The 115,343-nt window shown below is 40.8% G+C and carries 103 protein-coding genes, 4 pseudogenes and 3 riboswitches (2 of these 110 only partly in view); of the genes and pseudogenes, 73 read left to right on the forward strand and 34 right to left on the reverse strand.

Features of this window, described 5'->3' with window-relative positions:
• The 5 genes from ABC374_RS00655 to ABC374_RS00675 all read left to right on the forward strand — a co-directional run.
• A protein-coding gene (locus ABC374_RS00655; protein WP_413015214.1) for a GTPase domain-containing protein crosses the window boundary here: on the forward strand, nt 1-1,924 show its 3' portion. It extends 818 nt beyond the left edge of the window; 1,924 of the gene's 2,742 nt are visible here — the last part of the coding sequence; its start codon lies beyond the left edge, outside the window; its stop codon occupies nt 1,922-1,924.
• A gap of 94 nt (nt 1,925-2,018) precedes the next feature.
• Nucleotides 2,019-2,124: riboswitch (SAM riboswitch) on the forward strand.
• 115 nt (nt 2,125-2,239) lie between these two features.
• Entirely contained in the window at nt 2,240-3,352 is a 1,113-nt protein-coding gene (locus tag ABC374_RS00660) for a sugar ABC transporter substrate-binding protein (protein WP_350301093.1), read from the forward strand.
• 56 nt (nt 3,353-3,408) lie between these two features.
• Nucleotides 3,409-4,911, forward strand: a complete 1,503-nt coding sequence (locus ABC374_RS00665; RefSeq protein ID WP_413015216.1) for a sugar ABC transporter ATP-binding protein — start codon at nt 3,409-3,411, stop codon at nt 4,909-4,911.
• A 1-nt stretch (nt 4,912) separates the two neighbouring features.
• Nucleotides 4,913-5,917 carry an ABC transporter permease gene (locus ABC374_RS00670; protein WP_350301095.1) on the forward strand — a complete coding sequence of 335 codons (1,005 nt, stop codon included), beginning with the start codon at nt 4,913-4,915 and terminating at the stop codon, nt 5,915-5,917.
• A gap of 302 nt (nt 5,918-6,219) precedes the next feature.
• A complete protein-coding gene (locus ABC374_RS00675) occupies nt 6,220-6,579 on the forward strand; it encodes a winged helix-turn-helix transcriptional regulator (protein ID WP_413015218.1) in 360 nt (119 codons plus the stop codon).
• A gap of 72 nt (nt 6,580-6,651) precedes the next feature.
• Here ABC374_RS00675 and ABC374_RS00680 read toward each other — a convergent pair whose 3' ends face one another.
• On the reverse strand, nt 6,652-7,182 hold the full coding sequence (locus ABC374_RS00680; RefSeq protein ID WP_413015220.1) for an NAD(P)H-dependent oxidoreductase: 531 nt from the start codon (nt 7,180-7,182) through the stop codon (nt 6,652-6,654).
• A gap of 115 nt (nt 7,183-7,297) precedes the next feature.
• Here ABC374_RS00680 and ABC374_RS00685 point away from each other — a divergent pair.
• Nucleotides 7,298-7,429: pseudogene (locus tag ABC374_RS00685) on the forward strand (PadR family transcriptional regulator); the annotation flags it as partial.
• A pseudogene (locus ABC374_RS00690) lies at nt 7,430-7,783 on the forward strand (ABC transporter permease); the annotation flags it as partial. It lies immediately after the preceding pseudogene.
• Nucleotides 7,784-7,950: 167 nt separating this feature from the next.
• Here the strand turns inward: ABC374_RS00690 and ABC374_RS00695 are convergent.
• On the reverse strand, nt 7,951-8,574 hold the full coding sequence (locus ABC374_RS00695) for a nitroreductase family protein (protein ID WP_350301098.1): 624 nt from the start codon (nt 8,572-8,574) through the stop codon (nt 7,951-7,953).
• A gap of 125 nt (nt 8,575-8,699) precedes the next feature.
• Here ABC374_RS00695 and ABC374_RS00700 point away from each other — a divergent pair, with 125 nt between their 5' ends.
• The 3 genes from ABC374_RS00700 to ABC374_RS00710 all read left to right on the forward strand — a co-directional run bounded on the left by ABC374_RS00700 (nt 8,700) and on the right by ABC374_RS00710 (nt 11,302).
• Entirely contained in the window at nt 8,700-9,050 is a 351-nt protein-coding gene (locus tag ABC374_RS00700; protein ID WP_034305903.1) for a winged helix-turn-helix transcriptional regulator, read from the forward strand.
• 313 nt (nt 9,051-9,363) lie between these two features.
• Nucleotides 9,364-10,347, forward strand: coding sequence for a ketoacyl-ACP synthase III (locus ABC374_RS00705; RefSeq protein WP_413015223.1), 984 nt, complete (start codon nt 9,364-9,366; stop codon nt 10,345-10,347).
• 502 nt (nt 10,348-10,849) lie between these two features.
• Complete coding sequence (locus ABC374_RS00710; protein WP_350301100.1) at nt 10,850-11,302, forward strand: helix-turn-helix domain-containing protein; 453 nt, start codon at nt 10,850-10,852, stop codon at nt 11,300-11,302.
• Nucleotides 11,303-11,441: 139 nt separating this feature from the next.
• Here ABC374_RS00710 and ABC374_RS00715 read toward each other — a convergent pair whose 3' ends face one another.
• Nucleotides 11,442-11,798, reverse strand: a complete 357-nt coding sequence (locus tag ABC374_RS00715) for a hydrolase (RefSeq protein ID WP_350301101.1) — start codon at nt 11,796-11,798, stop codon at nt 11,442-11,444.
• Between the two features lie 188 nt (nt 11,799-11,986).
• Between ABC374_RS00715 and ABC374_RS00720 the strand changes: the two genes are divergently transcribed.
• From ABC374_RS00720 to ABC374_RS00755, 8 genes are all read left to right on the forward strand, one after another.
• Nucleotides 11,987-12,676, forward strand: a complete 690-nt coding sequence (locus ABC374_RS00720) for a hypothetical protein (RefSeq protein ID WP_350301102.1) — start codon at nt 11,987-11,989, stop codon at nt 12,674-12,676.
• Between the two features lie 199 nt (nt 12,677-12,875).
• On the forward strand, nt 12,876-14,111 hold the full coding sequence (locus tag ABC374_RS00725; RefSeq protein WP_413015225.1) for a S1C family serine protease: 1,236 nt from the start codon (nt 12,876-12,878) through the stop codon (nt 14,109-14,111).
• Between the two features lie 256 nt (nt 14,112-14,367).
• Nucleotides 14,368-14,682 carry a hypothetical protein gene (locus ABC374_RS00730; RefSeq protein ID WP_241590067.1) on the forward strand — a complete coding sequence of 105 codons (315 nt, stop codon included), beginning with the start codon at nt 14,368-14,370 and terminating at the stop codon, nt 14,680-14,682.
• Nucleotides 14,683-15,624: 942 nt separating this feature from the next.
• Entirely contained in the window at nt 15,625-16,554 is a 930-nt protein-coding gene (gene qoxA, locus ABC374_RS00735; RefSeq protein ID WP_413015227.1) for a cytochrome aa3 quinol oxidase subunit II, read from the forward strand.
• A gap of 73 nt (nt 16,555-16,627) precedes the next feature.
• Complete coding sequence (gene qoxB, locus ABC374_RS00740) at nt 16,628-18,574, forward strand: cytochrome aa3 quinol oxidase subunit I (protein ID WP_101224932.1); 1,947 nt, start codon at nt 16,628-16,630, stop codon at nt 18,572-18,574.
• On the forward strand, nt 18,574-19,170 hold the full coding sequence (gene qoxC / locus ABC374_RS00745; RefSeq protein ID WP_413015229.1) for a cytochrome aa3 quinol oxidase subunit III: 597 nt from the start codon (nt 18,574-18,576) through the stop codon (nt 19,168-19,170). The genes qoxB and qoxC overlap by 1 nt, the downstream gene beginning before the upstream one ends.
• Before the next feature lies 1 nt (nt 19,171).
• The gene (qoxD, locus tag ABC374_RS00750) at nt 19,172-19,456 is read left to right on the forward strand and encodes a cytochrome aa3 quinol oxidase subunit IV (protein ID WP_048684982.1); all 285 of its coding nucleotides are present in this window, start codon (nt 19,172-19,174) and stop codon (nt 19,454-19,456) included.
• A 238-nt stretch (nt 19,457-19,694) separates the two neighbouring features.
• Entirely contained in the window at nt 19,695-20,183 is a 489-nt protein-coding gene (locus tag ABC374_RS00755) for a YfmQ family protein (RefSeq protein ID WP_413015232.1), read from the forward strand.
• A gap of 478 nt (nt 20,184-20,661) precedes the next feature.
• Here the strand turns inward: ABC374_RS00755 and ABC374_RS00760 are convergent, their stop codons facing one another.
• Nucleotides 20,662-20,919 carry a BA3454 family stress response protein gene (locus ABC374_RS00760; protein ID WP_413015234.1) on the reverse strand — a complete coding sequence of 86 codons (258 nt, stop codon included), beginning with the start codon at nt 20,917-20,919 and terminating at the stop codon, nt 20,662-20,664.
• A 125-nt stretch (nt 20,920-21,044) separates the two neighbouring features.
• Nucleotides 21,045-21,881, reverse strand: coding sequence for an EamA family transporter (locus ABC374_RS00765; RefSeq protein WP_413015236.1), 837 nt, complete (start codon nt 21,879-21,881; stop codon nt 21,045-21,047).
• 153 nt (nt 21,882-22,034) lie between these two features.
• Nucleotides 22,035-22,080: riboswitch (PreQ1 riboswitch) on the forward strand.
• Nucleotides 22,081-22,184: 104 nt separating this feature from the next.
• Here ABC374_RS00765 and queF point away from each other — a divergent pair.
• Nucleotides 22,185-22,685: a preQ(1) synthase gene (gene queF, locus ABC374_RS00770; protein WP_413015238.1), complete on the forward strand. Its 501-nt coding sequence runs from the start codon at nt 22,185-22,187 to the stop codon at nt 22,683-22,685.
• Nucleotides 22,686-22,889: 204 nt separating this feature from the next.
• Complete coding sequence (locus tag ABC374_RS00775) at nt 22,890-24,236, forward strand: aspartate kinase (protein ID WP_413015240.1); 1,347 nt, start codon at nt 22,890-22,892, stop codon at nt 24,234-24,236.
• 618 nt (nt 24,237-24,854) lie between these two features.
• Here the strand turns inward: ABC374_RS00775 and ABC374_RS00780 are convergent.
• Nucleotides 24,855-25,415 carry a nitroreductase family protein gene (locus ABC374_RS00780; protein ID WP_413015242.1) on the reverse strand — a complete coding sequence of 187 codons (561 nt, stop codon included), beginning with the start codon at nt 25,413-25,415 and terminating at the stop codon, nt 24,855-24,857.
• A 447-nt stretch (nt 25,416-25,862) separates the two neighbouring features.
• On the opposite strand from ABC374_RS00780, the gene ABC374_RS00785 reads away from it, so the two are divergent.
• From ABC374_RS00785 to ABC374_RS00825, 9 genes are all read left to right on the forward strand, one after another.
• Nucleotides 25,863-27,611, forward strand: a complete 1,749-nt coding sequence (locus tag ABC374_RS00785) for an ABC transporter ATP-binding protein (protein ID WP_413015244.1) — start codon at nt 25,863-25,865, stop codon at nt 27,609-27,611.
• On the forward strand, nt 27,586-29,376 hold the full coding sequence (locus ABC374_RS00790) for an ABC transporter ATP-binding protein (RefSeq protein ID WP_413015246.1): 1,791 nt from the start codon (nt 27,586-27,588) through the stop codon (nt 29,374-29,376). The genes ABC374_RS00785 and ABC374_RS00790 overlap by 26 nt, the downstream gene beginning before the upstream one ends.
• A gap of 373 nt (nt 29,377-29,749) precedes the next feature.
• Nucleotides 29,750-31,804, forward strand: coding sequence for a carbon starvation CstA family protein (locus ABC374_RS00795; RefSeq protein ID WP_413015248.1), 2,055 nt, complete (start codon nt 29,750-29,752; stop codon nt 31,802-31,804).
• A 13-nt stretch (nt 31,805-31,817) separates the two neighbouring features.
• The gene (locus tag ABC374_RS00800; RefSeq protein ID WP_413015250.1) at nt 31,818-32,021 is read left to right on the forward strand and encodes a YbdD/YjiX family protein; all 204 of its coding nucleotides are present in this window, start codon (nt 31,818-31,820) and stop codon (nt 32,019-32,021) included.
• Nucleotides 32,022-32,324: 303 nt separating this feature from the next.
• On the forward strand, nt 32,325-33,539 hold the full coding sequence (locus ABC374_RS00805; protein ID WP_413015252.1) for an ammonium transporter: 1,215 nt from the start codon (nt 32,325-32,327) through the stop codon (nt 33,537-33,539).
• Nucleotides 33,540-33,553: 14 nt separating this feature from the next.
• Nucleotides 33,554-33,916: a P-II family nitrogen regulator gene (locus ABC374_RS00810; protein ID WP_063235326.1), complete on the forward strand. Its 363-nt coding sequence runs from the start codon at nt 33,554-33,556 to the stop codon at nt 33,914-33,916.
• A 547-nt stretch (nt 33,917-34,463) separates the two neighbouring features.
• Nucleotides 34,464-35,114, forward strand: a complete 651-nt coding sequence (locus ABC374_RS00815; protein WP_133351753.1) for a LytTR family DNA-binding domain-containing protein — start codon at nt 34,464-34,466, stop codon at nt 35,112-35,114.
• A gap of 130 nt (nt 35,115-35,244) precedes the next feature.
• Entirely contained in the window at nt 35,245-36,771 is a 1,527-nt protein-coding gene (gene scpC / locus ABC374_RS00820) for a succinyl-CoA:acetate CoA-transferase ScpC (RefSeq protein ID WP_350301113.1), read from the forward strand.
• A 394-nt stretch (nt 36,772-37,165) separates the two neighbouring features.
• A complete protein-coding gene (locus tag ABC374_RS00825; RefSeq protein ID WP_413015256.1) occupies nt 37,166-38,272 on the forward strand; it encodes an AI-2E family transporter in 1,107 nt (368 codons plus the stop codon).
• Nucleotides 38,273-38,326: 54 nt separating this feature from the next.
• Here ABC374_RS00825 and ABC374_RS00830 read toward each other — a convergent pair whose 3' ends face one another.
• From ABC374_RS00830 to ABC374_RS00840, 3 genes are all read right to left on the reverse strand, one after another.
• On the reverse strand, nt 38,327-39,745 hold the full coding sequence (locus ABC374_RS00830; protein WP_413015258.1) for an NAD-dependent succinate-semialdehyde dehydrogenase: 1,419 nt from the start codon (nt 39,743-39,745) through the stop codon (nt 38,327-38,329).
• Nucleotides 39,746-39,950: 205 nt separating this feature from the next.
• Nucleotides 39,951-41,219, reverse strand: coding sequence for a dicarboxylate/amino acid:cation symporter (locus ABC374_RS00835; RefSeq protein WP_048685030.1), 1,269 nt, complete (start codon nt 41,217-41,219; stop codon nt 39,951-39,953).
• A 220-nt stretch (nt 41,220-41,439) separates the two neighbouring features.
• Nucleotides 41,440-42,360, reverse strand: coding sequence for a ketopantoate reductase family protein (locus tag ABC374_RS00840; RefSeq protein WP_413015260.1), 921 nt, complete (start codon nt 42,358-42,360; stop codon nt 41,440-41,442).
• A gap of 603 nt (nt 42,361-42,963) precedes the next feature.
• On the opposite strand from ABC374_RS00840, the gene ABC374_RS00845 reads away from it, so the two are divergent.
• The 6 genes from ABC374_RS00845 (at nt 42,964) to ABC374_RS00870 (ending at nt 46,692) form a co-directional block, all read left to right on the forward strand.
• Nucleotides 42,964-43,413, forward strand: a complete 450-nt coding sequence (locus ABC374_RS00845) for a LytTR family DNA-binding domain-containing protein (protein WP_350301117.1) — start codon at nt 42,964-42,966, stop codon at nt 43,411-43,413.
• Complete coding sequence (locus ABC374_RS00850) at nt 43,410-43,832, forward strand: DUF3021 domain-containing protein (protein ID WP_350301118.1); 423 nt, start codon at nt 43,410-43,412, stop codon at nt 43,830-43,832. The genes ABC374_RS00845 and ABC374_RS00850 overlap by 4 nt, the downstream gene beginning before the upstream one ends.
• An 11-nt stretch (nt 43,833-43,843) precedes the next feature.
• Entirely contained in the window at nt 43,844-44,113 is a 270-nt protein-coding gene (locus ABC374_RS00855; protein ID WP_350301119.1) for a 2TM domain-containing protein, read from the forward strand.
• Nucleotides 44,114-44,361: 248 nt separating this feature from the next.
• Complete coding sequence (locus tag ABC374_RS00860) at nt 44,362-45,297, forward strand: ABC transporter ATP-binding protein (RefSeq protein ID WP_413015263.1); 936 nt, start codon at nt 44,362-44,364, stop codon at nt 45,295-45,297.
• On the forward strand, nt 45,294-46,169 hold the full coding sequence (locus ABC374_RS00865) for an ABC transporter permease (RefSeq protein ID WP_350301121.1): 876 nt from the start codon (nt 45,294-45,296) through the stop codon (nt 46,167-46,169). The genes ABC374_RS00860 and ABC374_RS00865 overlap by 4 nt, the downstream gene beginning before the upstream one ends.
• Before the next feature lie 151 nt (nt 46,170-46,320).
• Nucleotides 46,321-46,692, forward strand: coding sequence for a 4'-phosphopantetheinyl transferase family protein (locus ABC374_RS00870; protein ID WP_413020215.1), 372 nt, complete (start codon nt 46,321-46,323; stop codon nt 46,690-46,692).
• Between the two features lie 247 nt (nt 46,693-46,939).
• Here the strand turns inward: ABC374_RS00870 and ABC374_RS00875 are convergent, their stop codons facing one another.
• Together ABC374_RS00875 and ABC374_RS00880 are read right to left on the reverse strand one after the other, a co-directional pair.
• The gene (locus tag ABC374_RS00875; RefSeq protein ID WP_101224913.1) at nt 46,940-47,497 is read right to left on the reverse strand and encodes a 3D domain-containing protein; all 558 of its coding nucleotides are present in this window, start codon (nt 47,495-47,497) and stop codon (nt 46,940-46,942) included.
• Nucleotides 47,498-48,160: 663 nt separating this feature from the next.
• Nucleotides 48,161-49,225 (reverse strand): M20 family metallopeptidase, encoded by a 1,065-nt coding sequence (locus tag ABC374_RS00880; protein ID WP_350301122.1) that lies wholly within the window; start codon nt 49,223-49,225, stop codon nt 48,161-48,163.
• A gap of 163 nt (nt 49,226-49,388) precedes the next feature.
• On the opposite strand from ABC374_RS00880, the gene ABC374_RS00885 reads away from it, so the two are divergent.
• The gene (locus tag ABC374_RS00885; RefSeq protein WP_350301123.1) at nt 49,389-49,895 is read left to right on the forward strand and encodes a general stress protein; all 507 of its coding nucleotides are present in this window, start codon (nt 49,389-49,391) and stop codon (nt 49,893-49,895) included.
• A 49-nt stretch (nt 49,896-49,944) separates the two neighbouring features.
• Here ABC374_RS00885 and ABC374_RS00890 read toward each other — a convergent pair whose 3' ends face one another.
• The 4 genes from ABC374_RS00890 to ABC374_RS00905 form a co-directional block, all read right to left on the reverse strand.
• Nucleotides 49,945-51,492: a methyl-accepting chemotaxis protein gene (locus ABC374_RS00890; protein WP_413020217.1), complete on the reverse strand. Its 1,548-nt coding sequence runs from the start codon at nt 51,490-51,492 to the stop codon at nt 49,945-49,947.
• Nucleotides 51,470-51,940, reverse strand: a complete 471-nt coding sequence (locus ABC374_RS00895) for a hypothetical protein (protein ID WP_413015267.1) — start codon at nt 51,938-51,940, stop codon at nt 51,470-51,472. The genes ABC374_RS00890 and ABC374_RS00895 overlap by 23 nt, the downstream gene beginning before the upstream one ends.
• Before the next feature lie 204 nt (nt 51,941-52,144).
• Entirely contained in the window at nt 52,145-53,617 is a 1,473-nt protein-coding gene (locus ABC374_RS00900) for a PH domain-containing protein (RefSeq protein WP_350301125.1), read from the reverse strand.
• Entirely contained in the window at nt 53,617-54,111 is a 495-nt protein-coding gene (locus ABC374_RS00905) for a PH domain-containing protein (RefSeq protein ID WP_413015269.1), read from the reverse strand. Before ABC374_RS00905 ends, ABC374_RS00900 begins: the two co-directional genes overlap by 1 nt.
• 235 nt (nt 54,112-54,346) lie before the next feature.
• Between ABC374_RS00905 and dacB the strand changes: the two genes are divergently transcribed.
• The 3 genes from dacB (at nt 54,347) to bluB (ending at nt 57,506) form a co-directional block, all read left to right on the forward strand.
• Nucleotides 54,347-55,837: a D-alanyl-D-alanine carboxypeptidase/D-alanyl-D-alanine endopeptidase gene (gene dacB, locus ABC374_RS00910; protein ID WP_413015271.1), complete on the forward strand. Its 1,491-nt coding sequence runs from the start codon at nt 54,347-54,349 to the stop codon at nt 55,835-55,837.
• A gap of 330 nt (nt 55,838-56,167) precedes the next feature.
• The gene (locus ABC374_RS00915; RefSeq protein WP_413015273.1) at nt 56,168-56,773 is read left to right on the forward strand and encodes a uridine kinase family protein; all 606 of its coding nucleotides are present in this window, start codon (nt 56,168-56,170) and stop codon (nt 56,771-56,773) included.
• A gap of 91 nt (nt 56,774-56,864) precedes the next feature.
• Nucleotides 56,865-57,506, forward strand: coding sequence for a 5,6-dimethylbenzimidazole synthase (bluB, locus tag ABC374_RS00920; protein WP_063235341.1), 642 nt, complete (start codon nt 56,865-56,867; stop codon nt 57,504-57,506).
• Nucleotides 57,507-57,631: 125 nt separating this feature from the next.
• Here bluB and rpoN read toward each other — a convergent pair whose 3' ends face one another.
• Nucleotides 57,632-58,993 (reverse strand): RNA polymerase factor sigma-54, encoded by a 1,362-nt coding sequence (rpoN, locus tag ABC374_RS00925; protein ID WP_350301129.1) that lies wholly within the window; start codon nt 58,991-58,993, stop codon nt 57,632-57,634.
• Nucleotides 58,994-59,381: 388 nt separating this feature from the next.
• On the opposite strand from rpoN, the gene ABC374_RS00930 reads away from it, so the two are divergent.
• The 3 genes from ABC374_RS00930 (at nt 59,382) to ABC374_RS00940 (ending at nt 63,899) form a co-directional block, all read left to right on the forward strand.
• Nucleotides 59,382-60,707, forward strand: a complete 1,326-nt coding sequence (locus ABC374_RS00930; protein ID WP_350301130.1) for an aminotransferase family protein — start codon at nt 59,382-59,384, stop codon at nt 60,705-60,707.
• Between the two features lie 18 nt (nt 60,708-60,725).
• Nucleotides 60,726-62,159, forward strand: coding sequence for an aldehyde dehydrogenase family protein (locus ABC374_RS00935; protein WP_413020219.1), 1,434 nt, complete (start codon nt 60,726-60,728; stop codon nt 62,157-62,159).
• Between the two features lie 219 nt (nt 62,160-62,378).
• Nucleotides 62,379-63,899 carry an aldehyde dehydrogenase family protein gene (locus ABC374_RS00940; RefSeq protein ID WP_350301132.1) on the forward strand — a complete coding sequence of 507 codons (1,521 nt, stop codon included), beginning with the start codon at nt 62,379-62,381 and terminating at the stop codon, nt 63,897-63,899.
• Nucleotides 63,900-64,185: 286 nt separating this feature from the next.
• On the opposite strand, the gene ABC374_RS00945 is transcribed toward ABC374_RS00940, so the two are convergent.
• Nucleotides 64,186-66,234: a molybdopterin oxidoreductase family protein gene (locus ABC374_RS00945; RefSeq protein ID WP_413015276.1), complete on the reverse strand. Its 2,049-nt coding sequence runs from the start codon at nt 66,232-66,234 to the stop codon at nt 64,186-64,188.
• 151 nt (nt 66,235-66,385) lie between these two features.
• On the opposite strand from ABC374_RS00945, the gene putP reads away from it, so the two are divergent.
• The 4 genes from putP (at nt 66,386) to megL (ending at nt 71,890) form a co-directional block, all read left to right on the forward strand.
• Nucleotides 66,386-67,855 carry a sodium/proline symporter PutP gene (gene putP / locus ABC374_RS00950; protein ID WP_350301134.1) on the forward strand — a complete coding sequence of 490 codons (1,470 nt, stop codon included), beginning with the start codon at nt 66,386-66,388 and terminating at the stop codon, nt 67,853-67,855.
• A gap of 114 nt (nt 67,856-67,969) precedes the next feature.
• Nucleotides 67,970-69,295: an ATP-binding protein gene (locus ABC374_RS00955; protein ID WP_413015279.1), complete on the forward strand. Its 1,326-nt coding sequence runs from the start codon at nt 67,970-67,972 to the stop codon at nt 69,293-69,295.
• A gap of 47 nt (nt 69,296-69,342) precedes the next feature.
• Nucleotides 69,343-70,479: a DEAD/DEAH box helicase gene (locus ABC374_RS00960; RefSeq protein WP_413015281.1), complete on the forward strand. Its 1,137-nt coding sequence runs from the start codon at nt 69,343-69,345 to the stop codon at nt 70,477-70,479.
• A 235-nt stretch (nt 70,480-70,714) separates the two neighbouring features.
• Nucleotides 70,715-71,890: a methionine gamma-lyase gene (megL, locus tag ABC374_RS00965; protein WP_413015283.1), complete on the forward strand. Its 1,176-nt coding sequence runs from the start codon at nt 70,715-70,717 to the stop codon at nt 71,888-71,890.
• Here megL and ABC374_RS00970 read toward each other — a convergent pair.
• Nucleotides 71,887-72,624, reverse strand: coding sequence for a TspO/MBR family protein (locus ABC374_RS00970; protein ID WP_413015285.1), 738 nt, complete (start codon nt 72,622-72,624; stop codon nt 71,887-71,889). The two genes, megL and ABC374_RS00970, sit on opposite strands and share 4 nt — an antisense overlap.
• 202 nt (nt 72,625-72,826) lie before the next feature.
• Nucleotides 72,827-72,957: riboswitch (FMN riboswitch) on the forward strand.
• A 146-nt stretch (nt 72,958-73,103) separates the two neighbouring features.
• Here ABC374_RS00970 and ribE point away from each other — a divergent pair.
• The 4 genes and pseudogenes from ribE (at nt 73,104) to ABC374_RS00990 (ending at nt 76,522) form a co-directional block, all read left to right on the forward strand.
• A complete protein-coding gene (gene ribE / locus ABC374_RS00975; protein WP_413015287.1) occupies nt 73,104-73,742 on the forward strand; it encodes a riboflavin synthase in 639 nt (212 codons plus the stop codon).
• Between the two features lie 18 nt (nt 73,743-73,760).
• Nucleotides 73,761-74,399, forward strand: a pseudogene (ribB, locus tag ABC374_RS00980) (3,4-dihydroxy-2-butanone-4-phosphate synthase); the annotation flags it as partial.
• A gap of 78 nt (nt 74,400-74,477) precedes the next feature.
• A complete protein-coding gene (gene ribH / locus ABC374_RS00985; RefSeq protein ID WP_048685088.1) occupies nt 74,478-74,948 on the forward strand; it encodes a 6,7-dimethyl-8-ribityllumazine synthase in 471 nt (156 codons plus the stop codon).
• Nucleotides 74,949-75,355: 407 nt separating this feature from the next.
• Nucleotides 75,356-76,522: a DHH family phosphoesterase gene (locus ABC374_RS00990; RefSeq protein ID WP_413015289.1), complete on the forward strand. Its 1,167-nt coding sequence runs from the start codon at nt 75,356-75,358 to the stop codon at nt 76,520-76,522.
• 62 nt (nt 76,523-76,584) lie between these two features.
• Here ABC374_RS00990 and ABC374_RS00995 read toward each other — a convergent pair whose 3' ends face one another.
• The 5 genes from ABC374_RS00995 to ABC374_RS01015 form a co-directional block, all read right to left on the reverse strand.
• On the reverse strand, nt 76,585-77,451 hold the full coding sequence (locus ABC374_RS00995; RefSeq protein WP_350301141.1) for a YihY/virulence factor BrkB family protein: 867 nt from the start codon (nt 77,449-77,451) through the stop codon (nt 76,585-76,587).
• 405 nt (nt 77,452-77,856) lie between these two features.
• Complete coding sequence (locus ABC374_RS01000) at nt 77,857-79,083, reverse strand: cation:proton antiporter (RefSeq protein WP_413015292.1); 1,227 nt, start codon at nt 79,081-79,083, stop codon at nt 77,857-77,859.
• 6 nt (nt 79,084-79,089) lie between these two features.
• On the reverse strand, nt 79,090-79,587 hold the full coding sequence (locus tag ABC374_RS01005; protein WP_137017835.1) for a cation:proton antiporter regulatory subunit: 498 nt from the start codon (nt 79,585-79,587) through the stop codon (nt 79,090-79,092).
• Nucleotides 79,588-79,639: 52 nt separating this feature from the next.
• Entirely contained in the window at nt 79,640-80,203 is a 564-nt protein-coding gene (locus tag ABC374_RS01010; RefSeq protein ID WP_350301143.1) for a tyrosine-type recombinase/integrase, read from the reverse strand.
• A gap of 564 nt (nt 80,204-80,767) precedes the next feature.
• Complete coding sequence (locus ABC374_RS01015) at nt 80,768-81,340, reverse strand: VanZ family protein (protein ID WP_413015295.1); 573 nt, start codon at nt 81,338-81,340, stop codon at nt 80,768-80,770.
• An 827-nt stretch (nt 81,341-82,167) separates the two neighbouring features.
• On the opposite strand from ABC374_RS01015, the gene ABC374_RS01020 reads away from it, so the two are divergent.
• Nucleotides 82,168-82,497: a stage III sporulation protein AH gene (locus ABC374_RS01020; protein ID WP_413015296.1), complete on the forward strand. Its 330-nt coding sequence runs from the start codon at nt 82,168-82,170 to the stop codon at nt 82,495-82,497.
• A gap of 548 nt (nt 82,498-83,045) precedes the next feature.
• On the opposite strand, the gene mreBH is transcribed toward ABC374_RS01020, so the two are convergent.
• Nucleotides 83,046-84,053, reverse strand: coding sequence for a rod-share determining protein MreBH (gene mreBH, locus ABC374_RS01025; protein WP_350301146.1), 1,008 nt, complete (start codon nt 84,051-84,053; stop codon nt 83,046-83,048).
• Nucleotides 84,054-84,347: 294 nt separating this feature from the next.
• Here mreBH and ABC374_RS01030 point away from each other — a divergent pair, with 294 nt between their 5' ends.
• From ABC374_RS01030 to map, 6 genes are all read left to right on the forward strand, one after another.
• Nucleotides 84,348-85,445: an AbrB family transcriptional regulator gene (locus tag ABC374_RS01030; RefSeq protein WP_413015299.1), complete on the forward strand. Its 1,098-nt coding sequence runs from the start codon at nt 84,348-84,350 to the stop codon at nt 85,443-85,445.
• Between the two features lie 432 nt (nt 85,446-85,877).
• Nucleotides 85,878-86,669, forward strand: coding sequence for a flagellar motor stator protein MotA (motA, locus tag ABC374_RS01035; protein WP_101224885.1), 792 nt, complete (start codon nt 85,878-85,880; stop codon nt 86,667-86,669).
• The gene (gene motB / locus ABC374_RS01040) at nt 86,662-87,417 is read left to right on the forward strand and encodes a flagellar motor protein MotB (protein WP_350301149.1); all 756 of its coding nucleotides are present in this window, start codon (nt 86,662-86,664) and stop codon (nt 87,415-87,417) included. The genes motA and motB overlap by 8 nt, the downstream gene beginning before the upstream one ends.
• Before the next feature lie 45 nt (nt 87,418-87,462).
• Complete coding sequence (locus ABC374_RS01045; RefSeq protein WP_230177842.1) at nt 87,463-87,738, forward strand: late competence development ComFB family protein; 276 nt, start codon at nt 87,463-87,465, stop codon at nt 87,736-87,738.
• A gap of 126 nt (nt 87,739-87,864) precedes the next feature.
• Entirely contained in the window at nt 87,865-88,380 is a 516-nt protein-coding gene (locus tag ABC374_RS01050; RefSeq protein WP_350301150.1) for a type 1 glutamine amidotransferase domain-containing protein, read from the forward strand.
• A 106-nt stretch (nt 88,381-88,486) separates the two neighbouring features.
• The gene (map, locus tag ABC374_RS01055; RefSeq protein ID WP_413015302.1) at nt 88,487-89,233 is read left to right on the forward strand and encodes a type I methionyl aminopeptidase; all 747 of its coding nucleotides are present in this window, start codon (nt 88,487-88,489) and stop codon (nt 89,231-89,233) included.
• A gap of 40 nt (nt 89,234-89,273) precedes the next feature.
• On the opposite strand, the gene ABC374_RS01060 is transcribed toward map, so the two are convergent.
• The 4 genes from ABC374_RS01060 to ABC374_RS01075 all read right to left on the reverse strand — a co-directional run bounded on the left by ABC374_RS01060 (nt 89,274) and on the right by ABC374_RS01075 (nt 91,624).
• A complete protein-coding gene (locus ABC374_RS01060; RefSeq protein WP_063234700.1) occupies nt 89,274-89,516 on the reverse strand; it encodes a DUF2164 domain-containing protein in 243 nt (80 codons plus the stop codon).
• 11 nt (nt 89,517-89,527) lie between these two features.
• Entirely contained in the window at nt 89,528-90,049 is a 522-nt protein-coding gene (gene mobB, locus ABC374_RS01065; protein WP_413015304.1) for a molybdopterin-guanine dinucleotide biosynthesis protein B, read from the reverse strand.
• Nucleotides 90,037-91,302: a molybdopterin molybdotransferase MoeA gene (locus ABC374_RS01070; protein WP_413015306.1), complete on the reverse strand. Its 1,266-nt coding sequence runs from the start codon at nt 91,300-91,302 to the stop codon at nt 90,037-90,039. The genes mobB and ABC374_RS01070 overlap by 13 nt, the downstream gene beginning before the upstream one ends.
• Nucleotides 91,303-91,399: 97 nt before the next feature.
• The gene (locus ABC374_RS01075; protein WP_034305672.1) at nt 91,400-91,624 is read right to left on the reverse strand and encodes a DUF1128 domain-containing protein; all 225 of its coding nucleotides are present in this window, start codon (nt 91,622-91,624) and stop codon (nt 91,400-91,402) included.
• Between the two features lie 220 nt (nt 91,625-91,844).
• Between ABC374_RS01075 and ABC374_RS01080 the strand changes: the two genes are divergently transcribed.
• Together ABC374_RS01080 and ABC374_RS01085 are read left to right on the forward strand one after the other, a co-directional pair.
• The gene (locus tag ABC374_RS01080) at nt 91,845-92,237 is read left to right on the forward strand and encodes a YtxH domain-containing protein (RefSeq protein ID WP_350301154.1); all 393 of its coding nucleotides are present in this window, start codon (nt 91,845-91,847) and stop codon (nt 92,235-92,237) included.
• 16 nt (nt 92,238-92,253) lie between these two features.
• A complete protein-coding gene (locus ABC374_RS01085; RefSeq protein ID WP_350301155.1) occupies nt 92,254-93,093 on the forward strand; it encodes a YihY/virulence factor BrkB family protein in 840 nt (279 codons plus the stop codon).
• 234 nt (nt 93,094-93,327) lie between these two features.
• Here ABC374_RS01085 and ABC374_RS01090 read toward each other — a convergent pair whose 3' ends face one another.
• Both ABC374_RS01090 and ABC374_RS01095 read right to left on the reverse strand, forming a co-directional pair.
• A complete protein-coding gene (locus ABC374_RS01090) occupies nt 93,328-95,247 on the reverse strand; it encodes a heavy metal translocating P-type ATPase (protein ID WP_350301156.1) in 1,920 nt (639 codons plus the stop codon).
• A 347-nt stretch (nt 95,248-95,594) separates the two neighbouring features.
• Nucleotides 95,595-96,761: pseudogene (locus ABC374_RS01095) on the reverse strand (MFS transporter).
• 189 nt (nt 96,762-96,950) lie between these two features.
• Here ABC374_RS01095 and cax point away from each other — a divergent pair.
• Nucleotides 96,951-98,009, forward strand: a complete 1,059-nt coding sequence (gene cax / locus ABC374_RS01100) for a calcium/proton exchanger (RefSeq protein ID WP_350302774.1) — start codon at nt 96,951-96,953, stop codon at nt 98,007-98,009.
• Nucleotides 98,010-98,478: 469 nt separating this feature from the next.
• Nucleotides 98,479-99,291: a YfkD famly protein gene (locus ABC374_RS01105; RefSeq protein ID WP_413015309.1), complete on the forward strand. Its 813-nt coding sequence runs from the start codon at nt 98,479-98,481 to the stop codon at nt 99,289-99,291.
• A gap of 35 nt (nt 99,292-99,326) precedes the next feature.
• Here the strand turns inward: ABC374_RS01105 and yfkAB are convergent, their stop codons facing one another.
• Nucleotides 99,327-100,448 (reverse strand): radical SAM/CxCxxxxC motif protein YfkAB, encoded by a 1,122-nt coding sequence (gene yfkAB / locus ABC374_RS01110; RefSeq protein ID WP_413020222.1) that lies wholly within the window; start codon nt 100,446-100,448, stop codon nt 99,327-99,329.
• A 156-nt stretch (nt 100,449-100,604) separates the two neighbouring features.
• Between yfkAB and ABC374_RS01115 the strand changes: the two genes are divergently transcribed.
• Both ABC374_RS01115 and ABC374_RS01120 read left to right on the forward strand, forming a co-directional pair.
• The gene (locus tag ABC374_RS01115) at nt 100,605-100,790 is read left to right on the forward strand and encodes an SE1561 family protein (RefSeq protein ID WP_101224874.1); all 186 of its coding nucleotides are present in this window, start codon (nt 100,605-100,607) and stop codon (nt 100,788-100,790) included.
• A 288-nt stretch (nt 100,791-101,078) separates the two neighbouring features.
• Nucleotides 101,079-102,647 carry a fumarate hydratase gene (locus ABC374_RS01120; protein WP_133351834.1) on the forward strand — a complete coding sequence of 523 codons (1,569 nt, stop codon included), beginning with the start codon at nt 101,079-101,081 and terminating at the stop codon, nt 102,645-102,647.
• A gap of 49 nt (nt 102,648-102,696) precedes the next feature.
• On the opposite strand, the gene ABC374_RS01125 is transcribed toward ABC374_RS01120, so the two are convergent.
• On the reverse strand, nt 102,697-102,834 hold the full coding sequence (locus ABC374_RS01125) for a hypothetical protein (protein WP_170971547.1): 138 nt from the start codon (nt 102,832-102,834) through the stop codon (nt 102,697-102,699).
• Between the two features lie 109 nt (nt 102,835-102,943).
• On the opposite strand from ABC374_RS01125, the gene ABC374_RS01130 reads away from it, so the two are divergent.
• The 6 genes from ABC374_RS01130 (at nt 102,944) to ABC374_RS01155 (ending at nt 108,625) form a co-directional block, all read left to right on the forward strand.
• Nucleotides 102,944-103,129: a hypothetical protein gene (locus tag ABC374_RS01130; protein WP_101224872.1), complete on the forward strand. Its 186-nt coding sequence runs from the start codon at nt 102,944-102,946 to the stop codon at nt 103,127-103,129.
• Nucleotides 103,130-103,426: 297 nt separating this feature from the next.
• Nucleotides 103,427-104,212 (forward strand): delta-lactam-biosynthetic de-N-acetylase, encoded by a 786-nt coding sequence (pdaA, locus tag ABC374_RS01135; RefSeq protein ID WP_413015313.1) that lies wholly within the window; start codon nt 103,427-103,429, stop codon nt 104,210-104,212.
• Nucleotides 104,213-104,334: 122 nt separating this feature from the next.
• Nucleotides 104,335-105,219, forward strand: a complete 885-nt coding sequence (locus ABC374_RS01140) for a DNA-3-methyladenine glycosylase family protein (RefSeq protein WP_413015315.1) — start codon at nt 104,335-104,337, stop codon at nt 105,217-105,219.
• A complete protein-coding gene (rlmD, locus tag ABC374_RS01145) occupies nt 105,216-106,604 on the forward strand; it encodes a 23S rRNA (uracil(1939)-C(5))-methyltransferase RlmD (protein WP_413015317.1) in 1,389 nt (462 codons plus the stop codon). Before ABC374_RS01140 ends, rlmD begins: the two co-directional genes overlap by 4 nt.
• A gap of 403 nt (nt 106,605-107,007) precedes the next feature.
• Entirely contained in the window at nt 107,008-107,970 is a 963-nt protein-coding gene (locus ABC374_RS01150; protein ID WP_413015319.1) for a tRNA dihydrouridine synthase, read from the forward strand.
• A 127-nt stretch (nt 107,971-108,097) separates the two neighbouring features.
• Nucleotides 108,098-108,625 (forward strand): YehS family protein, encoded by a 528-nt coding sequence (locus tag ABC374_RS01155; protein ID WP_350301163.1) that lies wholly within the window; start codon nt 108,098-108,100, stop codon nt 108,623-108,625.
• Nucleotides 108,626-108,792: 167 nt separating this feature from the next.
• Here ABC374_RS01155 and ABC374_RS01160 read toward each other — a convergent pair whose 3' ends face one another.
• Entirely contained in the window at nt 108,793-109,692 is a 900-nt protein-coding gene (locus ABC374_RS01160; RefSeq protein WP_413015322.1) for a 3-hydroxyacyl-CoA dehydrogenase, read from the reverse strand.
• 285 nt (nt 109,693-109,977) lie between these two features.
• Between ABC374_RS01160 and ABC374_RS01165 the strand changes: the two genes are divergently transcribed.
• Nucleotides 109,978-111,246, forward strand: a complete 1,269-nt coding sequence (locus ABC374_RS01165; RefSeq protein WP_413015324.1) for an S-adenosylmethionine decarboxylase related protein — start codon at nt 109,978-109,980, stop codon at nt 111,244-111,246.
• Between the two features lie 558 nt (nt 111,247-111,804).
• On the opposite strand, the gene ABC374_RS01170 is transcribed toward ABC374_RS01165, so the two are convergent.
• Nucleotides 111,805-111,945 carry a hypothetical protein gene (locus tag ABC374_RS01170; RefSeq protein WP_350301166.1) on the reverse strand — a complete coding sequence of 47 codons (141 nt, stop codon included), beginning with the start codon at nt 111,943-111,945 and terminating at the stop codon, nt 111,805-111,807.
• A 372-nt stretch (nt 111,946-112,317) separates the two neighbouring features.
• On the opposite strand from ABC374_RS01170, the gene ABC374_RS01175 reads away from it, so the two are divergent.
• The 3 genes from ABC374_RS01175 to ABC374_RS01185 all read left to right on the forward strand — a co-directional run.
• Nucleotides 112,318-113,508 carry a glycine C-acetyltransferase gene (locus tag ABC374_RS01175; RefSeq protein WP_413015326.1) on the forward strand — a complete coding sequence of 397 codons (1,191 nt, stop codon included), beginning with the start codon at nt 112,318-112,320 and terminating at the stop codon, nt 113,506-113,508.
• Nucleotides 113,509-113,552: 44 nt separating this feature from the next.
• Nucleotides 113,553-114,512 carry an L-threonine 3-dehydrogenase gene (locus tag ABC374_RS01180; protein WP_350301168.1) on the forward strand — a complete coding sequence of 320 codons (960 nt, stop codon included), beginning with the start codon at nt 113,553-113,555 and terminating at the stop codon, nt 114,510-114,512.
• A 330-nt stretch (nt 114,513-114,842) separates the two neighbouring features.
• On the forward strand, nt 114,843-115,343 hold the 5' portion of the coding sequence (locus tag ABC374_RS01185; RefSeq protein WP_350301169.1) for an amino acid permease. It continues 894 nt past the right edge of the window; the window shows 501 of its 1,395 coding nt (coding positions 1-501); its start codon is at nt 114,843-114,845; the stop codon falls past the right edge of the window.

Genomic DNA, 115,343 nt, shown 5'->3' on the forward strand with positions numbered 1-115,343 from the left:
AATCAAGGAATTAAGTCCTGTCGTGCCAAGGTTGCTGGAAAACTGGCTCAAAATCGCAGACGGGGAGCTCTCGCTGTTTGCGGCGGCATCCGCGTTGTCCTGGAATGAAATCTTCCCGGATACGATCAATGCGTTGGTCATTCAGGACGCAGAGAGCCTGCTTTCGAAATCGCCTAAATTGGGTGGCGGACTGGAAGCGGGAGAGAAACTGTTCAATTCCATTATCCAGTGGGCTGAAGATAATGATTTAAAGGTTGGCAATAAGCTTAAATGGATGGTAGACGGGCTTAAGGATACCCGGAATTTCAATCTCCTTCTTGCAGGAAGTACAGGAAATGGCAAGACATCCTTTATTCAGTCAATCGTTGGCGAGAGCATTGCCGCTGAAGATCATTCTTCCCTAGTCAGTGTCAAAGACGGGGATGATTTGGAAATCCTTGAAATTACCGATACAGATAGCAAGGTTGTCGAGGAGCTAACTGATTTGGATGAAACACGCCGTCAGCGCGGGACTATTGTCGATGTGACGATCATCAGTGACTACCTAAGAAATAATCATCTGCGATTATTGGATACACCGGGGTTCAATGGGGAAAAAAGCGTGGAATCCGATTTCCAAGGCTATTTACACGGCAGTGATGGCCTGATGTTCGTTCTTGACGCCCGGGCGCCATTCACCGGCAGCGAACGCGATCTGTTATTGGAAATTCAAATGATGGCTCCGAAACTGCCGATTCATTTCTTATTAAATAAAATGGATACGATATACAGTGATCAGGTCGCAGTCCGGATGGAAGACGAAACATGGGATAAAGTGAATGCATATTTCCCGAATGCGAAAGTATTCGCTTTCTCCAAACATTATGACAGCAGGCAGCAATTGAAGGACCTTTCAGCCTTCCTTCAATCGAATTATCAAGATGATAATTGGAAGGAAAGAAGATCTGAAAAAATTCTGGCATTCATTCGTAAAACTTTATCTTATCTGTTAGAAAAACGGGCAGCCAATGAGCGGAAATGCGAGCATTCCATCTCTTGGAATGAACAGATGGAAGTCAAGCTGAATGGGGCGGTCAATCAACTGGCTGATTTGGAAAAAGAAAAAAGTGAAAATATCATAAGGTCGTATCGTCTGCTTAAGGACGAAGTGAAAAATCAGCTTTATTCAAAAATTCCTGAGTTACTGAGGGATTGCTCTAAATCGTTAACGGAAAGCAGTGATTTCAGTCAGGTCCATGTACAGTTAAACCAGGAAATGAATGAGCGGATTCAAAACTTCATTTCTGACAAGATCATGCCTCAATATTACCGTTCTCTTCAAGACTGGATTGCCAGTTCCCAAATGGAGTTCACACAAAGCCAGCAGTTTATGGATGAGATGAGTGCCGGATTCAATGAATTATACAAAGAAGAACGGATTACGCTGGCAGGCGACTTCAGGGTATTGGATGACTGGCGCCGTGATGCCGACCGGATGACAAGCAGTATCCGCATCGAAAACGTCAATATCCTTTTGCGCAGGACTCCATCTCAATTACTGCTTAAAGGTGCAGGGAAGCTGTTTGGGGCGATACCGCAAAATAAAGCCAATATGTACAATCGTTATAAGAAATACCTAGAAAGTGAAGATTACCTGGATGTTGCGGAAATGATCACGGAACGTTTCCTTACCCAATTTGGATTGTTTGAAAAATCTTTGGATCGTGACATCTCCCTTTTCTATCGCGGTTCATTTGCCTTACTTCAAAAAACGATTGAGCAAACGCAGACTGAAATAAAAGACTACCAGGCTGCATTGGAGCATATGAAAGAAAATCCGGAAGTTTACCGTGACCCTATCACTTTATTCGAAGTGAAATTAAGGCAGTTGGAGAGGCTTGAAAAGATTGAGAAAAAGCGTCTAGCCCAACTACAAAGAAAATAAAAAATAACGGGGAACATTTCAAATATTCAAAAATCTATTGACTTTACGACTATATCCCTATAAAGTGATAATTACGAAAACGTAACACATATATCTCTTATCAAGAGTGGCGGAGGGACTGGCCCTAAGATGCCCAGCAACCGTTCCATTAGGAATTGGTGCTAAATCCTGCAAAACAGAAATGTTTTGACAGATAAGAGAGGGACAAGTCTGCAAAACAGCCGATTAAACCTCTCTATATTAGAGAGGTTTTTATTTTGGGATTTACACCAACTTAACTGATAAGACTAATAAGAAAAAATGGAGGGAAACAAGATGAGAAGGTCTATTAAAGGGATATTCATTTCAGCCATCGCTTCGGCTTTGCTTTTAACGGGCTGCTCTACAGGGCAGAGTTCCACAGAATCGAAGAAAGAAGAAAAAGTATCATTTGAAAATGTTCCGGAAAGATTTGCTGATGGAGATGGAGCCAGAATCAAAGTGATTCGTAAAATTGGCGGTGATGATCATACGGCCCAATACCTGGCGGGGGCGAAGGAAGAAGGAGAAGCACTGGGGTTTCAAGTGGATACGTACACAGCCAATGGTGATACGGCTAAATTCCATGATGCGATAGCGCAGGCTTTGGAGGAAGATTATGACGGCTATATCATTTCACATGGAGATGATGCAGCAACTGTAAATGACGTTCAAAAGTTGGTTGATGCAGGTAAAAGCGTTGTCACATTCGATTCAATAAGCGATCTATCTAAAATAGAAGGCGTGACATTAACTTCACAAGATGATGAAGCTTTGGCAACACTGGCTTTTGATAAACTGATAAAAGAACAGAAAGGTGAAGCGGCAATTGCATATCTTTGGGTGGACGGTTTTCCTCCAATGGTACGAAGAAATGCAGTCTATCAGGAAAAATTAAAAGAAAATCCTGGAATTAAAGAAGTCGAAAGATTCGGAGTGGCATCTGCTGATACTTCAGTTCAGACACAAAATGCTGTAGCCGCAATGCTGAATAAATACCCTAAAGGTAAATTGGATGCCATCTTCGCAACATGGGATGCCTTTGCTATCGGTGCAGCCCGGGCGATTAAAGAGGCAGGCCGTGATGAAGTGAAGATATATGGAATAGATGTTTCGAATGCAGATCTCCAGGAAATCCAATCGGCTGATAGCTCATGGTCCTACACGGCAGCAGTGGATCCCAAGTTGATCGGTGCAGTGAATATGAGGATATTGGCTAAAAAATTAGCGGGCGAAGAAACGCCGCAAACCTATGACTTGGAGGCTTCACTTATTTCACAAAAGCAAATCCAAGCGTCAAAAGAAGCGGTGAACATGGCAAATCTGTCTGGTATTGTCGATGGCTGGGGTGTATCGACGGAATTTGAAGAAGATTGGATGAAAGTTTTGAAAGATCATTATAAAAAGTAAAAAGAGACACTCTCTTTAAGTAGAAGGGAGTGTCTGTTCAATAAGGGGGAATGGACATGGGCACGCAACTAGAAATGAAGAAGATTTCGATTGAATTTCCGGGGGTGAAGGCGCTGAGTGATGTTGATTTTTCCGTGAAATCAGGGACAGCCCACGCATTGGTCGGTGCAAACGGAGCAGGGAAATCGACGTTAATGAAAGTTTTATCGGGAGCCCATGTTCATTATTCAGGTGACATTTTTATCGATGGGATGAAGCGGGATATCCGCTCGCCAAAAGCGGCTCAAGAACAAGGCATTCAAATTGTTTATCAGGAAGTGGATACCGCCCTCATCCCTTATTTAACGGTTGGGGAAAATGTAATGTTGAATGATATGGTCCAAAACATGGGGAAAAAACAGATGGTCCAATGGAAAGAGCTGCACAACCAAGCCGCTTCTATTCTTGAAGATATGAAAATTCGTGTCCCTTCGAAAAAGCTGGTAAGAGACCTTACCTTGGCTGAAAAACAGATGGTCCTGATAGCAAGAGCCGTTTCGACAGAATGCAAATTCCTGATTCTCGACGAGCCAACTGCTCCGTTAAGTCATACGGAGACGACAGAACTTTTTCGAATTGTAAATGAGTTAAAGCAAAAAGGCGTGGGAATCATTTTCATTTCACATCGTCTGCCCGAAATTTTTGAAATCTGTGAGGAAATTACGATCATGAGGAATGGGGAGGGTGTCACTTGTCGAAAGAAGGAAGACATAACCCGTAACGAAGTTGTAGAGAACATGCTTGGGAAAACCATGGATGAACAGTTTCCTGAAGTGAATGCTTCGATTGGCGACGTTATTCTGGAAGTGAACGGATTGTCAGATGCAGAGAAAGTTAAAAATGTCAGTTTGAATATTAAAGCAGGCGAGATAATCGGCTTGGCAGGGTTGGTCGGGGCTGGGAAAACGGAGCTGTGTAAAACCCTTTTCGGCCATACGGCCATCATAGCGGGCGAAGTCATCCTGAATGGTCGAAAGCTTTCCTTGAAATCACCGCACGAAGCAGTAAAAAGCGGTCTGGCACTTGTACCTGAGGAACGCAGGAAAGAAGGGGTCCTTGTTCAGGAATCAGTCTCGGCGAACTTGACGGCAGCCAGTCTTGGCAAATTCTCCAAGACATTCAGCTTCGTGAATCGCAAGGCGGAAAAGGAAAGAGCGAAGGAAATGATCGCAAGTCTCGGCATTAAAACTCCTTCAGGGGAAGTGAATGTCGAAAACCTTTCAGGTGGCAATCAGCAAAAAGTAGCCATCGGGAAATGGCTTATGGCCGATGCGGATGTATACATATTCGATGAACCAACGAAAGGGGTCGATGTTGGAGCCAAGAAGGATATATTCGAATTGATTGCAGAGCTTGCAAGGAATGGGAAAGCGATCATTTATGCATCATCCGAGCTATCTGAAATCATTGGCATTACCAACCGGACATATGTGTTATATGACGGGAGCACTGTCATCGAATTAGAAACAAGTAAAACGAATGAAGAAGAACTACTATTCTATTCAACAGGAGGAAAATAGAATGAGCATACCCATTCCTGTTACACAGACAGCGAAAGCGAAGAAAAAGGTGGAACTATTCGACTTTTTCTATAAATACGGCACAATATTGACGATTATCATTCTGATTGGAATTTTTGCCGTGTCCAATCCATCTTTCATTCAAACTACAAATCTGGTCAACATCCTGCGTTCCATTTCAATCGTGACCATCATTGCGATCGGCATTACGATATCCCTGACCGTAGATGGCTTCGACCTTTCCGTCGGCTCCGTCGCATCATTGGCCAATGCCATCGTCATCTCGATGTTTGTCTGGTTTTCACAGGATACATTAATTGCTATATTAGCTGCGATCGGTGCCTCACTTGTCGTAGGGGCCTTGAATTCATTCATGATCGTTAAATTGAGAATTCCCGACATGCTGATGACATTGGCTACCATGTTCATTATCCAGGGAATTGCCCTTACCTATACAAAAGGGGCCACGGTTTCACAAAATATGGTCATGCCCGACGGGACATTCGCAACAGGACTGATCAGCCCGTTTTTCGCCAAAATTGGCCAGGTACCATGGATAATCCTGATCATGGCCGTCATTGTGATAGCGACTCATATCTTTTTGACTTATACGAAGCACGGTCGTTATATGTACATTATTGGGGGAAATAAGGAAGCGGCGAGACTTTCCGGGATATCGGTTAATAAATACAAAATCCTTGCCTATCTGCTTTCGGCTCTATTTGCTGCAATCGGGGGGATTGTCCTTGCTTCAAGGGTCATGACATCGGAGATCAATTCAGGGTCACCCTATTTAATGGATGCCGTCGCGGCAGCCTTCATTGGTTCCTCCGTTTTAGGGGCGGGAAAGCCGAATGCCTTTGGAACCTTTGTCGGAGCAGTCCTGATCGGAATCCTTCAAAATGGGCTGATCATGATGTCCGTTCCGTATTATGCGATGGATATCGTCAAAGGAACAGTGCTGGCCCTTGCGCTCGCTGTAACCTATTACAAACAAAAACATTAAAATGACAGAAATCCTATAATTGTGAATTTAGAAGATTGATAAAAATCCTGTTGGAAATACAACAGGATTTTTCCTTTTTTAAAGGGACGGGTCATGGATATAAATTTTCGCATCTTCACCATTTTACTTTTGCTAAAATGGGGGCAGGAGGACCTTTTGCTCCCTCATTGTTAGAATATAAACATTGTCCACAATAGTAAATTTTTATAGGGAACTTACTTTACCTTTCAATAAAATTGATAATGATCTATTGTAAAGTATGAACATTCATATCCTACTTAACCAAAGGAGAGTGTAAACTTATGAGCGAAACCTGTGTTCCGACTGGCGTGAAACCAAATGACACTGGCTTTGGATATACGTTGTCCTTAATAGGCGGCAAATATAAAATGATCATTATGTATTGGCTGTCTGAAAATAAGGTCATGCGGCATAATCAGCTGAAGCGGAGTATCGGCACCATTTCCTTTAAAACGCTAAGCATCATGTTAAAAGAGCTGGAGGCAGACGGCCTTATCATACGCAAGGAATTTCCCCAAATACCTCCGAAAGTAGAATATTCATTATCTGAACGTGGTCTATCTCTCATTCCATTGTTAAATATGATGTGCGAGTGGGGAGAGAAAAACAGTTTGCCAGCTCAGGAGATTGTACGGCCGTAGGTGTAGCTATTTTGATTAAATCAAAAGAAGTATTTCCTATACAAGGAAATACTTCTTTAATGAAACTGCCTATTAAAGGTTGTCGACAAAATTCAAATAATCTTGTGCGCTTTTTTCCAATTCGCTTGTGGACGGCTCATTTTCAGCACCATAAAACGCAAAGAATGAACGATAGTCTGCATTGCAGTACAGGAAGGTAGTTTCAAAGGGAGATAATAAATGTTCAAGTGTATAGCGATATCTTCCCTCTTCCCTATAATCCTCTTTGTTAATTCCGGCAGATACAGCTAAAGCAGCTTTGCGATTCTTTAATTTATCGCCTCCATTTGAACCATATGCCCAACCATAAGTAAAAACATCGTCAAGCCATCTTTTTAGGAGGGGCGGACAATTGAACCAATAAAAAGGGAACTGTAAAACAAGATTACTATGCGATTCAATTAATTGCTGTTCTTTTTCCACATTAATGTTTCCGTCAGGGTAAACCTTATTCAATTCGTGTACTGTATACTTTTCCGGATATTTCCTGAGTTCTTCCACCCATCGCTTATTTATGACCGATGTTTCAAGACTTGGGTGTGATACGATAACAAGAGTTTTCAAAGATTTCTCCTCCTTAATTCTTTATTTATTTTAAGTATAAAGTGCACCCTGCAAGAACGTAAGTATGCACTTTTAGTATAGGTACTTACCTTAAGGAGAGTGTAAAATAGGCGCTTCTTACTGGGGGGATGAGCAAGGACCAGGAGGATGAAGAAAATATTACAAACTTACATCAGTGGGTGAAGAAGGATTTAAACAAAAGCGCCTGGAATGGGAAGTTGTAAGAGATGTGATTGATTCCTTTTAGATTGGGGGAAATAAGGAAGCGGCGAGACTTTCCGGGATATTGGTTAATAAAAACAAAATCCTTGCCTATCTGCTTTCGGTTCTATTTGCTGCAATTGGGGGGATTGTCCTTGCTTCAAGGGTCATGACATCGGAAATCAATTCAGGGTCACCCTATTTAATGGATGCCGTCGCGGCAGCCTTCATTGGTTCCTCCGTTTTAGGGGCGGGGAAGCCGAATGCCTTTGGAACCTTTGTCGGAGAAGTCCTGATCGGAATCCTTCAAAATGGGCTGATCATGATGTCCGTTCCGTATTATGCGATGGATGTCGTCAATGGAACAGTGCTGGCCCTTGCGCTCGCTGTAACTTATTAAAATGAATCCGTTACGTTAATATAGTGATAAATCTGTATGTAGAGGATTTAAGAGGCTGATAGCTAGCGGTGAGTTTTAGCTATAAGAGATAGGGGAAGAGGGTTCTTTTTAACCCTCTTTCCACACTAATTTCCAATATCCGAATTTTAAAAAAGTAATTACACTCACTATATTTTGTTTTTATAAATGACTTTGTTAACATCGTGTCTTACTGTTTTGTGACCTTCTTTAATTCCTTTCCCCATGGCAATAAGCATAACATCTAAATACCTATCAGAAATTTTTAAGGCTGACTTTAATTGTTCGGAATCATACCCGGACATTGTAATGGTTTCAAGACCTGCCTCGTTCGCCAATAAAACTAACGACATTGACGCCAGGCTTGCGTCTCTTATTAATTCAACCTTTAAATCTTCTTTTGATTTATTTAGATAATAATTGATTGCCGCGTTTGTTAGATAATCTCTTACTGATGCATCAAAATAACCTTTTTGAAATTCATCCTCATGTATCATTATGATATTTTCTTTTTCAAATGCTTGATAATCACCTAGTATAACAATCAGTACTGAGGCTTCAATTACCTGTTGTTGATTAAAAGCGATGGGCAGTAACAAATTCTTTAAATATGGTTCATCTATAACTAGGTATCGTGTTGCTTGAATATTGTTTCCGTTAGGCGATTTACTGGCTCCTTCAATAAGTGTCGCCAACGTTTCTGGACTAATTTTATAATCGGGATCATACTGCCTTACGGAACGTCTTTTTTCTATAGTCTCTCTTACACTCATCGTGTTCACTCCCAATGTTATATTTGCTTTATAATCAGAGTATAATGGACCCATGATGTAGAAGAAAATAACGCACAATAAAGTGGCATAGCCACCTTTATGTGCCTATTCAGGAGGAATGAGGAATGAAGAGCCTAAATACGGGAATAAATATTTTCATGAATACTGTAGGAGGAAAGTGGAAATGCTTAATCCTCTTTTTTCTGAGTCAAAAACCAATGAGGACAAAAGAGTTTTATATTCTAATACCGGCCATTACCCAGAAAGTCTTAACCGACCAATTAAAGCAGCTGGAAAGAGATGGGCTTGTCCGAAGAGAAGTATATAAAGTGGTACCACCAAAAGTAGAATACAGTTTAACTGAGTTAGGTCAATCATTTGTACCTGTATTAAATACAATGTGTGAATGGGGCACTACATATGCAGTCGAACAAAACCTAGAAAGACAAGATCAAATCTGTCGTCATCATAAATAAGTAAGATCTGCATCAACTAGGAGTATGGATTTTTTTTGACAAGTTCAGTGATGCAAGCAGAATTTATTCAAGCTATCAGTATAATTGTAAGAAATACGTTATTAGAGGGAATGTCTTGAAGATGACTTTTGGCAGTCTCTCTAAAGATTGTATTAAACTAACAGGTGCTTTACTTTAAAGCTGCTTTGCCCCGCCAGCTCTTTTTTAAATGTAACGGTTAGTTGCATAAGATTTTTTTTGCTTTATAATTAGTACCAGGTGTTAATATCAAGTTATAAAATGATGCAATTCATACACACGAGGTGGCTATTCTATGTTCAAATCCAAAGCACGTATTACTGCGATAGGTTCGTATGTTCCTGAAAAAAGGTTAACAAATAAAGACTTAGAAAAAATGGTTGAAACCAATGATGAATGGATTGTTAAACGTACTGGTATTAAAGAACGAAGAATTGCACATGAAGAGGAGTTTACTAGTGATATAGGTTATAAAGCTGTAAAGGATTTAATGGAACGGTATGATAAATCTGTCGAAGATGTTGATATGATCATTGTCTGTACCTTTACACCTGATTTCAACACTCCAAGTGTAGCATCTTTAGTCCAAGCAAAGCTAGGTATAAAGAATACTGGAGCTATTGATTTAAACGCTGCCTGTGCAGGATTTACTTATGGGCTGCATGTAGCTAATGGATTGGTAACATCTGGTTTAAACAAGAAAGTTCTTGTTATTGGAGCTGATACTTTATCTAAACTTATGGACTATGAAGATCGAGCCACTTGTATTTTATTTGGAGATGGCGGAGGAGCAGTTCTTGTAGAATATGATGAAAAACAGCCAAGTTTTATTTCTTCACATTTATATTCGGAAGGAGAAGGCGGAAAACATTTATATAGTACAAACCTATCGACACGCATAAATGGTGAAGACTTAAATGATAGCGGCAACCTTGTACAAAATGGACGTGAGGTTTATAAATGGGCTGTCACGACCGTTCCAAAAGGAATGCAAACTGTGATGAAAAATGCTGAATATCAATTGAATGATGTTGATTGGTTCGTACCGCATAGTGCAAATTTAAGAATGATCGAGTCAATATGTGAAAGAAGCGGCTTTCCAATCGAGCGAACTTTATATAGCTTAGTGGAGTATGGAAATACTTCTTCAGCAACAATTCCATTAGCTTTAGAAATAGGATTAAAAGAAGGGAAGGTCAGTGCTGGTGAGAAGGTTTTATTATATGGTTTCGGCGGTGGGTTAGCTCAAGCCGGATTGCTTATCAATTGGACCTTATAACACTTTTTCTACAACTAATAACTGAGTTTGTACCGGAAGAAGGCCTCTCATTGGGGGCCTTCTTAAAGTATGATTCTTTGCAGAATTATATATTCAAGGTAAGGTAAAAAATATCTTTAAAGCGATGCAGGAACATGACCTTCATTTGAACTACAAATAATGAGGAAATGATATCTATAAAGAACAGTTTCCGTTATGTTTTTTACTCACGGAATCATCCTGAAGAATGGGGAATTGCAAAAGCCGCAAGAGTAATAAATGCTTCGTGAAATTAAGGAAGCGATCTTACAAGGCTTTTCTCTGCCACTTTCGTGTTAACTGGCTGCAATTTTTTAAAATTTTACCTTTCTGCAGCAGTTCCGAAAAATTAATCTGATTCCCTTGATATATCAATGTTTTCTCCGGTGTCACTCATAAGTTGCATAGTAATGCGCTTATTACTATCTTTACTTTGCATAATTCATCTCACAATACTAGGAGCAGGAAAGGCGATGAACTCATTATGATTTTTAGCGAACGGTTAAAAAAAGAACGGGAAAAAAGAAATTGGTCACAAAATGATCTTGCGGAGAAGATTCATGTGAGTCGCCAATCTGTGTCCAAATGGGAAACGGGAAAAAATTATCCTAGTATTGAAGTACTCATTAATTTAAGTGATTTATTTCAAATTACGGTAGATGAATTATTAAGGAGTGACGAGGAATTGAAAGAAAAAATAATAAGGGAAAGTAAGCAGTTAGCATTTCCAAAAAGGAAAATGTTTTTTGATATCGTATTTTTAATAGGAGCATTTTTGTTAGTGTCCAAATTAATTATCTTTGGACTTAATAAATTTGCCGGCACAGATATTACCATTTTAAAAAGCATGCCAGTTTTAGCGAATTTTTTACCATTTGCTTTGATGGTTATTGGCGGTATTGGTTCAGATTATTTGAAGGATAAATATGTAGATTGAAAGAACTCTGCTTATAAAACTGATTAATGAATCACAAAATGGAATCTTGTATTTCCTTTGTTGGGGGCAGGAAAACTTTTTGATTGAACTTGATCATAAAAGAACAGAACCTTTGGATTTCAGGTTCTGTTCCTATTTCTTATTTGAACTTTTGCACTTCTTCTTGTCCCTCGAATTTGTTATCTTTCAATATGCCGATTTCTTCAATATGGTTTCGTGCCGTTTCATCCCCTAATTTATAAATGAGGGCATAAAGCCTTTTCATGGCTGCATCGTATTTATCATTTGCTCGGTCATGATGATAAAGAAGGTAGGGCACATGTGAACGGGCATATGCCTCCAGGTCATCTGTCCGGTGTTCCTCCAAGCATTGTTTCAATTCTGCAAGTTCCTCATCGGTTGCGTGTACAGTGAAGCTTGGATTCTCTTCAAGTTTTTGTGCGAGTACGTCGCCGCTGACCAAATCGACATGATAGGTCTGTTTTTCCTGCATCATTCTGCGATCATCCTTTCTAGCGTTTATCTATTCTGTACCACTATTTGTAAAAAGTTAATCATCAATGTAAACATTTCCTTAATGAAAAAGATAGGAAATAGAGGTATCGGATTTCTTATCAAATGGTATAAGATGAATTTACAGAATAATATGGAAAATTAAGGAGTGATATAGTGAAGAGGTCAATCATGGTTATTTTTTTGGTGTTGATTGCTTCAGGCTGCGTAACAAGGAATTATGATTCCAATATGGATTTAGGGAAAAGTCAGTTGAATGAGGAAAATTATTTAGAAGCCCATGAGGCATTTGTATTAGCTTATAAAGAAGCAAAAACACCGGAATCAAGGGAGTTAATGGATCTTTCAGGTTTTCTGGCGAGTGGAATGAAGAAATACGACGAACAGGATTTTGATTCGGCCAAAAGCGATTTTGAAGAAGCAACCGCATATAAAGCAAAATACCGGGAAGGTAAACTAATGGTTTCAAAGGCGGTGGAAATGCAACCGGTATCAGAATCCGCCACGATTGAAGAAGTAGAGGGAAATGACAAGGCGGAACCGGCGGAGGAAGCAACTGTGGACGGAACCATTGGATCCAAACTAGAAGATGAGGCGGCAACGGATACAATAGGCAAAGAAGAGAGCAAGGCTTCGGTTGGAACATTAAGTAAATCTCAGGCAGAGAAGCTTGTGATGGATTATGTGGACATGGAAAATTTTCCGAATTTGGATATCGAATATGATCATGATGCTGAAAAGGGAGATTACATTTTTCATGTTTTCGAGGTGGATGAACCTAGTCAGAAAAGTGGCCACAAAACCACTTGGGGCTGGTATGGAGTGAATAAAAAGACTAAAGAAGTTTATGAAGTCTTGTAGGATAACTGTATGGTCGAATTGAAGGCCCCTGTTGAGGCCTTTTTATTTTGCAGTGCAGCAGCAAATTACAGGATTCGATATAATTTTATAATTTTTGTGAAAATGTTGCCCTATTCTTATTTTCTTAAGAATTTTTTAATATTTCCTGTTTATGATTGAGTCAAGTAAAGGATAAAGGAAAATCATAGGAGGGATAAAGATGGAGAATTATAATGGTGATGAGCAGGTCAGAGTGAAGGCAGAACGGAAAAAGGGAAAGTCTCTTTGGCTAACTAGCCTTGTTTCCGGAACGGTTGCTTCTATGGTTACATCGTCTGTATTTCTATTTGGCGGGGACTTTATAGATCAAGGGAGTAGTTCAGTGAATGAGTCAACCGAAACGGCAGGTGTACAGCAAACGGAAAGTGTTGAAAAAGATAAAAGTGTCACGGCGGAAAAGTTATCGACGAGTACTGATTCAAATGATAGGGCCGAGATGGTCGAATCAGCATCCAAATCGATAGTCGGGGTCGTGAATTTACAGGAGATGCAAAACCAGAACCCGTACCAGCGGCAAAGCACGGAGAGCGAAACGGTTGAGAGCGGCACCGGCTCAGGGGTCATCTATAAAAAAGCTGATGGGAAAGCCTATATCATCACGAACAATCATGTTATTGAAGGAGCTAAGGAAGTCGAAATTTCATTGTATGATGGACAAAAGGCAACGGCAGCTGTTGTAGGGGCTGATGCTTTGACGGACTTAGCGGTTTTGACAATTGATGCCTCGATGGCACCTGAGGGAATTAAATTCGGGAATTCCGATAGCATGCGTCCAGGTGAAGAAGTATTGGCAATTGGCAATCCTCTTGGACTTGATTTTTCACGATCGGTTACACAAGGGATCGTCAGTGCGACCGGACGCTCCATTTCAGTCGATACCTCGGACGGGGAGTGGGAACTTGATGTCCTTCAAACAGATGCAGCGATCAATCCCGGCAATAGCGGGGGTGCATTGATCAACACCGCTGGGGAAGTGATCGGGATAAACAGTTTGAAGATTTCCGAAAACGGTGTGGAAGGCTTAGGGTTTGCCATACCAAGTAATGATGTGATTCCGATTGTTACGGAGCTGATTGAAAATGGAAAAATCACGCGCCCATATTTAGGAGTCAGCTTGGCCAGTATGGAAGAACTGCCGCAATATTACATTCAAAATGTTCCAGAAGCCGTAAAGTCCGGCGTAATGGTGACGAGTATAGAAGCGGGATCGGCTGCGGCGAATGGAGGGCTTAAGCAACAGGATATCATCGTTGAGATTGATGGAACGAAAATTGATACTGCTGCAGCATTAAGGAAATACTTATATTCAGATAAGAAAATCGGCGATAAAGTAAAGGTTAAAGTATATCGAGGCACTGAAGAGAAAACGGTAACGATCACCTTGCAAAAACCATAGAAAGAGGTAAGGCCCCTGATTATTCAACAGGGGTCTTTTATTGGAAGTTTTTTTATAGTATTCAAAAGGTTAATATCGGAAAAATAGATAGTGTATTTGCCCTGTTTTTGCAGTTTGTTCATATAGTCTTGAATACCTAAAAGTGAATGGTGGCGCCTTCTATTTGTCAAGGTTTTCATCGTTGATATGTTAAAAAATAGAAAAGATTTGACAAATTTGTGAAATGTCATAAAATAGAAAGAAAGGGGATGAAATTATGGAAGCTAATCAGAAGATGTTAGATGCAGTTAAATGGGTATCGGGCACAGGTTGTGTAATCGGAATTATTATTTTTGCTTTAAGTTTCTTTGTAAGCGATTACAATAAGGATTATATATTTACCGCTGTTGGAATCGCCATCACATTAAGCGCAGCTGCCATTTTTCTAGTTGGTATATTTTTTGTCCTGACAGAAGAAATGGTAATGAATACACATAAAGGCAAAAGAATTGAACCGGAAACGACTAAAATCATAAAAATGAAAACAAAGGCTAAAGCTCCAACAAACAGAAGTACAGAATTCAGTAACTAAAACGAGGAATACAGGGCAATATACTGTTTTTCTAAACAGAACTAGTTGTTCTTTTGCCTAACTTGCTGAATTTGAGTCATCTTGATCTCAATCAATGAATACGCTTTCATTTTATGTATATCAGAATCGAATTACCGATTTGTTACATTTTAAACTATATCCACGAGAAAAGGACACTTTAAGAAGTCCTTTTTTCGTGGATTTTTTTCTATGTACTTTTAACTAAAAATTCAAAAGGGATACAGGTATCAATATGGGGTTATAGGACAGTGGGTTTTGCTAAAGGGGATTTGATAGAACCACTTCTACCAAGCCTATTGCTAAACGGCTGTTTTAAAAATACTGACAGGCCATAAGGATTGCGAAAGAACCCAATTTCATTTCAAACTCGTCGTTTCCTTATATATATATAATATTGACCTGTGTTGGATCATAAGGATATTGAAGCATGGAGACAATATCGTGTCCAATGTGTCTACCATTTACCAACCTCCATGGCCGAGTGAAAAAAATCCGTTTTAAATCATGTTTTCTAACGATAAATACCTAATTGACAGGATAGGTAATATAATTCATAATCTTTAAGAGTTTTGAGGCAATATACACAGTGAATATAATGTGAAATTTTTATTTCATTATATTAGAGTAATATTAAATGGAAAGAGGATCGGTACTATCTGCAATCCTGTACTGATAAGTGAATTTTCAAAGGCAAGATATGAAACATTTATTATATTTCATTTGCTGAAGATTTTCGAACATTTCAGTTCATTTACCATCTTCTTACTGCTCTTTAATGAACTTTATGTGACAGATGTCACTTTGTATTGTCTTTTTTTAGACTTGGGATTAATATTGGTATGTCGGGGTTTGTGAACATGGTAACACTTTGTCCGAATAATTACCAATTGGAATTTTATTATGTAAGAAAGGGGTAGTACTATGAAAATAAAATGGGCTCTATTAACTATACTTTTTACTATTGCCACTGTGCTAACCGGTTGCGATAACCCATTAATGGTCTTGGACCCTAAAGGGCCGGTAGCTGCAACACAAGCAGATGTTATTATGATTTCGATATGGACAATGGCCTTTGTCGTCCTTGTCGTTATGGTACTGTATATCTTCATGATAATGAAATATCGTGCTTCCAAACAACGTGATGATTATGAACCGCCTCATATTGAAGGAAGTAAGGTTCTTGAAATAATTTGGGTTGCGATCCCAATTCTAATCGTCGCTTTCCTATCCGTTGTTACTGTTAAAACAACAAATGAAGTTGAGGCAACACCTAAAGGATACGGTGATCAGGAACCTTTAATTATTTATGCTTCATCTTCCAACTGGAAGTGGCATTTTAGTTATCCGGAAGAAGATATCGAAACAGTCAACTATCTGTTTTTACCTACTAACCGACCAATTGAATTTAAACTTTACTCATTCGGTCCAATCTCAAGTTTCTGGATTCCGCAACTTGGAGGACAAAAATACGCGATGTCGGACATGGTTAATACGTTGCACTTAGCAGCTGATGTACCAGGAGAGTATATGGGTCGAAATTCAAACTTCAGTGGTTCAGGTTTTGCTCAGCAAACGTTCAACGTTAATGTACTGTCTGCAGAAGAATACGATAAGTGGGTAGATGAAATTAAAGCTACTGCTAAACCGATTACTGAGGAAAAATTCAATGAATTATTAAAACCTGGTCATGTGGGACAATCCACTTACACTGGAACTCACTTAGAGTTTTCTCCAGCTCCTGAAGGGGAAAATGCTGGTCATGACCACGGATCTTCTGATAAGGAAGAAAATGCTTCCAAGGATTCACACGAGGAACATTCAGAACACAGCAACATGAATCATGATCACTAAGAATTAATTTCGTTCGATAAAACAACTAGGTTTACAAGATAAGGAATATTTTCCTGAAAGGAGTCACAAAAGTATGGATTACTTTGATCGATTTGCCGTACCTCATCCAAGTCCTGCGATTTATGCATCCATGGTTGCCATTGGTTTAACCATGATTGCGGTTGTTGCCGGAATTACCTATTTTAAAAAATGGGGTTACTTATGGCGTGAGTGGTTAACAACGGTTGACCATAAACGTATTGGTATCATGTACATCTTGGCAGCACTGCTTATGCTTTTCCGTGGTGGCGTCGATGCTCTTATGATGCGTGCTCAAACGGCTATTCCAGATAACGGTCTTTTGGATGGACAGCATTATAATGAGGTATTTACAACACACGGGGTCGTCATGATCCTGTTCATGGCTATGCCATTTATCATTGGGTTAATGAACATTGTCACACCATTGCAAATTGGAGCGCGTGACGTAGCATTCCCACGTCTGAACGCAGTAAGCTTCTGGTTATTCTTCATGGGGGCAATGCTATTTAACATCTCTTTCGTAGTCGGTGGTTCTCCTGATGCAGGTTGGACATCTTACTTCCCGCTGGCAAGTAACGATTTCAGTGAATCAGTAGGTTCGAACTATTACGCGATTGCAATTCAAATAGCTGGTATCGGTACATTACTGACTGGTATCAACTTTATCGTAACAATCTTGAAAATGAGAGCACCTGGCATGAACTTAATGAAAATGCCAATGTTCACATGGTCTATCTTGATCACAAACTTCATTATCGTTTTTGCTTTCCCTGTATTGACAGTGGCACTTGCGTTGATGACAATGGATCGTCTATTCGGAACTCAATTCTTTACGATGGCCAATGGCGGTAGCGATATGCTTTGGGCGAACTTGTTCTGGGTTTGGGGACATCCTGAAGTTTATATAGTAATTCTTCCGGCTTTCGGTATTTACAGTGAAATCATTTCGACATTTGCACGTCGTAACCTGTACGGGTATAATTCGATGGTTATCTCCATGGTAGCTATTTCTACTCTATCTTTCATTGTATGGGCTCACCATTTCTATACAATGGGTCACGGTGCAATGGTTAATGGTATCTTCTCGATTACCACGATGGCAATTGCCGTCCCGACTGGTGTTAAGATTTTCAACTGGTTGTTCACACTTTGGAAAGGTAAAATCGTGTTTACCGTTCCAATGCTATACTCTTTAGCTTTCATTCCGATTTTCACGCTCGGTGGGGTAACAGGGGTTATGCTTGCAATGGCAAGTGCTGACTACCAATACCATAATACAATGTTCTTAGTAGCTCACTTCCACTACGTTTTAATCCCTGGTACTGTATTTGCCGTACTTGCTGGTTTCACGTACTGGTGGCCAAAAATGTTCGGTTTCATGTTGAGCGAAAAGATTGGGAAATGGTCGTTCTGGTTCATTACAATCGGCTTTAATGTAACATTCTTCCCGATGTTCATCACTGGTTTAGATGGGCAGGCACGTCGTATGTATACGTACTCTGAATCAACAGGGTATGGTCCATTGAATATGCTCTCGTTCGTTGGAGCGATTGGCTTGGCAATAGGTTTTGCACTTATTGTGTACAATATCTATTGGAGCACTCGTTATGCGTCAAGAAATATTTCAAACGATCCATGGGATGCACGTTCACTAGAGTGGGCTACACATACACCAATCCCTGAATATAACTTTGCAATTGTGCCAACAGTTGATTCTACAGAAGCATTCTGGGATTCAAAGAAAAAAGGCTTTAAGTTATTTGGCGGTAAAGTAGAAAAGATCCATATGCCAAATAACAGTGGTGTGCCGTTTATCATGAGCTGTATCTTCTTCGTTTGGGGCTTTGCGATGGTATTCAGCATGTGGATCATTGCAATCATTGCAACGATCGGTATCTTTGCTTGTATGATTCACCGTTCATTCGAAAAAGATCACGGACGTTATATCTCTGTTGAAGAGATCGAAGAAACTGAAAATAAATTGCGAGGTGCTAAGTAATGAAAATAGATAACTCGCTGCCACTAGAATATAGCACGGAAGAAAATCGCTTAAAGATTTTTGGATTCTGGATTTTCCTAGGAGCAGAAATAGCTCTTTTCGCTACACTATTCGCCACTTATTTTGTATTGGTTAATGGAACTGGAAATGGTCCAACAGGGGAACATCTTTTTAAACTCCCAACCTTAATGTTCCAAACAATCTTTCTTTTAACAAGTAGTTTTACCATAGGTCTTGGAATCAATGCAATGAGACTTGGCAGACAGAAAGCAACGATTGGTTTCTTCATTATCACCCTTATTCTTGGTTTAGGCTTCTTGGGAGTCGAAATTTATGAATTCGTGGAGTATGTACATGAAGGAGCAACCATTCAAACAAGTGCTTTCTTATCTAGTTTGTTTACATTACTAGGTACGCATGGAGCTCACGTTACACTTGGTTTATTCTGGGGAACCTTCATCGTCATGCAGATCAAAAAGCGCGGTATGACTCCAGAAACAACAAACAAGGCTTTCATCTTTTCACTTTACTGGCATTTCTTGGACGTTGTCTGGATTTTCATCTTCAGTTTCGTCTATCTGAAAGGAATGATGTAATATGAAAGAATTATTCCCACGGGGCCAAGTTATGGGATTTGCGTTTTCTCTAGTCCTGACTTTGGTCGCACTATCAGTTATTATGTTTGATCTCTCACTAAAAATGGCCATGATCATCCTGCTTGTTACAGCTTTCATGCAAGCTGCACTGCAATTAGTTATGTTCATGCACGCAGGTGAGTCTGAAGATAAAGCATCGATTTACACAAACGTTTATTACGGATTGTTCGTTGCATTGGTTACAATTTTCGGTACAATGCTAACAATGATTTGGGGATATCAATAATCGATTCCGGAAAAGCTGGGCGTCTTGATGACGCCCAGTTTTTTTGTATTTTAATAAGTATAAATTTGTTAAGAAGGATTTGGATGAAATCATTTTGTTTAGTATAACCATTTCGGAACATTATATTTATTAAGGGGAAATTGTGTTTAAGTACAATGTTTTACCAAAGTAAAACGTTAATAGAACGGACACATCTTCTAAGAAAAACTGCCAGCCCTATTGATATAATAAGTTATATATGAAAGAAATAATTTATAAATGTAGCGGAGATGATGAATTGACATTGCCGGTTTTGATTTTGACAATTATCTTAAGTTTGTTAAAAATATTGGTTTCCTGTCTTCCAACCGATGCTGTTAATTGGATTATCAGCAAATTTAAAATACACTCAGAAATTAGTGGCGGGAATGCGATCGTATCCTTTGACGGAAAACGTTTGGAAGGTGAAGAAAAAATTCAAGTTATTAATCATTTTAATAACGCCAGATTTTTGAAGAAAAATCATATATTCCCGGGTAACGAGCAATTGTTTTTACATCCAGAGGACAGTGGGACTCCATTGGTCATTGATACTAAAAAAGGCAAAATTGATGTTAAGTTATTTGTGTACATTTACAATGACCGCGTGGATGTAGTTAAACAGTACAAGAAGAAACTCATTTCTTATAGTTTGTTTTCCGATAGCCTCCAAGAACGTTCCGTGCCATTAATAAGTAACTTAGCTTAAAAGAACCAAAAATCAATTATTATCAAGTTTGTAGACATAAGGGGTTCTATCTAAATTTTAAAACAAAGTTGATTGGAACGGAGGGTACGAGACTCCTGCGGGAAATGCGAGTCCAAGGGAGACCCCGCAGGCGCAAAGGCGCCGAGGAGGCTCCCGGACCGCCCGCGGAAAGCGAGTGCCTGGAGTGGAAATTAACGTTTAAATTGTCTAAAGTCTGAGACGGTCCTTTAAAAGATCGTCATTTTTTATAAGTCTTTTATTCATTTAGGTACTTTTTTCATTAAAGAAAATTCTTAATTACTTGTTATTCAGATTGAGAGGTTTACTTACACAAACTGACGACTGAATTTTAGTGTCTTTGTGTTTTTAAATAGGAGGGAATTGCTGCAAGAGGGTCTTTAATCGTGCATATGAAAAATATTTTGGATATTATTTAATGGTAATAAAAAAGCAGGTATCTATTACGATGCCTGCTTTTTTATGCTTTCCATTGCTTTTCAACTTGATGAAGGGCTTGTTGTAAAATTACTTCATGATCTGTACCCGGTTTAGTAAGGACGTTAGTTTGATAAGATTTTCCTTGGAAATCAACTGTTACTGTAACTTTTACCATTATGCATCTTTCCTTTCTTGATTCAGAATTAAATGAGGTGGTTGTACCTATTTCTTTAATACCCGTGGCAGAGGATTTTTCAAACATTTCAAAAGCTGTAAAATCGAAAGAATTAATATTCAAAATTATCTGATATTTTTAAGCATGTGTCAACATTTTTTTTTGACCTGCCACATTTCCCGGTTAAATAAAAAACGACCTGGCTTGAAACACATGACAGCCAGGTTGTTTTTGTAAACGAACTATATTCATATTTTAGTTAAAATAATACCGATTAATGCTGCAAGAACACCAGCAATTTGATAGATTTTTAGTTTTTCCTTGAATAAATAACATCCAGCGAATACGACAACTAAACAGTTCAGGCTGACGACAGGGAAAATGATGCTTGCAATCCCGGTGTTCAATGCAAAGAAATAACATCCATAGCCTATCATACTTAAAAAACCTACTAAGGAACCGATTTTGACTTCCTTTAGCTTGATTTTTTCTTTTTTAAAGGCCAGAGCCGAAAGAAGATAAAGCATTCCGCCTCCATACATTGATACTAAGATATCAAGGGAGTTTAAATGAAGACGTGTTGATGTCGTCATTAGAATTCCGAGCACACCAAATGATAAGATGGAGAATAATGTGTGCATGATCCAAGGGACATATTGATGGTTACCTTTGGCGTTAGGTGTATACTGGATAACTAATGTAGCGAGAAACATGCAGACGATTCCACTCCACTGCAAGGAAGAAATATGTTCGTGAAAAATTAAAGCTGCACAGAGTATGGGGAATATTGCATTCGCTGCGATTAATGGTGATGTCAAGCTTGCCGGCCCTTTTTCAAAGGCGCTTGCCATCTGGATGTTACCATTAGCGTTCAGTACACCAATTGCTGCACCAAGCATGATGGACAGCCAGTTCAGCTGTAAACCATCCATAAATACTCCATAAATAATGGACAAAATAAAAGCTGAAAAATAAAAGAAAAATTGGATATGTATCTTGGAATATCCTTTTCCGCTGCTCCATTTGAAAATGCTGTTATTGATTCCGAAACATAAGCTTGTGATGAGTGCTGCAAAAATCCACATGTGTATATTCTCTTCTTTCTTATAGGTTGAACTGCTTTTTCCATTTTAAACTGAATATATAAAGGAATCAAACCCAATTTAAGAGAGTTGCATTGACAGATTGACTATTTTTTTTTATATTTACTAAGACAATTTTAAAATATTTCCCGATAAACGGGAGAGGTTCATAGCATCACCCTCTTAAAAAAACTATGGCTTTGATATTTTTCGCGAATCAACCATATCTTTGAGGAGATATGGTTTTTGTTATATAGAGGCCCATTTTATGAATCTCCCTGAAACGTGGGATTAGGAGGACTTTTCATGTCTGGAAGAAAAGAAGAAGAATTAAAAAAAGAGATCACACTGCTTGGGAATCAAGGAACAAAATATACATTTGACTATGCGCCTGAAATCCTTGAGTCATTCGATAACAAGCATCCGAACCGGGATTATTTCGTCAAATTCAATTGCCCGGAATTCACTAGCTTATGTCCGATAACGGGCCAGCCGGACTTTGCTACCATTTACATCAGCTATATTCCCAGTGTGAAAATGGTGGAAAGCAAGTCTTTGAAACTTTATTTATTCAGCTTCCGCAATCACGGTGATTTCCATGAAGACTGCATGAATATCATAATGAATGATTTAATCGAATTGATGGATCCTAAATATATTGAAGTCTGGGGCAAGTTTACACCTAGGGGCGGAATTTCCATCGACCCTTACACAAATTATGGGAAACCAGGTACGAAGTATGAGGAAATGGCGAATTACCGCTTGATGAACCATGACTTATACCCGGAAACCGTGGATAATCGCTAAAGAATAGGAGAGACAATGGGCATATGCCCGTTGTCTTTTTCCTTGTTTTTAGCCATTCTTTATCAGTCGTCCTGATGATTTGTCCTTTTTAAAAATACAAATGTCCTCCTATAATGGAATTTCCACTTGATTGTTTCGAGAAAAAGCGTAATAATAGGGAGAGTTGATTTTGACAGAATATTTACGAAAATAGGGGATGTCGAGATGAAAGTTGCAAAGTTTGGTGGAAGTTCACTTGCGTCAGGTGAACAGTTGAGGAAGGTATTCGAAATTGTTGTTTCTGATCCAGAGAGGAAGATTGTGGTCGTTTCGGCTCCAGGAAAACGCAATTCCGATGATATAAAGGTGACGGATTTATTGATTGAAGCTGCGGAACAGCAGTTGCGCGGGGATAACGGAGAGCATTTGATAGAAGATGTTGTATTCCGCTATGCGAGCATTGCTGAAGAGCTGGATATATCTGAGAGTGTCATCACTGGGATTCATGAGAATTTAATGGCACTGCTGCATGCAGACCAAACTAACCCGAAGCGCTATCTGGATGCCTTGAAGGCCAGCGGCGAGGATAATAATGCGAAGCTGGTCGCAGGTTATTTTCAAAGCCGTGGTGTAGAGGCACAGTATATCAATCCAAAGAAGGCGGGCTTGATCGTAACGGATGAAGGTGGATTCACCAAGGTGCTGCCAGAGTCTTATGATCGGTTATATGCTCTGCGTGATGAACCAGGAATCGTTGTATTCCCAGGGTTCTTTGGATATACGTTAGATGGTGATGTGTTAACCTTCTCAAGAAGCGGTTCAGATATTACTGGTTCGATTCTTGCGAATGGGGTCAAAGCTGATTTGTATGAGAACTTTACGGACGTGGATGCCGTTTATGCGGTGAATCCAAATGTGGTTTCCAATCCGAAGGGAATCCGGGAACTAACCTATCGTGAGATGCGTGAGCTTTCTTATGCAGGTTTCTCGGTATTTCATGATGAGGCGCTGATTCCTGCATTCCGTGCGGGAATACCTGTCCATATTCAGAATACGAACAATCCGGCGGCACAAGGGACCCGCATTGTGAATACACGGGATAATACGAACGGGCCCGTTATTGGGATTGCAAGTGATAAAGGATTTTGCAGTATTTACATTAGCAAATATTTGATGAACCGGGAAGTTGGTTTTGGCCGGAAACTGCTGCACATCCTCGAAGATTATGGAGTTTCATATGAGCATATTCCATCAGGCATTGATGATGTGACGCTTATTCTAAGGCAGGATCAGATGAAAGGTGAAGCCGAGAATAAAATCATTTCCCGAATCAAGAAAGAGCTGCATGCCGATGAAGTGAATGTGGAGCATGATCTGGCCTTGATCATGGTTGTAGGGGAAGGGATGCGTCATAATGTCGGTACAACGGCAAGAGCGTCAAAAGCCTTGGCCGAAGCAAAGGTGAATATTGAGATGATCAACCAGGGCTCTTCTGAGGTAAGCATGATGTTCGGTGTGAAAGGGCACAACGAAGAGACGGCGATTCAGGCATTATATCACGAGTTCTTTTGAGAATAATAGATCAGTGACCTCCTTTTAGAAGGGGGTTTTTTTGTGATCAATCTTTTAGTCACTATACATACGGCTGGACTTTTCATCTGGTACTTTATGATAGTGGCAATGACCGTATGGGGATATTGAATCTGAGCTAAAAGACGCGGATACTTATTGCAGTGAATTGGTATGGTATATTCGTATTATAAAGCTGGGAAAGACTATAAAGTTAAGACAAATGCTGCTTCTGGATGTTATCCCCAATTGGTTTAAAATATTCACTTTGAGTTGATCTCGCTGAATAGAATCATGTTTAGAAAGCCATCCTTATCACCTCAAGTTTAATACTTCTATATTTAATACAAAAAAGACTGTAGGAATAAGTTCTATCTGTATATTAAAACAAAGTTGATTGGAGCGTAAGGTGCGAGACTCCTGCGGGGAAAGCGCGTCAAGGGGAGACACCGCAGGCGTAAGCCGAGGAAGCCCGGACCGCCCACGGAAAGCGAGTGCCTGGAGAGGAGATCAACGTTCAAATTGTAAAAGTCATAAAAAAACTGTAGGCAAACTCGATTTTCATCGAGTTTGCCTACAGTCTGAGCCTCCTAATGGAAGATTGGAGGCTTTCCTTTTATGTTAGTCCATAATGGTCAGGAGTTGATCGATCGCGTTCCTTGGACGCGGGGCAGGGATCATATCGGGATAGCCAACGTGAAGGCTGGCCACGATCTTCTCGCCAGGTTTCACGCCTAAAGCTTCACGAAACTCCATGCTATGTATCATGCCGTATGTTTCCCATATCATCCCGATTCCCTGTTCCCAGGCAAGCAGGCTGAAATTCTGAATCAAGGCACTTGTAGCCGCATAATCTTCTTCACGTGTCATGGGATTCGGATTCTCTTCCATGATCACTGCGACAAACATCGGTACACCTATAAGTTTATTATATCCTCGCTGTCCGGCTGCTTTTTTCTTTTCAGGGTCCTTCTCTTTGCCTTCCATGAATGCACGGGTTGCTTCTGCGAGTTTTAAGCGGCTATCACCCAGAACCACGACGAAGCGCCACGGTTGGGTCAATTTATGGTTCGGTGCCCATGTTGAAGTTTCCAATAATGATTGGATGGTATCAATAGGAACAGGAATGTCTTTAAATCGTTTGATGCTGCGCCGTTCTTTAATGATATCTTCTAGTTTCATGATCATCCTGCTCCTTTAATCATATATGTAAATTTAATAGTTGAAAAAAAATAATCCCCGGCTGCCTAATATGCTTCCAACGTGAATAAATTACTTGAATAAAGAGGGGGCAATATTCTAGTGACTTGCATTCGCTAATGAGCATATAATTTTACTAGGCACAGAGAAGCCGGGGCGACATTGTATCTATGTACAATATCAAAAGGGTACGATAAGAGAATATCGTAATTGCTTATCAAATTTCAGAGATCAATAATGAAATTGAAAATCATTATCAATTAGAATTTTCGCTTATTTCCTGTTATTTGTCAAGGGTATTTATAAAAAAAATCAAGATTTTTACCAATGCTTTAAAACAGTTAAAATCTTTTAAAAAATCTGTATAAAAATGTATAATGAGAGGATGAAAAGATGCTATTTACATACGGAGAATCGAAGGTGTCATAGATGAAAAAATTGTCCTCATTTCTTAAGCCGTACTGGCTTTTGATCATTCTTGCTTTATCCTTAATGATTGTCGAGCTCGGGGTAGAGCTGTTACAACCTTTATTTATAGCAAAAATAATTGATGATGGCATTTTGCAGAAAGATTTATCGGTGGTGATTAAATGGGGAAGTGTCATGGTTGGGCTTTCTGTTTTTTCATTTCTTGGCGGGATTGTTAATTCCTTTACGGCATCACATGTAAGTCAAAGCTTTGGACATGATATCAGGAAAAGCCTTTTTGGTAAAATACAGGCGTTTTCTTTTGCGAATTTGAATAATATCCCGACTTCCTCGTTGATAACAAGGATGACAAATGATGTGACCCAACTTCAAAATACGGTTTTTATGGGCTTGCGTATCATGGCGAGGGCGCCATTGATCGTAATCGGCGGAGCGATAATGGCTATTGCGGTCGATTTGAAATTATCCCTTGTTTTGGTCATTTCAATTCCGGTTCTTGTTTTCTTCTTGCGATGGGTTATGAAACGGGCGGCTAAGCTGTTTAAGCTCGTCCAGAAAAAACTCGATAATGTCAATGGTGTCATGAGGGAAAATCTGATAGGCATGCGCTTGATCAAAGCTTTTCTTCGTAAGGAGCATGAAATCGGCCGATTTGATGATGCGAATGAAGAGTTGAAAAGAAAGACTGTGTCTTCCCTTCGTTTAATTGAAACGACGATGCCTGTGCTGATGCTGGTCATGAATGTGGCGATTCTGATCATTCTCTGGCTTGGAAGTGAATTTATAACAACGGGAGATATACAGGTAGGGGAAGTTGTGGCGATTGTCAACTATGCCACGAGGATTGCGGCATCCCTTTCCGTTTTTTCATGGCTGATCATGGTCATTTCCCGTGCAAAGGCTTCAGCGGAACGTGTGACGGAAATATTTGAAACCCCGATAGATATTGATGAAGGTAAGGCGGTAAGCAAGAGTGGGGCCGTCAATGGGGGAGGCATTAAGTTTCTGGATGTATCTTTCCGCTATCCTGGAACCGAAACCCCGATATTGAAAAACTTGACCTTCTCCATCGATCCGGGAGAATCGCTTGCCATCATAGGAGCGACAGGATCAGGGAAAACATCACTGTTTCAGCTGATTCCGAGATTATACGAAGTTGAAAGCGGCTCCATTCAAATTGATGGCCAGGATCTGAAAGATATTCCCTTGAATTCGCTGCGGAACAGGATCGGCTATGTACCGCAAGAGGCCCTGCTATTTTCAGGTACCATAAAGAATAATGTCGCTTGGGGAAAAGAAGGTGCCTCGATGGAGGAAATCATGGCTGCAGCCATGCATGCTCAGGTCCATGAGACTGTAATGAAACTTCCGAAGCAATATGAAACCCAGTTAGGGCAAAAAGGAGTGAATCTGTCGGGAGGGCAAAAACAGCGCTTATCGATCGCAAGAGCATTGGTGCGCAAACCGAAGATTCTCCTTCTGGATGATAGTACAAGTGCGCTGGATTTGAAGACGGAAAGTAAATTGCTTGCCGCTTTAAAGGGCTATACATGCACAACGCTCATCATTACACAAAAAATCAGTACAGCCATGGAGGCTGACAAAATCTTGTTGCTGGAAAGCGGTCAAGTCCTTGCGCTGGGGAAACATCAGGATTTGATGCAAACAAGCGATCTTTATCGAAAAATCGTTCACTCACAGTTTGGGGAGGAGGGGATTTCGCTTGAGTCGAAGAATATCTCCCGATAAGGCAAAGTCTAAACCGATCAACTCCTGGAATACGATAAAAAGGATCATTCCCTACTTAGCAACGAATAAAAGCCTGCTATTTTGTGTCCTTTTCATGGTTCTGATAAGCTCGGTTTTGGGATTGCTTGGCCCCTTTCTTGTTGGGATGGCCATTGATGATTATATTGTCACAAGAGATAGCGGGGGGCTGATCAGCCTTCTTTTCGGACTTCTCGGAGTCTATATATTCTATTCCCTATCCATGTGGCTCCAGAATTATTGGATGATCGGAATCGCGCAGGATACGGTTTATGCGATGCGCAATCAACTATTCAAAAAGCTTCACCAGTTGTCCATTCCCTTTTTTGACCGGCGTCAGCATGGGGAATTGATGAGCAGGGTCACGAATGATATAGAAAATGTCAGTTCCACTTTGAATAGTTCAGTCATCCAGATTTTTTCAAGTGTGCTGACACTGGTCGGGACGATTGGAGTTATGCTGTATTTGAGCCCTTTATTAACCGTTTTAACCTTATTCATCGTTCCTCTCATGTTCTTCGGTCTGAGGTGGATAACGAACAGGACGGGAAAGCTGTTTAAAGCACAGCAGAAGAACCTTGGAGAACTGAACGGGTTTATAGAAGAAACGATTTCCGGACAACGGATCGTAAAGGCTTTTTCACAGGAAGATAAAGTGATCCGTGATTTTATCATCCGGAGTGAAAATTTAAAGAAAGCCGGATTTCTATCACAATCATACTCAGGGCTGATTCCAAAACTGATGAATTTACTGAACAACTTAAGTTTCACGGTAATAGCCGCTGTCGGCGGATTTTTGGCGCTGAGTGGCATAGGTACGGTTTCCATCGGGGTAATTGTCATCTTCACCGAGTACTCAAGGCAATTCACCCGTCCGCTCAATGACCTGGCTAACCAATTCAATACACTCCTCTCAGCTGTTGCCGGCGCTGAGCGGGTTTTCGCCATACTTGATGAAAAAGAAGAGGAAGTGGATGAGAAACAGGCTTCTGAACTTCGTGATGTCCGCGGTGAGGTGGACTTTGAGGGTGTTTCCTTTTCGTATAATGATGAAGAGCAAACGATATATGATGTTAGTTTCCATGCAAAAAAGGGGGAGACCATCGCGCTTGTAGGTCCCACGGGGGCCGGTAAGACTACGATCATTAATCTTCTTGCACGTTTTTACGAGCCGAACAGCGGCCGGATATTGATTGACGGCCAGGATATCCAACAGGTGACGAGGTCCAGTCTCCGTAAGCATATGGGCTTCGTTTTACAGGATTCCTTCTTGTTTCAAGGTACGATTCGTGAAAATATCCGCTACGGCCGGCTGGAGGCAGAAGATGAAGAAGTGGTGAATGCAGCCAAGCTTGCCAATGCCCATTCCTTTATCATGAAACTGCCAGATCGATATGAAACCATCTTGAATCAAGATGGCAGTGGAATAAGTCAGGGGCAGCGCCAGCTATTATCGATTGCCAGGGCAATTTTAGCCGATCCCATTTTATTGATTTTGGATGAAGCGACAAGTAGCATAGATACGATAACCGAGCTTAAAATCCAGGAAGCATTACACCGCTTGATGGAGGGAAGGACAAGTTTTGTCATTGCCCACAGATTGAATACAATTCAGCAAAGTGATCAAATCCTTGTACTTGATGAAGGAAGGATCATTGAAAAAGGATCCCATGATGAATTGTTGCGGCAGAGGGGTTTTTATTACGATCTAAACCGCAGTTCATTAAGGGAAAATCAGATAGGATGAAGAAAAAATGTGTGCCATCCGGCGCACATTTTTTGTTGGTCCCATAATGAGCATCATAAACTTGGGGATTGCATCCCGTTCATTTAATGATGCACCTTCTAAAAATGCGTTCACACAATCCGAATTTTATAAAGTATGGAAATTATTGATTCCACATAAGTGGGATAAGAGGTAATTATCGACAAAATAATGGAAAATACTTTACAAATTGACTAAATTGCTATTGCTAAAAAACCTTATGGTAACATATAATTCAGAATATATATAAAATTCTTTAAATTTAATGGGTACGGGATAAATACAGCCCTGGCCCCTTATAAATGAAGGTTTTTTATAGTTACACACTAGATCAGTAGAGAGGAGATGGAAAAAAATGAAAGCGCTTAAGTCTGTTATTCTTTGGGGGATCGTATCTGCACTGGGTGCGGTTAGCTTTGGTTTCGTCGCGCTAAACCGGGGGGAAAGCATCAATGCCATGTGGGTTGTCACTGCGGCACTCTGTGTTTATTCAATTGCATACCGCTTTTATAGTAAATTCATTGCACGGAAAGTGTTTGAGCTAGATGACAATCGCCAGACTCCATCGGAAGCGAATAATGATGGGAAGGACTACGTACCTACAAATAAATGGGTGCTGTTTGGCCACCATTTTGCAGCAATTGCCGGAGCTGGCCCTCTCGTAGGTCCCATCCTTGCAGCGCAGATGGGATATTTGCCAGGGACGCTATGGCTTGTAGTCGGAGTTGTATTGGCTGGTGCCGTACAGGATTTCATCATTCTCTTCGGTTCGATGCGCCGAAACGGCAAATCTTTGGGAGAGATGATCAAAGAGGAGATTGGCCCGATTACAGGCTTGATAGCGATGATCGGTATTCTCGGTATCATGATCATTTTATTAGCGGTACTTGCCCTGGTTGTCGTAAAAGCGCTGGTGGGCAGTCCGTGGGGGATGTTCACGATTGCCTCGACGATACCGATCGCTGTTCTCATGGGCATTTACATGCGTTATATAAGGCCGGGACGGGTTGGAGAAGGATCGATTATCGGAATCATACTTTTGATGCTCGCTTTATATTTCGGCCGCTTTGTAGCCGAAAGCGCAACATTGGCGCCAATGTTCACTTTCAGCGGGGAAACGATTGCCATCATGTTGATAGTATATGGTTTCGTTGCCTCCGTTTTGCCTGTATGGATGTTATTGGCACCGCGTGATTATTTAAGCACATTCTTGAAAATCGGTACGATCATCGGACTTGCACTTGGTATCTTTATTGTCATGCCGAGCCTTGAAATGCCTGCCGTCACTCAATTCATCGATGGAACAGGACCTGTATTTTCCGGAAATTTATTCCCGTTCCTATTCATTACGATCGCTTGTGGAGCGGTATCGGGATTCCATGCCCTCGTTTCCTCAGGTACAACTCCTAAAATGATTGAACGCGAATCGCATGCACGCCCAATCGGATACGGGGCGATGTTGACTGAATCCTTTGTAGCCATCATGGCGATGATAGCCGCCTGTGTATTGACGCCAGGTATCTATTTTGCCATTAACAGCCCGGGGGCCGTTGTGGGAACGGAACCAGCGCAAGTGGCTGCTACGATATCCGATTGGGGTTTCCTTGTGACACCTGAGATGATTACCGGCCTTGCAGACGATGTTGGGGAAGAGACCATTATATCCCGTACTGGAGGAGCTCCAACCTTTGCTATCGGCATGGCCCATATCTTCTCGCAAGTGATTGGCGGGGCGTCCCTGATGGCGTTCTGGTATCATTTCGCGATCCTGTTCGAGGCATTGTTCATATTGACCACCATTGATGCAGGAACCAGGGTGGGACGTTTTATGATACAGGATATCATCGGCACCTTTTACAAACCATTTGCCGAAACGAATAAATGGCTGCCCAATATAATTGCGACTGCCATTTGTGTAATCGGTTGGGGGTACTTCCTTTATCAAGGGGTCATTGATCCTCTTGGCGGGATCAATACCCTTTGGCCATTGTTTGGAATTGCGAATCAGATGCTTTCCGCCATTGCGTTGCTGCTTGGGACGACGGTCCTTTTCAAAATGGGCAAAAAAGCGTACACATGGGTCACTCTTGTGCCCACTACATTCTTGTTGATAGTGACCATGACGGCAGGGTGGCAAAAGCTGTTCCACGAAAACCCGGCAATTGGCTTTTTAGCACATAAGGATAAATTTAAAGCGGCTTATGATAGCGGGGAAGTTCTTGCTCCGGCAGCCAATCTGGCCGAGATGAAGCGGGTTATCGTCAATGATTATGTGGATGCTGCCCTATGTGCCATCTTCATGGTCGTGGTGATCACGGTCCTGATTTCTGCCATTAGGTTATGGATAAAAGTCTTGAAGAACCAGAAAATAGATTTACATGAAACGCCTTATGTATCAAGGTCGTCATAAGGGAGGGAAGGCAATGTTGAAAAGAATAATTACAATTCTCAGCTACAGAAAGCAATTCGTCAGTTTGCTCGTCGGCGTGCCAAGTTATGATACGTATGTGGCACATATGAGAATGCACCATCCTAAGGATCCCGTGAAAACCAGGAAAGAATTTTTCTGCGAAGCCCAGGATGAACGGTATAATGCAAAGGGTGGGAAAGTGTCTCGTTGCTGTTAATTGAATATTTTTTGAGGGTCCTCTATAGGAGGGCCCTTTTTTTATTGGTTTTTTTGATGGGGTCATTAGTAGAGGGGGAAATGTAACGGAAATGGAGTCGTAAAAATGTTGAAAAGCATTTATAAAACCAAAAAAATCAAATTATCTAAGCCTTTATTCATAGTTATGTTATATAACCTAACATTTTTTTGTAAAATATAAAAATTAAGTTGAATTATTAGAAAATTAAGTATATGATAAAAAATATAACATAATAGTGTTAATAAACATAACATAAACAAAAAACAAGGGGGAAAAAACAGTATGCAAATGGCAGATTCGGTATTCATGTTTTTGGCGACAATGATGGTTTGGTTAATGACACCAGGGATTGCCCTATTTTATGGAGGGATGGTAAAAAGTAAAAATGTCCTGAATACGGCAATGCATAGTTATATGCCATTGGCTGTCATTTCGATTCTTTGGGTGCTGATTGGATATTCATTATCATTTTCACCTGGTAATACACTTCTGGGCGGTCTGGACTGGGTTGGCTTAAAGGATGTAGGCTTTGCACCTGGACCATACAGCGAAACAATTCCTCATAGTTTGTTCATGTTATTCCAAATGACTTTTGCCGTTTTAACCGTCTCGATCATTGCAGGTGGCATTGCCGAGCGGATGAAGTTTTCAGCATTCCTGATTTTTACGATCCTTTGGTCTTTATTCTTATACGCCCCCGTTGCACACTGGGTATGGGGAGGCGGCTGGTTAGCGGAACTGGGTACACTTGACTTTGCAGGCGGCAACGTTGTTCATATTTCTTCAGGGGTTGCAGGTCTGGTTTTAGCGATCATGTTAGGTAAAAGGAAAGAGTCGGGGGACAGTGCACCGCATAATCTTCCATTAACATTCCTTGGCGGATCATTAATTTGGTTCGGTTGGTACGGCTTCAACGTCGGAAGCGCACTGACAATCAATGAAGTGGCGATGAATGTATTCGTCAATACAGCTGTTGCAGCCGCTGCTGGTATCATTGGCTGGCTGATCGTCGAGTATATGGCTAATAAAAAGGCAACATTGCTGGGTGCGGTATCCGGAGCCATTTCTGGCTTGGTGGCCATTACACCTGCTTGCGGATTCGTAACCCCTGCCTCTTCCATCATCATCGGGGTCATTGGCGGTGCCGTATGTTTCTGGGGCGTATTCTTCCTGAAGAATAAACTGGGTTACGACGATGCACTTGATGCTTTCGGATTGCACGGGATCGGCGGGACATGGGGTGGCATCGCTACAGGTTTATTCGCGACCACTTCCGTTAACGAAAACGGTGCAGATGGTTTATTCTATGGAGATTTCAACTTGTTGTGGAAGCAGCTTGTAGCGATCATTGCGACATATATCTTCGTTGCCGTGGTCACTTATATCGTTGCTAAAGTCATTAACCTTTTCGTACCGTTGCGTGTCAGTGAAGAAGATGAGTCAATGGGGCTTGATCTTACACTTCATGGAGAAAAAGCTTATCACGAATCCATTTAAAGGGGGTTGCTCATATGTCCGAGGTTTTAACGAAAATAGAAATCATTACACGTCCGATCAAGTTTGAACAATTCAAAGCGGAACTTGCAAAAATAGGGGTAAGCGGAATGACTGTTTCGGAAGTAAAAGGAACGGGTCTTCAGAAAAGTTATGTGGAAACCTATAGAGGCAGAAATCGTGAAATGTCACTACATGATCGAATGAAAATCGAAATCGTCGTGTGTGAAGTGCCAGTTCAGGATGTTGTGGATGTAGCAAGGAAATTCTTGAGTACAGGTAAACCAGGTGACGGAAAAATCTTCATTTATGAATTGGCGAATGTTGTGAATATCCGTACTGGGAAAGAAGGTCATGATGCGTTAAAAAATGACATCTGAATGTCCGGCCTAATGTGCCGGATACCGTTGATGCTAAGAAAGGGAGCTGAAAATGGGGAGACTGGTCCGAATTGTTAATGCAAAAAAACAGAAGATCGTTAATACGCTCATTTCAGAGGATGTATATCAACCTGATGACCGACCCTTTTTATTGGAATTGCCACTGAAAAATCTAGAGGAGATACTATCTCTAAGGATAAAATCCTCGTTTCAAAATCCCCGTTTTAAAAAATAATCTTTCAGCCGTTAACCTATATGGGGAGAGCGGCTTTTTTTATACGTTCCACCCTCCGCTATGGCATTTAAATGTTAGTATATAAGGAAACTTTTTTCTTGAATCCCCCATGGAAATCGGGGAGCTTTCCAACTATAATGAATAAGAATATAAATTTAAATACGATTTTTTTGCTTTTTTCGACGCTTTTCGCTTAGTTACTTCAATTTTTCAAAAAAATGTAAGTTTACCAAAAAACTATGAATTAATTCATGAATGCCCTGCTGAATAATAGGGAAATTATTAATATGTTCTTTTAAGAGGTGAAAGGAAATGGATCAATTTACGGTCGAATCCGTTTTAAATATCATCAGGGAATTTGTACCGAAGGATGCTTCAATTTCTGTGGCTGATTCCGAAAAATACATTTATTATCAACCGAGCAAACAAGTCGACTTAAGAATAAAACCAGGTGATTTAATCAGTGAAAACACAGCGACATATAAAGCACTGAGTGTCCGTAAAAAAATAGGGGTGCAGGTTGAAAGCAATGTATTTGGCGTACCTTACTATGGCCTGAGTGTTCCTATCATGGACCAGGGCAATCCTTTAGGAGCGGTTACGGCCATCTTGCCAACAAAGCCATTAATTTTACCGACATCATTTTTGACCATTAAAACGGAAGATCGCTGGATACCGCTTCCATATGATGAAATCATGTATCTGGAAGCTCAAAATAGGAAAACTAAAATTCAGTCCGAACGTGTGAGTGGATTTCATAAAATGAACTTAAGTGAATTGGAATTCATTTTACCTAGTGATTTATTCATTCGTGTGCATCGTTCGTACATCGTCAATATCAACTATATTCAAGAAATCCTTCCCGATTTTCATTCTACATTTTTACTGATAATGAAAGACAACTCCAAAATCCAGGTCAGTCAAACGTATGCAAGTCAATTCAGGAGGGCTTTAGGATTTTAATGATTCTCCCTTGTGTGAATAAAATGCTGGTTTATGCCCTATATAAGGCTTTTCATTCGAAAATGAATGTGACGATTACACAGGATTGGTAAAATTAAGTGTAAGAAAAGCGAAAATGGGGGTCTTTTGTATGAACGAAAGCGTTTTCAAAAAAATTCGCAATGAACAATTTAAGGGGAAAGTAGTTACAGCGGAAGAAGCAGCTTCATGGATTAAAGATGGGATGAAACTCGGTATGAGTGGATTTACCCGTGCTGGTGATGCTAAAGTTATTCCGATGGCTCTAGTTGAAAAAGCAAAAACTGAAAAATTCAAAGTTGACGTTTATACTGGTGCTTCATTAGGACCGGAAGTCGATCAACATATGGCGGAAGCCGGTATCATAAACAAACGTTTGCCGTTCCAAGCGGATAAAGGCATTCGCAATAAAATAAATGCTGATGAAGTCACTTATGTAGACCAGCATTTATCTCATACAGCTGAACAAGTTCGTCAAGGCATTGTCGGACCTATAGATTTTGCAATCATCGAAGCATTGGCGATTACGGAAGAAGGATTGATCATCCCGACAACTTCTGTAGGTAACTCAGCCATATTCGTTCAAGAAGCTAAACATGTAATCATTGAATTGAACGTTTCCCATCCAGAAGGATTGGAAGGGATGCATGATATATATACACCAGCAAAACAAGGGGAACGCGAACCGATTCCTATGACTAAAGCGAGCGATCGCCTTGGATCGATCGGTATTGCGGTTGACCCTGAAAAAGTAATGGGAATCGTCATTTCTACAGATCTTGATGCACCTTCTACAATCGTGCCTCCGGATGAAGAAACTGCAACAATCGCCAACCACCTCATTAACTTCCTTCGTGAAGAAATCAAGGCTGGCCGTTTAACTGAAAGTCTTGCTCCGCTTCAGTCGGGTGTAGGTTCAGTGGCAAATGCTGTATTCGCTGGCTTCCTTGATTCTGAATTTAAAGATTTGGAAGTTTATTCAGAAGTGCTGCAAGATGCGGTTTTTGATTTAATCGATGCTGGAAAAGTTAAATTCGCTTCAGGTTGTTCGATCACATTAGCTGAAGAAAAAGGTAAACAAGTTTACGGTGAGCTTGAAAAATACCGTGATAAACTAGTTCTTCGTCCACAAGAAATATCTAACCATCCTGAAATCATCCGCCGCCTTGGCTTGATTTCAATCAATACAGCGTTAGAGTGTGATATCTATGGTAACGTGAACTCGACACATGTTTCTGGGACAAGAATGATGAATGGAATCGGTGGATCGGGAGATTTTGCCCGTAACTCACGCCTAGGCATTTTCGTAACGAAATCATATGCAAAAGGCGGCAAGATTTCCAGTATCGTTCCTTTCGTTTCTCATGTGGATCATACTGAACATGATGTGGATGTATTAGTGACAGAGCAAGGGATCGCAGATTTACGTGGCTTGGCACCAAAAGAGCGCGTAGAGTTAATCATAGAAAACTGTGCGCATCCTGACTACCGTCAACAGCTTCGTGCATACTTCACTGAAGCTGTTGCGCAAACGGGCGGGCATCAAACTCCGCACATTCTTGAAAAAGCATTTTCATGGCATACGAACCTAGCTAAAAACGGTACGATGCTTGAAGCGGTTCTTCAAGATCAAAAATAAGACTCAAAACCCCGCCAATACAGCGGGGTTTTTTTATTTGGGTCCGTGTCCGGTATAGGTGAAAACTCATGAATCTTTCGTCACATCAATGGAATATTGAAAGGTAAATAGATTATTTCTCCTAAGTAATTTGTATGATGTATCCTATTGATTCTTTTTCCTGCGACATATAACAGATTTAAAGTGTAAAATGATGCTTAACCATCAAAAGGATAGGGAACTGTATCTTTAGGCTTTTTTCTTTTATTTTTGTATATAATTATTCATCCAAGTTATAGAAATATGGTAAACTGCTAACAATGAATGATTATATACATAGGATTTTTCGCATTTATGATGTTGTTTCCTTAGAAATAGGGAGTTAAATAGAATTGCTTATAGTGGAGGAGATAATTTGTTCAAGCAAAAACTGCATTTTTGGACGTTAGAGTTATTACTATTGTCTTTACTTTTTTATGTTGGTACAAAGATTTCTTTTCTTTTTGAACCAATAGTCATTTTTACATCTACATTGTTCTTTCCAATCTTGATTTCGGGTTTTCTCTACTTTTTGTTCAACCCTACCGTTGATTTCCTCGTTAAAAGGAGAATGCCAAGGGGATTGGCGATTTTGTTGCTTTACGTATTTTTCCTTGGGTTGATTAGTTTGTTGGTCGGTCTGGTTGGCCCGTCACTTTCCAAACAGGTTACGGATTTACTCAATAACCTTCCGGATTATTTCAATCAAACAAGGAAGTTCATTGAAGATTCAGCGGAGTCAAAATGGTTTTTGTGGACGGTGGAACAAGATTATGTACCTCTGCAAGAAGTAGGGGATTCGCTGCAAAAATATTTGACGAACTTACCTAGTAATATAACGAACAGTTTAACTTCCGTTTTCAGCGTAGTGACGAATATTACTTTAGTGGTCGTAACGGTTCCTTTCATCCTGTTTTATATGTTGAAGGATGGAGATAAGCTACCGAGCGCCATCATGAAATTCGTACCGGTTCGCTATAGAAAACCAGCTTTGACAGTACTTCAGGAAACTGGCGGGACACTTACTACATACATACAAGGACAGATGCTTGTTTGCATGTTTGTCGGGATCGGAACGTTCATCGGATATCTAATCATTGGTTTGCCTTATGCGTTCTTATTCGCGCTGATTGGCGCTGTAACCAATATCATTCCATATGTAGGTCCGTTTATCGGAGCCGCTCCTGCCGTCATTGTGGCGTTGATTCATTCACCGACCGAGGCATTATTGGTCATTCTCGTTGTAACGGTCATTCAGCAATTGGATGGTAATTTCATTTCACCGTTAGTCATCGGGAAGAAATTGAACACACATCCGCTTACCATCATCATCCTATTGCTCGTCGCCGGAAACATTGCCGGTATCATCGGCATGATTTTAGCGGTTCCGACTTACTCTGTTGTTAAAACGATTGTATTGAATATCGTAAAATTCATCAGGATCCGAAAAGAGGAAAAGCTTGAAGAGGATATATTGGAATGAAAAAACGGGCCCTACTCAATTGAGTCGGGCCCGTTTTCAGTGCGTATAAATAAGTTACAAACCTAAGGAAATATATTTTACTTCCAGGAATTCTTCGATGCCTTGGTGTCCGCCTTCACGGCCGAGCCCGCTTTGCTTGAATCCGCCAAATGGAGCTTGCGGAACGGAAGGAAGTCCATCGTTCAAGCCTACAATTCCGAATTCTAGTGCCTCGGTGAATTTGATGCCCTTGGTGATATTTTCAGTGAAGACGTAAGCTGCCAAACCGAAGATGGAGTCATTTGCCCTCTTGATTGCCTCTTCGTCAGTCTTAAAGGAGGCTATAGGAGCTAGTGGACCAAATGTTTCTTCCTTCATGCAGAGCATGCTGTCATCAATGTTGGACAGTACGGTTGGTTCAAGAAAAAAACCCCCGATTGATTTTCCGCCAGCCTCGAGCTTAGCGCCGCTGCTGATGGCTTCATCAATTTGCTTTTGAACCTTGTCCACTGCATTTTGATCGATAAGCGGGCCGATATCGACGCCATCTTCCAGTCCGTTTCCTACCTTTAGTTCCTTTACCTTGGCAACGAGCTTTTCGATGAAGGCTTCTTGAATGGCTTCGTGGACATAAATGCGATTTGAACAGACGCATGTTTGTCCTGCGTTACGGAATTTTGAACTGATGATGCCATCTACCGCTTTATTAAGGTCGGCATCCTCAAGAACGATTGCTGGTGCGTGACCTCCAAGCTCAAGCGAGATTTTCTTTACCGTGTCAGCTGAGCCCCTCATAAGGGTTTTGCCGACTTCTGTAGAACCGGTAAACGTCAATTTACGAACCCTCGTATCTTGAAGCCAAGTTTCACCGATTTCTGATGATTTTCCTGTCACGACATTGATGACTCCTTTTGGAATGCCAGCTTCTTCAGCTAATTCAGCCATTTTTAAAGCTGTTATGGGAGTCAGGTTTGCTGGTTTAATGACGACTGTGCAGCCGACGGCAAGAGCTGGTGCCACTTTTCTTGTAATCATGGCTGCAGGAAAGTTCCAAGGCGTAATGACAGCTACAACTCCGACAGGCTGTTTAGTCACGAAAAGCCGCTTATTGGACACGGAAGCAGGAATCGTTTCGCCGTACACCCGTTTTCCTTCTTCGGCAAACCAAGATAAAAAGCCGTTTGCATATGTCATCTCACCAAGAGCCTCTTTAAGGGGCTTGCCTTGCTCTTCAGTCATGATTTTTGCCAGTTCTTCTTTATTATCATCAATCAATCGATGCCATTTCCAAATTAGTTCAGCACGTTCGTAGACCGAGAGTGCAGCCCAGCCCGTAAAGGCTTCATATGCGGCATCTGCAGCCTTCGCCGCTTCAGTTGCACCGCCTTTAGGAACGGTGGCAACTATTTCATCCGTTGCCGGGTTTCTCACTTCAATTTTATCCAATCCAAAATCCGACCACTCACCGTTAATAAATAATCCGTAATCCTTCATGATAAAACCTCCTAATTTGGTTAAATCCATCAAACTACTAAAACTTTTAACTTTATACTTTTACCTGTTACATAAAAGTATAAACACTTTTCACTGATTCTGAAATTTATTTGATTGGCTATTTATAGAAAATTGGTTAAATGATAGAAAGGGAGCAATACAAAAAAAGAGGTGCAAGTTGCACACCTCTTCATTCTGGGTTCGATTATTTTTCCGATGAGACGGCTACTTCACTCATATCACCTGAGATGGCTTGGTTTGGATTGAATTCACCTTCTGATTTAGAAATGACCACTGTAGCAACACTGTTACCGATTAGATTGGTGATGGCACGTGCTTCAGACATGAAGCGGTCGACTCCCAGCAGTAATGCCATTCCTTCAACTGGAATCATTGGGAAGGCAGCTAATGTTGCAGCAAGTGTAATGAAACCGGATCCCGTTACACCAGCAGCACCTTTGGATGTTAACATCAAGATTCCTAGAAGCGTCAATTCCTGCCAGATGCTTAAATCGACACCATAGGCTTGGGCGATGAAAATCGCTGCCATGGATAAGTAGATGGATGTGCCATCAAGGTTGAAAGAATAACCGGTTGGGACAACCAAACCGACTACCGATTTTGAGCAACCGTATTTTTCGAGCTTTTTCATCACGCTTGGCAGGGCGGATTCCGATGAAGAAGTTCCTAAAACTAAGAGGATCTCTTCTTTTATATAGGCAATGAACTTGAAAATATTAAAGCCGTACATTTTTGCAATCGAGCCAAGGATAAGAACGATGAAAAGTGCCATTGTGATATAAACACTGCCCATTAATTGTCCTAACGAGGTTAAAGAACCAAGGCCAAACTTACCGATTGTATAAGCCATTGCTCCAAATGCGGCCAATGGAGAAACTTTCATGATCATACCGACGATGCCGAAGAAAATGTCGGCAATATGCTGAAAGAAAGAAACGACTGGCTGCACTCTCGGTCCCATTGCCGCCATGGATAATCCGAATAATACGGCAAAGAATAGAATAGGGAGTAAGTCTCCGCCAGCCAGTGCGGCAACGGCATTATCAGGAATGATATTAGAAATGAAAGCAACGGCGCCATGTTCCGTTTCGGAAGCGGCTGTCGTATATTGTGATACATCTCCGCCCTCGACTGAATCGATGTTAAAGCCTTTACCAGGTCCCAGCAGATTGACCACGATGATTCCGATGGCAAGTGCGAAAGTGGTAACGATTTCAAAATAGAGCAGGGCCTTTCCGCCGATGCGGCCAACCTTTTTCATATCACCCATACCGCCAATTCCGATTACGACGGTTAAGAAGATGATTGGTGCAATGACCATTTTAATCATTTTAATAAATAAATCTGCCAATATCTTCAGCTGCTCACCGAAAGCAGGGAAGAAGAAACCGACTGCTATACCCAGAATGATACCGATGATGACTTGAACTGTTAAATTTTTTAATATTTTCAAGGGGCATTCTCCTTTGTTAATATGATAGCGCTTTCTTAACTTGATAATAGTGTAACAGAAGAAAGAATCAGAATATTCTTTTGGTGATATTGTTTTCTTTTTGTTCTTTTTGGTCTTGGGGATTTTGAATAACTGAAGAGGAATTAAAAGTGAAGATTAGGATATAAAGAGATTACTAAGCCGAAAAAAAATACCGGTGGAGCACCGGTATTGGCGAAAATTAATTTTCAAAAGGTTTTATGAGTGCATATAGAGTTCCGATCACAGGAAGTTTCAAACCGGCCTTGTCGGCAAGGCGCAGTGCACCGCCCTGTAAATGTTCCACTTCAAGGGTTAGGCCCTTCCGGCGGTCCTGGTGCATGGAAGAAGTGGATTCGTCAGGTAAACCTGCCATGTTTTCCAACGCTTGAGCAATATTCGCCACAGTAATACCGACGTCATAAGCATTTGCAAGCTCCTTCATTTCAACAAGGACCTTTTCTAGCAATCCATTGGTTTCCGGGAATCTCCGTATCGTGCCGATAGGGAGGTTCGATGCAGTTGTCACACCGGAAAAAGCGGTGATGAACATATATTTGATCCACATCCTGATCAATATGTTTTCCGTTCTGCTTGCCTTCATGATAGCTGATCCGGCAGCCTGTTCGAATTCATCACAAATCTTTTTTTGTGACGGATGAAGCGGGCCATAGATTAAATCGTGATTTTCATTGGAGTGAATGACATGACCTTTTTCATCAAGGGTTGCTATGATGAAGGCGCTTCCTCCCAAGACGGCTTCTTCGCCCAGTTCGTCCTGTAAAATGGATACATGTTCCAACCCGTTCAAAAGCGGGAGGACCTTTGCGCCCCTTTCAACAAGCACCTTTAAATCTGTAAGAGTGCCTTGCAGATGCTGGCCTTTTACCGCGAGAATCACAAGATCGACCTTTTCTATATCATTTACATTCTCTGTGATATGAAGGTCGTTTAATTGGTAGTTTCCATGTGGGCTGGTTATGCTGATCCCGTTTTCCTTCAATTGTTTGGCGCGGTTTTTTCGGACAAGGTATTGAACATCCTGCCCGGCCTGCTGTAACCTGCCCCCAAAGTAGGAGCCGAGTGCCCCGGCCCCTATAATGACTATATTCAAAGTGCACACCTCTCTTTTGATTAAGATATTCTAATCATAACATTGACTGAATTTTCGGTAAATGTTAAGGATTATAAAGTGTTTATAAGCTTGGTTGCCTAAGTCAATCGGTCCTCATTGCAGTGGTCAAAAATGGAAATTTGGAGTATGATTGCTTTACCATTATATTTAGGCAAATCCTGTTTAATAGATAAATCCGCACAGTATCACATGGATACTGTGTTGTTTTAGTTGACAAAAGGAAAAGGCATTTGTGATTTTATAGTGAAATAGATTCGAGAATGGTATTAAAATATATATTGTTCCAGCCTTGTGTATTATTTCATATCTCTAATTCCTATTGCCATTCCAGACTAGCTGTTAATTCGTAAATTACCTTAGTTTATGTAGGGCGGAACAGTAAAATTGGTCATAAACGAAATTGAAAGGTTATTACTACATGTAAACTTCAAAGGATTTTAAAAAGTGTTATTTTTTTCGATATAAAAAGAGTATGAAATGTATTTTATAATCAATTCCAGGTAAGTTATAGATCGTTTTCAACCACTTATGATTAAATTTGAAAAATCATGAAATGCCCATGGTATATTTTAGAAGAAGCGGAGGAGGCTTATGCAAATTAAGCTAATAATCGATGAAAAATATGTCGAGCCAGAAGTAGTTATCCATGCAAATGAGTATAGCAGCCAAATAGAACAACTTATGAAGTATTTGAAGGCTACGAGTACAGATGTAATTGACGGATATTTACAAAAAGAAATTTTCATGTTGAAAATTGTCGACATTTACTTTGTATTTTCAGAAGGAGCTAAGGTTTACTTTCAAACAGAAGAAAATGAATATGAATCCAAGCGTAAGTTATATGAACTTGAGGAGTTATTAGAAAAAGATTTTGTACGTGTAAATAAATCCACACTTGTGAATGTAACGAAAATTTCCTCTATGAAGGTTGAGGGAATGGGGATGATGCAGCTCGTGATGAATAATGAAACGACTGTCCTTGTTAGTCGTTCGTATTTAAAAGGTCTTAAAAAGAGATTAGGAATCGGGAGGGATACATGATGAAAATCATTATGCAGGTTTCCCTTTTAGGAATGGTAATCGGACTAAGTATTTCCTATACAATCATTACTATTATCTTATTACAAAATCCAACCCATAAGATAGACGGTCAGGAGTTATTTTTAGAATTTCTTTTAGCTATTATTCTTGGGTTTGGCTGTGGTATTACTTTACTTATTTTTTACATTGAGCGATGGCCGATAACGCTAAAACTATTCATACATTATGCTGTTTCTTTGTTGCTTGTACTTGCTTGCGGTGCAAAAGGGCAGTGGTATGAAAGCCCATTTGAGAATCCTATGGCAATCATCGTGTTCTTTGTCATTCATCTTGCGATATATCTTGTTATTTTATGTGTAATTTATTGGATCAATTTTCAAGAAGTGAAAAGCATTAATGAAAAATTAAAAAGACGATAGAGGAATAAATTATGTCACAAAATAGCTATGAGAATGCAAGAAAACGTGTAAGGGAATTAAAGTTATTATATGTTCATTTAGTTTGGTATATTTCTGTGAATGTTATGTTGATTTTTATTAATATGATGACTAGTTCCGGCAGTTGGTGGTTTATTTATCCTTTAATGGGATGGGGACTGGGTATTGTCGCACATAGTTTATATACCTTGGTACTAAGTAGATGGGGCAAAGAATGGGAAGAGAAAAAGATAAAGGAATACTTAACTAAAGATAATGAATAAATTAATTATGGCTGGTATATTTCCTTTCGCTTAAGGATGAGTGAACCATGGAATTCCTAAACTGAACGACCAATTATTGATTATCATGGATACATAGATTTATAAATGTAATAAAAATCTGTAAAAGTTACTGTTAAAAACTAGTGAAATAATATTTTTTCTTGCGAAATATATAACTGGACAAATTATCACAGTCGATGGAGGTTTGATGATCTAAACCTCCTGTATAGATTGAAGAGGGTGAAGGAATGCCGGAAGAACAAGCCATTATTAAGGTAACGAATTTGCAAAAAAAATACGGTGCATTTGAAGCTGTAAAAGGGATATCCTTTTCGGTGAAAAAAGGGGAGCTATTTGCTTTTCTGGGAACCAATGGGGCAGGCAAATCGACAACGATCGACATTCTGTGTACGCTGCTAAAAAAAACCGCTGGGGATGTCATGATCGATGGCTGTATCCTCGGTGAGGGCAAAGGAAACAACTCGATTCGCGATAAAATCGGGGTTGTATTCCAGGAGAGCATATTAGACGAACGTTTAACGGTGTATGAGAATATTATGAACCGGGGCCACTATTATAATTTGAGCAAAAGTCAAATTCAAGAAAACTATCATTTTGTTTCGAAGTATTTGAACCTGGATGATATAAAAGCTAAAAACTACAGTACTTTATCAGGCGGGCAAAGGAGGCGGGCGGACATTGCCCGTGCCATTATCCATAAACCGAGTATTTTATTCCTGGATGAACCGACGACGGGTCTGGATCCACAAACGAGACTATTTGTTTGGGATGCCATTAAGAGATTACAGGAAGAGACGAATATGACCATTTTTCTAACAACACATTATATGGAAGAAGCAGCCGTGGCTGATAATGTAGTTGTCATAAAAGAAGGGCGTCTGGTCGCAAAAGGTACACCTAGTCAATTAAAGGATGAATATGCATTTGATAGTATGCATTTAATATTTAACCAGGCTTTTGATCCCCCGTCATGGTTTAAGAAGAAACGATTATCCTATACGTTGAAAAATTCAACGTACACCCTTCGCTTGCCTTCTACGTTAGATGCGTATGGCATTTTAAAAGAACTAGAGGGGCAAATAAAATCGTTTGAGGTTATAAAAGGAAGTATGGATGATGTCTTTATCAACATTATAGAGGAAAAAGGGAGTATCTCACAGTGAAATCCTTGTACCACTTAATCAGTAGGAATAACAAAATATACCGTCGCGATCGTACATTATTGCTTCTTTCCTTATTGTCCGTTTTCATTGTCATTCTATTGTATGCGGTATTCTTACAACAAACCCAAATCGACACAATAAAAGAACTTGTCGGAAGCACAAAAGCATCCAAAGCGATGGTCAATGAGTGGATGGTCGCAGGGTTATTATCGATTACTGCAGTAACGACAACTCTAGGCGCATTCGGGATTATGGTCAAAGATAAAGAAAGCAAAAAAACAAATGATTTTTTAACGGCGCCATTATCAAGATCAACAATACAGCTAAGCTATGTTATAAATTCATTTGGAATTGGTCTGTTTTTCTCGTTACTTGCCTTCGTGGGTTGTGAACTATTTCTTGTCTTGGCAGGCAGTGAAATCATGAGTGGGGTGAAGATTTTAAAGGTATTGGGCATTATTGTTCTTTCGGTTGCCTTATCCAGTTCAATCAATTTATTCTTGACCCTTTTCATCCACACGCAAAACGCATTTTCCACACTGAGTACAATCGTCGGAACGGCCATAGGTTTTTTATGTGGGGTGTATGTCCCTATTGGTGGTGTCCCCACTTTTGTGCAGAATATCATCATGTACTTCCCGATAAGCCATACGGCCGTCCTCCTGAGGAAAGCATTCATGACGGATTCGGTACAAACTGTATTTAAAGATGCGACCCCGGAACAGATCTTAGAATACAAGAAACATTACGGCATAGTATACGAAATGAATGATAAGCTTGTGACATCCGCCTATAGTTTATGGATGATCCTAATTACGATGGTTGCATTCACTATAATATCCCTCATCGTATTCAAAAAGAAAAATAAATAACCATGAGGATCTTTTTATTGAATATGAATTCCATTCATAAAACAGATTATATGGAAAACCTTATATAAATAATGGTGGGATTCATTTTAATTTATCTCATAGTAAGAATTTTATTGTTCTAGGAATAGGAAAACAAGAATTAGGTATCGATATTCTATGTGAAAGAAAGATAAATAAAGAATTAATTAAGTATTTTTTTAGTGAAGAAGAACAGAGATACCTCCATCACTTAAAAGAAGGAAAACAGGATTATTATTGGAACGCGTTATGCTATAAAGAGGCATATATTAAATGTAGTGGTGGTCAAATAATAAATATGAAAAACAGGCTTGTTTGTCCTAAGGATTTACAGTATGGCAAAGTAAACAGAGTGAAACAGGAAAGAGAACAGATCGAAAGCATATTCTTCAAAGATTCAAATTACCATATTTGTATGATTTCCAATAATATATCAAGGAAATTAACTTTTGAGATTTTAGATATGGATGTAATATATAGGAAAATTGAAGGTTTGATTTCATGATAAACGTGATATTCCCAAAAATAACTTGATTTTTGTAACCGATCATAGGCTTTTTTTATGTCGAAGTATGCGACATAAGGGAAGTCTGTTTTTTGTTTTATAGTTTACTCTTAATAGTGACAGTCCTTTGTATGGAATCTATTGACCTTCCATTTCGGATTTATATGGTAAGGTTTTAGCTTTAGTAAGGAAAATATTGCAAAAAAAACAGCCCTGTGTGTCCAGAGCTGATCAGATTCTACTATTATTATTTATAGATTTTTACTTTAACGGTTTTTCTGCCCCAATTGATAGCTTTTGAGTGAGAAGAGTAGAAGACGTCAATTTTATTACCTTTGATTGCGCCGCCTTTATCTGCCGCAATGGCATCCCCGTATCCTTCTACATGAACTTTTGTTCCAAGTGGAATGACTTTAGGGTCGACTGAGATGGCTTTTACGTTAGGGTTTTTCTTTAAGTTAAGACCCGATGCTGTAATCCCGCTGCAGCCTTTGCAGTTCGCTGTGTAAGCTGTTGCCTTCACCGTGATCGTTTTATATTTTTTTGATGATGATGATGTTTTAGCTTTAGGTTTAGCGGCGGTCGATGTTTTCTTGACCTTTAAAACTTGTTTTGGATGGATGTTATCTTTTTTCAGGTTGTTCCAACTTTTGAGTTGATTGACTGTTATATTATGTTTATTGGCGATACCCCATAGTGTGTCGCCGCTTTTAACTTTGTATGTAGTAGTAGCAGCCGATGAAACTCCGGAAAAACTAAATACCAAAAAGAAAGCAGTGAATAATGGAAGTAGTATTTTTTTCAAAATGAATAGTCTCCTTTGTTTTAAATCGTAGACTTAGAATAACAGGTCTTTATGACAATAATGTTTCGGTGGAATAGTAATTGTGTTACAAAAAGGTTTCCCTTGATAAATAAATGTAATATAAACTAGGTCAAAAGGACTTGTCTAATAAATGTAAATATATTATTTATTATGTCAGTATAAGCGTATTTTTGTTAAATAGTGTTGCTATAATGGCGTATCCTGTTTAATGAGGTAATATATGGATGTTTAATCCCTGGTTTTAAAGTCCTGTATATTTTGTAAAAAAACAACGTAATAATAGACGATTGAATGCTGTTTATTTTAGTAGGAGAGGATATGCGGAACATGAAAAAAGCCGACATCTATGTGATGCCGGCTTAGACTAGACAAACTCGATGAAAATCAAGTCTGTCTATAGTTTTTATGAGGGTTTGTAAAGCTTCGAACGTCGATTTCCACTCCAGGCACTCGCTTTCCGCGGGCGGTCCGTGAGCCTCCTCGGCGCCTTTGCGCCTGCGGGGTCTCCCTTGGACACGCTTTTCCCGCAGGAGTCTCGCACCTTTCGTTCCAATCAACTTTGTTTTGAAATTTAGATAAACCCCTTTTGTTTACAAACTCAGCCGGCATCTATGTGAAGCCGGCTTTTTTTCATGAAATGGTTTAATTTAAAATAAATTCAGAAGCGAAATCGACTAGCATTTTTTGATAGACTGCTACCGATTCAAGATTGACGCATTCCCTATCTCCATGCCAGTTCTCACCTTTTGGTCCGAATTCAATCGCTGGGATATCATATGCCGCAAAAAAGACGGTATCTGCGGAGCCGTGCTGTCCAAAAATGACAGCGTCTTGCTTCGTGTTTCTTTCGATAATCGGACGGAGCAGAGTGATGAATGGGTCTGACTCTTCGGTTTTTACAGGTTTACTGTACATATTAAGGTGGACATTATTTCCTGTCACACTTTCGATCTGAGCAAGGATATCTTCCATTGTTTGCGTAGGGAGATAGCGAATATCAAGACTTAGCAAACAGGCATCCGGTACCTTATTATAGACCTCCCCGCCTTTTATTTTTGCTAGGTTAAGTGAAGGGGAAGAGTAAAGGGGAGTATGATCCCGGGTGAAAGGAAGTTCCTTTATTTTTTGATAAAGATCATAGGCCTTTTCAATTGCATTCACGCCTTCCCATGGACGGCTTCCGTGTGCGGATTTGCCGGATACTTCAATATCGAGACGAAGGGCACCCTTTGCCTGGAGCCCGATTCCCAATTGCGTCGGTTCGGCACAGATCACAAAGTCCCCTCTATAACCATGTTTCGCTAAATATCCGGAACAGTTCAAACCGCCAATCTCTTCATCCGATACGATCTGAAGCTGGATTTTCAAACCTAATTCCTTATCTTTCAGTTCGGTAAATGCACACATCATCCCTGCAACACCGGCTTTCATATCGGCTGTCCCGCGTCCATATAAGTTTCCTTCATGAACCTCAGGGAAAAATTGATCCGGCGTTCCGCTGACAACATCGACATGGCCATTCCAAATTAGGGTTTTATCTCCGCTGCCAATCTCGCTTACAAGCATCTTATAACCGTTATTTACGATCACATTCACGGTAAGTCCTTGATCTTTAAGCCAGTTTGCACAGTAATCAACTGCCTGGTTAGCTCCTTCTTTCGATGAACTGTCGATAGATACTAAATCTTTAAGTAACTCGATGAGCAAAAAGAAAACCTCCTAAAAATATGCATACTATGATTATATATACCCTTTCTTAGGAAGGGTTAACTTAAAATTTTTTTCCTGTTAAATAACGTTTAGCACTTTCATCCTCTGGGGTATGTAAAGGGGGAGCGACAATTTACATTCTTTAAGGAGGATGATAGATATGGATAAACGTATAATTGGTGTATATGAAACTGGAGAAGAAGCTATAAAGGCTGTTGAGTCATTACAGGCCCAAGGATATGATCGTGAAGATATTTCAGTGGTAGCTAAAGATAAAGAAGAATTAAATGCAGTTAATGAAGAAACGGGTACAAAAGTTGAGGAGGGGCTCGCAGCTGGTGCAGCGACCGGAGGTATTTTGGGCGGTGCTGCCGGATTATTAGCTGGTGTGGGTGCGTTGGCGATTCCGGGAATCGGACCGGTACTGGCAGCTGGACCGCTTGCTGCAACATTAGCCGGAGCGGCTGTAGGTGCTGGTACAGGAGGATTGGCCGGTACATTAATCGGTATGGGCATACCTGAAGACGAGGCGAATCGTTATGAAGCGGATGTAAAGAGTGGCAAGCTGCTTGTGTTAGTCGATTCGGATGCGAGAAAAACCAGTTCTTCTTACTCAGGAATAACGGAAACCGATGAAACGCTAACGAACGGTAGAAGAACTCTATAGGTCGTAAGTTAAAAAAGGACGGATCCCTTAGGATCCGTCTTTTTTTTGATTAGAATGTGAACTTCTTTATTTCTTTGTGCATTTCCTGGGATAGGGCATCCAATTCACTAGCCAAGGAATTTAATTGTTCCATGGAAGCATTCGTTTGTTCTACGGAAGCAGATACTTCTTCAGTTCCTGCGGCAGTTTCCTGACTGATCGAATTTAATTTTTCTGCATTGCTCGCCATCCGTGTGACCTCGTTTACCATATCGTTCATCATCTTTTTGATTTCGTCAAAATTGCTGAATGTGTTCGCGATGATGGATGCAATGTGACTGAAGGCATTTTCCGTATCCGTTACAGAAGTATCCTGAAGATGGATTTTTTGATTGACTTGATCAATCAAATGAACGGTATTTGTTGTATCGGTTTGCATCGCTTGAATGATTTCAGAGATTTCTTTCAGTGAGTTTTCCGTCTGTTCGGCCAATTTCTTAACTTCATCGGCAACAACTGCAAACCCTTTTCCGTGCTCACCAGCCCTGGCTGCTTCGATGGCAGCATTAAGAGCGAGTAAATTCGTTTGTCCTGCAATCCCGCTTATGGTCTTTACGATCGCACTAATATCATTGGAGCGTGCATCCAATGATTTGACTGCCGTACTCATCTTATTGGATATTTGGGACGTTTCATTGAATTGTTGTTTCAGGCCTTGCACTTGAGTGATTCCGTTTTCGGAAGCCTTGAACATATTTTCGGATTCCGTGGCCATTTTGCCCGTTTGCGCCTCAAGATCATTGATTTTGTCAGCCAATAGCTTTACGGCCACTTCGTTATTCTGCCCGACTTCGATTTGGTCTATGGCTCCGGCTGCTATTTGTTCCATCGTCATGGCCACCTCGTTAGCTGCCGCTGAATTTTCATCGGCACTAGCCACTAGCGTCATGGAGGAATCCGATACTTTATCGGAAAGGTTGTTGACAACCCCTAACATATGACTCATATTCCTGGTCATTAAGCTGGTATCTTCTGCAAGTTGGCCTATCTCATCTTTCCTTGAAATGGAATTCCTGGAGGTGAAATCACCGTTAGCCATTTTCCGTATGGATTCCTGCAGCTTTTTAATGGGATTCGTTAAAGAACGGGTGATGAAGATGGCAGATAGTGCAGTGACGGTAAAGACGATCAACAGTGTGATGATATTATCGATTATCATCGGGTTTGCACGGACTAGCACTTCGTTTTCATCCATTACCCCTGCTATTCTCCATCCGGTTGTAGGATTTGTGGCGTATCCGACGATCCTGCTTTTCCCTTCAAATTCCTCGATCATTGAACCGGATTCACTTTTCATTTTTTTGAAAATATTTTCCTTTGATATATCCTGTTGAATTTTTTCCTTGTCTGGATGGGTAACGAATGACCCTTTCTTATCCAGCAAAACCGTATAGCCCGTTTCGCCGAATTTCGTTTGATTGACCATTGTGATCAATGTATCGATCGAGATGTCGACACCGAGCACGCCTATTAATTCATCACGATCATCATATACAGCTTTTGCTGCGGTAATGACAAGTGTATCCGTCGCCTTATCAATATAAGGTTCCGTCCAAATGGTTCTTGTTTTTTTGTTTCAATGCGGATTGATACCAGTCCCTTTGTCTTGGATCGAAGTCAGTCGGCAATTCAGCTTTTGGGAATATTAATGTTTTTCCATCTTTCTCCGTGCCAAGGTATAAACCATTTATTTCAGAACTGCTTGATTGTGTATGGGAAAACTCATCCATTATGGATTCGGGGTTCTTATCATAAGTACTCATGATAGGATATTTACCGATCCTATCCAATTGACTTTCCGTTTTTTGAAAGAAGATTTCGAAAGAATCGTTCATTGACTTGACTTGCTCTTCAGTCGTTCCGGTAAATTCCTTGGTCGTCAACTCGATACTATTTTTATAGCTCATGTAAGAGATGGCCATTCCGCTTAACATGATCAAAGCTAAAAAAGGAATCAATATTTGTTTTTTTAGCGAATTAAAATACCAGTCTGTTAGTCTTTTCATATGTACAATTCTCCTTATATACCTCGAATTAATTTAGGCTTCTATAGATATTTCGGTCTGCTTTGACTTTTTTGAAGTTTCTAGTTAGAAAATTCCCAATATTAATTTTGAGGTGAGTGGGCGACATATATTCAAGGTATGAGGAGGATATAGAGGATAAAAAAAGAGCTGACTGCCGTAGTCAACTCTTTCATTCAATGATAACTATTCGACTTGGATATTTTTTGTCCTGTCCATATACCATGTGTAAAACTCGTCTGCATATTCAACGGATACATCTTGGAGCTTTGTATGGTGTACAGGCTTGGAGCGGTTGATCGTTTCAATTGTAGCAAGCCCGAAAAGCTTTTGCAGCTTCGAACGTTCCACCTCAATTTGAATGACCTTGCTTCTTTTGGTTATGAATAGTGATGTTTCCAAACTTCCGGATTTGAACTGAATGAACTCATCATTTATTAAGTAACGGCTATTTTTGTAATTGATTATTCTCAATGTATAAATGAGAACGAGTAGAATCAGTGAGATATACAATAGGGAGGGGTTGAAATAATAGATCGCCAATGTTGTGAGAATCCAGAAAAAGCTGGGCCGCAGCATTCGGATTTTGAAGGCCTGTTTCGATAGTGACTTCATTGACCGTTCCACTTTATAAGCGGGTAAAATCTCTTCTACCATCCCATATGCCCGTTCAATTGATAAAAAAGGATAGAGGGTGTTCGTTTCCAGCTCTTCATCACCGGTGCTTCCTGCACTGATCAGTTTCACTTCTGCCAACCCTAGTAATCTTTTAATGATTGATTGGGTGATTTCGACTGCTTGTACTTTTTCTTTCCGAATGGAAAAAGCGGATTCGTCCAGTACGCCTTTCTTGATATATATGCGCTCGTGATCCGATGAAATTTCATATTTTCCATATTTAACGAATGTGGAAACGATTCCGAAGGCAACGGCGACACATATGAGGCCTGCAATAACGATGGTAATGATCCACCATGTATCCAATAACTTGGCAAGAAACCCTTCGGCATTCTCCAAATCGATAAAATCATCGAGTGTATTATATAACGTAGCCAATATCGGGATAAGAGCCAGGAAGCTGAGTGATGTAAAGGAAGCTTTCAGAACATCTTGTTTGCTTGGCGTGAAGTGGATCGTTTTTTCATTGGCTGGTTCCATATCCTCAGCAATTCGTTCTTCGGGAATATCCGCTTCTATTACCGGAAGTTCCTGTTTTGAAGCATATTCCCCCTCAAGCCGTTCGGCCTCTTTTCGGGAAATCATCTCGAAAGGTACGCTACCCTGATCACCAGTCATCCCGGTTTCGAATGTTAAAGAGGTCAATCTGAAAATCTTATGAAATAACGTCGTGCGTTGCTGGACATTCTGAACCTTATGAAGCGGGACAGTTCGATACGATTTCGAGACAAGCCCTGAAGTAATATATAAGGTCCCATCTTTGATTTGGTATTTATATGTATACCATTTAAGGATGACAGAAATGACTTTCCAAATCAGATAAACTAGAAAGCCGATTTGGAGTACCTTCATATACATCTTTTCAGAACCGAAATTCAGGACATAAAGCATGATTATGAAAAATACGTTCCCTTTCAGCAATTTCCAAAATTCGAAAGGGATTTTGATAGGGTGTAATCGTTTTGCTTGTTCTTCCATCATTAATCCACTTCCTTAATTTTTGCGAAATGGGCAATTTTATCTCGTAATTCATACGCCTCTTTCTCGGGGATCGCTGGTATGTCATGAGTATCGCCCATTGTACCGATGCTTAGGGAATAAAGGTTGTATTTTCGCAAAAACGGTCCTTGGTTCAATTTGACGGATTGAACCTTCGTCATCGGAATGAGTTCATGCGTTTCACTCCAGGCTCCACGTCTTGTTTGAATGAACTCTTCGTTCACGTCGTAACGCCAATACTTTTGCAACAGTATCGGTTCAATGAAGATGGACCAGATAGCATGGAAAAAAGATAATACGATAAGTCCGTTTAAAATCCATCCAATCCATTCTTTCCAAGTGAAATAATCATCAACAAATAATAGGGTGCCAAGGACGGCGAGGATAATGAGATTGGTAATGGCTTCAGTCATCCGCCACACCTTCACTGATTCTTTGGATATTTTCTTCGTTGGTGGCTGTATCTTGGAATACATATATTCACTCCTTACTATGTCTTTATACTTATACGGATTATCTTGCAAAAAAGTTCCCTATTATAAGTACATGTAAAGAAATTATGCAGCCGCATACCATGGAGTGGCGGCCGAATAATCCTGCAGTTTCCCGAGTATGTATAAATAAGGAGTTTTCTAGTGGATCTTTTCTTTTTATATGACCGAAAAATGGACAAGATAGAAGTGGTGAGTTTCTAGAGTGGGAGTGATAGGTTTGACGTATAAAAGGAAGTTGGGTTTTATATTCTTCCTGTTTTTGATTTGTTTTTTTAATGGAGAATCGATGCATGCTGCGAATGATGATGAAAACCTAGGGCAGGAAATTCAACGAATATTGGAGCATTCGCCAGGATTGGCTGGGGCGTTGACGGGAATTTCCATCCGTTCAGCTGAAACGGGGGAAATGATTTATGAACAGGGGTCGCAAACGAGATTGCGGCCTGCTTCGAACCTTAAGCTTTTGACTGCAGCAGCTGCGCTGGAAACTTTAGGGGAAGATCATGCTTTTCAAACGGAACTATACATAAAAGGAGTGCAGGTTGGCCAGGTTCTGCAGGGCAATGTATACCTGAAGGGAAAAGGAGATCCTACATTATTGGAAAAGGATTTTGATGAACTGGCAGCTTCACTGAAGCACAGGCAAGTTAAGTTCGTTCACGGGGATCTTATAGGCGATGATTCTTGGTATGATGATGTTCGTTATTCCCAAGACTTAGTTTGGAGCGATGAACAGGAATATTACGGTGCAGCCGTTTCGGCTTTAACCGCTTCCCCGAATGAAGATTACGATACCGGTACCATCATCGTGGAGATGACCCCTGGGGAAAAGGCTGGGAAGAGGGCAACGGTGAAGCTTGAGCCGGAAACCGATTACGTGAAGGTCATCAACAAAACGAAAACTGTATCGGCAGACGCTAATAACAAAATTGAAGTCGAATGGTCTCATGGCACACAAGTCATTACGGTTTCCGGGACCATTCCGGAGCATTCCGGTGTGACCAAAGAGTGGATTTCGGTGGAAGATCCCACAGGATATGCGCTGAGCCTATTTGAAAAATCAATGAAGGAACATGGAATTAAAGTGTTGGGAAAAAGGAAAAAAGGGAAAACGCCAGTAGGAGCGGACATGATTGCCACTCATCAGTCCATGCCGCTTTCACAGCTGCTTATTCCTTTCATGAAATTGAGCAATAACAGCCATGCCGAGGTTTTGGTAAAGGAAATGGGCAAAGAGGCAGAAGGGGAGGGAAGCTGGAAGGATGGTTTGAAGGTTACTCGAAATCAGCTGAAGAGTATGGGTCTCGATATGCAAACGATCATGATGCGTGATGGATCTGGAATTTCCCAAGTCAATATGATTCCAGCGAATGAAATAACGAAGCTGCTGTATGCCGTTCAGGAAAAAACGTGGTTTCCTGCTTACTTGAATGCTTTACCGATTGCAGGCAACGAAAATCGGATGGTGGGCGGTACGCTTAGAAAGAGGATGAAAGGGACACTTGCAGCCGGGAATGTTCGTGCGAAAACAGGAACGATTTCAGGAACGAGCTCCTTATCAGGATATGTGACGACCAAAAAAGGGGAAAAAATCATATTTTCAATCATCTTGAATAATTTTGTCGAAGAAAAAGGCATTACGGCAATCCAGGATAAAATAGCCGTAATGCTCGCAGAACAGGAAAACCTATTGGGAAGCGGCCATTAGTATCCATGGAAACCTAAGTTGAAGTTCAGGATCTGCGAGAAACAGGTCGGCATCAGCCAAATCATTTTTATATAGTTTCCCAAACCACTGTTAGTGAGAAGCCTGTAATCCAAGAGGAGTATACCCTGTCCAGCTTACTTCTGTTGGAAGAATCTTAAGCATTTTCTTTAGTGAAGGACCTAATCTATTATTTGTTTGAAACAAGGTCCATATCGAAAATTGGATTTTATTAAATAACAGTATCCTTCATCTTAGTTTTTTCATTTTATCCACTCAAGGAAGGAATTTAAGGGAGGATGAATAGAAATAAGTAGTATAGGGGGAATGCTTATGAACTTTCCAACACTTAATGGACCGTATACGATTAGCAGTCTTATAGCTGAAATTCACGAAATTTCCAAAGAACGATCTCTCTATATATTGGCCATAGATGGCCGGGGCGGGTCTGGAAAAAGTACACTCGCTGCCAGTATCCAAGCAGAATGTCCGGGCAGCGCGGTCGTACATATGGATGACTTTTATTTGCCATCTTCGGATAGGGTTCAACTGCCTCCATCCCAAAAGGCGATTGGAGCGGATTATGATTGGGAACGGGTTTGTAACCAAATCCTAAAACCGCTTACAGAGGGGAAAGAAGCAAGATATCAAAGGTATGATTGGGAAACGGACACTATGGCCGAATGGCATGAGGTTCCTGCTGGGGGCCTTGTCATTATAGAAGGAACTTATTCTATCCGTAAAGAATTGGCAGGGTATCATGATTTCACGATTTGGGTGGAATGTCCCCGTGATCAGCGTTTGAAACGTGGCCTTGAGCGGGATGGTGAAGATGCGCGTCAAATGTGGGAGGATAATTGGATGGTTCATGAAAATCTCTATGTGGGTGCGCAAAGGCCTCAAGAAGGAGCGAATCTTGTTGTGGACGGAACGAGCTGAGTCAGAGGATATTTTAATTGTAAGGGTTTACCTATAAAATAGATTGTATGTTTAGATAAATTTCTGGGGAGCCGGAAACAGGGGGGAAACTATGTTTACTAATGAAGAACAAGCTGCTGTATATAAAGCCATTTATAACCGAAGGGATATCAGGAGTTTTTTGCCAAAGCCCATTTCAAAGGATATACTCCGCAGAATTTTGGATGCTGCACATCATGCGCCATCTGTAGGATTCATGCAACCTTGGAGTTTCATCGTGATTTCATCTCAGGAAACCAAGAACAGTTTGGCATGGGCAGCGGATAAAGAAAGAAGGGCACTCGCTATTCATTATGAAGGAGGTAAAGAAAATAAGTTTCTTAGTTTGAAAGTGGAAGGGTTAAAAGAAGCACCATACACCATTTGTGTTACATGCGACCCGACACGGGGAGGCTCCCATGTTTTAGGGAGGAACTCCATTCCGGAAACCGATATTCTATCCACGGCTTGCGCAATTCAAAATATGTGGCTGGCTGCCTGTGCGGAAGGATTGGCAATGGGATGGGTAAGCTTTTATAAGAAAAATGATATTCGTGATATTTTGGAGATTCCGCCGCATATAGAACCCGTTGCACTCCTGTCGATTGGCTATACGGATCAATATCCGGATAAACCCATCCTTGAACTTGCTAATTGGGAAAAAAGAAGGCCGATGGATGAACTTATTTTCGAGGATAAATGGGGTAATAAATAAAACGATATATTAAGATTCCAAAAAAAAGCACCTGGTTCAGGGGTTTTTGGTTGTGATGAAAATATAAAAGACTCTTACGAAAGATACATCTTTTGAAAGAGTCTTTTTAAAAATTTGGTTTGATTTTAAAATCTACGCCGTTTTGAAGATCCCGGTATACCGAGATCTTCACGGTATTTTGCAATAGTGCGGCGGGAGATCTTCGTTCCTTCATTTTCGAATATTTGACAAAGTTTCTGATCTGAAAAAGGCCTTATCTTATCTTCATCGGCAATCAACACCTTTATTTTTTCTTTGATGGTGGTCGTTGATTCGGTTGCTTGGCTGTTCACGCGGTGTAACCCTCTAGTAAAGAAGTTCTTTAGTTTAAAGAGGCCATGCGGCGTCTGGATATATTTATTGCTCGTCGCCCTGCTGATCGTTGATTCATGAAGCTGAAGTTTTTCCGAAATGTCTTTCAGTGTCATTGGTTTTAATCCCGTAATTCCCTTCATGAAAAACTCTCGCTGCTCGTCCACGATTGACGCTGTCACTTTGTAAAGTGTCATTTGCCTTTGTTCAAGCCCTTTTAAAAGTAATTGGGCATCATTTATGTGCCCTTTTATATAATCTTTAGCTGGATTAACAGAATTCATAGCAACGTGGTTCTTGTAGTAAGGATTGATGGAAAGTTTAGGTGTGCAGCTATCGTTGACCGTTATCAGAAAACCTTCTTTATCTTTTTCCACGTAAACGTCCGGCACGATGTAATGAGTCATATCATCGGAAAAGTGACTGACTGGACGCGGGTTTAACGTACGGATGAAATCCGAGGCCTCTTGTACTTCCTGAACGGTCACTTGGTAAAGGCCGGCAATTTTCCTGTAGCGTTTTTCTGCTAAATCCGTTAAATGCTTTTTAACGATCTTATACGCTAATTCATTGTAATCCTCATGCCCACGCAGCTGAATGAGTAAACAGTCGGTCAGATCTTTAGCCCCGACTCCAATGGGCTCAAGGGACTGCAATACTTGAATCATACTTTCGATTACTTCCACGGACACGGAAAAATGCGAGGCAGCCCATTTGGCATCCAATTCAAGGAATCCATATTCATTTAAGTTCCCAATCAAGAATTGGAGAATTCTCTTTTCAAAAGCTTTCAACGAACTTAGTAAACTCAATTGTTCCAGTAAATGGCTTTCCAGTGTTTCTGTGTTGATTGAATAATTGTTGATAGGGTTGTAATCATTGTCTCCGTTGAAACTTTTACTTTTAGAGGACCGTATCTGAGAATTTATTTTATGTGTATGAATGCTGGATTCAGAAAGTGATGCGAGGGGTTCTTTAAAGCTAATTTCGAGAACGGGATTTTCGTAAGCCTGTAGGTTCAGGAAATCTATCAGTTCATGGGTGGAGTATTGAAGGATATTGATCGATTGCTGTAATTCAGGGGTTAATGACAATTTCAATGTTTGTTTTTGGTACAGTTCAAATCCTACCTGCATATATATCAACTTCTTTCGTTTAGATTAACATAGCGGTTCAAAAGGAATGGAAAAATATTAAGATGATAATAATACAAATCTTCCGAAAATTCAACATTCTGTGTCAGGTTTTATAACATTGATCAGAAAATAAAGAGGGGGATTCAAAAATTTGTGTAAATTAATATTTAATTTAATGAATAGGTATCGAGTGATTCAAATTCGAATTGAATGATTCGTATATGAATCGACACACGCTCCTAATGATTCATCTATGAATCATTTTAACTTGAATACCTTTAATATAAGGCTCATATAATTTGGCATGCATCTTGCTATATCTATATATATAAATATAAAAAATTAAATAGCTTGAAAAAAATCCATACATGAGAAGGGTGTTTTTTACATGATTAAAGAGACGACGGGTATTCAGGAATTAATCGATTTGGATAAAAAGCATTTTATCCATCCGACTACGGCAATCGAACAACAGCAGGCAGATGGTCCAAGTTTCATCTTTAAGGAAGGAAAGGGAATATATCTTACGGATGTAACGGGCAGGACTGTCATTGATGGCATGGCTTCACTTTGGAATGTGAATATTGGACATGGACAAGAAGAGATGGCTGAAGTCGCGAAGGAACAAATGGCGAAGTTAGCTTTCACCTCAAGTTTCGCCACTTTCAGCAATGAGCCGGCAATCCGTTTAGCGGCCAAAATCGCTTCCATCGCGCCTGGGGATTTAAATGCAGTTTTCTTCACTTCAGGTGGATCGGAGTCGAATGATACGGCTATCAAGCTTGCTCGACATTACTGGCTTTTGAAAGGGCAGCCTAATCGTCAAAAAATCATTTCCCGCTCGAAATCTTATCATGGAGTGGCAATGGGAGCCACAAGTGCGACTGGCCTGAAACCGTTCCGAGACTTCACGAATTCAATCGCACCGGATTTTTACCATGTGGACGGTTCCTCCATTGAGGAGTTGCGTAAGGTCATAGAACAGGAAGGACCGGAAACGATTGCGGCATTTATCGCTGAACCGATTCAAGGGGCCGGTGGCGTGAACCTTCCTCCTGAAGGCTATTTTAAGGAAGTAAGGGAGATTTGTAATGAATACGGCATTTTAATGGTGACGGATGAAGTCATTACAGGTTTCGGAAGAACAGGGACTTATTTTGGGATTGAGCACTTTGGTGTTGTACCTGATATGATGTGCTTTGCAAAAGGTGTGACAAGCGGATATGCACAGTTAGGCGGGGTCGTCCTGAATGATAAGATGCATCAGGATTTCATTGCCCTTTCAAAAGGCACGCTTTTACACGGCTACACATACAGTGGCCATCCTATGGCTTGTGCGGTTGCTTTGAAAAATATTGAAATAATTGAACGTGAAAACCTGATAGAAAACTCTAAACAGCGTGGTGAAGAGTTGCTTGCCGGCTTTAAGAAGCTTCAAAGCAAACATCCGATTGTTGGTGATGTCAGGGCACTTGGATTAATTGGAGGCATCTCCATCGTAAAGGACAAACAAACAGGCGAAGGCTTTGAGACACAGCTTGCTCCAAGGCTGGTTGCTGAAGCGGCGAAAAATGGTTTGATTTGCCGGTCTGTTACGTTTGATCAAGATACACTCGTATTCGCACCGCCTTTAATCATTACTAAAGCGGAAGTCGAAAGAATAATTGAAATCCTTGATGAGACATTTACTGCTGTCGAAAAAGAAATTTTATAAGAGGTGAAAGTGATGGTCATGACGGAAACGCTGAAAAAGAAATTATTCATTAATGGTAAATGGCAAGAAGCTGAAAAGTTCACGACACTAAAGTCTCCTTATAGCGGGGAAGTTCTAGCGGAGATTCCTTCGGCAAGCCTTGAAGATGTCGAGTTGGCAATAGAATCAGCCTATCAAGCTAGAAAAACAATGGCAGCTTTACCTAGTCATAAACGTGCTGCCATACTTGAAAAGCTTGCGAGCCTTTTGGAAAGCCGCAAAGATGAGGCAGCTGAAATAATTGCTAAAGAGGCAGCGAAACCGATTAAAACGGCAATGGTTGAAGTATCCCGGACGATTGCCACATATAAATTTGCAGCAGAGGAAGCAAAACGGATTCATGGAGAAACATTGACGATGGATGCTACAGCTGACGGAGAAGGAAGAATAGGATACACAGTCCGTGAGCCTCTTGGTGTCGTGGGTGCAATTACGCCTTTTAATTTTCCGATGAACCTGGTTGCCCATAAAGTAGGCCCGGCGATTGCTGCCGGAAATACACTTGTCCTGAAACCTGCGAGCCAAACACCGCTATCTTCGCTATTTCTAGCTGAACTATTAGCCGAAACGGATTTGCCGGCAGGTGCGTTTAATTTAGTTACCGGAAGCGGCTCGGTAATCGGTGATAAATTAGTCACCGATGCACGGGTGAAGAGCATTTCATTTACCGGAAGTCCGGCTGTCGGAATCGGGATCCGTAATAAGGCTGGGTTAAAGAAAGTGAGTCTTGAACTAGGTTCGAATGCGGCTGTCATCGTTGATAAAGGGATTAATATCGATAAAATCATCCAACGCTGTGTATCGGCAGCATTCGCTTTTCAAGGGCAGGTCTGTATTTCCTTACAGCGTGCATATGTTCATGAAGAGGTATATGATGAGTTCGTCAAAAAATTCACAGAAGCAACGAAGGGCTTGAAACTTGGAGATTCTTTGGACCCGTCAGTGGATATTTCGGCATTGATCAGCGCTGGCGATGTACAGCGAAGCCTGGATTGGATCGGTGAGGCTAAACAACACGGTGCGATTGTTGCGGCAGGAGGCAAATCTGAAGGAAATATCCTGCATCCCACTGTTTTGCTGGAAGTGGATGCAATGCTTAAGGTATCTTGCCAGGAAGTCTTCGCTCCAATTGTTTTGATCAATAAGGTTTCTTCCGTTGAGGAAGCGATTGACTTGGTCAATGATTCCGAATTCGGATTGCAGGCCGGGATTTACACGGAAAATATCAATCTGGCTCTTTCTGCCGCAGAAAAATTGGAAGTCGGCGGTGTTATCATTAATGATATCCCAACTTACCGTGTCGACAACATGCCATATGGCGGAGTCAAAAAAAGCGGAACTGGCCGCGAAGGGCTGAAATATGCCATTGAAGAAATGACGGAAATGAAATTGGTCATTATTAACCGGAATTAATCAGAAAAGAGGTGAGCAGCTGCTCATCTCTTTTTTTTCTATGAATCTTGAAAGAGTTTGGCCCATGAGTTATGCAAAAATGAATAGGTAATTCACGACTGAATTTAAATGAGACAGGAAAGTGCAAAAAACCGTGAGTTACCTAATATTTCAAACTGGCATGAATCTTGCTCATATCTAATATATAGGTAGATAACTTAAAACCGAGGAGGAAATTACATGCAGGAAACATTGCAAAATAACAAGAAAAAAGACGGAACGGGAGCACTGGACTTAAAGATGTTCATCAATGGGGAATGGGTGAATTCGACTTCAGGTGAGAAGAGGGATGTATTGAATCCGGCTACAGGGGAAGTTATTGCCAAAGCTGCGGAAGGAACACAGGAAGATGTGGATGCAGCGGTCGAGGCAGCAAAATATGCTTTCTATGAAGGTGGTTGGTGGGGAACTCCTGCAGTGGAAAGAGCTCGCATTTTATTCAAAATAGCCGACAAAATAGAAGAAAAAGCTGAAGAACTAGCTGCGTTGGAAACATTGGATAATGGGAAACCATTGCGTGAGGCTCGTTATGATATCGCTGATTCAGCAGCCTGTTTTAGATATTATGCAGGATTGGCTACAAAACCGACAGGTCAGACTTTTGAAGTTCCTGACGGCCAGCAAGCGATGGTCGTAAGGGAACCGATCGGTGTATGCGGGCAGATCGTTCCATGGAATTTCCCACTAATGATGTCAGCCTGGAAACTGGCTCCGGCGCTTGCAGCAGGAAATTCCGTTGTATTCAAACCATCTGAGATCACTCCGGTGACAGCGGTCAAACTATTTGAAATCATGGATGAAGTCGGATTGCCAAAGGGTGTCGCAAACCTTGTGTTAGGAGCAGGGCCAGTTGTCGGACAAGCCATTGCCGAACATGAGGAAATCGATAAAGTAGCCTTTACAGGAGGAACGGCAACAGGACGTAAGATCATGGAGGCTTCACTTGGTAACCTAAAGAAAGTGACATTGGAGCTCGGCGGGAAATCGCCTAATATCGTATTTGCGGACTCTGACTTTGAGACTGCAGTTGATTATGCTCTATACGGGATTTTCTGTAATCAAGGACAAGTGTGCTCAGCAGGATCCCGTTTACTATTGGAAGAGTCCATTTACGATCAGTTCATTGCAAGTCTTACTGCGAAGGCGAAAAAGATCAAAGTAGGTTCAGGTTCTGATGAAAACAGCCAGATGGGACCTATCGTTTCAGAAGCCCATATGAACAAAATATTATCGTATATCCAAATCGGAAAAGAAGAAGGTGCCAAATTAATCGTCGGTGGAAATCGAATTAAAGAAGAAGGCATGGATAAAGGTTACTTTGTCGAACCTACTATTTTTGTTGATACGACACCGGACATGCGGATTGTGCAGGAAGAAATTTTTGGCCCGGTGCTTGTCGTTCAAAAATTCAAGGATGAAGCGGAAGCTCTTCGACTTGCCAATGATACGAAATATGGTTTAGCGGGAGCGGTGTTCACGAATGATATCGCAAAAGCATACCGTGTCATTAAAAAAGTGCGTGCCGGCATCACATGGATTAACTCATATCATCCAACTTATAACGAAGCTCCTTGGGGAGGGTTCAAGCAAAGCGGAAATGGACGCGAACTGGGAACTTTCGGTTACGAAGCTTATACGGAAGTGAAGCAAATCAATAACAACTTGGATATCCAGCCAACAGGCTGGTTTGATGCAGAGTAAATAGCTTGACGAAAAGGCTGCTCCTTGGGGAACAGCCTTTTTTGGTGGAATCGGAGATATATTCCGAAAATCGGAGATATATTCTTGAAATCGGAGATATAATCCGAAAATCGGAGATATAATCCGAAAATCGCAGATATAACGCCGGACTCGGAGATATAATCCGCAAAATCGCAGATATAATTCCGGAATCAGAGATATAATCCGGAAAATCAGAGATAAAACTCCGAAATCGGAGATATAATCCGAAAATCGCAGCTATATTCAAAGATTGCTCAACGTTGATCTACTCTTGTTGGACTTTTTCGAGATCGACCCGCCCTGAGAAGAAAACGGCGCCATTACCCATATCCGCGAGGCGATCTGGGGTAAGGGAATTGATGTGTTGCTTTGTTTCGGGCGTATTCTGCCACAAGCCTTGGCTGACAAGAACGCCTGGTAACACATTTTCACCGGGAGCAGCGGTAAGCAAACATTCACCGCGACCGTTCCAGATTTTTACGATATCTCCTGGGGCTATCCCCATAGTTTTGGCATCAGCGGCATTCATGTGCAGTTTCGGTTCCTTTTCCATGGAGATATGTTTGGCATTATTTGAAAAGGTTGAATTCAAGAAATTGTGATTAGGTGCCGGAATGAATAAAAATGGCAGATCGCTGTCTTTAATGATTGGCGTATATGTTGGCAAAGGCTCGTATCCATCCCGCTTCATCCGTTCGGAATAAAGTTCGATTTTACCGCTTGGTGTCGGGAGTTTGCCTGGGAACATCGGCCGCATTTTGGCTTTGACAAATTGATTCCTTGAAAGGGAGTCATAGGTTATGCTTTCCAAATGCGGGTTGTCGGGAAAGTCCAGAGCCTGCCGTATCATATCTTCCTCTGAATCTCTAAATGCTTGTTCCCCAAATCCCATTCCAACAGCCAACAGTTTGAACAATTCAACATTCGATTTCGATTCGCCATATTTTTCGACTACAGGCTTTTGTATTTGGACGTAATTATGCCAGTATGAATTATAAAAATCCTCCGTTTCATAAGATGATGTGGCAGGAAGAACGAGGTCGGCAAACATGGCCGTTTCGGTTAAGAATAGATCATGGACCACTGTGAATAGATCTTCCCGCATTAGACCTTCCTGTACCTTATTTGCATTCGGAGCGACAAGTGCTGGGTTGGAGCCGTATACAAACATGGAGCGAATCGGGTTTTCTTTTTCCAGAAGAGCTTGACCGATTTGGTTCATATTAATGGTCCGGGTAGCTTTATTTTGCAATAAATCAGGACGTCTTAAGGCATTTGTATTAAACGCTAGATATCCTGAATTCCCTTTGATGGCTCCGCCGCCTTCCGCCATCCATTGGCCGGTAAGTGCAGGCAGGCAGGCAATGGTGCGTACTGCCATGCCGCCATTGTCATGGTGCTGCAGGCCATTGCCTATCCGTACGAATGATGGACTTGTCGTGCCGTACATCCTGGCTAATTCATATAAGTCATCAATTGGAACGCCAGTGATCGCGGAGACCGTCGCAGGGTCATATTGGCGGACGTGTTCGCGCAATTCAGCAGCACCCACTGTGTATTCATCGAGAAAGGGCTGGTCGACTAGATTCTCGGCATATAAGATATGCATTAATCCGAGGGCGAGCGCACTATCTGTACCAGGCAGAATCGGAATGAACCAATCCGCCCACTTGCCGGTTTGGTTTTTATGTACGTCAATGACAACTACTTTGGCCCCGTTTTTTCGGGCTTGCTGGGCAAGCGTAACTTGATGCATATTTGTGCTCACAGCGTTAATGCCCCACATGATGAAAAGCTTTGTATGAATCGTTTCTTCCGGGTCGGTGCCGAATGAACCACCCATTGTATAGCTGTATCCGACTGAGCCAGCCGCGTTACAAATGGAACGTTCGAGCATGCTTGCACCTAGCTTGTGGAAAAAACGGCGATCCATCCCCTCAGCGCTAAGATTGCCCATGTTTCCGTAAAAGCTGTAGGGAAGTATGCTTTCCGGACCGTGCATTTCGATCAGGTCTTTCCATTTGGATGTGATTATGTCAATGGCCTCTACCCAGCTGATTGGAGCGAATTTCCCTTCACCTTTCGGACCGATACGCTTTAATGGCTGCTTTAAGCGATTGGGGTCATATAGACGGGCAGTCATGTTGCGTACTTTGTTGCAAATATTCCCTTTTGTGACTGGATGATCAGGGTCTCCTTGAACTTTAATGATTTTCCCGTCTTTTTTGTGCAGCAGTAAACCGCATTGATCAGGACAGTCAAGAGAGCAAACAGAGGGAAAGACTCCATCTGGCTGATTGATATAGGATTGCATGGCGTATTCCTCCTAATAATTTAATCTAATAAAATGAATTTTCTTAATTATATTGAAAGTGAAATCGATGAAAGGTGCAAGAACTTCTTAACATATGTTTTTTTTTCTGATAAGCTTACTAGATGAAAAATTAACCTAGGGGGATTCATTTTTGGATTACGGAATTATAATATCAATTGGTATATACATGGCCGGCATGCTGTTAATTGGTTATTTGGCCTATCGGAAAACGGCAAACTTAACCGATTACATGCTTGGCGGCCGGAATTTGGGCCCGGCTGTAACTGCATTGAGTGCAGGTGCTTCAGATATGAGCGGCTGGCTGTTGATGGGTCTTCCGGGTGCAATGTACATAAGCGGGTTGAGTGCTGGCTGGATTGTCGTCGGCCTGTGTGCAGGGTCTTATTTAAACTGGCTATTCGTGGCACCAAGACTTCGGACATATACGGAAGTAGCCGGCAATTCGATTACGATTCCCGACTTTTTGGGAAATCGGTTCAAGGATGGCTCCCGGGTTTTAAAAGTGGTATCGGCATCGGTCATTTTAATTTTCTTCACCTTTTACACATCTTCAGGTATGGTAGCAGGCGGCGAGCTTTTCCGCACGGCATTCAATTTGGATTACCGTTGGGGCATTTGGCTGACGGCGAGCGTCGTTATTCTTTATACATTATTCGGCGGATTCCTGGCTGTTAGCTGGACGGACTTCGTACAAGGTACGATTATGTTCATTGCCTTAATTCTAGTACCGGTTGTCACGATTGTAAATATTGGTGGCTGGGATCCCACCTTCAATGAAATAAATTCGATCAACCCGAATTTAATGCATGTTTTTGAAGGAACATCAACCATTGGCATCATATCTCTTCTGGCATGGGGGCTTGGTTATTTCGGACAGCCTCATATAATCGTTCGATTCATGGCGGTTTCATCTGTTAAAGAATTGAAAAGCGCACGTCGAATCGGTATGGGCTGGATGATTTTTGCCATCGTCGGAGCGATGTTCACCGGGTTGGTGGGGATTGCTTATTTTAACCTGACAAGCAGTCCTTTAGGGGAAAAAAATGCTGAGTCCGTCTTCATCATTTTAGCTAAAGAACTGTTTCCTTCCCTAATTACAGGCTTTTTGTTGGCTGCGATTTTAGCAGCGGTCATGAGTACGATTGCATCTCAGCTGTTAGTATCGGCAAGTGCCCTGACCGATGATTTCTATAAGCAGTTCATTCGGCCGAAGGCGTCTGATAAGGAATTAGTGCTGGTAGGTCGGTTTGGTGTATTGGCGATATCTGCCATTGCCTTATTATTGGCGTTTAATCCAAGCGGTACGATCCTTAAATTGGTGGGTTATGCATGGGCTGGTTTCGGAGCGGCATTCGGTCCTGTCATTCTGTTAAGCCTGTACTGGAAACGAATGACGAAATGGGGAGCCCTGGCGGGAATGATTGTCGGTACGGCAACCGTGATCGTCTGGGATATGATCGATAAGTTCGCTGAAGTATACGAAATCATTCCTGGTTTCATCGCTGGTTCAATAGCGGTGGTCGTTTTCAGCTTATTAACGGCCAAGCCTACAAAAGATATAGAAGAAGAATTCAATCAAGCCATTAAAAACCTCTCTTGATCATTGAAGGTCCAGTTAAAATGCTCTGGATTTTTTAGCGATATAAAACAATGATTACAATATATATGGTACAATATCGATAGAGTCCTTATGTTTAAAACATGAGGGCTTTTTTTGAGTGATTTGGGAATAATAAACCAAAAACAATACAAAGGAAAAAATATGAACCAATCTCATAAAATTGCATGTAAAGTGGCTTTTATATATATAATCATTGGGGTCTTATGGATTGTCGTTACGGATTACATCTCTATGACACAGGCAAGGGCAGATGTTCAGATATATGCAATGTTTCAACATTCCAAAGGGTGGATGTTCATTTTCATAACCGGGCTTTTCCTATACTTCATAATCAGGTATTGGACGGGTAAAATGTTGAGGTCCCAACAGGAATTCAATCTGAAGGATGAACAGTATCGGTCGCTGTTCAAGCATAACCCGGATTGTGTCCTTGAGCTTAATCTCGAAGGAAATGTTGTTTCGCTAAACCCGGAAGCTGAGAAACTGTTGGGTCATAATAGTGACAATTTGAAAGGTAAGAATGCGAATCATCTCCTCAACTGGAATGAAAGTGATAAAGTATCTGAATTCTTTTTACAGTCCCTTCAAGGGGAGGCTGTTAAATTCGAAACGACCATCCAGAATAGCAGTGATGAAAAACGGATATTCCGTGTGACCTTTTTACCGATCATCGTTCACGCGGAAATGCTAGGGGTATATGCAATCGTTAGGGATATTACTGAATTGCGGCGCGAAGAGGAATTGATGATCATGTCTGAAAAGCTATCTGTTATCGGACATCTGGCTGCCGCCGTCGCACATGAGATAAGGAATCCACTGACATCGTTAAAAGGATTCGTACAGTTAATGGATATGACCAAGGAAGTAAACCCGCTGCATTCCGATATTATGTTAAAGGAAATTGACCGAATCAATATTATCTCAAGTGAACTTTTGGTTCTCGGGAAGAAACAGGATGTCGCATTTCGCAGGATCGATTTTGCCGACAGTTTACAGCAGGTATTCACGTTGATGAAAGCAGAAACGAATTTGAATAATATCGAAATGGGGTTCAGGGTTAAAACTGCCGAACCGATTTATATTATGGCTGATTCAATTGAACTTAAACAGTTGGTAATCAATATCATAAAGAACAGCATTGAAGCGATAAAGGATAATGGGGAAATTGAAATTTCGCTGCAAATCATCGATGGACAAGCTGTAGTCAGCGTGAGTGATAATGGCATGGGAATGGGGCCCGAGCGTCTTGAACGGATTGGTGAGCCTTTTTACTCCACGAAGGAAAAGGGCACAGGGATCGGGCTTGCAATTTGCCGGAAGATCGTTCATCGCCTTCAGGGGGAAATGCATTTTGAAAGTGAGATAAACAAAGGGACGACGGTTACAATTCGCATTCCGTTGGCTACTGGACAAGAATAAATGGTACTATGAAAGATAGGAAAAGTTTTATATTAAAGGAGAACGATATGAGCGAATTACCTGCATTAATAAACGATAGAAAACCATATATACAAGAGGTCTGGAAAAAGTCCGGATTCGGACAACTTACCCCGATTCAAACGAAAGCGATTCCCGTGATAGTCGAGGGAAAAGATATCATGGCCGAATCACCGACAGGTACAGGGAAAACATTAGCATATTTACTGCCTTTGCTGGAAAAGATAGATCCTGAAAAAAAATCGCCCCAAGCTTTGATTTTGGCATCATCACGAGAACTGGTCATGCAAATCAATGAAGAAATTCGCATTTGGTCAGAGGGAAGTGGCATTACAGGTGCAGCATTCATCGGCGGTGCTAATGTGAAAAGGCAGTTGGACAAACTGAAGAAGCGTCCACAGGTGATTGCTGGAACACCGGGACGGATTTACGAATTAATTGCCCAAAAGAAATTGAAGATGCATGAAGTTAAGACGATAGTACTTGATGAAGGTGACCAATTGATCACTCCGGAGCATATGGGAACGATCAATAATATTATCAAAACAACGCTAAAAGACCGGCAAATCATGGTGTTTTCAGCGACCCTGCCGGAGGAAACGGAAAAAGCGGCAAGGGGATTCATGAATGAACCCGAAATGATCAAGGTTGATAAGCATGAAAAAATGGAATCAAAGGTGGACCATCTTTACTTTGTTGTTGAGAGACGGGAAAAGTCCAAGATTCTGGAGAAAATCACAAGAATTAAAGATGTGAAGGCCCTTGCCTTCCTGAATGATATAGCAGAGCTGAGCGTCTTACATGAAAAGCTGAGCTATAAAGGTATTGAGATGGGCGTGCTTCACGGCGAATCCAATAAAGTCGACAGGGAGAAAGCGCTGCGCAAGCTTCGTTCCGGAAAATCCCCGATGCTGATAGCAACGGATGTAGCGGCAAGGGGGCTGGATATTAAAGGCCTTACTGCGGTCGTCCATATTGATATGGCTGACAACATCGAACAATATATCCATAGATCCGGGAGAACTGGGCGTGCAGGTGCAGATGGCACTGTCATTTCAATCGTAACGGAAAGAGAAGAGCGAGAGTTGAAAAAAATGGCTCGTGAACTTGAGCTACCATTAACGAGAGTAACCTTCTATGGTGGAAACATCGTAGTCGATGAATGATTCGCAAAAAGGGACGGCCATGGCGGCTGTCCTTTTTTTACGAATGCCCGTAGGTTTAAAAAGAGTTGCTCAATTTGCAGAATCCAACTGAACTTGTTCATCTATTGCCCTCGGAGAAATCATATTATATTAAATTCAGGAGTTCATTTATGGGTGATAATCATGAATGAAAACGCTTCCTTTATATGGATTTTTGACATATGATAGCAATAGACATAGGTTAGGAGGAGACGGTATGACAGGAAAGTATAAACAATTTGAAACGGCAGTCATCCATGAAGGATATGACTCGAAGAAGCATTTAGGAAGTTTGGCAACACCCTTATTCCAAACCTCAACATTCACTTTCGAAAATGCCGAGCAAGGGGAGAGGCGTTTTGCCGGTATGGAAGATGGATATATTTATTCGCGACTTGGAAATCCAACGGTACAGGTGCTTGAAGAAAAGATTGCCGCTTTGGAAGGCGGGGAAGCTGGCCTTGCTTTCGGTTCAGGCATGGCTGCCGTTTCAGCTGTGCTTTTTGCGTTAACGAAAACAGATGACCACATCCTGTGCTCACAGGGGTTATATGGTTGTACATTTGGCCTCCTGCAGCTAATGAAAAATAAATACCGCATCACTCATGATTTTTGTGAAATGGATACAGAAGAACAGGTAAGGAAAATGATCCGGCCGGAAACGACCTGCATCTATGTAGAAACCCCGATCAATCCGACGATGAAAATGATTGACTTACAGATGGTGGTGAAAGTTGCGAAGGAATATAATGTGACGGTCGTAGTGGATAATACGTTTTCGACGCCATACCTACAGAGACCGCTTGAGTATGGCTGTGATATCGTCCTTCATAGCGCTACGAAATATCTTTGCGGGCATGGGGATGTCGTTGCAGGACTTGTCGTAGGTAAGAAGGAATTCATGAATCAGGTAGCTGGGACTACACAGAAGGATATCGGTGGAATCATTTCACCTTTCGATGCTTGGTTACTATTGCGGGGGTTAAAGACCTTGCCTGTCAGGATGGACCGTCATTCGGCCAATGCAATGGAAATCTTTCATGAACTTAAGAAACATCCAAAGGTGAAAAAGGTATATTATCCAGGTGATGAAGCTTCACCGGACCATTATATAATGCACAAACAGATGAAACATGGCGGCGGCCTTATCTCTTTCGAATTGCATGGCACAAAACAGGATGCACAGAAATTCCTCAATAAATTGAAACTAATCAAAATTGCCGTAAGTCTTGGGGATGCCGAAACATTGATCCAGCATCCCGCTACCATGACGCACTCTGCCGTTCCTGAAGATTCACGGAAACAAATGGGCATCAGTGACCAGCTGGTCCGTCTCTCAGTTGGCCTAGAAGCTTGGCAGGATGTCTGGCAAGATCTTCAGCAAGCATTTTAAGCTACCATTTTTCTTCTATTTTTAATGAAGATGGTGATGGATACGACAAAAGTGAAGACAGCCAGGATATAAGAAATGTCCGTAATTACCGGATAGGCGGAGCTATTTCGTATCCCGATGCCTATGAACGCCCAAACGAATACGAGAGGATAGCACCAATCCCGGTTTTTACCTGCAAAGACAAAAGCCAGGATTGTTGCTGCAATCAGCAGGACGATCGTCCAGGCTAAACTTGAAACCCCAAAGCCGTCCCATTTGATATACGTGAGGTAATAAGAAATGTCAGCGATCGTTGCAACACTTACCCAGCCTGTATAAACGGAAAACGGAAATAGGTCGAAAGGAGTGTGCTCCACCTTTTTTATGCTTGTATAAATGACCATTAAAGTAGCCAAAAGAGCAATGATAATGAATACGGATAACAAAAAGTGTTCATAGTGCCAAGCCAAAAGCCAAGCTCCATTTAAGACACAGCTTAAAGCGAACCAAGGGAAGGATGCCTTATAAGCAGGGCTGTTTTGATGTTTGCTTAAGAACTGCCTGAATACCCAGATGGCGAGCAGGAAATAGATCAAGCCCCATATGGAAAATACATATCCGGCAGGAGTGAAAAGGACATCAAGTTTATCGGAAATCTCTCCTGATGTCTGGCCGTTCAATGGCAGGAAATTAGCTAAAAAATTCATCGTGACGACGAACAGATAGAAAATCAAGTTGATGATGGAAATAAGCATTAGGGCTTCCTCCTTATATGAATTGTGATTCTCTATCCCTATTCCACAAATTTAGCCTGATTAACCTCTTTGGAGCACATCGGGGACTTGGGGGTCGATTTTTCATAAAGGGAGGAAGTTTCTGTAACAATTGAACCATTTAAGGTTAGAAATTTTACATCTTCACTTTATGGTGATAAAATATTCAAAGATTCATATTATTTTAGTCCTTCGGGGTCGGGTGAAAATCCCAACCGGCGGTGATGAAGAAATTCTAAGCCCGCGAGCCTGTTAAAGGCAGGATTTGGTGAGATTCCAAAGCCGACAGTAAAGTCTGGATGGGAGAAGGACGTGTGGAACCCAAGTGTATACGTACGCCTAATTTTTCAAAAATGAAAATATTAGGCTTTTTAGGTATACAATTTTTTTCACTCATTTCTCCTGCTAACTCCTTAGGTCATCCTAAGGGGTTTTTTATATTTTATAAAAGGGGGAAAAACATGTTTACGGGAATCATTGAGGATATCGGTACCGTACATTCCATGAAAAAAGGAAAAAGCAGTATGGAGTTATCGATTCGTTCTGAAAAAATCCTTCAAGATGTTCATCTGGGGGATAGTATTTCAGTAAACGGGGTCTGCTTAACGGTAACGTCCTTCACGAAAAGTTTGTTTACGGTCGACGTGATGCCGGAAACGGTCAAAGCTTCCTCGATCCGGACATTGAAATTGGGATCACCTGTGAATCTTGAACGAGCCATGAGTGCACAGGGAAGGTTTGGCGGTCATTTTGTTTCAGGTCATATCGACGGAACCGGAACGATCATAAAAAAAGAACGGAAAGAAAATGCCGTATATTATGTAATCCAATTGGAAGAGGGGCTCAGTGCCTTTTGCATTCCAAAAGGCTCCGTGGCCATTGATGGAACGAGCTTGACGATATTTGGGATCGAAAGGAACCTATTGACTGTATCACTGATTCCATTGACTCATCAGGACACCATATTGGGACAAAAAGCGGCTGGCGATATTGTTAACATCGAAAACGACATGATAGGGAAATATATAATACATCAAATGAAAAATGGCAATCCAAAACCAGGACTGAATTTAGAGTTTTTGGCAGAGCATGGATTCTAATAAAAGGGCGGTGTAATGATGTTCCATACAATAGAAGAAGCGATAGAAGATTTGAAGGCTGGCAAGGTAGTAATCGTATCCGATGATGAAGACCGTGAAAATGAAGGGGATTTTGTAGTGCTGGCCGAAAAGGCGACACCGGAAGCGATTAATTTCATGGCGACTCATGGACGTGGTTTGATTTGTACAACCATCACTGAAGAACTGGCAGCGAAATTGAAACTGCATCCTATGGTAGGAGAAAATACCGATCATCATGGCACTGCTTTTACGGTAAGTGTCGATCATAAAAGCACCTCTACAGGAATCAGTGCTTTTGAAAGGTCCTTGACCATCCTTGAGCTTCTTAATGAAGATTCGGTCGCTGAAGATTTCCAAAGGCCTGGTCACACTTTCCCGATAGTCGCAAAAGAAGGTGGCGTATTAAGGAGGGCAGGACATACAGAGGCATCGGTGGACTTGGCGAAGTTATGCGGTGCCGCTCCAGCTGGTGTCATTTGTGAAATCATGAATGAAGATGGATCGATGGCCCGGGTATCCGATTTAGAAGTCATCGCTGATAAATTCAATCTGAAATTCATTACGATAGCCGATTTGATTCGCTATCTTCAACAAAATGATACGATCGGGAAACAGGAGCTTGAACTGAACATCCCTAAAGCTTGAGGATTTAAGGAATTACATCTTAACAGAACAAAAAATAATATTGTTTTTAAAAATTAGGAGGAATTGGACATGGGGAAAACTATTGAAGCACAATTAATCGGATCAGGATTGAAAGTCGGCATTGTGGTAGGAAGATTTAATGAGTTTATCACAAGTAAGCTTTTAGGAGGGGCATTGGATGGTCTTAAGCGTCATGGCGTAGATGAGAATGATGTTGACATCGCTTGGGTCCCGGGTGCTTTTGAACTTCCGTTAATTGCTAAGAAACTTGTGAATACAGGTAAATATGATGCGGTAATCGGTCTTGGAACGGTAATCAGGGGTGCCACTTCACATTATGATTATGTCTGTAATGAAGCAGCTAAAGGCATGGCTTCCGTTTCCTTGGAAACGGGTGTACCGGTTATCTTCGGTTTGCTGACAACTGAAAATATTGAACAAGCCATTGAACGTGCTGGAACAAAATCAGGTAACAAAGGCTATGAAGCGGCCGTTAGTGCCATTGAAATGGCCAACCTTGGAAAATTGATAGAACAGTGATTTCACATAAGGAAGCCGCATGGAATAACATTCCTGCGGCTTTTTTTGATGTACTGGATCTTGGGTCTGATTGAGTCAGCCCTTCTTAAACCATTAAGCAATTCTTTAAAGTTCGTAAAGTTCCTAGCCATTGATCGATTAGGAAATGCTGCTCATCGACACTCACCGAAATCCCTTTAATGAAAATATCTCGGTTTCAAAGTAATGTGTTTTCCTTATATATACGTATAAATTATGGAAAATAAAGAATCATTAGGGAATTTTTCAAAAAAAAAACGAACAAAAGCATCACGCAATGGAAGCATGATAAAATATGCGGATATGATTATGCTACAATTGTAAAGATTGCAATTGAAATTCATGTCTTTAGGGAAAAGTAAATTTATTAGTTACTAGGAGGGGTTTGTGTGTACCATCTCTTTACACATAATGATTTAGATGGAGTCGGCTGCGGCATTATAGCTAAGTTGGCCTTCGGAGAAGAAGTAGTGGTAAGTTATAATTCAATTGGTCGCCTCAATCAGAACGTAGGAGCATTTCTTGAGCAAGCCAAGCTTGAAGATACATTGATCGTTACTGATCTATCGGTTGATGAAGATAACGAAAAAATGATTACTCAGTTTGTGGAAGATGGAGGCAAAGCTCTGCTGATTGATCATCATAAGTCAGCATTGCATTTGAACGAACATGATTGGGCATCTGTAACTGTCGAACAGGAAGATGGTAAACAGACGGCAGCGACATCATTATTCTATCAGTATGCAGTTGAAAATAAATACCTGGAACCTTCAAGCATTGTCGCTGAATTCGTTGAATTGGTCCGACAATACGATACTTGGGAATGGGAAGTCAATAAAAATACAACGGCAAAACGATTGAATGACCTGTTTTTCATGATTCCGATAGAGGAATTCGAAATGAAAATCGCAAATAAGCTGTCGACGGCTGAAAGTTTTGTTTTTGACGAAGTGGAGCAGACCCTTCTGAATGTTGAAGAGAGTCGGGTAGATCGGTACATAAACAGGAAAAAAAGAGAAGTCTATCAGGCTACGGTCGGTCCCCATACAGCTGGTGTGGTCCATGCAGAGTCATATCACTCAGAATTGGGTAATGAACTGTCGAAAGAGTTCTCGCATCTTGATTATATAGCGATCCTGATGGTTGGAAGTAAAAGAATCAGCTTCCGGACAATTCACGACGATATTGATGTTTCTGAAGTTGCTGGCAAGTACGATGGGGGCGGCCACCAAAAAGCGGCAGGTTGTACCATGTCCGAAAAGGCATATAGCCAATATGTCGAAAAGACCTTCTTTGCCGAGCCCCTTAAACGAGACGCACATAAGAATCAACTGAATGTAAAGGAATCCCCAGAGGGCTGCCTATATTCAACGAGAGACAAACAGGACATATTCATTTATGAAGATGAAGAAGAGCAATGGATCGTTGAAATCAACGGAAAACAACAGAAAAAAACATTCGATACATTTACGGAAGCGGAAAAATACATGAAGCGGAAATACGCGGCATGGCTGGCCCATGATGAAAGATATGAAGAGTTTGTCAATAAGGGATGAATAAGAAAGCGGCTGTCCGAATGGGACAGCCGCTTTTCTATCTTTTGTCGTAATTCATGTTTTTACCTTTTAAGCGGGACAGGATGGACAATAGTGCGGGATGGTTTAATTGGAATGGAGTTTTGGCGATGGAGAATTGCATTGATTTCTCCGCCGATCACAAAAATCAGACCACTCAAATACAGCCATAGCATCAAGATGATGACGCCTCCTAAACTGCCGTAAGTAGAAGAATAGTTGGCAAAATTACTGACATAGAATGAAAATCCAAGTGAGATTCCCAGCCAAAGTACAGTTGCGGTCACTGCCCCAGGGATGACATGTTTAATGGGAAAACTTTTATTCGGTGCAAAGCGATATAAAAAGGTCAGGACAAGTGATATGACCACAACCGCGATAACCCACCGTAATAAGCTGAATATTATTTGCGTTTCTTCAGGGATCGGAATGACTTGCTGTAATAAATCGATGATCACTTTTCCGAAGACGGGGAGACCCAACATGACGATGAATGCCACAACCAGGCCTAATGTCAATACAATGGAGATGAAGCGGGCTTTAATGAAATTCCTTGTTTCTTCAACATCATAGGCAATATTCATGGAATGGATGAACGCATTCATTCCATTGGAAGCGGACCATATGGTGCCAAGGAAACCAAAAGTCAGTAAGCCGCCGTTCCGTTCAGATAATATGTTAATGATATTTTTCTCGATGACTTCCATCGTTTCCGCAGGCATGAAGGTTTTTATCGTGTCCAGGGCAGTCTGAATATCGATGTTCAGATAAGGTAATAAGGACAGCAGTAAAATGAGCAAAGGGAATAGTGCCAGTAGATAGTAATAAGCTTGTTCTGCTGCCAGCCCGGTCACACGATCTTCCTTTATTTCTTTAATCAGTTTCTTTGAAAATTTTATCGACTTATTCATCTGGGCATCACTCCTGAATAGTTACTTAGGTTATTGCTTCTTTTCCCTCTGTTCATATAAGTTAATCCTCAAAAGAAAAGAAATTGAAAGCTCTAATCCGGGCACTTGTAAAAGCTTGTGACAATGATATGCCGGAATGATGGGATGACCAACCTTAGCCAGTTCTTTTTTCAATGCTTTTTTTACGGGGAAAGGCGAGTAACATGCCAGGGAAAATCAGGATTGAAGATTCGTACAGCAAGCGACTAACTGATAAGCATTCGATACTTCAAGCCTATCAATAATGCCAACACTACTGCTAGGTATGATTTTATGCCCTCTTTAAAACAAGTATAATAGCTAATTAAGTGAATTTATAAAGGTAAACAGAAAAGCTGCCAGACATTGCTGTCTGGCAGCTTTTCTCTATTGCACTTCTTTTCCCTGTTCCTTCTGAACCTTCGGAGGGGTCCATTTGAATACTTTATTTAGGATATTATAGATGTGTTTGGATTCTTTGGTAAGGACTGGCCCAAGAATCGCTAAGGTTAAAACATAAAGTGCCGCAAACGGGGTTAGTATAGGCATTAAACCGCCTGCAATGCCTAAGTTGGCTAAAATGATGGAGAATTCGCCGCGTGAAACGATCGTTAAACCGATGTTTGCGGAAGCTCTGTGAGATAAACCGGATTTGAGTCCAGCGATCATACCAGCTGCAAAGTTACCGATGATGGTGATGATGACGGCTCCAAGAACCATCCAGACAGCTCCGCCAAGGGTTGTCGGATCGATACTCAAGCCAAAGCTGAAGAAAAATATGGCCCCGAAGAAGTCTCGAAAGGGAATGACAAGTTTCTCGATCCTGTCGCTATGTTCCGTTTCAGAAAAGACTAGGCCGAGCAGTAATGCACCAATGGCTTCCGCAACATGAATCGTTTCCGAGAAACCGGCAATGAAGAATAGTAATGCGAACACGACGATGATAAAAATCTCATCGGAGGAGATATTGAATAATTTGTTAAGGACCCCAGATGCTTTCCGGGCGATAACGAAAAATATCAGCATATACCCAATCGCGATAAATGTAGAAAGTAATGTTCCCCAAACGGAACCAGAAGAGCTTAATACCAATCCGGATACGACTGATAAATAAACAGCGAGGAAGATATCTTCAAACATGATGATGCCAAGGATTAGCTCCGTTTCATTGTTACCGGTCCTTTTAAGGTCCACAAGCACCTTTGCCACAATGGCACTTGAAGAAAAACTGATGATCCCGGTTAATATCAGAACCTCTTTCAATGGAAGACCGAGCAGGAAACCGTACAGCAAGGCCATTCCTACGTTGATTAAAATGTAATAGGTTCCGCCTGTCACGATATTTTTCCCGGATTTCATAAGCTTTTTGACGGAAAATTCAAGCCCTAGGTAAAACAGAAGGAATAAAATACCGACCCGACCGAGGAATGCTATGATTTCATCGCTTTCGATGAAACGCAGGTCAATTAATCCGAAGTGCGGGGCATGGGGGCCAACGAGCATCCCGATGATAATTAATAGTGGAACATTCGATATTTTGAATTTACCTGCTACGAGAGCGGCTAATGCCACTAGAAGAAGGGCAGTTCCCACTTCAAAGACTAAATGGTCCATATGAGCTTAGTCACTCCTTTCGTCGGTCAATAATTCTCTTGTGAGGTTTCGGATATCTTTTCTTTCACCGGATATCACAAGGGTGTCGCCTGTTTCGATGATGGAGTCAGGACCAGGATTATTCAGTTGTTTTTTTCCTTTTTTAGAATGGGCGATGACGGTCACGTTATAATTGCTCCTGATATCAATCGAACCGATCGTTTGATTGATGGCCTTTGAACCTGGTTCGACTTTGAACCATTCAATCACCAAGTCACCCAATGACATTTCAATCGTTTCAAGTGCTTGCGGTTTATAAACCATGCCACCAATGATGGAAGCCATTTGCCGTGATTCCTGATCGTTAAGGGTGATGCTCGATATGACGTCCTCATGTTCATTATCAAAATGGTATAATTCCCGACGGCCGTCATCATGAATGACGATTACTAACTTTTCATCATTTCTCGTTATGATTTCGAATTTTTGGCCAATACCAGGAAGTTCACTTTCTCTAATTCTCACTGGAATTCCTCCTTAAAATGTTGGTTATAGTTAATAGAAGATAGCAGAATGTTTATAAGTTAACGTCAATATTCGTCTTGAATTTCTTCTCCTTTGATATGCCGATGTATTTTAATGTCTCCGATGGACTGGAATGATGGTAATGCTTCTGTATCAATGCCAGTGATACTCCTTGTTTATAGGCATGGTAGCCAAAAGTTTTACGCATCGAACTTGCTCCGAATTTGCCTGTCAGCCCTGCACCTTCCACAGCATCATGGATGATTCGGTGCGCCTGTTGACGTGTGATCGGCTTTTTTGTCTTAGGGGAAAGAAATAAAAATTGACCTTCGATAACCTTCGAGCCTTTAAGGTATTCTTGTAAGGCGGTACGGACTTTCAGGTTCAAATAAATTTGGTTGAATTCGTCATTTTCCGTCCGCTGCTCATAGAACTCCTTGATTTTGCCCGTTTCATCCAGAACGCTGGCGACGGTGATTTCGAGCATTTCATTTATCTTCATACCTGTATTGATGCCGAGTACAAACAATAAATAATCCCGACTGGAGTGAGAGCGTAAGTATGTTTTTATTTTGCTGATTTGATTGATATCCTTAAAGGCTTCTACATATTCCATAGATCTTCTCCTCTTGCCAATGTAACATAATTACATTATATCACAAGTTATGTAACATTGCATGCATTAAGTCCTATTAAGGCTTCACCAAAAAGCAAAGTACTGTTGAACCAAAAAAAGCTTTTTCTTATTCTCTACACAATCAAGTGAAAATATATCAGTTTCTTTTAAAAGCAAAAAGGGGTTTGTCTACATTTTTTTTGGCTTGTACAATGTGGGCGTGGTTGTAACGAGAGGCACTAAGCTTTCCAGAGGCGGTACGGGAGCCGCATCGGCTTTCAGCGAGGCTGCTGAAAAACTAACGGTTTTGAATGAGTTATTGTTTTTTCAACAAAAATAGATCACTTCCTGTACGATAATGAACAGGAAGTGATCTATTTCTTTCATATTTAGTTACTTTTCTGCTTTGATTTTCGTGGAAATTCGTTTGAGGTTGACTGCGAAAATGGCTGTTGCTCCTTGAATTCTCATGCCAAATAGAGACCCGCTGATGATGCTTCATCATACCCGTCTGTGTAGTCGGATAACGATTTGAAATGGCGTTTTTCACAGGATAAATCGTTATTATGTATTATTGATATGTTTAACTATGGAATTAAACTTTATATGCCACTTTCTCACAAGGATATGAAACGTTAATTTAAATAACTTAAATAAAATGAAGTATCCTAATAATGTCCCTGATATATTAAAGATTACATCATCAATATCAACAAATCTAAAAGTATATCCTGCATATAAAGCTGTTAGTAGTTGACCTGATTCGAGAATTATTCCAGTTAATACACCAGCTATTAAAATTTTCTTAAATGAGGCTCTAAATAAGAAGGGTAATCCAAAGCCTAGTGGGACAGTCATTAAAATATTAAAAAAGCTCAATTTGGTAAATTCATATTTAAATGGGATTAAATTCATTTCTCTCCAAACATTTTGCCCCCCAAATGCTTCTCTTTGATCATCATCTACATAAATGGGAAATTGAGTGAGGTTTATAACATTACATAAATAAACATACATAATTGTATAGAATAAAAGATAGGTATAACTTTTTTTGAAAATTAATTTTAGTATTAGTGCCAAAATGATATATAAAATTATAAAACTGTTAAGAATCCAACCGCTGAAATGATAAACCATTTTAGAGACTCCTATCGTAAAATTGCAGTTCCTTTATTTAATTTAAAATATTGCCCGTTTTTACTTCCATCAACTATACGAAGATTCATTGTAAAGCTATAAGCATTAGTTGCTGCAAAAGCAAAAGAGGGCATTGCTATTATAATTGATAATATACATATCACTGAAACTGAAAATAATTTAGTTTTTAATAATTACACCTTTCCGTTTTTAACAAGGACTATAGTATCGTAAATATCCACAATTTACGTCTCAATTTTGAAATGTTCTGTTTCAGAAAAGAATAATAGTATAAAGAAATAAATGGTGAAACGATGTTTGAATATTTAATTTTATTTTAAAATTCATGGTGAATAATGATTGTAAGTTAATGAACAACAGATGTATTAAAGGAAGTGGTTGTAACGCAGATAAATCAAGTCTATCGAGTTGAGGTATAACCATGAAAAAAACAATCTTTTACATAATCACTATGTTATTTATCAGCATACGATTTTAGTAGTAAAGAAATTAAGGTGAAATTTAATGATGTTGAGTGTTAGAAATCTGGGCTATGTGTCTAATATCATTATTTATGATAAGCCTAAAAAAGACGCAATCTTAGACAGCGTTATTAATGATCAGTAACCTGGTTTAAATGGACAAATTGTTGCTAAATATGACGTAATTAATAAAAAAATTATACAAAAGATTTGATTTATATGGTCATGGAACTCCAATTGCAAGCATAATTGCCGCAAAGGAAAATGAAGAAACGGTGCAAGGAATTAATCCTTTACGTAGAAGTAAACGGTGTAAAAGTAATTGATGACGAAGGGAGGGATAAGATGTTAAGCATTGAAGGAAATCCAAAAAATCGAGTATATTTAGAACAGCTTGATTTATGCTTTGATGTGTGTGATGAGTTTCATCTAGTTGTTAGAAACGATATGGGTTCGATACGAGGGTTAGAAGAAATAATAAATAAGTTAAAAGCATCATTAATAGAATTGAGATGCGAGTCAACATGGGCTAGTACCACTCTTGGTGATGATCAAACAGCAAATGTTTATTATTTTCACGCTGACGAGAATGCAAAGAAAATTATAATATTGATTACAAAATCGCTTTATGAGTGGGAAATGCCAAATTTACCTGAAGATTTGTCATTTTTTTAAACAAGGAAAGTTTTGGTTTGGCTACTTCTTCGCATGAAAAACAATGCTTTATATATCCTGAAAATGATACCGAAGCTTCTAGGATTAAGGATATTGAAGGCTTAAGAATTCGAGAATTGGAAGATTAACAAATGGGAGTTTTCCTTGATAATAAAATAAGGGTGAATCCTATATACCTTTACAAAGCATGAAAGAGTCTCAACTTAAATGTTGAGGTCTTTTTTTCTTTGTATTGGATACGCAAAAAAGGTTGCTGGAGGACGGCGCTATGGGGATAGGCGTATCACCTTAGAATTACGTAACCAAGGTGCTCGCATCAAGTGTAATTTTGTATAGGATGAAACAAGTCCTTCCATTCCATATTTTAGATAGCGACCCATCTTTTCAGAGGGGATAAACCTGATGTCTTTCTTGGTTTTTTTCCTTCTAAGTAATCTAAAACTGCGTTTGATTTTTGGTCTATCGTATATTTAGGAAAAAAAACTGCACCTCCAATTGTTAGATGTTGTCTAACAATTGGGGTGCAGTTCAAAGACAGCCATTTATTTCTAGTATACGGCTTTTTGTAATTTGTGAATGACCTCAAGTGAAAGCCCGGTTCCGATGGCAACTGATTCAAGCGGGTTATCTGCAAGTTGGACTGGGACGACGATTTCATTCGTCAGCCATTCTTGTACCCCGTTGAGAAGTGCACCCCCGCCGGATAAGATGACACCTTGATCGACGATATCCCCGCTCAATTCAGGAGGGCAATCTTCCAAAGTGGCCCTGATTGCTTCCAATATATGAAGAAGCGATTCCTGGATGGCTTCCTGAACGTCAGTGGATGATATTGTAATAGGCTTTGGAAGACCCGTTACAAGATCGCGGCCCCTGACTTCCATGGTGATCACAGAATGTTTAACGAGTGCGTAGCCGATTTCTTTTTTTATTTCCTCGGCTGTTCTTTCCCCAATCAGCACATTATGTTTTTTTCTGACATATTGGCTGATATCTTCATCCAATTGATCTCCGCCAATTCTGATTGAATTGCAAGAAACGACGCCGCCATAAGAGATGATTGCGACCTCAGTCGTTCCGCCGCCGATATCAACGATGACATTGGCAACTGGCTCTTCGACAGGCAAGCCCGCACCTATTGCTGCTGCTACAGGTTCCTCGATAAGGTGGACCTGTTTCGCTCCGCAGCTTTTGACTGCATCCTGAATGGCCCTTCTCTCAACTGATGTGGAACCTGATGGTGTACAGACCACTACACTAGGTTTGCGAATCGATAATCCTAGGGCCTTACTTGCTTTTTTCATGATTTCCCGAAGCATTTGCGCGGTCACATCAAAATCCGCAATGACACCATCCTTAAGCGGACGGATTGCCACAATATTTCCAGGTGTTTTCCCGATCATGTTTTTTGCATCCACACCGACTGCCAATACTTTATTAGTCTCTATATCAATGGCCACCACAGATGGCTCATTAAATACGATTCCTTTATTTTTACTGTAAACTAGCGTATTTGCAGTTCCTAAGTCAATGCCTATTTCTGTATTTGATAACATCTAGTCACCCCTCCATAAGAGTTTGACCCCTATATACTCATTCTACCTTTTATAGCGAATTTGTGGGGGTGGGAAATCTAGTAAATAGTGGAAGTGCCGTGCTGTTACTTTCATAGAGCGAAAACATGATGAAATATATAAATGCACTGGTGAGGGAGGCTCGCCAAGAACGGCCAATGTCCAATTGGCATCCTGACGTTGGAATGGTGAAAACAAGCGTGGGTGCAGCTTTGAATCCGACTTTTTTATGTTAAGATAAAGATGAAAATCCGCTTAAATAAAGAAGGTAATTTTGTGAGTGTAAATTTAATCGAGAGTAAGAGTTTTAGAGTAATCTTTACAGCTTTTCTAGCTTTCCTGGGCGGTTATGCGTTTGATAGCCTTGGAATATACCTGCCATGGATGCTTGGACCATTATTCGTCGTGATGATTGCTAAAGTGAAGTTAAGGAAGTACTTGTATTGGTCTAAAACCTTTAGAAGTACTGGATTGGTCATTCTAGGTTTACAACTGGGCAGTTCATTCACGAAACAATCGCTAAATGAGATGATTGAATATCTGCCTGTTATGCTTTTTACGACAATTGCAATCATTTCATTTACAGTGTTGACTGGCTGGTTTGTCGGAAAGCGTATGAACTTATCCTTGGGCACATCGATGCTTGGCAGTTTTCCGGGAGGCCTTTCCCAGATGGTGGTCTTAAGTGAGGAAATGAAGGATAGCGATGAAACGGTTGTAGGTTTCATGCAAACTCTGCGGGTCATCCTGGTGATATCCATTGTTCCTTGGATTGTGACCCATGTAATGTCAGTTCAATCAGGTGCGGTAATGGCAGTATCGGAGCGGCCGTTTTTTTTATTTGAATATGATGGGAAATTAGCACTCATGATGTTGGTAACATTGCTGATATTCATCTTCATCACAAAGAAAGCCAATTTTCCGCTCCCTTTTTTGCTAGGACCTCTTATGGCAGCAACACTATTCAATTTAGCAGGCCCAGGTGCCCCGCAGATTCCTGACTTTTGGTTGAACTTGTCGCAATTGTTGATCGGAGCACATTTAGGCTACACACTGAAGGTTGATAACCCCCGACTTTTCAGAAAGATGTTCGGGGCGGTATTCGTCAGTAATGTCCTATTGATTGGATTTTGCTATTATCTTTCCATTCAGTTTGCCCCAATCCTATCTTTACAGGCGAACGAATTATTTTTGAGCATGGCGCCAGGCGGCGTCGCCGAAATGGCAGTCACAGCCATGTCTGTTCATGTGGATTTATCCGTTGTCACAAGCTTTCATTTATTCAGGATCTTATTCATTTTATTTTTTCTATCACCCATCATAAAATGGCTGGCCGGAAGAAACCATGGGAAACAAAAACAGGGACAAAGCTGACAGGCTTTGTCCTTTTGGCGTTAAGCGGAACTCACGAGTAAAAGTGTGAAACTCACGAGTAAACCGCTGAAACTCACGAGTAAAATGCTGAAATTCACGAGTAAACCGCCAAAATTCACGAGTAAAAGTCCGAAACTCACGAGTAAACCGTCAAAATTCACGAGTAAACTGCCAAAACTCACGAGTAAATGCCCATATTCCAGACGCATTGAGATAATTTCGTACAGAATAGGCTGGTGATTCCATTCTCGAAAAAATATTGTACCCAAACCATTGAAATGTACTGTTGGTTAAGCTCATCTAGGCAATAAAGTTGGTGGATTTGTGATGATTTAGTGAAAATTGAAATCGAATAGTAAAATAATCCTCACTTTTTTTAAACTTCATCCGATATAAGGAGGAGACGAGACTTTAAATGAATGGGTGAGTATTATGGATATAACATCAGTTTTGGGCGTAGTTCTGGGTATCGTGGCCATCTTGGTCGGAATGGTGTTGAAAGGCGTTAGTGTAACGGCGCTGATTAACCCGGCGGCTATTTTGATCATTATTGTAGGGACGATAGCTGCTGTCGTAACGGCTTTCCCTTTGTCGGAATTAAAAAGACTACCAAAAATATTCAAGATTTTATTCTTTGAACAAAAATTGACAAAGCCTGAAGATTTAATAAAAACCTTTTCTGAATGGGCGGTCATTGCCAGGAAAGAAGGCTTATTGGCATTGGAAAGCATTTCGGATCAAGTGGATAATACTTTTTTGAAAAATGGCTTGAATCTTGCAGTCGAAGGTCAGAGTGCCGATTATATTCGTGATATTTTAGCAGAGGAAATAGATGCGATGGAAGAACGTCATCTAAGCGCGGCAGCGATTTTCAGTCAAGCCGGTACATACGCACCGACGCTGGGTGTATTGGGTGCCGTAATCGGGCTTATTGCTGCATTGGGTAATATGGCCGACACTGAGGCTTTGGGACATGCCATATCTGCAGCGTTCGTCGCAACCTTGATGGGGATTTACACGGGGTATGTGTTATGGCATCCATTTGCCAATAAGCTAAAACGGAAGTCGCAGCAGGAAGTTCGAATCAAAGAAATGATGATAGAAGGGATTTTATCGATCATCGAAGGGGAAGCGCCGCGAACGATTGAACAGAAATTAACATCATATTTGCCTGCTGGAGATCGTAAAAAGTGGTTAGAAGGCGATGTGAGAGAAGATGGCTAGGCGCAAAAAGAAACAAAGGCATGAAGAGCATATCGATGAATCATGGCTGGTTCCCTATGCCGATATCTTAACATTGCTTCTCGCGCTTTTTATCGTCTTGTTCGCATCAAGTTCGGTTGATGCAGTAAGGTTCCAGCAGTTGTCCAATGTATTTAACCAGGTTTTTACAAGCGGAACGGGTTTTATGGATTTTCCAAGTGATTCCCCCAGCAATGAGCCAACGTCACCAGAACAAAGAACAGGTGCGGAAGATCTTGAGAAGCTAGGGAAAAACGAGCAAGAAGAACTTACGGAAGTTCAGGAGCGTGTAAATGCCTACATTCAAAAGAATGATTTAACGGATAAATTGGGAACGAACCTTACGGATGAAGGCATGTTGATTTCAATAAGGGAAAACGTGCTGTTCGAATCGGGTGTGGCTGAGGTGAGAAGTGAAAACCGAAAAATCGCTAAGGAAATCTCGGATTTGCTGGTCATGGATTTACCCAGAAACATTATCGTAAGCGGACATACCGATAATATTCCTATAAAGAATCACCAGTATGAATCCAACTGGGATCTGAGCGTGATGCGATCCGTGAATTTTATGAAACTTCTCCTCGAAAATAAAGAGTTGGATCCCGAAATGTTCAGCGCTAAAGGACATGGGGAATTCAAGCCGGTTGCTTCCAATGAAACGAAAAAAGGAAGGGCGAAAAACCGGAGAGTTGAAATCCTAATTGTTCCACGGACAGCGATAAATGAGTGAAAACCTGTCAGGAATGGACGGGTTTTTCTTTTTTAAGGAGATTATATGGAAAGAGAATATACAAATGTGATGGAAGAAATCGTTGTGACTTGGGTGCAGGTTTTAATGTCAGGTATGGAATACCAAACATTTTGTTCATGCGGTAAATGTAAAAATGACATCATCACATTATCATTGAATAACCTGCCTAATTACTATGTAACCACGGAAGAAGGGCGGAAAAGGATATTTGGAAATTTGAATACAGAAGAAAACAGGAAATGGATCAATAAAAGAATCATCAATGCGATACACGTTGTTGGCCAGTATCCTAAACATTGATTTGCTTTGGGAATAGGCTAAATATAGCACTAACATTAATTATGTGTTTTATTTATGGTAACAGAGGGAACATGAATAAAGTGCAAAGTAGGTTCATTCAATCAAAAATTGAGGAGATGAATTATTATGGGTAAAAATATCGCATGTGTAGTAACGAATATGTTTGAGGACTCGGAGTATAGTGAACCGGCAAGGGCATTTGAAGAAGCCGGCCATACGGTAACGACGATTGAAATGATAAAAGGGAAAACTGTTAAAGGAAAACAAGGGGAGGTAGAAGTCGAGATTGACGAAAGCATCGACTCAGTGAAACCGGAAAATTTTGATGCATTATTCATCCCCGGTGGGTTCTCGCCTGATCAGCTGCGTGCTGACGAACGCTTCGTATCTTTCGCCAAATCGTTCATGGATGATAAAAAGCCTGTATTTGCGATCTGTCATGGACCGCAGTTGCTGATTACAGCCAAAACACTTGAAGGGCGCCACGCAACAGGATATACATCCATTAAAGTCGATATGGAATATGCAGGTGCCACATATTTGGACAAGGAGGTTGTGGTTTGCGGCAACCAGCTAGTAACCAGCAGGACACCTGAAGATCTTCCGGCATTTAACCGGGAATCGCTCAATCTATTGAAATAATGAAAAATCCCGGCAGCTGCCGGGATTTTTCATTTTAAAGGATTCATATACTTTCATCTTTGCAGTAAAATAAAAGGAGAGACGAATAAAAAAGGAAGTGTCACGATTGATCGTATTAAAATCTGCACGTGAAATTCAAGCGATGCATGAATCGGGTAAAATTTTGGCAGCTTGTCATAGGGAGATTGCTAAGTTGATTGTTCCTGGGGTGACAACATGGGAAATAGAAGAATTTGTTGAAGGATTCTTAACAACACATGGTGCGAAGCCGGAACAAAAGGGTTACAAAGGGTATGAGTATGCGACATGTGCCAGCATAAATGAAGAAATCTGTCATGGTTTCCCTCGTAAGACCCCTTTGAAAAATGGAGATATCGTAACGATTGATATGGTCGTCAATTATAACGGGGCCCTTGCCGATTCTGCCTGGACGTATACGGTCGGTAAGGTTTCAAAGGAAACCGAGCATTTGGTTCATGTGACGAAGGAATCTTTATATAAGGCGATTGAAGTATGTGTGGAAGGCAATCGGATTGGAGATATTGGTCATGCCATACAAACATATGTCGAGGCGGAAGGCTTTTCTGTCGTTCGTGATTTCATCGGCCACGGGATAGGAAGTGTCATTCATGAAGAGCCGCAGGTTCCGCATTATGGACTGCCGAATAAAGGTCCGCGTCTTAAGGAGGGCATGGTATTCACCATCGAACCAATGGTAAACGTAGGTACATATAAAGCAAGCCGGGATCCGAATGGATGGACGGCATCCACTGCAGATGGGAAATACTCGGCTCAATATGAGCATACGATTGCCATTACGAAAAACGGTCCGCTTATTCTGACCGAACAATGAACATGAAAAAACAGCATCGATTATGATGCTGTTTTTCATGTTAATCAATTGGCCGTTCCAATGAATACAAATCTTCTTCGATATTTCCTAATCTGTCCTCAATGACTTTCTTAGCATCTTTGATACCTTCATTATATATAAATGGAGCAATATTTTCGAAAATGAACTGCAAGTGATTTTCAGCAGCGATTTCACCGATTTCCTTGCCATGTTCCTGATATACATATTCTTGGATACTTTCGATCATCTTGCGGCGTTTTTCTATGGGAAATTGAATGAACATTGTGCCCTCCTTCATATTTGTTCTAAAAACCATGTAATGAATGAATCCGAATCCAAATCCAAAGGGAAGACAGGTACTGAAGCATGATTCCTGGTTCGTTCAAGACATTCGGGCCAAGCCACCGCTGCTTTGACATTAGTAAGCCGTTCCAATAACACGAGGTCACTTTCTTCCTTGATTAAAATGACCTTAGGAAAGTCCTCTTGCTTATAACCCTCAATTAAAATCACATCAGGGAGGAATAGACACAGTAATTGAATCAGCTCAGTGATAGGGGCTTCCCCCTTGAAATTCCCGAGCAGCTCGATTGTTCCATCACCTTCAACAAGTGAAGCTGCCGCCCCAGCCTGAAAGTGTTTATTGGAATCCTTCATACCGTTAACATCCGGTTTTCCGCCATGTCCATGATGTTTTAAAACGGCTGTCTCTAATTTGGCTTTGCGCAGCTTTTTGATAATATTCGTTATAAAGGTTGTTTTTCCTCTATTTTGATAGCCAACCACCTGAAAAATAAAGGGCTTCACCAAGGCCATTTGCATCCTTCTTGGTCATCGAGGAGCAGGATGTCCACGAGATCTCCCGTTTGGAAACCACGGGTCCCCCCAGGTAAGACGGTCAGTGAATTGGCACCTGCCAAGCTTGTTGTAATATTGGATTTATCCACACCGCTGGGAATTACCTTCAACTGGCCGGATTCATAAAATAATCGGGTCCGAAGCAGACGTGAGAATGGATTGGGCTTTAAGAAGTCCTCTGCCAATTGGGCCGTCTCTTTCCGTAAATGCGGATGTTCCGAAAACAGCATGGTGCGGATGATCGGTCTTGCAAATAGTTCAAAGCCGACATAACTGGCGGAGGGATTGCCTGATAAGCCGAATAAAAATTTGTTATTATATACCGCTACGGTCGTCACGCTGCCGGGGCGCATGGCCACTTTGTTGAATAAGACTTCAGCACCCATTTTTTGATAAATATCCGGGAGAAGGTCAAAATCACCGACAGAAACCCCTCCAGTTGTAATGAGCAAATCCACTTCCTTCAAGGCAGTTAAAATGGCCTCGTAGCTTAATTCGAATTCGTCCTTAAGCTTTCCATAAAAGCGGACTTCTCCTCCGGCCCTCTGAATTTGGGCGGAGATGGCATGTGAATTGCTGTTGCGGATTTTCCCAGGCTGCAACGGTTCGTTAACATCAAGAAGTTCCGAACCTGTAGCGAATAATCCGACGACAGGTTTCTTGGCAACTGGGACTTCGGCATATCCGAATGTTGCCAGCAAGCCGATGATCCCAGGATTGATCGCTGTTCCTTTTTTTACAAGAACATCGCCTTTCTTTGCATCCTCTCCTTGAAAAGATACGTTTTCGCCTTCCTTAAGTGAGCGTTTAAATGATATGTACTTCTTTCCGTCCTTTTCGAATTCCTTTGTGAGCTCGAGCATGATTACGGCATCACACTCAGCTGGCATCTGAGCTCCAGTCATGATTCTCGCCACTTGATTTTTTTGTACAGGGATAGTCGATACCATCCCCGCAGCCAGTTCTTCAACCACTTCGAACTCAAGAGGGTTATTTATGGAACCTTCTGCCGTATCCTTGGACCTGAGGGCAAATCCATCATATGGAGAGCGGTTAAAATGCGGAACATCATTTGTAGCAACAATATCTTGAGCCAAAAAACGGTCTTGGCTTTCCTTGAGGGGAATCAGTTCCACATGTCCTATTAATTTATGCTTCATCACTTTTTCAACTGCTTCTTCAATACTGATGGGTGTTCTTCTTTCTACCATGCTTACAACTCCTGTCGGTTTTCAATTTCTATATCAAATGTAGCAGAATTATTTTAAAAATGAAAAAAATCCTCACCGGTATGGGAGGATTTGAATGTTACTTATTACGCAGTCTTCCAAGTTCTTCGGCGATGGCTTCCATTTCACGGACACTGAAATTCGTTTTTTTCATCACCATTGTATAAATATCATGCAGTTCTTCGTACATTTCGATATCAAAATGGGTTGATTTGATTGCACCGAAGTTCATCACTTTTAATTTATCCTTGATTGCTTCGATCATAAACTCGACACTTTCGGCTGTGTTTTGCGTTAAATCCATTTCCCTCATCCTTTCTACGTTCCTAAATTATTTTCATCTTTGCATGATTACCGCTGGAAGTCAATGAATATTACGAAGCTTGATCCCCAATATACTTGGTCATCTCCACGTTTTAAACTGAGGGAGTTTGGGAAAAGATAGGAAAAAACTTTTTTAAACATTGTATAATGGAGATAGCTACCATTATCCATCAACTAATATATGACGAGGAGGAGAATATATGAGCAACATTCGAGAAGAATATAAGTGTGACAAGAAAAGTAAATTTATGCAAGCGGTCTTTATTGGGGCGTTAGCAGGGGCTGCGATAAGCCTTTTTGACAAGGATACGCGTAATTCTGTATTGGAAAACAGTAAAAGCTGCATGAGTAATATGAAGGAATTCGTGAAGAATCCCAATGGGGTGCTTACACAAGTACGTGAAACATCATCAAAGGTCCGTTCCACTGTTGAAAAAATTTCCGATGATGTATCCTTCATTTCCCAAAAGGTGGAGGAAATGAAAGATATTCCATCGCAAGTTGCCCAAGTGGTGATGGAGACGAAGGAAGTTTTTGCTGCAGAGCAAGATGAGTCTTCTTCAAGTCACCATGAACGGATTTCCTTAAATTAGAAAATGGGGTGGAGGTATGGCCAATAAAAAAGAATGGCTGAAAGGCTCATTCTTCAAGACTTTCATAAAACGGTTACAGATGGATGATGTGTCGGGGCTTGCCGCACAGCTGTCTTATTTCTTCTTACTTTCCCTGTTTCCGTTACTTATTTTTTTATTCACTTTATTGGCCTATCTGCCATTTTCCCAAGAAGATATATTAAATACGGTCCGTACATATGCGCCTGACGATTCGATGAAAATCATTGAGGCCAACCTATCTGAAGTAATGGAAGCGAATGGGACTTTATTGTCGTTTGGTGTCATCGGAACGATATGGTCGGCATCGAATGGGATGAATGCAATCATTAAAGCATTTAACCATGCATACGATGTAAAAGAAAGTCGAACTTTCTTTATTTCCCGGGGAATGTCGATTCTTCTCACTTTAGCGATGATTTTTGTTTTTATTGTCGTTTTATTGCTGCCGGTATTCGGAAAACAGATCGGAGTATTCCTATTTGCCGAAATTGGACAATCCGATGAGTTTCTTACGGTTTGGAACCAGCTTCGCTGGGTGATAAGTACGCTTGTATTTTTAATTGTGTTCACTATCCTTTATTGGATTGCCCCCAACATAAAGCTGAAATGCATAACCGTACTGCCCGGTGCTATCTTTGCAACGGCAGGATGGAGTCTTGTTTCCTTTTTGTTTTCTTTTTATGTGGAGAACTTCGCTAATTATTCTGCAACATATGGAAGCCTTGGAGGGATCATCGTATTAATGGTCTGGTTTTATTTATCGGGGCTCATCATCATACTGGGCGGGGAAATAAATGCGCTCGTAAGTGAAAGGCAAAAACCAGAATGTGCATGAGCTTCCTGGAGTTCCCGTAATAGCGGACAATCATGCTGCAGATACTATTCAAGAAATAACAACTTTTGAAGAGGAGGAGTTCTTTCATGAGTAAAAAGGATGGCAGCACAAAGCAAAAAGGAAAAAATAAAGGTTCGAACCATAAAACATCTGGTTCTGCAAATGGTAAGAACGGATATCACTAAATGAAATGATCATAAAAAAAGGGAGCCTTGGAGGGCTCCTTTTTCATGCTTAGTTTCTCAAAAGTCTTAAGCTGTTCAGTATAACGAGAATTGTGCTTCCTTCATGTCCAATGACGCCGTATGGAAGGTCAAGGAATTGAAGGAAATTGGATGCGATCAGGATCATGATCACCGAAATTGAAAAGATGACGTTTTGTTTGATGATTCGATTCATCTTCTTGGATAATTTGACTGCTTCCGCGATGCGTGGCAGGTCATTCTTCATCAGAACAACATCCGCTGTCTCCAAAGCAACATCCGTGCCTTCACCCATTGCAATTCCCACAGATGCCGTTGCCAGAGCAGGTGCATCATTGATGCCATCCCCAACCATTGCTACAGTGCCAAAATGTTCTTTCAGCCTTTTTACTTCAGTCACTTTGGTTTCTGGCAGGCATTCGGCAATATATGCATCAATATGGCTTTCCGACGCAATCGCTTTAGCCGTTTTTTCACCATCGCCTGTCAGCATGACGGTATGGATGCCCTCATTTTTCAAAGCTTCGATGGCTGTAATGGTTTCTTCACGCACGACATCTTTCAAAGTGAGAATACCGGCAATCCCTTGATCATCCTTTGCATAAACGATTGTCTTACCTTGTTCAGCCAATGTCAGTGCAATGCCATTTTGGAATCGTTCTGCTTCACTGCGACCGACGAAATCAGCCTTTCCGACTTTCCAAAGCACGCCATTGATGTATGCTTGAACCCCATTGCCTGAGATATCTTCCATGTTATCCGGTTTAATGATGTCTCTTTGCAATTTCGTTTTGGCATAACGTACGATCGATGTTGCCAAAGGGTGGTTCGAATAATTTTCAACAGATGCAATATGAAATAAGAAATCATCTTCGTTTAAATCTTCGCGGATAATGACATCCGTTACCTCCGGTTTTCCTTTTGTCAATGTACCGGTTTTATCTAAAGCAATTGCCTGAAGGTTACCTAGATTCTCAAGATGGATGCCGCCTTTAAATAAAATGCCATGACGAGCACCATTTGAAATGGCAGAAAGCGTAGCTGGCATAATAGAGGCCACAAGGGCACAAGGTGAAGCGACAACGAGCAGGATCATCGCTCTGTAGAATGTTTCGGTCCAGCTCCACCCCAATATGAAATGGGGTACGAACATCATCAAGCCGACAACGGTCAATACCACTTTTACATAAGTCCCTTCAAACCGTTCAATGAACAGCTGGGAAGGGGACTTTTCACTTTGTGCGGATTGAACGAGAGTGATTATTTTTTGAAATAATGTTTCACTTGCTGGTTTGGTGATTTCCACGGTAATCGTACCACGGAGATTAACCGTTCCGGCAAATACTTCATCATCCAATGATTTGCTGACCGGTATGGATTCACCAGTGATGGCGGCTTCATCGATATTGGTACGGCCGTCCGTGATTTTTCCATCTGAAGGAACTCTCTCACCTGGTTTCACTAAAATCTGATCCCCGACATGCAGCTGTGAAACGGATACGGTTTCTTCATATCCGTTAGTGATACGCAGTGCTTCCTCAGGCTGTAAGTCCATAAGTGCCGAAATTTCTTTATGGCTTTTATTCATCGTGTATGTCTCAAGGGCACCGCTTAAAGCGAAGATGAAAATCAATATGGCACCTTCCGTCCAGTAACCGATAACCGCAGAACCGATGGCCGCAAAAATCATCAGCATCTCAACATTCAATTCCCGGTCGGCAATCGTATCTTCTATTCCTTCTTTTGCCTTGGCATATCCGCCAATCAAGAAAGAAGCTAAGTATATGACGATGGAAGTGGACTCCATTCCGTTCTTTGAAAGGGCCCAGCCCAACACTATTAATAAACCGCTGAATAATGCAGCAATAAGTTCTAGATGAGGTTTTGCTTTTTCCAACCAAGTGGTTTGGCATGAAGCCGGTTGGGTTAAATGTTTAGTATCTGTAGTCATAAGATTCCCTCCCACATTCTTTTCTATTTTGTGTAAATGATATAGATTATCATTTGTATGATATATAATTGAGAAAGATAATCAACGTCATTTCTCTGGATAAAATATGAAAGCTGCCACCGTAATTGCGATGACAGCAATGTTTTCAAAGGTTTTTAAACGTAATGTCCCTTTTGTTATTATTATAATACCACATATGCTATTCAGAAATAAAGAAGAATGATTCTAATCTAGTAAAAAATATAAAGTAAAAAATATAAAGTACTTCCTATCCAAATATTTAGCCGCTATTGAGAAATACCTTTCAAATTGAATAATAAAAGAAGTAGTCCAGATAATAAACTATACTACATAACTGAAGCAGGCATTTTCTCCTTAAACAAGGCCAATGAAATGAAGACAAGGAAAAGCATGATGCTGATCATATAGAAAAAATTCCCACCTTGTATATGTTCAATGACGAGGCCGCCAAAAAACGGACCGCCGATGCTGCCGAGGCTAAAGAAAATACTGCATAATAAATTTCCAGCAGGTAATAGGTTTCGAGGCAAAAGGTCTGCCATATAACTGATTCCCAGCGAGAAAGTCGAACCAACCATCATTCCGCCAAACATAAAGCAAATGAATAGACCAAGCACTGAATAAGAATAAATCCCTGCAAGAGTGAATATGGCAAACCCTGAAAAAAGTATCGTCAGCAAGGTCTTTCGCCGGCCAAAACGGTCACTTATCATCCCCAAGGGAATCTGGGTAAGCAGAGTCCCCGCGGAAAATGCCGGAATGATGATGGATACTGCGGTTAAATCGATTCCGGAGCGCAGGGCGAATACAGGAAAATTGCTATTCAATGATGCTTCAAGCACGCCAAAAGTGAACGGAAGTAAAAAAGCGATCCAAGCTATGCGGCTAACTTTCGTAAACCTTTTGAGTGTGCCAAGGAATGATGTGCTTTCAGAATCATCCTGTTCAGGAAGCTCATTTCTAATAAGGAAAACAGTGGACCAAGCTAGAAGACTAAGTATGGATGTGATGATGAAAGGCAAAGACTGATTAATCTCGAGAAGCTTCGTCATCATCGGGCCAACCATGAAGCCAAGACTGAAGAAAAGTCAATAAATGGCAAGATTCCTTCCGCGCTTCGTTTTTGGTGAAATGGCAGTGATCCATGTCTGGGTAGCAAAGTGAAGTGTATGATCGCCGATTCCGATGAAGAAACGGAGGACGAACCAGAACCAGAATGATTTCCAAACAGGAAATAAGGCAAGCGATAGAATGACCGTTATCCCGCCAAATAATATCAATGGCTTATAGCCGTATTTACGGAGCGGGGCTTCCATAAAAGGAGAAATCAACAGAATTCCAATATAAAGCGAGGCTGCATGAAACCCGTTTAGGGATGAGCTAATTCCGTCATTTTCAAAAATGATGGCTATGATCGGCAGAAGCATCCCTTGAGAAAACCCAGATATGCCGACAATTACAATTAAAACGCTAAAAAGCAATTTATTATTCATAAAATCATGTCTCCTAAGATATGTATACCTTCTTGATGTTACATCTTAGGAAGAGGATTAAGCAATAGAAATTTGGGTAAATATTGACAAGAAGAGAGAAGATGATAAAATTTTCCTTTGTCATCGCCGGAAGATTATGTATGATAGTTTTTGTTACATAAAAAGAACTATAGGATTGTGAGGAGAAGTATCGTGAATAAAATATTTTTGGGGCTTGTCCTGTTAGGCGTCCCTATATCAGTCATTGGGTCATTATTGCATTGGCCGAGTGTGATCATGTTCATCGTATATTGCTTAACCATCGTCGCGCTAGCAGGATTCATGGGCCGTGCGACTGAAAGCTTAGCGATCGTTATGGGACCAAGGATAGGCGGTCTCTTGAATGCAACCTTTGGAAATGCAGTGGAATTGATCATATCCATCTTTTCATTAAAGGCGGGGCTTGTTGGGGTCGTGTTGGCTTCTTTGACTGGTTCCGTATTAGGAAACTTATTGTTGGTGGCAGGACTTTCATTCTTTGTCGGAGGGACTAAATACAAAAGGCAGAAATTTAATGTATTCGATGCGAGGCATAATGCCGGTCTATTGATTTTTGCAGTTATTGTAGCCTTCGTCATACCGGAAGTATTCACACAAGACATGAGTGAATCACGTACGATGTCGTTAAGTGTAGGAATTTCCATTATATTGATCTTATTATATCTTGCTGCATTATTCTTTAAATTGGTTACTCACCGCGGGGTATATCAGCATACGGAGAAACCTGAGGAACATGAAGAGGAAGTACCGGAGTGGAGCAAGAAAAAGGCAATTATAATACTTGCTGTCGCTACATTGGCCGTTGCGTATGTATCGGAGAAACTTGTTCATACGTTCAGCGAAGTGGGGGAAACCTTCGGATGGTCGGAGTTATTCATCGGTGTCATTATCGTTGCAATCGTGGGTAATGCGGCAGAGCATGCGTCCGCCGTCATAATGGCCTATAAAAACAAAATGGATGTCGCAGTGGAAATTGCCGTTGGTTCCACGCTTCAAGTAGCGATGTTCGTAGCTCCTGTACTCGTGCTTATTTCATTAATGTATCCAACGCATATGCCGCTTGTTTTCACAATGCCAGAACTGATATCAATGGTTACAGCAGTCTTTCTGATGATTATGATTTCGAATGACGGGGAAACGAACTGGTTTGAAGGCCTTACCTTATTGGCCGCTTACTTCATTATGGGAATTGGATTTTACTTATTATAAGGATGCAGGCCTTCCGATGCGGGAGGTCTTTCTTTTTATATAATTGAAAAATAAAAATGACTCTGCTCAAGTTAGATTTAGCAGAGTCATTTCTATATTAGTAAATTACCATTCATAAGTTAATCCAAAATTTTTCATCATGCTTTTGTAAAAGTTGAGAAAATATTCTAGAGTGTCACACCATCCTTTTACATCAGATTTAAGTATAGGCGAATTCGTTTTCTGTCATCCTTTAAAAGGGTGTTTTGGATTGTTCGATAAGCATACCTCCTGAAGGTTTAATAGGTATGAACGATTTCGCCTCCTTTTTATAATGTAAAATAAGTATAACCGATTTGAAATAAAAAGTAAATATTCTGAACTTTACAAATTCATTACAAAATCGAAATAAGAATGAAATGTATAGAATGTTGGCTAAAAACAAAATCTATAACAAAATGATTGAACCCCTCAAAAGGAGTGCGACAGCATGAGAAGAACTATTCTTATTACGATGATTGCCCTGATTGCCTTCATTCAGGCGAATGTAAGTTTTGCAGCTGATATTCCAAAAGGCAAAGCAAATCCGAATATGGTGAATATCCCACCTTCAGTTTTGAATATTGCAAAGGAGAATACGTATCCGAACCCAACCCAGGATCTTCCGATGCTGCAGCCGAGTAAGTTGGCCGAACAATTGATCGATTCGTCGGATATCAAGATTGAAAATCCAGAACTCATCCATATGTTGAATGAATCGGCAATTGCAAAAGCTCCGCTTGCTTTTGGTTACAGGGCGACGATTTACCTTGGCCATTGGGCATTGAATTATGAGTCTTCGGAAACGGCGCCAAACTGGGAATACCAAAAAATCAATACGAATTACTACGATAATCGCGGCGGTGAGGTTCCATACAAGATCCGTTATGTCCAGGAAAGTCAGAAGGCAGTGAGTGGCGGTCTCACAGCGAAAATCCCTAAGGCAGAGGATGTTCAAAAGATGATGCTGTTAAAAGCCACTGAGAAAACGAATTTGCCATTGGCTTTTGAAACGATCATCGGAGCTGGTACGAAAAAAGATGAAGTATACAATATTGCTTCTAATAGGATAGGTTACTTATCCAGTTATGCTTCCGCGGTCAATGAAAAAGGGAAGGTCACATATGGGGAAGTGTATTTGAACTTAAAAGGAAGTAAAAGAACCATTACGATAAAGAACATCACTTCACAAGGCATCGGTGCATGGATACCGGTTCAGGACCATGTTTCCTTCAGCTTTACAGTCTCGCAGCAACCCAGGTAAATTAAAAAACTCGCCGGATTGGCGAGTTTTTTTCTTCATATGGTTGACTTCCTGATCCTGAAGTCCTCCTTCGGGTAGTATGCATTTTTGACGAGAACATTCGGGCCTAGACATTTGACTGCCGGGCAGTGGCAATTCAATTCATTGGCCAGTTTCGAATTCATCCATGTTTCATAGGATTCGGTCAAGGGCTGGTCTTTGATATTCCCTAATGTAGGTGCGTCCCCGAAATCGGTCACGATCACTTCCCCTGTGAAAATATTGATGTTCAACCGGGAACGTCCATCAGGGTCATTACGAACAGTCACTTTATGTGAACCATAAAGGCGTTGAAGCAGCTTTATATCCTCTTTATTGTTATTGCAAGGATAAAATGGCAGGGTACCGAAAAGCATCCAAACATTTTCATCACGGATATCAAGCAAATGATGAATCGCTTCACGCATTTTGTCCAGTGATAAAGTTTCAAGTGCCGAAGCGAAATCGCTTGGATACATAGGATGAATTTCATGCCTTTGACATCCCATTTCATCGACGATCTGCCTGTGAATATGCTCAAGATGAGGCAATGTCCGTTTATTGAGCATCGTTTCTGCAGATACCAGCACACCAGCTTTTGTCAGGGCACGGGAATTTTCAATCATTTTATCAAATAATTTCTTTCGCTGTTCCCGAGATGGTTTTCGGTCCATCATGGCAAAGCCGATATCAATGAATTCATCGATTGTTCCCCAGTTATGGGAAATGTGCAGAACATCCAAATAAGGAATGATTTCCTCATACCGTTCCAGGTCAAGGGTCAAATTGGAATTGATTTGTGTCCGGACCCCGCGGCTACGGGCATATTTCAATAGAGGCAAAACATAATTCTTCACTTTTTTTCTTGAAAGCATCGGCTCCCCGCCAGTGATGCTGAGCGAGCGAAGCAAAGGGATCTCATCGAGGCGCTGAATCAGTAATTCCAGTGGCAGTGCATCCGGGTCCTTGGGCTGGAGTGTGTAACCGACGGCACAATGCTCACAACGCATATTGCAAAGGGTGGTTGTGGTGAACTCCACATTGGTAAGGCTGAGTTTTCCATATTGTTCAACGTCCATATATGCTTCCCAAGGGTCATACTTGGGTGTAATTGGTGTTAAAAGATCTTGCTTGATTATTGACATATTTAAAACTCCTTACGTAATAATGCACTAACCCATTATGAACAATGGGGACAAAAATTGTCAAATGGCGGAGAGCTGCATTTATAGCTTGCCATTGCACTTTCAAGCAGATTTCGTTACGATGAAAGAAGAACGGAAGGAGAGTGCCTCATGGGAAAATCCATTACAGGTAAAAACGAACAATTAACATACTTAAAAGAACGCCTCACGATGTTCATGGAAGTTCTTGATCATATCGAACCGGAAAATACGGAGTTGGAAGATATAGACCGTTTAATCGGCATGTTAGATGATTTGGAAGGCAAAGTGGAACAATTCAAAACCCGAGAAGACTAATATCTGTTTCGATAGTATGATTTTTTCAATGTTAATATTCATGAAGGGATGACGGGAAAACTGCGTCATCCTTTTTTGATGGAAATGATTGGTGATGAAATTTAACTCATGGGCTATTTCTGGCGCTTTGCTCATTTCTCTCCAAATTGCTTTTCATTATGAAAAATAATTACTTGTTTTCGAAAGATTATGTTAGATGTATAATAAAACGGGTGTTGTATCATTCGCTATTTATAGAGAAGCAGGGAAATGATTAAATTTAGGGGAAATAAGAGGGGGAAGAGAAATTTGGATATTCAAAAATTCCAAGAAAGTATGTACAGTCTAATCGTTGAAACTTCAACGAATCTTCCAAAGGATGTTCGTCGTGCGGTCAAAAGTGCAAAACAACGTGAAAATGCAGGTACTCGTTCTGCATTAAGCCTGACCACCATCACGAATAATATTACAATGGCTGACGACAATGTATCACCGATTTGTCAGGATACAGGTCTGCCGACTTTCAAAATAAAAACTCCAGTTGGCGTGAACCAACTTGAAATAAAAAAAGCAATCCGGAATGCGATCATCTTAGCGACAAAGGGCGGAAAACTTCGTCCAAACGCAGTTGACTCTTTATCGGGTGAAAATAGCGGGGATAACCTTGGGGAAGGTCTTCCTGTCATTAAATTCGATCAATGGGAAAAAGACTATATTGATGTTCGGCTCATCTTAAAAGGCGGCGGCTGTGAAAATAAAAACATCCAATACAGTCTGCCTATGGAGCTTGAAGGATTGGGAAAAGCGGGCCGTGATTTGGACGGAATCCGTAAATGTGTCCTTCACTCTGTCTACCAAGCACAAGGACAAGGCTGCAGTGCCGGCTTCATCGGCGTTGGTATCGGAGGGGACCGTTCATCCGGATATGATCTGGCTAAGGCTCAACTTTTCCGCAGTAATGAAGATGTGAATCCGAATGAAGACCTTCGTAAACTTGAAGATTACATCATGAAGACAGCTAATGAATTAGGAATCGGCACGATGGGCTTTGGCGGCGAAACTACACTGCTTGGATGTAAAATCGGTGTCATGCACCGTATTCCGGCAAGCTTTTTCGTATCCGTTGCTTACAACTGCTGGGCGTTCCGCCGTTTAGGAGTTAAAGTCAATCCTGAAACAGGCGAAATCAATGAGTGGTTATATCAAGAAGGGGAGAAAATCGACTTTGCTTTGGAAGCGGAAAAAGCAGCGAAGGATGAAGTGGCAGCCGCTGCAGAATCGGACGTTGAAGCTTCCCGTGAAATCACCCTGCAAGCACCAATCACGGAAGAACAAATCCGTGAATTAAAAGTTGGTGACGTCGTTCATATTAACGGCAGAATGTATACAGGCCGTGACGCCATCCACAAGCACTTATCTGAAAATCCTGCACCAATCGACCTGGATGGACAAATCATCTACCACTGTGGACCGGTTATGCTGAAGGATGAAGAAGGCAAATGGCATGTGAAGGCTGCCGGACCGACAACAAGTATTCGTGAAGAGCCATACCAAGGCGATATCATGAAACGATTCGGCATCCGTGCAGTTATCGGTAAAGGCGGAATGGGACCAAAAACACTAGAAGCACTAAGTGAACACGGCGGCGTTTATCTAAATGCAATCGGCGGGGCTGCTCAATATTATGCAGACTGCATCAAATCCGTCGAAGGTGTGAACTTCACTGAATTTGGTATTCCAGAAGCAATGTGGCATCTGAATGTTGAAGGATTTACTGCCGTGGTTACCATGGATTCACATGGAAACAGCCTGCATAAAGACGTTCAACAATCTTCATTGGAAAAATTGGCACAATTCAAAGAACCAGTATTTAAATAAATGTATGGCAAAAGACGCTCACCAAACGGTTGGGCGTCTTTTGCATAGCTTACTCTTCTATTTCCGGCAGTGGATCGATCCTCGATGCATCCTCTAAATTCAATCCACTTTTCACAAAATGAACAAACACTCCACCACTTAAACCAAGACAACCAACAAAGCCTAAAGTGATAACCCATTCCAGCATTTAATTCCCCCCCTGCTAATGTATATGAAAAAAAGGCGAAAATTACCTCAGAAAAGTACAATCTTTTGGAAAGGTCGCACATACATTAGAAGAGAAAGGGGGGATTTTCATGCAGAATAACTACTTCTTATTCTTTATGGCCATGCTAACCGGTTTTGCTTTCATCAAACTTCCTGTGGCAAACACGATTTTCTCCGGACTTGAAACATTCCTTGACGTAATCGGAATTGTAATCGTTCTCATTTTCGCTATCGCCATTATTTGGAAGGCGGCACAAGCGTTATTTAAAGGATAAACAAAACATGGAGGGCCAATCCTTTTCGGAGGAGAGGCCCTTTTTTGCTTCTGATTATAGACACGAACTAACTAATTCGGCCTCCGGGGCGTTAATTTGATCCAGAGCGAAATTTTATTCGACCCACGGCGCGAAAATTCGACCTGCGTTGGCAGTAATTCGACCTACGGCGAGATCAATTCGACCTACGTCGGCAGTAATTCGACCTACAACGAGATCAATTCGACCTTCACAATATAATGCATATAAATCTCCATGTTCCAAACAATAAGAAAAAAGAACATGGGGGATATTCCAATGAAAAAAATGGTGATTTTATCCGCTTTTATTTGCTTGATATGCTCTTTGGCAAGCCCAGCTTTTGCAGAATCCTATAACTGGGGTTTCAATAAAGGGAAAAATGGGACACCTGCAGATGCCGGTAAAAAATTCAATGAAATGCTGCCTGAATATGAAGCGATTTATAAGGGGGATACAAAGAAAAAAGTCGTTTATTTAACATTTGATAACGGTTATGAAAATGGCTATACGGCTCAAATTTTGGATGTTCTGAAGAAACATGGTGCTCCTGGAGCTTTTTTTGTCACGGGTCATTATTTAAAAACGGCACCTGAGCTTGTTGTCCGTATGGCTAATGAGGGGCATATCGTAGGAAACCATTCATGGAACCATCCGGATATGACCAGCGTGACGGATGATGTGATTCGTACGGAGCTTGAGAGGGTAAAAGAAGCAACGGAAAAATTAACGGGACAAAAGGGAATGAACTACTTAAGGCCGCCTCGTGGGGTATTTAATGAGAGAACAATGAGGGTCGCAAAAAAAGAAGGGTATTACCATATCTTCTGGTCACTGGCATATAGAGACTGGATTGTTGATCAACAAAAGGGTGCCGCGTTCGCACACGATGAAGTTCTTAAGCAGATTCATCCCGGTGCGATTTTATTATTGCATACCGTATCGAAGGATAATGCGGAAGCATTGGACTCGATTCTGACGGATCTTGAAAAACAGGGGTACGCTTTCGGAAGCCTTGATGATTTAATGATTGAGAAGCAGTTGCCGAACCGAATGCTTTATTAAAGTGAGAAGCGGGTCCTGTAGAGATAATTCAGGTCCCGCTTTTATCCATTCTCCTCAATTTCAAGTAATATTTCAGGAAACATGCTATAATACGTGGAAAACTGCTAAAGGATGGATCGCTTGTGTGGACAGAAAAATTACAGGTTCAAGGACCCTATAATTTCGATCTAGTTCTCGAACGATTATCGTTAGACCCACTTCAGGTAGTTGATTTTACTAACAGGACGGTAAAAGTTCCGCTATATATAGAAAAAGAACCAATCGTTTTGCAGGTTCAGGCAATAGGAAATATCGATGAACCATCTTTTATCATCAAAGGTCATTCAGAGGTATACAAGTCAAAAGCAATCGAACGGTTAAAAAAGCTTTTTCATTGGCATCAGCCATTAGAAGGCGTTTCCCGGCATTTCCGGGAATCCGATTTGCGGGAAATCTTCGAAGAGCACCGCGGTACTGCCATAGTCTTGGACTTCGATTACTACAGTTGCCTCGTCAAATGCATCATACATCAGCAATTGAACTTATCCTTTGCCCATACGCTTACGGAACGATTCGTTAAAACCTTCGGCTACCAGATGGAAGGTGCCTGGTTTTATCCGACGCCGGAAACAACCGCCCAACTTAAAATCGAGCAATTGAGAGCCATTCAATTCAGCGGCCGGAAAGCGGAATACGTCATCGGACTTTCCGAGCAAATCATTCAGGGCCATCTCAACCTTGATATAATGGAAAAGCTATCCGATCAAGAGGTTATGGATACACTAATAAAAATACGCGGTATCGGTAGATGGACGGCTGAAAACTTCCTGCTTTTTGGACTTGGCCGGCCGAATCTATTTCCTAAAGCCGATATTGGCATTCAAAATGCCTTGAAAATATTATATGGCTTACCGCAAAAGCCAACCCTAGAAGAAATGGAGTCCTATAGTGAGAAATGGGCTCCATATCTAAGCTACGCTTCCCTCTATTTGTGGAGAAGCATTGAAAAACGGAGTGAAAAGAAATGACAAACATTCAAGATACAAAACTGGAAGTGAACCAAACCCTTCCCCTTACGATTAAACGGCTTGGCATTAATGGAGAGGGAGTCGGTTATTTCAAAAAGAAAGTCGTCTTCGTCCCAGGAGCATTGCCTGGTGAAGAAATTGTAGCTTTGGTCACAAAGGTGCAGCCAAACTTCACCGAGGCGAAAATAAAAACCATCCGTAAAGAATCACCGCATCGCATTGCAGCGCCATGTCCGGTTTACGCTGAATGCGGCGGATGTCAGTTACAGCATTTGAGCTATGACCAGCAGCTTATCGAAAAGCGCGATATCGTCATTCAAGCGATGGAACGCCATTCAAACTTCCCAGTTTCTTCATTAAATGTAAAAGAAACGATCGGTATGGAAGATCCTTGGAATTACCGCAATAAAAGTCAGTACCAAGTCGGCCAAAAAGATGGTAAATTGATTGCTGGCCTTTACGGCTTGAATTCCCATAATCTAATCGATATCCCGAATTGCCTTGTACAGCATAAGGCAACAAATAAGGTAACACGTACAGTGAAAAAGATACTAAAGAACCTGAACATCTCGATATATAACGAAAGAAAAAGAAAAGGTGTTATTCGTACGGTCATCACACGGGTAGGCTTTGAAACAGGTGAAGTGCAGGTTGTCCTTGTTACAGGTGCGGAGGAAATTCCACAAAAAGATCAGTTGCTAAAACAAATCCGGGACCAATTGCCAGAAGTGAAATCGGTCGTTCAAAACATCAACAACCGGAACACATCACTGATCTTTGGCGAAAAAACGATTCATCTGGCAGGTGAAAAAGTCATCAACGAAACATTGGGTGACCTATCATACGAACTATCAGCCCGTACATTCTTCCAGCTTAACCCCGTTCAAACTGTTCGCTTATATGATGAAGTGAAAAAAGCGGCAGCCTTAACCGGCACGGAAAAAGTGGTTGACGCTTATTGCGGTGTAGGAACCATTGGGCTATGGCTGTCTGAAAATGCCAAGGAAGTCAGAGGAATGGACGTCATTAAAGAATCCATTGAGGACGCCAAGAAAAATGCCAAAAAACATAAACGCGACAATGTATACTATGAAACAGGCAAGGCCGAGAACATCCTTCCACGCTGGGCAAAAGAAGGCTGGAAACCGGACGTACTTGTCGTCGACCCGCCAAGAACCGGCTGTGACCAATCATTACTTCAGACAATCTTGAAAGTAAAGCCTAAAACCATAGTGTACGTATCATGCAACCCTTCCACATTGGCGAAGGACCTACAAGAACTGGGCACTTCTTATCGCGTTGAGGCCATACAGCCTGTGGACATGTTCCCGCAGACGAGCCATATAGAGTGTGTCTCGCAACTCATTTTAAAAGAAGGAAACTAACGAATCGCTAATTGCCTTTGTATAGAGTTTTTACACGATAAATATATTGTTGGAATCACGTATTATTTAAGGGAATAAAATACTGATTTTCTGAGAACATGTTTTATTAAAACATGTTCTCCTATTTTTTTATCCTTCTTCATACTGTAATTCTAGTGGGTTTGAGCTATAAATGCGTTTTGGGTATTCAAGTCCGCCGTCAATTCCATTCAGGACCGATTTTCGTTAAAATAAACATTGTATAGTTTTTCACAAATTATAAATGTCCAAAATGTACTTGTGTTTGATAATAAGTTATTAAGCATGATATAAGTGTAAGTGTAAAAGAAGTGGAACAATTGGCTTTATATTTTTTGACCAAGTGTTTGAAATTGTATCCATAGTGAGAGGATTTGAGTTTGAAATGATAGATAATTTTTGGCGTGATTTACCACGACCATTTTTTGTACTTGCACCAATGGAAGATGTGACAGATGTTGTTTTTCGTCACGTGGTAAGTGAAGCCGGCCGACCGGATGTATTTTTCACAGAGTTTACAAACTCGGATAGCTATTGTCATCCAGAGGGCATGAAAAGTGTGCGTGGCCGTTTGACTTTTACAGAAGATGAACAGCCAATGGTGGCACATATTTGGGGGGATAATCCCGAATATTTCCGTCAAATGAGTATTGGCATGGCAGAGCTAGGATTTAAAGGCATCGATATTAATATGGGCTGCCCTGTACCGAATGTGGCATCGAGAGGGAAAGGTAGTGGCCTTATTCTGCGTCCAGACGTTGCGGCAGAACTTATTCAAGCAGCAAAAGCGGGCGGACTGCCTGTCAGCGTGAAAACACGACTTGGCGATAATGATGTAAATGAGTGGGAGGAGTGGCTGACGCATATTTTAAAACAGGATATTGCGAACCTTTCCATTCATTTGCGTACAAGAAAGGAAATGAGCCAAGTAGATGCGCATTGGGAGCTAATTCCGGAAATCAAAAAATTACGTGACCGTGTCGCACCAAATACGCTACTAACAATCAATGGAGACATTCCTGATCGTCAAACTGGGCTGCAGCTTGCTGAACAATATGGTATTGATGGCGTTATGATCGGGCGAGGTATTTTTAAAAATCCTTTTGCTTTTGAAAAAGAGCCAAAAGAGCATAGCAGTAAAGAATACCTCGATCTTTTAAGACTGCAGCTTGATCTTCAAGATCAATACGCGGAAGAAGTGCCACGTTCAATCACAGGGCTACATCGCTTTTTCAAAATTTATGTCAAAGGATTCCGTGGAGCTGGTGAATTAAGAAATCAATTGATGAACACGAAATCAACAGATGAAGTGCGTGCATTGCTTGATAACTTTGGAAAAGAATGTTGATGGGAGCAATAAGCAGAGTGATCCGGGAATCTGTAAAAGGTTCTCGGATTTTAACCTGCGTTTATTTCCATCCATTTGTGAAATAATGAAAATACTGTGAATAGAGAAATACATAGGAGGTTTTTGGATGCATAATCATGATATATTAATTCGATTAAGATATGCGCTTGATATTAAAAATAAAGATATGGTAGAGATATTTAAACTAGGGGAGATCGAAGTGACAATGGAAGAAGTCATGCAGATGCTCACAAAACCAAAAGATGATTATTATGATGAATATGAAGAATATGATGATATGGATGAAGATGAAGATGGGATAACCTGCAACAACATGATGTTAGAGTCCTTTTTAAATGGTTTGATCATTTTTAAAAGAGGGAGACAAGAGCCAAAACCTGGTCAGCCTCAAAGTCAGGCACCTGCTGTAAAGAATAAGGAAAGTGTGAACAATATCCTTCTGAAGAAACTGAAAATAGCATTATCATTAACCAGTGAGGATATGATTGATATTTTGGAAGAAGCAGGAGTCATGATAACCAAAGGGGAATTAAGCGCTATACTAAGAAAAGTGGGTCATAGGAATTATAAAGAGTGCGGAGATCGATACGCGAGGAATTTCTTAAAAGGATTAACTTTGAGATATAGGGGATAAGGGTTCAGTATCTGTTTCTATCATGCACATCATTACAATTAGGCCTTGATTTCGTGAAAAGTACTTTTTGCGATTTCAGGGTCTTTTTTCGTATGAACGTTATTGAAGGGATAGAAAGTGCGAAATAGTAAAAAACAGAAGGCACCCTCAAGGCACCTTCTGAAACATTAACCTTTTAAAAAGTCTGGCTTTGCGAAATTGGGGTTGGGATATTTATAGAAGCCTTCTCCTGCTTCTCTTCCGATTTTCCCTTTATCGATATACTCTGTTTTCAATAAGTTAGCCAGTTTTTCGATCTCTGGATCACCTGTCGCTTTCGCTTTTGCAAGTGAAATATTATAAGCTGTATTGATTCCTACCACGTCCAATATAGCGAAAGGACCAAGAGGTGCCCCTGTTGCGACCATCCACGTTTTATCGATGGTTTCCGTATCAGCCACTCCTATTAATAAGAGCATTTGGGCAGCATCCAAAAGAGGAACCAATAAGGAATTCAGAATATAGCCTGGCTGCTCTTTATGTAAAGGCAAAGGAACCATTCCAATCGATTTTGCAAAATCAATCACTTCATCGAACACTTCACTATCCGTTCCAGGATGCTTCATGATTTCTGCCGTATTGTTTTTCCAGATTTCATTAGCGAAGTGCAAAGCGAGGAATTTTTTTGGACGGCCTGTCGCTTCGGCGAATTGGCTTGGTAATAATGTAGAAGAGTTCGTGGCGAAAATTGTTTTTTCAGGTGCCACTTTTCCTAACTCTGTGTAAAAATCGGTTTTGATTTGAACCACTTCCGGAATCGCTTCAATCACAAGATCAGCTTCTGCAACTGCCGCAGATAAATCACTGTGGAAAGAAATGCGGGCATAAGCAGTATTAAGATCTTCCTCCGCAGCGCCTATGTCTTCTTTGTAGTAGGGCTTTAAATTAGTGATCCTATCTTTTGCACGTTCCAATGCTTCATCATTGATGTCATATACTGATACGTTAAATCCTTTGAATGCGGTTTGAAATGCAATCTGACTTCCTAAAACGCCGCTGCCGGCAATCGTGATATTCTGGTAATTCATAGTCATTCTCCTTTATTTCTTTGGATATCTATACTTGTTAATTATTTCACTTAGCTTGAAAATAGATGCAGGAATAGCTTAGGATATATATTATTTTCCCTTTAAGGGACCCGATAAACGCATAGTGAAACGTAACACCCCTTCTTAGATGCAGGAGTTTCTTCATCACCTTCCTATCATTTTGGATTGATGATAGCTTGTACGTATTGCTCATTTCATCAGTTGCCCATTGCATTTCATCCGTAACCACATAGTTTATAATAAAAGGTTGGACGAGGTGTAAAAATGGATGATTACCAAAAAGTGATAACCATTCTTGGGAGTGCAGGAGGGGCCGCAAAATCAATACTTTCCATATTGAATAAATCAGCTATTGATAAAAAGGATCCAATCCATCTTTTTATATCCAGTTGTATTATTCACTTAATTGATATTAAACAAAAGGAAGAAAAATATTATCATGAATTATTTCCACAACTAAAAGATCAAATTGTACTGCATCAATTTGATTTAAAAGATACAAAGCGGTTTATTAAGCATCTTGAAAGCACAAAAACATTATGTGTCATTGATCTTTCATGGGGGGATACGGTTGAAATGCTGCAATGCTGCGACGCATTAGGCGTTAATTATGTTAATTCCGCTTTAGAAAACACAATGATCGATGAAAATGAAGAATTATATTATGGGTTTCCTCTAATTGAACGAATCAGGCTTTTTGAAAAGGTTAAAGATCAATTTTCCAATTCTACAGCTATCATTGGGTCGGGAATGAATCCAGGGGTGGTCCAATGGATGGCCATTGAGCTGTTAAAGAGTGATTCAGGGGAACGACCGCTTGGCTGTTACATTGTAGAGCATGACAATTCTTTTTTTAAGGACAAATCGAAGGCAAAGAATGGAGTCATATACACGACCTGGTCTCCCGAGTGCTTTCTGGATGAGGCTATTTCATGCTATCCAATGTTTATGAACCACCATACACCGCTCTTTTTATATGAAAATGTGTATGATGTCGAATTTAAGGTCACTTTAGGGGACAAGCAGTTTTACGGTTGTTTAATGGCTCATGAGGAAGTATATACTTTAGGTAAATTGTATGATATGGAAGGCGGCTTTTTATATAAGATAAATGACCATACAACGGAGTTAATCCGCTCGAAACTGGATGACGCCGATCAATTGTGGAACCATGACATGAAGGTTCTCGATCCGCTTGAAGCCGAACTTGACGGGGAAGATCTAGTTGGTGTCCTTATCGTTTATCAAGATAAGGAGCGTTATATGTATAATACATTAAAGAATCGCGATATCTTTTCCAAATACAAAACCAATGCAACATACTTTCAAGTGGCCTGCGGGATATATGCTTCATTATCGGTGCTGCTAATGGATCAAGTCCCCAAAGGGGTATACTATGTGGATGAGTTATTGTTAAATACCAATAATCATTACGGTCAATATTTGACCTATTATATGACGAGTTTTGTGATTGGGGAAAACAATCATTCAGATGGTCCATTACTTCACAGAATGAAAAAGATGAATCAATAATGTGAATTTTAAGTCGGCATCAATGAAGGGCGCTGGCTTAAATTTTCAACTATATAAAGTTGTGCACAAGGTGGGGGAAAGGAAAAAGGGAAATCCTTATTCTTCAATTTTTCCTTCTGAATGTGCATAACTTTTTTTGTTTTTAGATCTTCTTTTTACGTGAACGTTACGGCAATATCCGGAGCTGATCAGCAGCTCTTTTTTTATTGTTGTAATGGACTTTAGCGTCCAATAGTACAATGTAAAACAGACAAAAAAGAGGATAATTAATCCCATTACAGACTATAGACAATTTCAGTTTTTTCTTTGAAAAAAATTCCAGCTTTATTTAAGAAATTCGCTCCTTTCCGCCGACTGTCTGCCAAGCGTCATCTGGAAGGGGGGGCGCAAATTTCTTCAATTCAGTGAGTTTTCGTCTCGTTAAAACAATTAAAAATCATGGAGTATAACCAAGCATTGTTTTAAAAATATGGTGAAAATCACTTCGGTAAAATCGTGAAGGGATTCTGCAGGAGAGCATTCCGGACTCCCTTTTGTCGACAAACTGAAAGAGGATAATCAATCCCCTTGGTCGTCTTCATTTGTTTGTTCATCAGATTTTTGGACGATTTCTTTTAATTCACCAATGTCACCTTTTGCATTGATAATCTCAAAAATCTCATTTAAGCCTTCTGAGGTTTTTTCATCTTCCGTTTTCACTATACCCCTCCTTAATTAGGTTAATGGTTAAGGTCTCCAAAAAACCAGTAGATAAAACATCGGTTGCCTTGGAAAATTGATGAAATTCTCTTCGCATTTCCATTGATATAAACGCATTTTAGGCGGATGTTGATTGTAAAAACTACAAAAATTCAAATTTTTTTGTCCACGCAATATGGACAACATTAAAATTATCTATTATTATGATTGTTATAACACTTAGTATAAAGGGATTTATGTTAATATAGAGTGTGTTTATGGAAAAGACACGTGTATTTTTGGAAAAAAGGAAAAAAATACAATTTTTTAAATAGGGGTAAAACATATAAAGATCCTGCATTTATTCCAACCATCAATGAGGGGGTATATTAAATGTCAAGTGAAATATTAAATAAATTTTTGAAAGAAAATTTGGAAGATTTAAAAGAAAAGGGACTTTACAACGTTATTGATCCGGTGGAAGGTCCAAACGGTCCGGTAATCACCATTGCAGGCAGAGAGCTTATTAATTTATCATCCAATAATTATTTAGGTTTAGCAACAGATAGACGATTAATAGAGGCTTGCATAGAAGCGACGAAAAGATATGGTGTCGGTGCCGGTGCGGTTCGTACGATCAACGGAACGTTAGACATTCATGTCAAATTAGAAGAAAAGCTTGCCGAGTTCAAACATACAGAAGCAGCCATTGCTTATCAATCTGGATTTAACTGTAATATGGCAGCGATTTCAGGAGTGATGGATAAACACGATGCCATTCTTTCAGATGAACTGAATCATGCTTCAATCATTGATGGTTGCCGATTATCCAAGGCGAAAATTATTCCCTTTATCCATTCCGACATGGACGATTTACGGACAAAAGCACGTCAAGCAAAGGAGTCCGGATTGTATAACAAGATCATGATTATTACCGACGGAGTGTTCTCCATGGATGGGGATATTGTCAAGCTTCCTGAAATTGTGAAGATAGCAGAAGAGTTCGATTTAATCACGTATGTTGATGATGCGCATGGTTCGGGTGTATTAGGTAAGGGTGCAGGAACGGTAAAACATTTTGGATTATCGGATAAAGTGGATTTCCAAATTGGAACATTATCCAAAGCCATTGGTGTTGTTGGAGGCTATGTAGCAGGAAAGAAAGATTTGATTGATTGGTTAAAAGTGAGAAGCCGTCCATTTTTATTTTCAACGGCTGCCACACCGGGAGCAGTTGCAGCTAGTATAGAAGCCATCGATATTTTGATGAATAGCTCAGAACTTCAAAATAAGCTGTGGGAAAACAGCGATTACTTGAAAAAAGGCCTAAAAGAATTAGGATTTGATATCGGGGAGAGCGAAACACCGATTACACCTTGCATTATAGGTGATGAAGCAAAAACACAGCAATTCAGCAAGAGGCTGAATGAAGAAGGTGTGTATGCCAAATCCATCGTATTCCCTACCGTTCCAAAGGGAACAGGAAGAGTGAGGAATATGCCTACGGCTGCTCATACAAAAGAGATGCTGGATCGTGCAATTGCCATTTATGAAAAAGTAGGAAAAGAGATGTCGATCATATAAGAGATTGCTTGTTTCGTAGTTTAAAACATGGGGAGGGATTTTTGATGAAAAAGGTCTTGGTAACGGGGGCTTTAGGTCAAATTGGTTCAGAATTGACGCTGAAAATGAGAGAGATTTATGGAGCTGACAATATCATTGCAACAGATATTCGAAAAACGGACAGCGATGTTGCTCAATCAGGTCCATTTGAGATATTGGATGTTACGGATGAAAAAGCGATGTATAACATGGCAAAAAAACATGAAGTGGATACGATTATACATTTAGCCGCTTTATTGTCGGCAACAGCTGAAAAGAAGCCGCTTTTAGCCTGGCATTTAAACATGGGCGGATTGGTCAATGCTTTGGAATCTGCACGAGAACTTGATTGTCAATTATTTACACCTAGTTCCATTGGAGCGTTTGGTCCAACCACTCCTAAAGATTGGACACCGCAAGACATCATTCAACGACCGAATACGATGTACGGAGTGAATAAAGTATCCGGAGAGTTATTATGTGATTATTATCATCATAAATTTGGGGTTGATACGAGAGGTCTTCGATTCCCGGGACTGATTTCGTATGTCACACCTCCTGGCGGCGGAACTACCGACTATGCAGTTGAAATTTACTATGAAGCGATTAAAAACAAACGATATACTTCTTACATTGATAAGGGAACGTATATGGATATGATGTATATGCCTGACGCTTTAGCAGCCATCATTAATTTAATGGAGGCAGATGCCTCAAAATTAAAACATCGCAATTCTTTCAATGTGTCAGCCATGAGCTTTGATCCGGAGCAAATTGCAGCCGAAATTAAAAAGCATATTCCGGAATTTGTCATGAATTATGAAGTCGATCCTGTAAGACAATCCATTGCAGACAGTTGGCCAAATACAATTGATTCAACTTGTGCGAAGGAAGAGTGGGGATTCAAGGCGGAATATGATTTGGAGAAAATGACGAATGATATGTTGTTAAAGCTGAGATTAAAGTCCCTTTTAGTAACAGCATAATAAACCTGCCAGCCGAATAAAAGAGTTGCAGTACTCTTTTATTCGGGTTACTTTATACAGGGGAATTTTAATGTTTAAGGGGGGAGCTGTTATAAACGATAAAAAGTAAGCGCTTTCTATGAAACCTTGAACAGAATTAAGAAATAACATGAAATTTGATAGTAATCTTTCTAACTGTCAGGAATGCTTAAGAGTGAAGAATGATTTTATGAGGCAGCTTTAAGAAAGATTAAAAAAAGTGGAGCCTGCTATATCATTTCTATACTAAATAGGGAGTGTATTAAGCATCTTGAAAAAATTTCGACTATTAGTAGTGTAGGGGGAAATGGAATGGCAAACAAAGATTTGAATAGGGACTTGAAAGGTCGTCATATTCAGATGATCGCTTTGGGCGGAACGATTGGTGTCGGTTTATTTATGGGTTCAGCCAGCACGATCCAATGGACAGGCCCGTCTGTAATGTTAGCTTATGCGATCTCTGGGCTTTTTATATTCTTGATCATGCGCGCAATGGGGGAAATGTTGTATTTGGAGCCAAGTACAGGTTCATTTGCAACATTTGGTTATAAGTACATTCATCCATTGGCAGGGTATATGACAGCATGGAGTAACTGGTTCCAGTGGGTTATTGTCGGGATGGCAGAAATTATTGCAGTGGGGACGTACATGCAGTATTGGTTCCCTGATCTCCCTGCTTGGATTCCAGGTTTAATCGCAATGGTGATTCTTGGAGCAGCGAACTTAATTTCCGTTAAATCCTTTGGGGAAATTGAATTTTGGTTTGCATTGATTAAAATCGTGACAATCATTTTAATGATCGTTGCAGGATTT

Origin of the sequence: Peribacillus phoenicis (genome assembly GCF_047238085.1) — a bacterium.
In the GTDB taxonomy this organism is placed as follows: domain Bacteria; phylum Bacillota; class Bacilli; order Bacillales; family DSM-1321; genus Peribacillus.

Excerpts from the sequence above, each read along its gene's own strand:
- ABC374_RS00915 (WP_413015273.1), top strand. The coding sequence starts at position 56,168 with ATGAACTTTCCAACACTTAATGGACCGTATACGATTAGCAGTCTTATA.
- ABC374_RS00715 (WP_350301101.1), bottom strand. The coding sequence starts at position 11,798 with ATGATGCAGGAAAAACAGACCTATCATGTCGATTTGGTCAGCGGCGAC.
- qoxD (WP_048684982.1), top strand. The coding sequence starts at position 19,172 with ATGAAAGAATTATTCCCACGGGGCCAAGTTATGGGATTTGCGTTTTCT.
- ABC374_RS00940 (WP_350301132.1), top strand. The coding sequence starts at position 62,379 with ATGCAGGAAACATTGCAAAATAACAAGAAAAAAGACGGAACGGGAGCA.
- ABC374_RS00860 (WP_413015263.1), top strand. The coding sequence starts at position 44,362 with ATGCCGGAAGAACAAGCCATTATTAAGGTAACGAATTTGCAAAAAAAA.
- ABC374_RS00830 (WP_413015258.1), bottom strand. The coding sequence starts at position 39,745 with ATGAAGGATTACGGATTATTTATTAACGGTGAGTGGTCGGATTTTGGA.
- mobB (WP_413015304.1), bottom strand. The coding sequence starts at position 90,049 with ATGGCCTTGGTGAAGCCCTTTATTTTTCAGGTGGTTGGCTATCAAAAT.
- ABC374_RS00885 (WP_350301123.1), top strand. The coding sequence starts at position 49,389 with ATGGATAAACGTATAATTGGTGTATATGAAACTGGAGAAGAAGCTATA.
- ABC374_RS00930 (WP_350301130.1), top strand. The coding sequence starts at position 59,382 with ATGATTAAAGAGACGACGGGTATTCAGGAATTAATCGATTTGGATAAA.
- ABC374_RS00895 (WP_413015267.1), bottom strand. The coding sequence starts at position 51,940 with ATGAAAAGACTAACAGACTGGTATTTTAATTCGCTAAAAAAACAAATA.
- ABC374_RS00845 (WP_350301117.1), top strand. The coding sequence starts at position 42,964 with ATGCAAATTAAGCTAATAATCGATGAAAAATATGTCGAGCCAGAAGTA.
- ABC374_RS00710 (WP_350301100.1), top strand. The coding sequence starts at position 10,850 with ATGATTTTTAGCGAACGGTTAAAAAAAGAACGGGAAAAAAGAAATTGG.
- qoxB (WP_101224932.1), top strand. The coding sequence starts at position 16,628 with ATGGATTACTTTGATCGATTTGCCGTACCTCATCCAAGTCCTGCGATT.
- ABC374_RS01125 (WP_170971547.1), bottom strand. The coding sequence starts at position 102,834 with ATGCTGGAATGGGTTATCACTTTAGGCTTTGTTGGTTGTCTTGGTTTA.
- ABC374_RS01050 (WP_350301150.1), top strand. The coding sequence starts at position 87,865 with ATGGGTAAAAATATCGCATGTGTAGTAACGAATATGTTTGAGGACTCG.
- ABC374_RS00720 (WP_350301102.1), top strand. The coding sequence starts at position 11,987 with ATGGTTATTTTTTTGGTGTTGATTGCTTCAGGCTGCGTAACAAGGAAT.
- ABC374_RS01130 (WP_101224872.1), top strand. The coding sequence starts at position 102,944 with ATGCAGAATAACTACTTCTTATTCTTTATGGCCATGCTAACCGGTTTT.
- ABC374_RS00800 (WP_413015250.1), top strand. The coding sequence starts at position 31,818 with ATGTTGAAAAGAATAATTACAATTCTCAGCTACAGAAAGCAATTCGTC.
- ABC374_RS00855 (WP_350301119.1), top strand. The coding sequence starts at position 43,844 with ATGTCACAAAATAGCTATGAGAATGCAAGAAAACGTGTAAGGGAATTA.
- ABC374_RS01010 (WP_350301143.1), bottom strand. The coding sequence starts at position 80,203 with ATGGAATATGTAGAAGCCTTTAAGGATATCAATCAAATCAGCAAAATA.
- ABC374_RS00815 (WP_133351753.1), top strand. The coding sequence starts at position 34,464 with ATGGATCAATTTACGGTCGAATCCGTTTTAAATATCATCAGGGAATTT.
- ABC374_RS01080 (WP_350301154.1), top strand. The coding sequence starts at position 91,845 with ATGAGCAACATTCGAGAAGAATATAAGTGTGACAAGAAAAGTAAATTT.
- ABC374_RS00945 (WP_413015276.1), bottom strand. The coding sequence starts at position 66,234 with ATGCAATCCTATATCAATCAGCCAGATGGAGTCTTTCCCTCTGTTTGC.
- mreBH (WP_350301146.1), bottom strand. The coding sequence starts at position 84,053 with ATGTTATCAAATACAGAAATAGGCATTGACTTAGGAACTGCAAATACG.
- ABC374_RS00795 (WP_413015248.1), top strand. The coding sequence starts at position 29,750 with ATGAAAGCGCTTAAGTCTGTTATTCTTTGGGGGATCGTATCTGCACTG.
- ABC374_RS01155 (WP_350301163.1), top strand. The coding sequence starts at position 108,098 with ATGCATAATCATGATATATTAATTCGATTAAGATATGCGCTTGATATT.
- queF (WP_413015238.1), top strand. The coding sequence starts at position 22,185 with ATGTCTGGAAGAAAAGAAGAAGAATTAAAAAAAGAGATCACACTGCTT.
- ABC374_RS00900 (WP_350301125.1), bottom strand. The coding sequence starts at position 53,617 with ATGATGGAAGAACAAGCAAAACGATTACACCCTATCAAAATCCCTTTC.
- megL (WP_413015283.1), top strand. The coding sequence starts at position 70,715 with ATGACAGGAAAGTATAAACAATTTGAAACGGCAGTCATCCATGAAGGA.
- ABC374_RS01115 (WP_101224874.1), top strand. The coding sequence starts at position 100,605 with ATGGGAAAATCCATTACAGGTAAAAACGAACAATTAACATACTTAAAA.
- ABC374_RS00995 (WP_350301141.1), bottom strand. The coding sequence starts at position 77,451 with ATGAATAAGTCGATAAAATTTTCAAAGAAACTGATTAAAGAAATAAAG.
- ribE (WP_413015287.1), top strand. The coding sequence starts at position 73,104 with ATGTTTACGGGAATCATTGAGGATATCGGTACCGTACATTCCATGAAA.
- ribH (WP_048685088.1), top strand. The coding sequence starts at position 74,478 with ATGGGGAAAACTATTGAAGCACAATTAATCGGATCAGGATTGAAAGTC.
- ABC374_RS00705 (WP_413015223.1), top strand. The coding sequence starts at position 9,364 with ATGTTCAAATCCAAAGCACGTATTACTGCGATAGGTTCGTATGTTCCT.
- ABC374_RS00905 (WP_413015269.1), bottom strand. The coding sequence starts at position 54,111 with ATGTATTCCAAGATACAGCCACCAACGAAGAAAATATCCAAAGAATCA.
- ABC374_RS00725 (WP_413015225.1), top strand. The coding sequence starts at position 12,876 with ATGGAGAATTATAATGGTGATGAGCAGGTCAGAGTGAAGGCAGAACGG.
- qoxC (WP_413015229.1), top strand. The coding sequence starts at position 18,574 with ATGAAAATAGATAACTCGCTGCCACTAGAATATAGCACGGAAGAAAAT.
- ABC374_RS00785 (WP_413015244.1), top strand. The coding sequence starts at position 25,863 with ATGAAAAAATTGTCCTCATTTCTTAAGCCGTACTGGCTTTTGATCATT.
- ABC374_RS01070 (WP_413015306.1), bottom strand. The coding sequence starts at position 91,302 with ATGGTAGAAAGAAGAACACCCATCAGTATTGAAGAAGCAGTTGAAAAA.
- ABC374_RS01165 (WP_413015324.1), top strand. The coding sequence starts at position 109,978 with ATGGATGATTACCAAAAAGTGATAACCATTCTTGGGAGTGCAGGAGGG.
- ABC374_RS00670 (WP_350301095.1), top strand. The coding sequence starts at position 4,913 with ATGAGCATACCCATTCCTGTTACACAGACAGCGAAAGCGAAGAAAAAG.
- ABC374_RS00730 (WP_241590067.1), top strand. The coding sequence starts at position 14,368 with ATGGAAGCTAATCAGAAGATGTTAGATGCAGTTAAATGGGTATCGGGC.
- ABC374_RS00960 (WP_413015281.1), top strand. The coding sequence starts at position 69,343 with ATGAGCGAATTACCTGCATTAATAAACGATAGAAAACCATATATACAA.
- ABC374_RS01160 (WP_413015322.1), bottom strand. The coding sequence starts at position 109,692 with ATGAATTACCAGAATATCACGATTGCCGGCAGCGGCGTTTTAGGAAGT.
- ABC374_RS01085 (WP_350301155.1), top strand. The coding sequence starts at position 92,254 with ATGGCCAATAAAAAAGAATGGCTGAAAGGCTCATTCTTCAAGACTTTC.
- pdaA (WP_413015313.1), top strand. The coding sequence starts at position 103,427 with ATGAAAAAAATGGTGATTTTATCCGCTTTTATTTGCTTGATATGCTCT.
- ABC374_RS00850 (WP_350301118.1), top strand. The coding sequence starts at position 43,410 with ATGATGAAAATCATTATGCAGGTTTCCCTTTTAGGAATGGTAATCGGA.
- ABC374_RS00660 (WP_350301093.1), top strand. The coding sequence starts at position 2,240 with ATGAGAAGGTCTATTAAAGGGATATTCATTTCAGCCATCGCTTCGGCT.
- ABC374_RS00935 (WP_413020219.1), top strand. The coding sequence starts at position 60,726 with ATGACGGAAACGCTGAAAAAGAAATTATTCATTAATGGTAAATGGCAA.
- ABC374_RS00810 (WP_063235326.1), top strand. The coding sequence starts at position 33,554 with ATGTCCGAGGTTTTAACGAAAATAGAAATCATTACACGTCCGATCAAG.
- motB (WP_350301149.1), top strand. The coding sequence starts at position 86,662 with ATGGCTAGGCGCAAAAAGAAACAAAGGCATGAAGAGCATATCGATGAA.
- ABC374_RS00755 (WP_413015232.1), top strand. The coding sequence starts at position 19,695 with ATGAAAGAAATAATTTATAAATGTAGCGGAGATGATGAATTGACATTG.
- ABC374_RS00665 (WP_413015216.1), top strand. The coding sequence starts at position 3,409 with ATGGGCACGCAACTAGAAATGAAGAAGATTTCGATTGAATTTCCGGGG.
- ABC374_RS01045 (WP_230177842.1), top strand. The coding sequence starts at position 87,463 with ATGGAAAGAGAATATACAAATGTGATGGAAGAAATCGTTGTGACTTGG.
- ABC374_RS01180 (WP_350301168.1), top strand. The coding sequence starts at position 113,553 with ATGAAAAAGGTCTTGGTAACGGGGGCTTTAGGTCAAATTGGTTCAGAA.
- ABC374_RS00775 (WP_413015240.1), top strand. The coding sequence starts at position 22,890 with ATGAAAGTTGCAAAGTTTGGTGGAAGTTCACTTGCGTCAGGTGAACAG.
- rpoN (WP_350301129.1), bottom strand. The coding sequence starts at position 58,993 with ATGCAGGTAGGATTTGAACTGTACCAAAAACAAACATTGAAATTGTCA.
- ABC374_RS01150 (WP_413015319.1), top strand. The coding sequence starts at position 107,008 with ATGATAGATAATTTTTGGCGTGATTTACCACGACCATTTTTTGTACTT.
- ABC374_RS01000 (WP_413015292.1), bottom strand. The coding sequence starts at position 79,083 with ATGGACCATTTAGTCTTTGAAGTGGGAACTGCCCTTCTTCTAGTGGCA.
- qoxA (WP_413015227.1), top strand. The coding sequence starts at position 15,625 with ATGAAAATAAAATGGGCTCTATTAACTATACTTTTTACTATTGCCACT.
- ABC374_RS01175 (WP_413015326.1), top strand. The coding sequence starts at position 112,318 with ATGTCAAGTGAAATATTAAATAAATTTTTGAAAGAAAATTTGGAAGAT.
- ABC374_RS00970 (WP_413015285.1), bottom strand. The coding sequence starts at position 72,624 with ATGCTTATTTCCATCATCAACTTGATTTTCTATCTGTTCGTCGTCACG.
- rlmD (WP_413015317.1), top strand. The coding sequence starts at position 105,216 with ATGACAAACATTCAAGATACAAAACTGGAAGTGAACCAAACCCTTCCC.
- ABC374_RS01105 (WP_413015309.1), top strand. The coding sequence starts at position 98,479 with ATGAGAAGAACTATTCTTATTACGATGATTGCCCTGATTGCCTTCATT.
- ABC374_RS01075 (WP_034305672.1), bottom strand. The coding sequence starts at position 91,624 with ATGGATTTAACGCAAAACACAGCCGAAAGTGTCGAGTTTATGATCGAA.
- ABC374_RS01060 (WP_063234700.1), bottom strand. The coding sequence starts at position 89,516 with ATGTTCATTCAATTTCCCATAGAAAAACGCCGCAAGATGATCGAAAGT.
- ABC374_RS00675 (WP_413015218.1), top strand. The coding sequence starts at position 6,220 with ATGAGCGAAACCTGTGTTCCGACTGGCGTGAAACCAAATGACACTGGC.
- ABC374_RS01090 (WP_350301156.1), bottom strand. The coding sequence starts at position 95,247 with ATGACTACAGATACTAAACATTTAACCCAACCGGCTTCATGCCAAACC.
- scpC (WP_350301113.1), top strand. The coding sequence starts at position 35,245 with ATGAACGAAAGCGTTTTCAAAAAAATTCGCAATGAACAATTTAAGGGG.
- motA (WP_101224885.1), top strand. The coding sequence starts at position 85,878 with ATGGATATAACATCAGTTTTGGGCGTAGTTCTGGGTATCGTGGCCATC.
- ABC374_RS00695 (WP_350301098.1), bottom strand. The coding sequence starts at position 8,574 with ATGAGTGTAAGAGAGACTATAGAAAAAAGACGTTCCGTAAGGCAGTAT.
- ABC374_RS00780 (WP_413015242.1), bottom strand. The coding sequence starts at position 25,415 with ATGAAACTAGAAGATATCATTAAAGAACGGCGCAGCATCAAACGATTT.
- ABC374_RS00700 (WP_034305903.1), top strand. The coding sequence starts at position 8,700 with ATGAAGAGCCTAAATACGGGAATAAATATTTTCATGAATACTGTAGGA.
- bluB (WP_063235341.1), top strand. The coding sequence starts at position 56,865 with ATGTTTACTAATGAAGAACAAGCTGCTGTATATAAAGCCATTTATAAC.
- ABC374_RS01020 (WP_413015296.1), top strand. The coding sequence starts at position 82,168 with ATGTTAAGCATTGAAGGAAATCCAAAAAATCGAGTATATTTAGAACAG.
- ABC374_RS01015 (WP_413015295.1), bottom strand. The coding sequence starts at position 81,340 with ATGGTTTATCATTTCAGCGGTTGGATTCTTAACAGTTTTATAATTTTA.
- ABC374_RS00805 (WP_413015252.1), top strand. The coding sequence starts at position 32,325 with ATGCAAATGGCAGATTCGGTATTCATGTTTTTGGCGACAATGATGGTT.
- ABC374_RS00765 (WP_413015236.1), bottom strand. The coding sequence starts at position 21,881 with ATGTGGATTTTTGCAGCACTCATCACAAGCTTATGTTTCGGAATCAAT.